Below are 115,343 nucleotides of genomic sequence, written 5' to 3' on the forward strand. Positions count from 1 at the left end.
TCATGTGCTCTCAAAAGTCCTGGCCCCTGTCCTCAACGTGATCGCGAGACTCATGGGCGTCAACGGACCTTCCGTCACAGGAATGCTGGCCTGCCTGGCAAACCCACTTCCGATGTACGATATGATCCCGCTGATGGACGAGCGCGGAAAAGTCTTAGCCATGGCTTTCTGTACCTGCGCTAACGCGATGATCGGCGACCACTTTGCTTTTATCTCGATTGCGTATCCGGAGGGAACCACCGCCACGTTTATTGTTAAGATCGTAAGCGGTGCTATCGCCCTTCTCATTGCGGCGCTTGCAACGAAAAAGGGCGGTAAAACGTGAGTTATGCGTTTTACCGTCTTTTTTCGTTGCAAGAGCTTCCTAATGTGGGAAGCTCTTTGTGTATTTTTTGATGTGGAAGAATAAAATTTTAAAAGATTTTTCAATTTATATTGAAAATATTACTTATAAGTAATATAATGGCGAAAAAGGGGGGAGGTTCTGATGTGGAGTTAGAAAAAATATGCATTACAGGAATTGAAAATACATATGCTATTTCTACTTTAAAGAAAGAATTTAGGAAAGCAGTAGATGAACCATGGAAAGAAATTCCTCCGTGGCTTAGGTATCAAAGGAAATTGATTGAGGATCTAGCAGTATTAGAACAGGAGAAAGAACGGGCCATTGATTTGCCGCAGTTTGAAAAACTAAATGGGAGTGGAGATATTTATAGTATCCGGCACCCCGAATCCAGAAAAAATGTCAGAGTCCTTTACTGTATTTTTGAGGGATCGATTATCCTGCTTACGGCTTTTTTAGAGAAAAACGAAGGAGATTATCAGAGAGGAATTTCTGTAGCAAATAAAAGATTAAAATGGCTTGAAGATAATTAGTGTTAAGTATTTTACAAATGATATATATTGGAGGAAGAAATGGGAATTGCAGAGAAGATTGCAAAGGCAAAAGAGACTACCTGGCTTTCGGAAGGTTTATCGGAAGCAGAAGTAAAAACTACAGTTGAATTAGCTAAAATTTCGGCTCAAATCGAACGGCGCCGACTTGATATGCATATGTCGCAAAAAGAATTTGCAGAATATATGGGAGTATCACAGGGGATGATCTCAAAATGGGAAAGCAGAGAGTATAATTTTACAATAAAATCACTAAATGAGATATGTCAAAAATTAGATTTAAAATTCAATATATCTTTTGATTCTTTATATGCAAAAACAGATTATAAGATTGTAGAGTGGAATCAAGATTATATTGTAAGAAGTAAAAGAAAGAGTAAGTGGACGATGAATTATACGGATAAGGAGGCTATTGCATAATGGAATTCAACCTTGTCACATCAGGAATTGAGCTGGTGGGAACTACAATTAAGACACTTACGGTGGAAAACAATATTGTAGATATTGAAAAAGAAGCAAAAAGAAGTTTTGGATTAAATATTAATGAACCCCATTTTGAAAAAATAAATGACATATATTTTTCACAGATGACAATTGATTTTGAAATTGAAATAGAACAATCTGAAAAGCAAAAGTGTAAAATTCAATTGTCGTTAGAAGGGGCTTTTGTTTCGACTCAGGATGCGGAGGAAACTACATTCCGGCAGCTAGTCGCTGTAAATGGTGCTGCAGCAATTATTGGTATTGTACGAGGAAAAATCGAAACCATTACTTCAAATATTTTTAACAATGGAAAAATTGTGATTCCATTTGTAAATGTTATTGATTATTATAAAAGTTTGACTGAATAAACGTGGAGCACGCCTAAAAATATAAAATCTCTGGATATCCTGAATAGATCAATGAAAATTGAGCATGCAGACTAATTTTTGAAACTGATGGCAGTCTTAACGGGTGGTAATCGATATATTGATATCGTAAAGCTCGAAGGAAAGGAGATTGTGAGCATGTGTGATGTTGCAACGAGATTAGAGAATATCGGCATACAGAAAGGTCTTGCAGAGGGCGTGCAGAAAGGTCTTGCAGAAGGTGAATTGAAACGACTGATCAAACAGACATGCAAAAAAATGCAGAAATCTCTTTCTGCTGAAGAGATCGCAGATGACCTTGCCGAGGATGATATTGCGCTTATCCAGAAGATCATGGATGCAGCCAAAGAATCTGCACCGGAATATGATATAGATGCGATTTATAAGAAAGTGGTACGGTAAAATGGGCCTTGGATAAGTACCATGCTGGGTCATGTGAAATTGATATTTCATTAAGAGCTTCCTGATGGTGGGAAGCTCTTTTGGCATTTATGATTGTGTTTAGCTTAAAATCAAAGTGTCGTGTTGTATGTGAAAATATACCTTGAGGTAAGAACGGAGGAGTTTATCAAGAGAACATTATAAGAGAGTGATCTTATAATGAGAAATCAGAAAATCAGTTGACGCTATATTGGAATATGGTATACTAAAAATAATATATGGGGATATCGGAAAATAAAACCGAAAAGAAACGCAAGGGGGAAGTCAAATGGAGAATGTTCAGTTGACTGCAATCGATAAAAATGAAATTTATTCAGAGAAGGTATACCGTCAGCTGAAGCAGCTGATCGTCGCAAACCATATTAAACCGGGGGAAATCTTGAATGAGAGAGAACTGGCGGATTCCCTGTCTGTCAGCAGGACTCCGATCCGGGATGCTTTGAGGACGCTGGAGCAGGAGGGCTGGATCTCAAAAAAGGGAAAGTTTAAGGTCGTAAGTCTTCTGACGTGGAAGAGTGTGCAGAGCCTTATGGAGATCCGCCGCCCGCTGGAACTGATGTCCTATGATCTGGCAGTGCAGAAGATCACGGACGAGGATGTTGAGGAACTGGAACGGATCTATCGAAATATGGAAAAAACAGCGGAAAAGAAAGAAAAAGCGTCCCATTATGAGGCGATGGCAGCGGATATCGAGTTTCACTTACAGATCGCCAGAATCTCAAGAAATGACAATGTGTTCCATATTATGTCAGAGCTGGGTGACCAGTTGATCCGCACCTCTGTTCTTTCGGTGCGTTATGGAAGTTTCTCTCTGGATACCTACTGCAGCAATCACAGTAGACTTCTGGAATGTCTGAAGAACCATGAATACCAGAAGGGAAGAGAAGAGTTGGAGCGCCATATTTCCGTGTGGGAAGGCCACCTCAAGAAGGTTCCGGAGATTCTGCAAATCAACAGCGATGAGAACCTGGTATTCTGAGGCATATCCGGGAGTATTCCGGATGGCCTTCTGTTGTCATGCAGAGATGGATCATGTTACTTGTAAAATGTGTACATATTTCCCGATATATCTTTATATGATTTGTACAAGAATGAAATATTCTGTCGAAAGCACTTGAAAAAATGAATTTTGAGTGCTATATTTTAATCATGAAATTTCGGTATACCAAATACTGAAAACCAAGGAAGCAGTTCCACACATATCGCCAGGGGCGATATTATAAAAAACAAAATTTTGGCATACCAAATACGGAATATTAAAATGCGGAGGTATTTATTATGGACATGAACGAATTATTTGCACGTGCGTTAAAGACAGACCCGGCTCAGATCGGACATTATGTTCAGGGCGGATTCATGGATGCAAGTATCAAACCGATCAGCGAAGATATCAAGATGATCGGACCGGCATTCACCGTAAGACTTCCAGGCAACGATAACGCAATGCTCTACTACGCAATGAAACGCGCTCCGAAGGGGTCCGTTGTTGTTATTGACCGTATGGGCGACAAACGTGTGGCTGCTGTTGGTGAGATGGTCGTTCAGGCTGCGAAGAGTCTTGGGCTTGCAGGTATTATCGTTGATGGACCGAATACGGATACACGTCCGATCAAAGCTCTCGGCTTCCCGTTATTCTCCACAGGACGTGCTTCCGTAACAAATACATTAAAGGGAATCGACGGCGAGTACAATGTTCCGGTATGCTGCGGCGGTGCAGTTGTTAATCCGGGTGACATCGTATACGGAGATGTAGACGGTGTTATTGTAGCTCCAGCTGACCGATTTGCGGAATTAGTTGAAAAGGCAGAAGCTGCAGACCGCAACGAAGTAGAGTGGAGAAAGAATTTTGCGGAAGGTAAATATCTGGATGCGCTGATCAATATCGACCGTCTGGTTGAGGAAGGCGTGAAAGGAAAAATTGCAGATCTGATGAAAGTTGACTAATCGAAATAAGAGATCGTAGAAAATAGCGACCTTTTCCAGATAACTCCCTTTCCGAATGTTTTGGCAATGTGGCTGATTTTCGGAAGGGGAGATTTTATATTTTAAGCCTTGGTGGAAATTTAACAGAAATAAGACACCTGTTCAAAATAATAACTGGATAAACGAATGCAATTGAGGGAAATATAGAATTTAATTGTGGTGTGTTCCGAATTGACAAAAATAATCGAACATTATAATATATTCGAGAGGGGCGTTTTAGCAGCCTGAGAAAAATACAGGCGGATATGAAACCGAATTGATAAAAACGGCAGTAAATGTGAGGAAAGCTGTCGGCTATAAGAGTTAGAAGGGGAAATATCTATGAAATTAACAGATATCAAAGAGTATCTGGATACGCTATGTGAGTCGTTCGCAGCCGTATTAAATCTGGAATTTACAATTACAAATATTGATCCGCTGGAACGTGTTGCCGGATCGAATGACTGGTTTAAGACCCATCTTTCTGCATATAGAGAAGATGAGATGCGGCCCGAGTGGAAAAATGGTTTTTCCCTTCAGATGGCAGCAACAAAAAAGCCAGTGATCGTTCGCGATGCACTGGCTTATATGGAGAAGTATTTCTATGATGACAGGAAGTTCGATTTTGCGAATTATGCACTGATCGGTCATCCGATTCTTGTAGGACCAGAGGAAAAAGTTGAGGGGTGTGTGTATTTTGCATCCTTTGACAAGGAACAGAAGAAACTGATCGAGACAAAAGAGGACCAGTTGCTGTTATGTATTGAGAAGATATCCAATTTGATCGCCAGCAAGCTGGAGCAGGAAGATCTGGTGGATCAGATGAGGGTGCTTAATAACAATCTTACCTATGTGGTAGAGACCATGGAAGAAGGAGCACTTCTGATCTCATCGAACGGAGAGATCCGTCATATCAACAAGCTGGCAAAGATATATCTGCATTTGGATGAACCGAAGCTTGGCGAGATGCTCCTCCAGGACGTGAAGGAAGTCGCTGAAAATACCGTAAAGACACACCGGAACAACATCCGTGAGATTCACAGGACCGTGGATGATTTCCAGTTCCTTCTCCAGGTGAAGTGCCTGTACGTCAATGAGAGCGACGGGAATGTTCTATGTATCATAAGCTCGTTCTCCCAGATTCAGGAGCAGATCAACCAGACAGAGGGAGATACAAATGGGATCGAGAATCAGCTGGTCTTTGCGGATAAGAAGATGCGGGAGCTTGTGAGCCAGGCGACAGTGACAGCCCGTCACAACACAAATGTCCTGATCACAGGGGAGAGCGGAACAGGAAAAGAACTTTTCGCCCGCCTGATTCACGCGAAAAGCTCCAGGAAAGATGGACCGTTCGTCGCGATGAACTGCGCGGCGATTCCGGAGTCCCTGATGGAAAGTGAGCTGTTCGGATACGAGGAAGGTGCTTTTACCGGCGCGAGAAAAGGCGGAAAAATCGGTAAGATCCAGCTGGCCCACAAGGGAACCTTTTTCCTGGATGAGATCGGCGAGATGCCGTTATATCTCCAGGCAAAACTTCTCCGTGTCCTGAGTGAGAGAAAGATCGACCGAATCGGAAGTAATTCTAATTCCCTGATCGACGTGGATGTGCGGATTATTGCCGCGACAAACAGAAACTTAGAGGAAATGATCGAGAGGAAGGAATTCCGGGAAGACCTGTATTATCGACTGAACGTGGTTCCGCTTCATCTGCCGCCTTTAAGGGAACGGGCGGGAGATATTCCTGTTCTTGTCCAGTATTTCCTCGGAAAATATGATAAGATCCTCGAGAAAGATATCCGCGGAGTGTCCACTCTTGTTCTCGAAAAACTGATGGAATATTGCTGGCCGGGAAATGTCAGGGAATTGGAAAATTGCGTGGAATATATGATGACGTTCGAGAAAAGTAACGTGATCTCCATGGATGTTCTTCCAGAAAAGATCAATGGTCTAAAATCTGAGAATAGCGAGGGTGAAAAGAAGACGTTAAAGGAGCTTCTCCATGAAAAAGAGGTGGAGATCTTAAAGAATAAAGTAAAAAAATATGGAGGACAGCCAACAAAGAAGCAGATCAAGGAGATCTGTGAGGAGCTGGATATCAGTGTGGCATCTTACTATAGAAAAATGAATGAGTTTGTTAAGGAATAAAGGGAAAAGACTTATAATTTTTAGGCGAAGTTATAAGTCTTTTCCCTTTTTCGCTAAGCGTCCTGCCTGCTCCAGGCAGACTATGGAGATAGGATAGAACTAAAATATAACAAAGGTCTCAAAAGTGAGAAAAATGTTGAAAAAACGTCTAAAAAATGAGACTAAAACAGGCACTACATACAATTTGTGAGGCAAAAAGAAAGTTGGTGATTGTGAAAAATATACAAAAACAAGACGCAAAAACACGGATAAAACCTAAAAAATGTGCAAATCCACAAAAGGGAAGAATTTTACCGGGTTTGGCACAGGGATTGCTATATATAAGTGCAGAAGCATTGAACGAAACAAAATATGATCCTCCGGAATCGCGGAGCGGTTCGGAGAATGCTTACTACAAAGAAACAAAAGGAGAGGACATTATGGAATTAACGAAAGAACTCATCGACCGCTTCATGAAGGTTGACCCGGCACAGCTTGGACATTTTGTAAAGAACGGATATATGAATACCAGCATCAAACCGGTATCCAAAGATTTCAAGATGATCGGACCGGCAGTTACCGTAAGAATGACAGGCGACAGCAACATCATGTTATATTACGCAGTTGAACATGCACCGAAGGGTTCCGTAATCGTTGTGGACCGCGGCGGAGAAAACATTCACGCATGCTGCGGTGACGGATGCTCCTTAAACGCACAGTGCCAGGGAATGGCAGGAATCGTTATCGACGGACCGGCAACAGACTCCGCAGGAATCGTATCCGTAGGACTTCCGGTATTCGCTACAGGACTTTCCGTTGTGACAACTACTATTAAAGAAGATAAGAGCGCAAGCTTCAATGTACCGGTCAACTGCTGCGGCGTTGTTGTAAACCCGGGCGACATTATTTTCGGAAACGCTGAGGGCGTTATCGTTATGAAACCGGAAGAGTGCGAGAAGCTCTTAGAGATGGGCGAAGCTGGAAACCGCGCAGAGCAGGCTCCGGATGGAATGTTCGCAGGCTTCAGAAGCGGGAAGAAGATGTCCGATTACTTCCCAATCATCAACGATGCGTTAAAAATCGCCGGTGAAGAAGCAAATCCGTGGGAAGATGCAGAGAAAAATAAATAAGATTAACATAACCAAAGAAAACAGGAGGATTACACATGAAAAAAACATTAGCAATGGTACTGGCAGCAGGCATGGTAGCTACAATGCTCGGCGGATGCTCATCAAGCGGTTCCTCTACACCGGCAACAACGGCAGCAGGTGGAACAACACAGGCAGCTTCAAACACAGCAGCGAGCGGTGACGTCGTAAAATTATCCCTCGCAACAAAAGTTACGTTAGATAGCTTTGAGGGAAAATCATTCCAGGATTTCGCAGATCTTGTAAAAGAATACACAAACGGAACCGTTGAAGTAACTGTATATCCGAGTGAGCAGTTAGGCGACTCCACAACAGTAGTCAGCAACATGCAGTTAGGTACTGTTGATATGTACTGTGAGGGTGGTATCTTCTACTTGGGATACGGCGTAGACACAGGCATCGGCTCTTACCCGTTCTTATTTGACAGCTGGGATAAATATGAAGAGATTGTAAAAGGTGATTTCGGTAAATTACAGGAACAGCAGCTTGAGTCCGCAGGATTTAAACTCATCAACACAAACCGAGACTGGAGACGTGGACCGTACTACGTTACCTGCTCAACAAAACCGATCACGAGTGTTGATGATTTAAGAAAAATGAAACTTCGTTCCGCTGATAATCCTGCATTCATGGAAGCTATGAAATCTCTCGGAGTAACAACCACAGTTGTCAACTACAGTGAGTGTTACATGGGGCTTCAGCAGGGACAAATCGACGCTGTTAACTGCCCGATTTCCAACGTAGAATCCATGGCATTCTATGAGGTTGGACCTTATGTAACACGTATGGACTGCTATCCGGCAGAACTCTGGATGGTTATGAACCTCAACAAGTTCAACAGCCTTACAGCAGACCAGCAGGATGCACTTATCCGCGCAGCGAACGATGCGGCTACACACTCCAACGAGACCATCGACAAAGAAGTTGACGATATGATCGCAAGACTTGAAGCAAAAGGCGGCGTTACATTTGATCTTGACTTTGATGACAGCATTTTCGCAGACGCTCTGAAAGATTACTACAAAGGCTTAGCAGCTAAGGGTGAATTCAACGAGATCATCGTCAAAGAACTTGGCTTAAACTAATCGACAGAACTGATTCACACAGACAGGCTTAAGGGACAGAGGTTCCTGATCCGGAGCGGTCGGGAACTTTCCCTGAGGCTTAGCAATTTGCAGGAGTAAGCGTATGAAAACATTGAAAAAAGTATATGACGGCATCGTCGAAGTAGAAGGATGGATCGCCGTTGTTGCACTCGTTGCAGCAATTGTTTTAAACGCCTATGAGATCTTACAGAGAAACTTATGGGGAAATTCCTTTATCTGGATACAGGAAATCAGTGTACTCTTAATGTTATGGTTCGCAATGCTCGGTCTCCCGAAAGTAGCGAATGACAATGCGGACATCTGCCTGGACTTATTTATCAATAAGCTTCCGCCTTCCGCACGAAAGATTGTTGACCTCCTTGTGGCGGCTATGCTCGTATTCATGAACTATATATTATTAGTAAACCTCTATAAATTGTACTTATCACAGGGCAACAATGTGACGATTGTAGCGAGATATCCTCTTAAATTTAGAAGCTACGCTCTGTTCCTCGGAATTGGAACAACAGAGATTAAATACATTGCGAACACTGTCAAAGCAGCACTTGCGGTTTTGGGAAAGAAAGGAGGAGATGAGAAATGATTGCGATTTTTATGTTTATCATCCTGATCGTATTTGTACTCTTAGGAGCACCAATCTCCATGGCGATGGCAATCGGGGCGTTAGCCGCTATCAAATACAGCGGACTTGATCCTGTTATTATCCCTAGCCTTATTTCCGGCGGCATGAGTAACTACACACTTATGGCGATTCCATTTTTCATCTTTCTTGGAAACATCATGAATAGCGGCGGTATCACTGAGAGAATCTTTGACTGGTGTGAAGCTCTTGTTGGACATATGAAAGGAAGCCTTGCACAGGTTAACGTTGTTACATCCGTTGTCTTCGCAGCAATCTCCGGTACTGCGGTGGCCAATGCGGCTGGTCTTGGAATGCTTGGCGTTAAGGCGATGAGAAGCAAAGGATATGACGGAAAGTTCTCCACAGGTGTAACCGTAGCGGCATCTCTGTTGGGACCGATCATTCCTCCCAGCGTTGTTTTACTGGTATTCGGTTCCCTTTCCAATACTTCCCCGGGAAAACTTTTTATGGCAGGTCTTCTTCCGGGACTTATTCTTGCGGCAGCGTTAATGGCACAGATTTACTTCATGTGTGCGACCGGAAAAGTACAGTGCCCAGAACCAGAAAAATTTAGTCTTAAGAAACTTATCACTGCAACAAAGAGAAGTATCTTTGCTCTTCTTTGCCCGGTATTATTATTCCTCGGCGTTGGTACCGGTGTCGCAACAGCAACAGAGGTCGGTATCCTTGGATGCGTATATGCAATCTTTGTAAGCATCATTTACAAGACATTTTCTCTCAAGAACCTGATTGATGCGCTCAAGAAGACAATTACTTCCGCATCCTCCATCATGTTCCTCACAGGTGTTGGTTCTGTTATCGCATGGGTCATGACAAAAGAACAGGTTCCGCAAACCATCACAAACGCATTGGTTGGTTTTACTTCCAGTAAGTATGTCGTCCTCTTGATCATCCTCTTTATCCTCCTTTTCCTTGGATGCTTTATGGACGGTACTTCTATCCAGCTCGTTATGGTTCCTGTATTAATGCCGATCGCGGCAGCTTTCGGAATCGATATGATCCACCTTGGCGTTGTCGTTGCCCTCGCGGTAACGATCGGAGCTTCCACTCCGCCGGTAGGTGTGTGTCTGTTCGTACTCAGTACAGTAACGGGAGAACCTCTGGAGAACGTAATTGCAGGTACAAAGACCTTCTATCTCCCGATCTTTATAGCACTTTTATTTGTAACATTCTTCCCGCCGATCGTAACATGGCTTCCGAATTTACTGCTTGGTGCTTAATGTAATGCTAAAAATGATAAAGGTGGTATTCTTATGAAAAGTAGATTTGTAGTTGCTCAGATGGAGCAGAATGGTGACCCGGAGATCAACCTTGAGAACGCTAGAAAAGCAGTTGCAGAGGCTGTAGAATATTATCATGCAGACTTTATTGTATTCCCGGAGTGCTTTATGAGTCTTTATCCGGCGGGAACTCCGCATGAGACACAGCTTGCGAGCGCTCAGACTCTGGACGGACCGTTTGCAACTGAAATGAAGAAACTGGCAAAAGACAACCATGTATGGATCGCATTCGGAATGAATGAAAAAGTAGACAATCCGGCAGATCCGCGCAATCACAATACGACAATGATCATCGACAGCGAAGGCGAGGTAAAGGGCGTATACAGAAAGACACATCTTTACGATGCGTTCGGATATAAAGAGTCTGATACGATCTGTCCGGGCGACAAGCTGTTTGATCCGATCGATACCCCGTTCGGAAAAATCGGACTGTTTGTATGCTACGAAGTAAGATTCCCGGAGGTTGCGAGAGATCAGGTTCTCAAGGGAGCCGACATCATTCTCATGCCGACAGCATGGGCAAGCGGTCCGTTAAAATCCCATCAGTTCAAGACTCTTATCACAGCGAGAGCCATCGAGAACACCGCTTACATCGTTGCGGCAGACCAGGTTGGCGTAAACAGCATGGGCGAGAGCATCATCGTGGATCCGATGGGCGTTGCGGTTGCATCCGCAGGCGAGACACCGCAGCTTATCTGCGCGACCATCGATACAGACAGAATCAAACAGGTCCGCGCGAAACTTCCGTCTTTCAAGGACCGCAGACCGTACCTCTATCTCGTAAAATAAAATAGCTTACAATTTCTCATTATACCGTTACCTCTTGTAGGAAAGGCGCTTCTGACCGTGCAGAGGCGCCTTTTCCGCAATTAATGACCATTTTAGAAAGGAGAAACACAGTATGAACGAATTATTAAAAATGACAGCCCACCAGATAAAAGAAGGTAAATTTGATAAGGTGATTCTGGCGATCGGTTCCTGCGAGGCCCATGGACAGCATCTGGCAGAGGGCTGTGACACCATCGTTTCCTACGAACTCAGCAAACAGGTGGCGGACCGTGTGCCGGGAATGCTGGTTCTCCCGCCGATTACTGTGGGCTACAGCGGACATTATGACACATTCCCGTTTACCCTGACCTTTGATTATGAGACCATGATCCATGTGATCTATGACATCGTGGAATCTGTCTTGAGAAACGGTATCAATAAGATCTTTTTGATGAACGGACATGACGGAAATATCGCTCCAATCGAGATCGCGGCGAGAAAGATCAAGGAGAAATATCCGGACGCAAGGATCGCGTCCCTGCCGGAATGGTGGGTCATCGCCGGAAAGCTTGTCCCGGAAGGAACCTTCAAGGTCTGGAACGGACTTGGACATGCGGGAGAGGGCGAATCCTCCATCGCTTACCATTTATTCCCGCAGTGGTGTGAGCCGGATCAGGCAACCTGCGTCGTGCCAGATCATCTTCCGGAACATGTCGATATCAAGTGGGATTTCGCTGAGATCACAGATACAGCCCAGACCGGTGACGCGACCATCGCGACAGCGGAAAAAGGAAAGCTCATGAATGACTGCCTCGTAGATGCTGTCGTGAAAGATATCAAGGAGCTTGAGAAGACTGGATGGAACTATAATACGAGCCACTGCGCGACAAAGCTGAAATGATGGCGATAGTGTGAAAATAAAAGGGATATTCTATACGATCTTATCAGCGGTTCTGTTTGGGGTGAATCCGCTGCTGTCGAAGCAGATCTACGCCATGGGCGGAAATTCGGTCACGTTGACATTCTTCCGTATGATGATAACGGCAGTGACATTCTGGATCGTGAATGCAGTCTGGATGCATAAAGATTACAGCGTGAGCCGGGATGAATTCAAAAAGCTGTTTTTCTGCGCCCAGGGGTACTGCCTGACGCCGTATCTGCTTTGGAGTTCTTACAATTACCTCCCGTCCGGAATGGCGACAACGATCCACTTTGTGTATCCGGTGCTTGTCCTGATCGGAAGTATCGTATTTTATCATGAGAAACTTACCAGAAAAAAAGCGGTGAGTTGTCTGTTCTGCGTGACAGGGATCCTGTGTCTCTGCCAGGCGGATGGGACGGTCAGCTTGATGGGATTTCTGCTCGCGTTTGTCTCAGGAATCGCCTACACACTGTATATTTTGCTGTTAGATCACTGCGGACTCGTGGACATGCATCCGTATAAGTTAAGTTTCTGGCTTTCCGGAATCGGCACCGCGGAGATATTCCTGATTGCGCTGTGGACGGGAAAATTTACGTTGGGCATCGCAGCGGCAGGCTGGGGACTGACGGTCATCTTTGCCCTGTCAGCAGGTGTGATCGCCTCGACGGCATTTCAGCTTGGTACAAAGTATGTCGGCGCGCAGAACGCCTCGATGCTCTCGACTTTTGAACCGCTGACAAGTGTGATCGTGGGAGTTATTGTATACCATGAAGTTATGACCGGAAGGACGCTCACTGGGATCGCGGCAATTTTATTGTCGGTGATCGTTGTGTCGTGTCCGGAGCGGGCAAAAAAATAATTGAAAAAACGGAAGCGGTCAGGACGTATGAATGATACGGTCCGGGGCTTCCGTTTTTTGATGCCAAAAACTTGAGAAAACTGCCGCTGATTTCTGCAGGGGAAAGACAGCGCCTGTTATTGCGGATGCCCTGCAGCAGATGGGATTACTGTGCTGCAGCCGCCTTCGCAAACTCCGTATTCACAAGATCCTCATAAGGAACCCGTGTGTCAAGCTCCCCGGCTTCCTCAAGGATATTCTCAAGAAGTTCAAAGCTCTCTTTCTCGAAGACAGTATTCCCTTTCCAGGTATCCTGCTCTTTGTAGCGGTCCACGATGATGGCGATCTTTTCGGTGTCGGTCTCCTTAAACTGCGGTTTGATGGTCTCGGCGATCTCCTCGGCGGAGTGGGTGTTCACGTAGTCGAGGCCTTTCTGGATCGCGTTTGTGAATTTCTGGATGATCTCCGGGTGCTTTTCGATATAGCTCTTCTTGGCACTGTAGGCCGTGTAGGGAACATAGCCGGAATCTTTTCCGAGGGATGCCACCACATAGCCGTTTCCTTCCTGTTCCAGGGCAGTGGCGAAGGGCTCGAACTCGACGGTATAGTCGAAATCATTGCTGGTGAATGCCGCCGCGGTGAGTCCGAAGCTGATGCTCTGGTCGATGGTGAGATCCTTTGCGGGATCAATGCCGTTCTTCTTTAAGATATATTCGAATACCATCTGCGGCATGCCGCCGGCCCGGCCGCCTAAGACTTTCTTTCCGACAAGATTTTCCCACTTGAAATCAGCTTCCGGTGTCCGCCCCACGAGGAAGTTTCCGGCCCGCTGGGTGAGCTGGGCGAAGTTCACGGCGTAGTCATCATCGCCCTGGATATAAGTATAGATACTCGCCTCAGATCCCATAAATCCGATGTCCGCGTCCCCGGATACCAGGGCGGTCATGACCTTGTCAGCCCCCGCGCCGTTTACGAGTGTCAGATCGATTCCTTCATCTTTAAAGTATCCCAGTTCGATGGCCGCATACTGGGGCGCGTAGAAGATGGAGTGGGCAACTTCGTTTAAGGTAACAGGAGTTAAAGATGATTCCGTGTTCTTCTTACACCCGGTGAGCAGAGCCGCCGCCGTAAACACAAGAAGAACCGGTGCCAGAATTTTTCTCATAATACCAAAAGACCTCTCTTTGCGATCGTCATATATGTTCAGTGTATGAGAGGGGCAGGAAAAGGTGCAAAAAAACTCTGGCAGAAAACCAGAGCTGATTCAGGGTCAATATAAAAAATCGAAAGAGATTATTTGGCAGGCGTCGCGGCTCCTGCATCTCTTTTAACCCATAGGGTGCGTGGTTGCAACGAAATTTACCACCTCAAATAATCTCTTTACTATCATATATTTATTATAATGTGATTTTTCTTTTTTGAGAAGATGTAAAACAAGAAAAAGATACAGGAGCAATAGAAAAAACCTATAGCAAGCCCTGAGTACATCCAATTAGACAGATTTTCCAACATATGGTACTATTACCTTGCAACCAGATAGGGTGGTTGGTAAATGAAAACAAGAAATTTTTTTCGGGAACCACACGCGACATCCCGATCCGAGATAAGAGGAGGAAAATCACTATGGCAAAGAAGACAAGAGCAGAGAGAAACTTCAAATTTGAGACATTACAGCTTCATGTAGGACAGGAGCAGCCGGATCCGGTGACTGACGCGAGAGCAGTTCCGATCTACCAGACCTCTTCCTATGTATTCAGAAACTGCGAGCATGCGGCAGCACGTTTCGGACTCACAGACGCAGGAAACATCTACGGCAGACTGACAAACCCGACAGAGGATGTTTTCGAGAAGAGAATCGCAGCATTGGAGGGCGGCGTTGCGGCGCTGGCAGTTGCCTCCGGCGCTGCAGCAGCAACCTATGTATTCCAGAACCTTGCGCATGCAGGTGACCACATCGTCGCAGCAAAGAATATCTACGGCGGTACATACAATCTCTTAGCACACACACTTCCGGAGTACGGCGTGACAGCAACCTTCGTTGATCCGTTCAACTACGAGGAAGTTGAGAATGCGATCCAGGAGAACACAAAAGCGATCCATGTTGAGACACTTGGAAACCCGAACTCCGATGTTGTTGATATCGAGAAGCTGGCTTCCATCGCCCACGCACATAAGATCCCGCTTGTTGTGGACAACACGTTCGCGACTCCGTACCTTGTAAGACCGATCGAGTACGGCGCAGATATCGTATTCCACTCCGCTACAAAATTCATCGGCGGCCACGGAACCACGATTGGCGGTGTGATCATCGACAGCGGCAACTTCGACTGGGAAGCAAGCGGAAAGTTCCCGTCCTTAGTTGAGCCGAACCCGAGCTACCATGGCGTAAGCTTCGTAAAGGCAGCAGGAAGAGCAGCATTCGTCACAAAGATCCGTGCGATCTTACTTCGTGATACAGGCGCAACGATCTCCCCGTTCCACGCATTCATCTTCTTACAGGGACTTGAGACACTGTCCCTCCGTGTAGAGCGCCATGTACAGAACGCATTAAAAGTCGTTGAGTACTTAAACAACCATCCGTTCGTAGAAAAAGTAAACCATCCGTCCGTATCCGATGATCCGGAGCAGCAGAGACTTTACAAGAAATATTTCCCGAACGGCGGCGGCTCCATCTTTACCTTCGAGATCAAAGGCGGTGCAGAGGCTGCGAAGAAGTTCATTGATAACCTGGAACTCTTCTCCTTACTCGCAAACGTTGCCGATGTAAAATCCCTTGTCATCCATCCGGCATCCACAACCCACTCCCAGTTAAACGATGAGGAGCTTGCAGATCAGGGCATCAAGCAGAACACGATCCGTCTCTCCATCGGTACTGAGAACATCGACGATATCATCGAGGATCTCGACGAGGCATTTAAGACATTACAGGAATAATCCACTGCTTTTACAGAATGGTACGGGACGATGAATGCCTGGCAGGAATCGTCCCGGAGATCATAAGATCCTTGCAAAATACTCCCAATATGATATTCCCCCTCAATAAGTGAACGAAAAACAGCAGCCAGTGCGCAAAAAAAAGTGCATGTGGCTGCTGTTTTGCTGTGGCTGTATAACTGCAGGAAAACGCTGGTGGCAGGTTTATGCAAAACATAAGGGGGAACGCAGGAGATATAAGATGAAAAGATGATCTGTGAGTGTATTTCTGATGGGTGAGAGTAGCTGTCTACTGTAACTGATCGAAGAAAAAATAGCTTCGCAGCAGTTATTTCGGAAGGAACTAGCTACGAAGCTTATATCATTTGGTATTATGAGGTGGAAGACCTGACCGATACCGGCGCTGCCAATCTTATGATTTGCATGGCCCCTTCACACTGTTTAAGATCTCCTCCGCTGCCAGTCTGTGTTTCTCCTCCAGCGCATGTTTCTGGTCCAGGATCGTCTGGAGCGTGATGCCGTCCAGGTAGTCCATGATGACGCGGTTTAAACCTTCCCAGACCGGGAGCGTATCGCAGGCGGAGCAGCGCTCGCAGGGATTCGGGGTGTGCTCGAGACAGGAGACCGGGGCGAGACTGCCCTCTGTGGTCTCTAAGATCTCACCGACCGTACATTCCGACGGAGCTTTCGCGAGACGATATCCGCCCTGGTATCCGCGGGTAGTGGAGAGCATTCCGGTCTTATTTAAGAGCGGGACGATCTGCTCCAGATATTTTTTTGAGAGACCCTGGCGGGCGGCGATATCCTTTAAGGAAATAAACCCATCCTCGGTGTGTTCCGCCAGGTCGATGACCATGCGGAGCGCATAACGGCCTTTTGTAGATATTTTCATGATTGCTTCACCAATTTAAACAACAGCCTGGCATGGAAAAAGACAGCCGGGCGTTGAACTTTCTGTAATATTTTATTTCAGTCAGATCAGACTTTCACCTCTTTTAGGTGGCAAACAACGTAAATCGGAACTGGTTCCGATTATACTACAAAAAAGATGGGCGTTCAACTAAGGTTTTGGCTTTTTCTCGTGGTTGCCAGAAAAATACACATGTGATAAAATAAAAAAGAGTTTCCGGCAGAGAACGGAAACCGCCAATAGAGGTCCTTTGGAAAAAGGACCAGATTGCTGCGAAAACAGAATATCAGCGGTGGCCCTGAAAATGCAAAGCCAACAAATTGGGTTGAAATGAAAGCAGGATCGCTGCAGAAATAGTGAGACAGAAAGAAAGGAACCAGAAAAGTTATGAAAAAGCTGGAAGATTATGTTGTAAGCATTCCGGATTTCCCGGAGCCGGGAATTATTTTCCGCGATATCACCTCGATCTTACAGGATCCGGATGGATTTAAGCTGGCAATCGATTCTCTCCTTGCGATGGTGAAGGACGTGGATTTCGATGTGGTTGTCGGCGCGGAGTCCAGAGGATTTATTTTTGGAACACCGGTCGCGTATGAGATGGGAAAATCCTTTGTCCCGGCGAGAAAACCGGGTAAGCTTCCGAGAGAGACTGTTTCTATGGAGTATGCCTTAGAGTACGGCACCGGAACGATCGAGCTTCATAAAGATTCCATCAAACCGGGTCAGAAGGTCGTGATCATCGATGATCTGATCGCAACCGGCGGAACTGTGGAGGCGATCGCAAAGCTCGTGGAAGAACTCGGCGGCGAGGTCGTTAAGATCTGCTTTGTGATGGAGCTTGCGGGATTAAAGGGTAGAGAGAAGCTTCAGAAATATGATGTGGATTCCGCGATCATTTACGAGGGTAAGTAATAAGGAAATCAGGTCCATGCAAATGATGGTCGCTGGATGATACACACCTTCGCAGAACGGTTATTTCAACTGCAGAATGGATTTTCGTTGGGATAAATTTACGGTTACTCAGCATCTTAAAGAGATGGGAGTCATGTCTGACTAAGAAAAAAGATTATATGCCGCCAGAGAACGCGACAAAAGCGGGCTGGCGGCATCTGTTTTTCTGTCAGAAGAGCGTATCGGAAGAACTGTTGTATTTATCAGGAAAAGAGGATAAAAATGAGAGAGATCGTATTTAAAATGGAGCGCCCGGGTCTCGTTGAGGTCGGGCAGGAAGTGGATGTCAGCGAGTCGGTCACACCGGTCAATGTCAATTACATGATCGAGCCGGCGGTGGCCATGTCGGGGCTGTTTCGCTTCACGGAGCGGCTGAAGAGCAAAAAGGGCATCGTGAAGGATATCATCCAGAATGACCGCGGATACTATGTGACAGTGGAGTTCGACGAGTAGCGGAATGGTTTGTTTGACTTATGCAGCGGAGCGCTGCGGTTTCCTGTGGAAAAACAGCAAAAGCAGGAAGTAGGCGGCTGACAGGATGAGGATCCGGACGGCAGTGCGGAAAAATTCCGGAAAACCTGACGGGATCGGGAAGTCTTCCGGGAACAGGCGGAAGATCCAGAGCGCGCAGAGCAGGCAGAAAACCGGTTTTCCGATCAGGGTCCATGCGTTCCATTCAAACGCAGTGATCCTTCGGAGCGCCAGAATATGGAGCAGGGCGAGGAGAACCTCGCTTGCTAACATCCCCCAGAGGCAGGACCGGATCCCGAACACCGGGATCCCGAACCACACGAAAGCGATGCGGACGAGGAGCGAGACCAGGTGATGGAAAAATGTGAGCTTCGTCCTTCCAAGGCCATTTAAAATGCTGCCGGACGAGGTGGCAAGATAGAGAAACGGGCAGAGCCAGGCAAGGATCTGAATGAAAGATCCGGCGTCTTGGCTTTTAAATATCTGCAGCCCCAGAGTTTCGCCGAAGACCGTGAATACCCCGATGCAGAAGATCCCGAGGTAGAGGCTGTAGCGGAAGGACATGGAGATCCCGTCCGCGATGCCGGAGGTGTTTCCGGCAGACTGGTGTCTGGCGGTCGACGGCAGCAGGACCACAGCCAGAGAGTTTACGAGAGCGGAGGGAAAGAGGACAAACGGCATTGCCATGCCGGTGAGAGTCCCATATGTACTGACAGCCTGGGACCTTGTGAGGCCGTAGACAGTGAGCCGCTCCGGGATCATGATCGTCTCGGCACTCTGTAAGAGGTTCAGGATCAGCCGGTTGGCCATGAGCGGGACGGCGAGAGCGAGGAGAGCACTCATGGGAGACAGGAAATCCAGGAGTTCCGGAATGTCTGCGGTACTTTGAAATTTATGAGGTTTGTGGGCGGCATGATCGGAGAAATTTGCTGAATTATTTTTATTTCCATGAAATTCATGAAAAAGAAGAAAAAATATCAGGACAAACAAAGCAGATCCGGCCTCTCCGGCCACCAGGCCGAATACCGCGAGCGACACCGTGATCGGAATCTTCTTCTCGATCCAGATGGATGCCAGGAGAAAGACCGTAAAGATCCGGATCATCTGTTCAAAGAGCTGGGCGGCTGCAGGGACAGTCACCTTTTCCTTTCCGTAGTAGTAGCCGCAGATACAGGCATGGACGGAAGTGCAGGGGATCGCAAAGGCCATGACGGAGAGCAGCGGGGCGCACCGCGGTTCCATGAGGACAGATCCCGCGAAAAATCCGGAAAAATGTCGGATCATAAGGGCCGCGGAGAGTGACATGGAAAAGGAAAGGAGAAATCCGGAAACAAGCGTCCGCTTCGCATGTTCCGGCTCCGCTGCGATGAAACGGGAGATCGCAGTCTGGATCGAGCCGGCGCACAAGGAGAAAAAGATCCCGTAGACCGGAAAGATCATCTGATAGATCCCGAGACCTTCGGCGCCGATCGTGCGGGAGAGAAAGATCCGGTAGAAAAAGCCGAGGACGCGGGAGAGGAGACCGGCGGCTGTGAGAAGAATTGTTCCGGTGATGAGTGGATGGGGCTTATGGGAAGAAGGCATGGCAGCTCCGAAATGGCAGAAGGATTCGGTTATATATATGTGGGAGCAGGGGAATGATATGAATCCGGTTTATCGCAGACGGATGACTGATATGAAGACTGAAATCATCACAAATTCTTTAATACTTAGTGATTTACTGTGTATTTCTGAAAAAACATGAGAATACCGGTTGAAATTCCTGAGGGGTTTCGTATATAATGTAAAATATCTGTGGCCTGTCCGCGCTTTTTGCGGCGCTGACTCGCGGGTCATGGCATAAACTAATAGTGTTATCAGGCTTTGAACCTCTTAAAACAGAAAGGCGGAACAATGAAGAAAGTAATTTATCTCGACAACGCGGCTACGACAAAGGTACGTCCGGAAGTCGTGGAAGCCATGCTGCCGTTTTATACAGAATATTACGGAAACCCTTCTGCGGTATATGAGTTTTCCACACCGTGTAAGGAAGCGCTCGCAAAGGCAAGAGAGACGGTCGCAAATTCTCTCGGCGCAAAGGACAATGAGATCTACTTTACAAACGGCGGTTCCGAGTCCGACAACTGGGCTTTGATCGCAACTGCGGAGGCATATGCATCCAAGGGAAAACACATCATCACAACAAAGATCGAACACCACGCGATCCTTCACACCTGTGAATATCTTGAAAAGCGCGGCTACGAGATCACATACCTCCCGGTGGATGAGTACGGCACCGTCTCCATCGACGAGTTAAAGAAGGCGATCCGCCCGGATACGATCCTGATCTCTGTAATGTTCGCAAACAACGAGATCGGAACGATCCAGCCGATTAAAGAGATCGGTGAGATCGCCCATGAAAACGGAATTATCTTCCACACCGACGCAGTTCAGGCATACTGCCATGAACCGATCAATGTGGATGAGTACCATATCGACATGTTAAGCGCCAGCGGACACAAGTTCCACGGCCCGAAGGGAGTCGGCTTCCTCTATATCAGAAAAGGCTTAAAACTCCGCTCCTTCATCCACGGCGGCGCCCAGGAGAGAAAACGCCGTGCCGGAACTGAGAATGTGCCGGGAATCGTGGGTCTCGGAAAAGCAGTCGAGATCGCGATGGCAGAGCTTGAGAATAATAAGAAGAAAGAGACAGAACTCCGTGATTACCTGATCGGACGTGTCATGGACGAGATACCGTACACACGCTTAAACGGTCACCGCACAAACCGTCTCTCCAACAATGCGAACTTTGCGTTCCAGTTTATCGAGGGTGAGTCCTTACTCATCATGCTGGACATGGACGGAATCTGCGGATCCAGCGGATCTGCATGTACATCCGGTTCCCTGGACCCGTCCCATGTGCTGTTAGCCATCGGACTTCCGCACGAGATCGCGCACGGATCCTTACGCCTTACCTTAAGCGAGGAGACAACGAAGGAAGAGATCGACCATACTGTAGACTGCCTTAAGAAGATCGTGGAGAAGCTTCGCGCAATGTCCCCACTCTATGAGGATTTCATTAAGAAGAACAGAAAGTAAGAGGAAAAAGAATGTATTCAGAGAAAGTAATGGACCATTTCCAGCACCCGAGAAACATGGGAGAAATTGAGGACGCCAGCGGCGTAGGTACTGTCGGAAACGCAAAATGCGGCGATATCATGAGAATCTATCTCGACATTGATGACGAGACACATATCATCCGTGACTGTAAGTTTAAAACCTTCGGCTGCGGTGCTGCCGTTGCCACAAGCAGCATGGCGACAGAGATGGTAATGGGAAAGACGATCGAGGAAGCGATGGAAGTAACCAATAAGGCAGTTATGGAAGCACTTGACGGACTTCCGCCGGTAAAGGTTCACTGCTCCCTGCTTGCGGAGGAAGCGATCCATGCAGCACTCTGGGATTATGCAGAAAAGCACCATATCGAGATCAAAGGCTTACAGAAGCCGGTGTCCGATATCAGTGAGCATGAAGAGGACGAGGAATATTAATGAAGAAAAAAGTCGTGGTAGGAATGTCCGGAGGCGTGGACTCATCGGTTGCTGCCTGTCTTTTAAAGGAGCAGGGATACGACGTGATCGGTGTCACCATGCAGATCTGGCAGGAAGAGGATTCCTGTACTATTGAGGAAAACGGCGGATGCTGCGGACTCAGTGCGGTGGAGGACGCGAGACGTGTCGCGTGGACACTTGGAATTCCCTACTATGTTATGAACTTCCGGAAAGAATTCCAGAAGAATGTCATTGATTATTTTGTTGCGGAGTATCTGCACGGACGGACACCGAATCCGTGCATTGCCTGCAACCGCTATGTAAAATGGGAGGCGCTTTTGGAGCGCAGCCTGGAGATCGGAGCCGATTATATCGCGACCGGTCACTATGCAAGGATCAGCCAGCTGCCGAACGGCCGTTATACGATCCGGAACTCCGTGACGGCGGCGAAGGATCAGACTTACGCGCTCTATAACCTGACCCAGTTCCAGCTTTCCAAAACTTTGATGCCGATCGGTGATTACACGAAGGACGAGGTGCGAAAGATCGCCGAGGACCGTGGACTTGCCGTAGCAAAGAAGAAGGACAGTATGGAGATCTGCTTCGTTCCGGATAATGATTATGCCGGATTTATCGAGCGGGAAGCCGAAAGTGTTCCGGGAAGCGGAAACTTTGTGGATAAAAATGGCGTGATCCTTGGAAAACATAAGGGGATCACTCATTACACGGTCGGTCAGAGAAAGGGCTTAAACCTCGCGATGGGCCATCCGGTGTTTGTCACAGGAATTCGCCCGGAGACGAACGAGGTTGTGATCGGCGAAGGAAATGATGTATTTTCCGACCATCTGGTCTGCAAGGATGTGAACTGGATGGCGATCGACGGACTTCACGGCGGGGAACGGGAAGTTCTCGCGAAGATCCGCTACAGCCACAAGGGATCTCCGTGTATCATCCGGGAGCTTTCGGACGGAACCGTGGAATGCCGGTTTAAAGAGCCGCAGCGTGCGATCACGCCGGGACAGGCAGTTGTATTTTATGAAAATGAATGTGTAGTCGGAGGGGGAACGATCCTATGAGCAGGATGAAAAAGGGAAACGGGCTCCTCCGATTCCTTATTTCTGCGGTCTTTTTTGCACTGGTGCTTTCCGGCTGCAATGGGACGAGAAAATATGAGGCGGTGGATCTGAGCAGCGAGACTGTGGCAGCGGAGTCAGAAAGCGGATCCGGCGAGGAACAGGGAACGGAAAATTCCGATGAAGCTGATCTTCAGGCACTGGGCAATCCTGCCGGGGAGATGATGAGCGCAGATCAGGCGGCCGAAAGCTCGCAGGATGCGGAATCGGTCTCCGAATCAGAGGAGATGGCTTCGGAGATGTCGGAGGAGGAGAGTGTCGCGGCAGCGAGAGAGTCAGCGGCGGAGGCTTATACAGCCGCGGCGAACGATGACGCGGAGACTGCTCCGGAAGTTCCGTTTAACGGACATACCGTCGCGATCGATGCGGGACACCAGGCGAAAGCCAATACTTCCAAGGAGCCGATTGGCCCGTCCTCTTCGACGATGAAGGCGAAGATGCCGGAAGGCTCGGTTGGAACGGCGAGCGGCGTCCCTGAATATGAGGTCACTCTTGCGGTCGCAAAAAAGCTTGAGACAGAGCTCACAAACCGCGGATACCATGTCGTCATGATCCGGACGAGCAACGATGTGAACATGAGCAGCGCGGAGCGGTCCGTCGCAGCAAATCAGAGCGGCGCGGATATCCTGATCCGGCTTCACGCGGATTCCATGGACAACTCTGGTGTCTATGGGGCATTAGCAACCTGTATGACAGCCCAGAACCCTTACAACGCGTCTCTTCATGACAAGAGCTACAATCTTTCCAAAAAGATCGTGGATACCGTCTGCGGGACGACAGGAACGAAGAATCGAGGCGTCCAGGAGACGGACAGCTCCTCCGATATCAACTGGTGCGAGATCCCGGTCTGTGTGCTCGAGATGGGATTCTTAAGCAATCCTGACGAGGACACATGGCTTCAGGACGATGGCTACCGGGGAAAGATCGCGAGCGGCATCGCGGGAGCGGTGGATGCTTATTTTGCGGAGGGGAATTAAAATAAATTTTTTAAATCCTCTATACAAATCGAAAAAAATATGTATAATAATATATAGTCTGCTTTTTCAAAAAGCAGACAATCCGGAGACGTAGCGAAGCGGCCGTAACGCGGCGCACTCGAAATGCGTTTATCGGTTCATCCCGGTACGAGGGTTCGAATCCCTCCGTCTCCGCTCGAAACCCTTGATTTTTCAGGGGTTTTTCTTATTTACGCGAATAACGGGTCAAAGTCCGCACTTGCGCGAGACCTTGGCGACTGTCGCGATAATAAGGGGAAACTCGCGAAGCGTGTTTTCATTTGTTATGGACTTTAGTCTGTTGAGCCCATTGGAGTTTTTCGCTGATCCGAAAAATGGAGATGGGCGAAACAATAAACCACCCGCTATGCGGGTGCGCGTCGATTGTTATACAAAAAATTACCTTTCCGTTTACAATAAAGTTGTTCAGGCTATATTGCAGAAAGGAAAGGTAATTTATGGCGAAGAAAGAAAATTCACTCGCACATACGAAATGGATGTGCAAATATCATATCGTCTTCACACCTAAGTATAGACGAAAAGTAATCTATTATCAATACAGAGAAGACATTAGAGACATTATAAAACAATTATGCAGTTATAAAGGCGTACAAATCATCGAAGGTCATGTGATGTCGGACCATGTCCATATACTAGTAAGTATTCCACCGAAAATGAGTGTATCTTCATTCATGGGATATTTAAAAGGGAAGAGTGCGTTAATGATGTTCGACAAGCACGCAAATTTAAAGTATAAATTTGGTAATCGTCATTTCTGGTCAGAAGGTTATTATGTTAGTACAGTAGGACTAAATGAAGCCACAATCAAGAAATATATTCAAGATCAGGAAAAGCATGATATTGCAATGGATAAATTAAGTGTAAAAGAATATGAAGACCCTTTCAAGGGTTGAGGCTAAGTAGTATCAACACCCCTTAAGGGGTAGCGACGAGTCAAGAGCAATATGGCTTGAACGGAGCTGTGGGAAGACTGCGTAAGCAGGATTCCCATAGCTGAAAGAGAAAGCCAGCGCCTTGAGACGCTGGCCTAGTAACGGTGGGCTTATAGCCCTAGTGCAAACCACCCTTTTGAAGGGTGGTGGTGACTTTAACAGGGAATTTTCTGTTAAGCAAAAGGGCACGATGTGCCAATGAGATGCACTTGTGGAAGAAGAAAATTGGCGCAGGCGATCGCGCTCGGCGTGAGGAAAAGGCCGTCCGGTGAGGACAGCTTTTTATGTATGAAATCGACCGTTTGTCGACCAGATAGGAAAATGTTATGCTTTTCCTGGCAGAACATTTGCCAATGTGTCCGCATCTATGGTTTGGACGGAATTTTGCCACAAAGTCTTAGATGTGTGACAACGAAAACGTAAGAAGTTCTTAATAAAAAAAGAGGGAAATTGTAGTATACTTGGTACGTCTTAAAGAAAAGGGATGTTTATGCCGAAGCTTTGGAGAGACATTGGATGGAGAATGCAGTTTACGATCGATATTCAGATGATAGAAGCCTCAAGGTTATGACTTTTGGCAGGAAAAAAGACGTATGAAAAGAGAAAGGCGGTTTTAGAATGTTTCAGAAAAAATTTCGATATATGGCAGCGCTTCTCGCAGCGCTTATGATCACACAGGGCAGTTTTACATCTTTTGCGGATGAGACTCCGGTTGGACCGGGATACGAGGACCAGAATAAGGCCTCCACGGATACCACGACAAGTGATCCGGCAAGTGCATGGAAAAAGGTCAACGGTGTTTACGTAGACGCGAATGGAAAAAATATGGACGGGGCGCTTCTTCGCGGCATCAGCGTTTCCAAATGGCAGGGCGATATCGACTGGGCGAAGGTTGCAGCGGATGATGTCTCCTTTGCATATATTCGTATGGGATCCTTTGGATATGAAGGACAGTACACTATGGACGAATATTATGAGAAAAATATGAAAGGGGCTTCTGCAAACGGAGTTCAGGCGGCCCCGTATGTGTTCCTCCAGACCCGGACTGTCGATGAGGCAAAAGCGGCAGCAAAATATACTCTGGAAAAGATGTCCGGATATGCGGTAAAATTTCCCGTTGCCGTGGATGTGGAATCAAAATATATTCTGGACTATTTATCAGTGCAGGATCTGACAAATGTGGTAAACGCGTTCTGTGACACGATCGCTGCGGCCGGATATACCCCGATCGTTTACAGTGATTACAGCAAGTTTACGAACGAGATGGATACAAACCAGATCAAATACGATCTCTGGCTTGCGAGATATGGCGCGGACGGACAGTATCAGGGACGTACGATCTGGCAGTGCACAGATAAAGGACGTGTAAACGGGATCAACGGAAATGTCTGCCTGGAATTCGCATATAAAGACTATGCTCCGAAGGCTGCACAGGGAACCGCAATCGACAGCGGCGAATGGAAGCAGGAAGGCGGAAAATGGTATTTCTACCGCGATGGCGGACGAATGAGCGGCTGGGTAAATCCGGATGGCTACTGGTACTATCTTGATCCGGCAGAGTTAGGTGCGATGGTGACAGGAACGACGAAGAACATTGACGGTGTGGATTATACCTTCAATGCGAGCGGTGTGATGCAGTAAGGGAAAAAAGGTCCTTTCTGACCTGCAACTTCCGTTTTTGGCGGACAGGCAGTTAGGACAAAGATTCTGCCGGGCAAGAGAAATCTCCCATACATGGGAAAGTACCGCGAGTCCGGCGGAAAGTCTGAGAATAGCGTTCAGCAAAAGGATATAGGATAAAGAATAAAGGAAAAAGAAGAGCAGGAACAAGACTTTTTGAGGAGCCATGTTCCTGTTCTTCTTTTACTCTTCCCAAGGAAGATCCACGATCGTCGGTTCATGGTGAACGGCCGGGAGAAATTTTTCGAGAATATCGGATGTTTTGATCTTCAGGCTGCTGGTGTTGATGCATGGATGGCAGCCGAAAGATTCGTCCTTTAAGACATCGGAGTCGATCAGAAGTTTTACATGATCTTCCGGATCGTTCATAAGCCCCATCACACTGACAGAACCGGGAGTCAGCTTTAAATATTCCTTCATGTGATCATCATCTGCGAAGGAGAGCCGTGCGGAGCCGATCTGCTTTGAGAGGACTTTTGTCTTGAATTTCTTGTGGCCCGGCATCAGAAGAAGATAAAATTTTGTCTTCTGTGCATTGCAGAGAAAGAGATTCTTGCAGATGTGGATCCCGAGGATCTCGTCAACACCGTTGCAGGCATCGATCGTGAATGCGGCTTCGTGGTCGACGCGGGTGTAGGGGATATTCAAGGAGTCGAGAAGATCGTAAGTGCGGATCTCTGTCTCAAGACGTCCGGAACAATCTTTCGGACGGCCTGTCTCGGCGACAGGGGATGGAGTGGAAGCTGGCTGAGCAGTGTCGTGATTGCATGTGTTTTCCATGAGTGTATGTCCTTTCTGTCTAAACTTATGTAAAATCATGTAGAATAATTCGGGGAAAAAAGATATACTTTATGTGATATTATAATCAGATGGATTGGGAGAATCAAGGGGAAGCCGGATAAAAGATAGAAAAAGAGAATGGAGAAAACAAGAGATGGAAAATAGAGAAAACCGGGATAAGAAGATGAAGAAAATGAGTGAAAAGAAAGAGTGGACAAACGGTAACGGAAGAACAAACCGGAAATCCGGAGAAATGCTGAATACCCGGGCACGGGGAGACCAGAATAGCGGGAAATCGGGGAAAAAGAACTCTCTCTGTCCGCATTTTAAATCCTGCGGCGGGTGTCAGTATCTGGACATGCCGTATGAGAAGCAGCTAGAGCACAAAAAGAAAGAGGTTGCAGACCTTCTCCGCCCGTTCTGCAAGGTCGAGACGATCATCGGCATGGATGATCCGTTCCATTACAGAAATAAGGTTCATGCGGTGATGGCGAGAGACCGGAAAGGCAGGATCATTTCCGGAGTCTACAAAGAGGGAACCCACACGGTTCTGCCGGTAGAAACATGTCTGATCGAGAATAAAAAGGCGGATGAGATCATCGGAACGATCCGGGAACTGCTTCCGTCGTTCAAGATGAAGGTATTTGATGAGGACACCGGATATGGCTTCCTCCGCCATGTTCTGGTGCGAACAGCCCATGCGACAGGGGAGATCATGGTGGTCCTGATCACGGCATCGCCGGTGTTCCCTTCGAAGAATAACTTTGTGAAAGCGCTGAGAAAAGTCCATCCGGAGATCACGACCGTGGTCCAGAATGTAAACGACCGAAACACCAGCATGGTGCTCGGAGAGAAAGAGCACGTCCTCTACGGACCGGGATTTATCGTGGATGTTCTCTGCGGGAAAAAATTCCGGATCTCCTCAAAATCCTTCTATCAGATCAATCCGGTCCAGACGGAGAAACTCTATAATCTGGCGATCGAGGCAGCAGGCCTTACCGGAAAAGAGATGGTCGTTGACGCTTACTGTGGGATCGGAACGATCGGGATCGTTGCGGCATCAGCGGCAAAAGAAGTGATCGGCGTTGAGTTAAATAAGGACGCTGTCCGGGATGCAGTCACAAACGCGAAGGTAAACGGTGAGAAAAATATCCGTTTTTACAACAACGATGCCGGAAAATTCATGGTCCAGATGGCATCCCAGAATGCCCACGCTGACGTCGTCTTCATGGACCCGCCAAGAAGCGGAAGCACCGAAGAATTCATGGACGCCGTCGCGATCTTAAACCCGGACCGCGTCGTGTACGTCTCCTGCAATCCGGAGACGCTGGCGAGAGACTTAGCGTATTTTAAGAAGAAAGGATATCGGGCGGAGAAGGCCTGGGCGGTGGATCAGTTCCCGATGACCGGGCATGTTGAAACAGTCTGCCTTCTGTCGAGAAAAGCCCAGTAAATCAAAGGTTTCTGCGATTTTGAAAGAAAAATGGATGTGTGTTTCTGTTTCCGTAGAGTGATGATATAACTGGAGGTTTACCCCAGGGGATATGCTTTGTGAAATGGGAGATATACATTTTGGCGAAAGGATACTTTTTCGCAAAAGTGATATAAGGAAATCAATATTGGTAGAAGAACGAAGGTGATTGGATGAAAATGTTTGAATTTACAGGATTGAAAACCCTGCATAAAGACATGATGAAAAAGGGAGAAGAGAGAGCAACATTTCCATTTGAGTTTAATGGAAAAACTTTTAGTTGTATTTTCTTGACGGATATAATTCCATACCGCCTGTATTTGACAACTTTAGGATTATATCCGGTGGTATTTGAATTGGAAATAGAGAAAGGGTATAAAGCCAAATGTTTTATTGATGATTATAAAAAATTGGTAGATTATCTTGAAATAAAATATGATCCAACACATAAATTTGTTCCACTTGATTTTTTTGAAGCGTTAAACAAAAGAATTCCTGAAGAATTTACGATGCGCCCAGATTATAAAGATACATTAAAAATTGCTTCTAAAAGAAGGAAAATCGAAGAAGAAGCCAAGGTATATTTTTGTGGTTGGAGAAGGAACGCAGAGGGGAAGAATGTACGAGAGAAAAATCTTGAAAAAACGAGAAGTGCATTTGGAGATGCAAAGGCAGAAATGTGTAAAAGAAAAAATATTAGTTCCTGTTGGACAGATCGTGCCTGTGAAGAAGAATTGAAAAAATTGAATGATATAATTACAATGTGATTTAGAAAAGATATACATTTTTGCGGTTTTGGAGGCAATAGGATGACTACAGAGTTATTAGAGATAATGCAAAAAGATATAAAACGATGTGAAGAAGCGCAAGATTCAAATGAAGGTACGCATCGTTTGTACCAAGCATTGATTGCAAAATATAATGGAATATTTGAAGGTTTTGAAAAGGACATACCAACCTCTGGAAAGGCGGCTTTTGGAGGTGGAGAGTTTAACTATAGACCAGAATTGAATGCAATTAAAGAAAAATTAGAGCTACTCATTGTGACAGATAATGACAAAGATCCTCTGTTTAATTTTAAAGTTATGTATGAGGATGATTTGGAGTCGTTGAAAAAAGCTATTTCTGATTCTGAAAATAGAGAGACGCCGGAATCAGCAAAGTTGCAGTTGTATAAAGATGTGACTGCGAAGTATCATCCGTATATACCTAAACTTAGTGACGGGTTGTACGAATATATTCAGGCATATGCATTTTATGATGATGTTTCTGGAGAATCGTTATTTCATAATCTTAAGCAAGTATACAATAAAATGCTATCTTTTAAAGCGTTGGGGTATCCTTCACTGAAAGAAGCAATTCCTCAGAGTGCCCCAATGGTACAGATAACAAATACAAATGAAAATAAAGTTGATATTAATATTTCCTTTAGTGATGTAAGAAAAGAAATTGAGAATATGTCTGCGTTGCCGGATGCTGAAATAGAGGAAATCTTGAGTAAAATTAACGAATTAGAAAAAATCGTTAAATCTCCAGACCGTAAATCAAAAAAGTGGGAAAATGCAAAAGGAATTGTTAAATGGATCGCTGATAAAGGCGTTGATGTAGGAATTACATTGTTACCGCTGTTATTGCAGATTAAGTAGGTATGCATAGGAACATAGCGTGAGGAGTGCTGTAAACAGGGGATTAAACCGTTACCCCACTTTGAAAACCCATTGCATACTTTTGCTGTGCAGTATAAAAGCAAAGTTCAGGGGAATATTGAAACGGTTTGTCTGCTTTCAAAGAAACCTTGATTTTCTGCGGTTTGTGGGATATTAAGGAGCAAAAATGGATGTGTATTTTGTAGCCTTATGAATGAACCATTTGAATATCATAGCAGAGGGGTATTTTGAGACTTTGCTGAATAATAGGCTTTTGCTAAAAGGTATCACTTTTGTGAAAATGTATGATACCTCCTGGCAGGAGCCTTTTTTTATAAAGATAACTTGACTTATAAATCTTACTGATGTAATATTTACACAAGTGCAGAAGGATTGAGAACGAAATTTTTTCGCTGCGAAATCTTACGCATGTAATAAAAAGAGAGGAGGAATGCATAGTACGATATATGATATACCCAACAAAGAGAAATTTTTTTTATCTCAAAATCTTACGAATGTAATATTTTGAGGATATAGCGTACATTGAAAATAAATATGACCATTTCGACTATCGTCTCAATGGAGATACTCGTCAAATGGCATTTCATGCAAGCATGAATGCCGCTTGACTTGTTATTTACCATATCAGCAAAGCAAAATGAATGGAGGTCAATATGAAGAAAGGAAAAAGCAGAAACAAGCGAAAGAAAACAAGAAGCAGGCTCCTATGGATTGCGATTGCTGTTATAGGAATAGCTGCGGTAATTTCTGCAGTATGCGTGGCAGGAATGTTGGCAACAAAGGAAAATGCCTGGAGGACACCGGAAGAACTTCTGGTGGAGTACATGGATCATATTCCAAAACAGAAGTATGAAGAAATGTATGCGATGCTACATATTGAGGCATCGGGGAATGTCAGTCAGGAGGATTTTGTAACTCGAAATTCAGCTATTTATGAAGGTATAGAAGTCCAGAATATGGCTGTTCAGATTATTGCATATGATGAGGAGCAAATGGCGGTAACCTACCAGACTTCTTTTGATACAGTTGCAGGAACTATCAGCTTTGAGAATGAAGCACTCTTCCTAAAGGGCGAAGATGGATATAAGTTGGTTTGGGATGATTCCATGATTTTTCCGAATCTGACTTCTACAGATAAAGTAAGAGTTTCCACTACACAGGCAGTAAGAGGAGAAATTCTGGATAGAAACGGACGTGTCCTTGCAGGAAAAGGTATAGCTTCTTCGGTTGGAATCGTTCCAGGCAAGTTGGAAAACAGAGAGGAAGCAATCGCACAGATTGCAGAACTGTTGGAAACAACTCCGGAAGCAATAGAAAAGAAACTATCAGTACAGTGGCTAAAGGATGATTCCTTTGTGCCGATAAAAACCGTTCCGAGGGTTGAAGAAATCGAGTTGATGAAGATTGAACCGGACGAAGAGGTGCTGAAAGAAAAGGAAAGACATGAAAAGTTGCTGGAAATTCCCGGAGTGATGATATCTGATGTTGAAGTGCGTGAATACCCATTAGGGGAAGCTGCTGCACATTTGGTCGGGTATGTTCAAAGCGTTACTGCGGAAGATTTAGAGGAACATGCAGGAGAAGGCTATACAGCCAATAGTGTAATCGGCAGAAGCGGAATGGAGGGATTATTTGAGAGTGAGTTGAAAGGACAGAACGGTTGCAGAATTTGCATTGTAAACTCGGAAGGCAAAGAGAAGGAGGAACTTGCTTGGATGCTGGTGCAACATGGGCAGGACATCCAGCTTACGATAGATGCTGATTTGCAGGTTTCCTTGTATGAACAGTTTAGGGAAGATAAAAGCTGCTCGGTAGCCATGAATCCTTATACCGGAGAAGTATTGGCTTTGGTCAGCACACCGTCATATGACAATAACGATTTTATTATGGGATTGTCCAGTGAACAGTGGACTGCGCTTAACGAGGATGAGAATAAGCCAATGTATAATCGGTTCCGGCAAGTGTGGTGTCCGGGGTCTACATTCAAGCCAATTACCGCTGCGGTCGGCTTGGAATCAGGGGCAATCGATCCAATGGAAGATTACGGGAACGTAGGCTTAAGCTGGCAAAAGGATGCATCGTGGGGTTCTTATCATGTAACAACACTCCATGCATATGAACCAGTCATTTTAGAGAATGCCTTGATTTATTCCGATAATATTTATTTTGCAAAGGCAGCATTAAAGATTGGCTCAGAAGAGATGGAGAGTTCTTTGACTGGACTTGGTTTTAATGAGGAACTGCCATTTGAGATTAAGATGGCAGAGTCGCAGTATTCTAATTCGGAGGGAATTGAAACAGAAATACAGTTAGCCGATAGTGGTTACGGTCAAGGGCAGGTTTTAGTGAATCCATTACATATGGCATGTATCTATTCTGCTTTCTGTAATGAGGGAAATGTCATAAAGCCTTATTTGGGATATAAGAATGAAATCGCAGCTGAGTATTGGATTCCGGGTGCCTTTTCTAATGAGACAGCAAGCCGTGTATTGGAAGGAACAAAGAAGGTTGTGAATGATTCTAATGGAACTGGATATGCAGCCCATCGGGATGACATTCTTTTAGCAGGAAAAACAGGTACGGCAGAAATCAAGGCATCGAAGGATGATACTTCGGGTACGGAATTAGGATGGTTTGCAATTTTTACAGCAGAAGATACGGTAGAACGTCCTATATTGATTATCAGCATGGTAGAAGATGTGAAAGGAAGAGGAGGAAGTGGATATGTTGTTAAGAAAGACAGCCTGGTTCTGGAAGAGTGGTTTAGCAGTAATTAGTTTTGTACTGATGCTTAGTGTTTCGGGGTGCAGCGATGCACCCCCGGAAGAAGATACAGTTTCGGAAACAGTAATTGATATTCAGACTATTCCAGAAGATTCTAAGGAGAACGCAGAAGAAATTATAAACATCTGTATAGATCTTTATAAGAAGGCAGCAGAGGAAAACAAGATAGCTGATTTGGAAACGATTCGTAGTATTGTAAATTGCCTTGGAGAAAATGGATATCCGGCTGTTGACAGCAGAAATCAAATTAACATGACGGACCCAGAGAAGGTAGTGGAATTCTGCGAAAAGGTGGATGCACAGGAAGAAGCAGAAATAACAATTCTTGAAGTCAGTTATTTAGGCGGATTTGTAAAATACGATTTACACACAAAAGACGGAAATGTAGATGTGGTCAGAAGCTATTACAAGTACGAAAATGGAGATATACAAAGAGAGGTTACTGGAAGCTATCAGGCGGAGTATTGGAATTATACAGAAGAAGGTTACCTGATGTTTTCCGGTGTCTGGTTTTCAGAAGAATTGTATGTTCTTACGTTGAGTGGGGCAGAGGAGCATACCGCATTACGAGTACAGCCATTGGATGAAACATATAGGGTGTTGAGTCGGAAATACCTTCGCCCAATCAGCTTTGAACAGAATAATATGTTCATTGTAGATTGGAGCGAGGATGATTTTGGAGATTTGAATTTCTATGATATGTATGACATTCTTTATCCAAAAGTAAACGGTCAGTATGTTCCTTATGCTGCTGATGACAACTTATCAGTCAGTGCAGTTTATCAGATTCCAAAAGAGGAATTTGAAAGTGTTATTATGAAATATTTCAATATTGACAGTGAAACGCTGCAATCAAAAACCGTCTATTATTCGGAGAATTCAACTTATGAATATAAGCCGAGAGGCTTCGAAGAAGTAGAGTACCCGGAATATCCAAATTCAGAGGTAGTCGGTTTTTCAGAAAACAGCGATGGGACAATTACACTTACAGCTAATGTAGTATTCCCTTATGCAGGTGATTCCAAGGTATATGCTCATGAGGTTGTGGTCCGCCCGTTAGAGGACGGAGGAGTACAATATGTATCTAACCGAATTATACCATCTGAAGACAACTACAGAGAAACTTGGCATACGCCACGGTTGACGTTGGAAGAATGGGAAGAATTGTACGGAGGCGAATAATGGAAGATGTAAAATGGCTGCTTAGAAGATGTGGACTTCCGATTTTGCTGCTGTTGTTTTTCGTGATAGCAGGAGTGTTCTGTTGGGGAAAACAGCATGCAGAAAAGCAAAAGGTGGCAGAAGAAGTATGGGAGTCACCTGTAGAAATCGAAAATAGCGAAGCAGGAACAGAAGAAGCCGAGAATGCGGAAACTTCTACAGAGTCAGCATATTGGTTCATTCCGCAAGCCAGCGATGACCTCCTTTCAGAAGAGGAGAAGGAGCAGTTGCAGAGTACGGTTTTGTCAGCAGCAGAATCGGTCAGAGAAATCTATAAGGATATTGTAATTGCAGATGCACCAAGCTACTCTTCCGGTATTAATGAATTTACCCACGAGCAGAGGAAAGCCGTGGTGGAACAATTGGGCAGAAGCGGTTTGGTAAGTGTTGAAGAAGATACTGCCATGCAAAACCATGAAGTAATCGAAACATTTTATGCAGATTACTTGGATGGACGGGACTCGATGGTTACGGTATTTGAAGTATATAGAGATGGACTGATTGGAGCAGTTACCTTCATTTATCGGAAAGGTGAGCTGCAGACCTATTACATAGGAATTCGGTGGAAGGAAGGCGGTATACCAGAGATACAGGGAACTTCGGTAAGTAATGTGGCTGAGATTAAACTGACCGAAAAAGGATATTTTATCTACGCATATGAATATGTGATTGCACATGCAAGTTTGAGACAGTATTGGAGAATAGAACCGCTTCCGGAAGACTGCCAGGAACTGACGGAGAAATACATATCAGGACTAAGCTATGTGAATTACAATGTGCTTGTCACAAACTGGAACAGTAGCAATGTAGAGGATATTTTGATGCCTTGCATGTATGAAGATATCTATCGGATTTATACAGGCGAAAATCTGAAGACACAGGGATGGGAAATTCCGGCAGAGGAGTATGAAAAAATAATGACTACCTATTTCCCGGTGTCTGTGGAGCAGTTGAGAGAACATTGTAGATACAACGCAGACCACAACAGTTATGAATATGAAATGATTTATGCCAGCCCATACCCACCTTTTGGAGAGGTGGTTGACTATACAAAAAATGCGGATGGAACGATTACACTTATCGTAGATGGAGTATGGCCAGATTATAATTCTGATCTCGCTTTTCGGAATACGGTTGTGGTTCTGCCATTTGAAGACGGAACTTTCAGATACCTTTCCAATTCTATAGAACAAATTGAGTTGGAACTGCCGCCGATAGCAAGAAAGAAAGGATGATATTATGGCATTAAAGAAAAAAAGCATTCTGCTGATTATGGCATTTCTGATTGGATGCGACCTGTGTGCCTGTGGAAAAGAAGATAGCGTTGTGGGTGAATCTCTTGTGGAAGATACGGAAGAAGTATCTTCCACGGAGGAAACAAAAAGTGCCGAGGAAGATGCTGCAGAACAATGGGAAAAGGGCTACGACCTTCCAGTAGATGAACAGGAAAGGGAAGAAGCTGAGACTGACTGTAAAAAGCTGATGGAACATTATCTTGATATTTATGAAACTGCAGATAAAGGGATAGCATCCAATGTTGTTTTGGATGATCAAACGGTTCTTGAAATGCAGAAGAAGGTAAAGGACGCAGGATATCCAATTGCTACGATGGTAACGTATTCTAACATGGGGAATTATGAAAGTGTCGATAGTTTTCTTAAAGAATGTATGGAAGGGCAAAGCGGTTCTGTAGTAATTTATGAAATCCACAACGATGGTGGACTGGGCAGAATGAAATTCATTTTTGATGGAACGGATATGTATGTTGTAAGTACAAGAGGAATCTGGAATGCTGACAACGAGCCGGGAATTTCGTACATTTCATATACGAGACTCAAGGAATGGAAATACACGGAAAAAGGATGGTTCTGCTATGAGTTGTGTGTGCCAGAGCCACCGGAAGTCAGTGAAATTGTGGATGGAAGCTGCCTGATTAGAATAAAACCTATGACAGAGGAACAGCGTGAAATGTCTGAACGTTGTGTTCGAGGTCTTGGATATCAGGGAAATAACCTTTTGTGTTCAAACTGGAATATAGAAAATCTGAATGAGTTGGATTATAACGGGATGTTTGAATATCTGTATGGAATGAAATATGGAGAAAAATTTAATTCCGAAGATTATCCAAATGGTATCCCAAAAGAAGAATTCGAAAGTCTGATTATGGAATATCTTCCGATAACAGCAGAGCAGATACGGGATTACGCAGTATTTGATGAGGAAAACCAGACCTATTATTGGGTGCGACTTGGATGCTTTAATTATGCGCCTACCTTCTTTGGGACATCTCTGCCGGAGGTTGTCGATATCAAAGAAAATGAGGATGGGACGGTTACGTTAACGGTGGAGGCAGTTTGCGACATGGTCATTTGCGATGATGCAGTCATTACCCATGAACTTACGGTAAGATTTGCAGAGGATGGCAGTTTTCAGTATTTGGGGAATGAAATCCTAAATGACGGAATTATGCAGATACCCGATTACCAATACCGGATTAAAGAATGATTTGATAATAATGGTGTTCTATGGTAATCTTACAGGTGTAAGAAAAGGAAGGAGGACACATGAAGAAATTAAAATTAGTTGGAATATTGGCAGCAGTTGTATTGATAGGCGGAGTAATATCCATTTCATTCATAAATAATAACATTGCCTATAAAGTGGAAAAGGAATTATGTGAAACACCACTGCCAGAGAAAACGGAACTGATAGAGTCAATATCACGGGCAGGGAAGCTGACAGGTAACGGAAACGGGATGCAATATTTTGGTGCGATTCTAATTCAGAGCGAGTTGTCCTTGAAAGAACTGGATGATTACTATTCGGATCACAGAAGCAATGAATGGGAGTATCTTGTGGAAATTCAGGAAGGACAGTCTATTGATGTGATTGACCACGAAACTCTGAATTTTGGGAAAGAAATAAATGACGCCGGATATTACATTGTATATTCATGGGAAAGCGAAAATTCTCTATTGAAAGAACTGGATATACGAGGACATTAAAAAGGGGGCTATATCAATGAAAAAATTTATGCTATGTATTATGGGCTTGCTCATTGCACTGTTTGTAGTATTTTGGTGTTGCATTTCGTATACGGTAAATTACAAGAAGATAACTTGCGATACATCCGTTTCACCAGATAAAAAATATGAAGTGATACTTCAAGCTGTTGGAGAACCGGAATGGCCTTTTGGTTCAGCAAGTGGACGGTTAGTCCTTAAAGAAGGCGAAGATAAGATATCGCAAACAGATTTTGAATTGAACAATGACGGTGCAAGCATCAGTAGCAGCTGTTGGAAGGTTACCTGGCATGAGGATTATGTAGAAATAATTCTATCAGGTGAAGAACAATTTGATGAACAAGTCATTTTATATTTCGATGGTACGAAAGAAATACAGCAATTGACAGATGTAGCAGATATTGAAGTAGAATATCCATCAGGAGAGAGATTAGATGAAAGCCGGGTTATAACTGAACAATCCTTTGATGTAGAATTGAATGATTGGGGTGAAGTACAGTTTGTATCTTATCTGCCGACTTATGAAACGCTCTGGGAAGATGTTTCATTTGTGCTGGCAAAAGACAATCAAATTATATATTATTTTCCGGAGTGTTATGAAAATAATAGTACAGAGAATGATAGTGTAGGAATGTTTGATAGTGTTGAAGCGATTGGATTTCAGGATATAGATGGAGATGGTGCAAAGGATGTGATTGTCATCATAAACTATGTTACAGGAGCAGGACCGCAGGGAATGATGCCACGAAAGACCATTAGAATATTCAGTTCACAGGATAATGGTTTTGTCATTCAACACGATTTAATGGATGAATTAATGGAAAATATGAAAGAGGATGATATTTCTATTCCTGCGATCTGTGATTATGTGACATTAATGGAAACAAATGAAATATATGATGGATATCGTACTATATATCAACAATACTTCGCAGACGAAGGATGTGATTTTATGATATCATACGGTGCGAATGGAAATTCTAGAGTTATCTTAAATGAGAATGAGGAAATAATAGAATATCTTGTATATGACAGACTTTCGGAGAATGAAAAATGCGAATTATATGTTTTATACAGAAGTAAGAAAAACACAGATGGTTCATGGTATATCTCAGAGGCGGAGATCCTTGATATATTTGCATATAGTATGTCTACAAAAGATGTGGTCAGTAGTGGTAAAACATCATGGTCAGCGACTGGAAGTGAAGAACATGAAATAAATTAAGATAAGCTTTTGATTTTAATTCGATTATCTACATGTGGAGTGAGGTGTTTTTATGAGAAAGTTTGTTAGAACGTATTCTCCATTTTTAGTATATTTTGTATGTGTGGCTTTGGCTTATTTTCTTTGTTTTTATTTATTTCCCAAATATAATGCGGCCTTAGCCTATTTGGGTTTTTTAATTATATATACATATATTGATATTGGGGTTTTTATTTTAGGTTTTTTTATGGGAAAAATCATTGTCAAACGCAGCATTGACATTAGCTTTTTGCTGTGCCTAATATATGCATTAATTTCTTTCGGGTTGATGCTCTTGATAGGTTCTCTGAAATACGTTTTTTATGATTATATGTATAGTAACTTTACGTTTACATTTTCAATCTTCATTGAATCATTAGGTGATAGAGATAGTTTGTTTGTTTCAATTGGGACATTGATATCTTTTTTTATTGGAGAAATTGTAGAATACATCAATAATAAATCTAATTCTTGACGTATAGAACTGGATAGTTGAAACGCTTTTATGCATAAAGTGAAAATAAAAAAACGGGCAAAGGATTATACGACTATGACCTTTACCCGATATTTTTATTTCCAGATATTCATGTCTGACAAGATAGACATGGTTATTTCAGTTGCGTTGCCTCCGGTAGCATCGCTGTCTGCACCAATGTTGGTAGCAAAAAAGTATGTATTATCTGCAGTTTCAATATAGCCGATAAACCATCCGTTCACATCCTGGCCATCCACACGGCCGGTTCCTGTCTTTCCGTAGAATGTTCTGGCATCGGAAGAAGAAAGACAGATGGCATCTTTTACTGCATTGATGTTTTCAGGGGCGAAGCCAAGGCTGTTATTCTGCAGCCTGGTTAGAAGTTCGACCTGCTCTATTGGGGAAATCTTCAAGGAAGATTCCATCCAATAAGTGGAGAAATCACCGCTCATGTTTTCGTTACCATATCCGATTTCTTGAATATAGCTGTAAACGTCAGAGGCTCCAAGCTGTTCATCCAATGTCTGGAAATACCAGTTCACGGAGGAGTTCATTGCAGACTGTAAGGTCTGATCCGCATTCCATGCTTCAAAAGGATAGCTTTCTCCATTCCACGCAATAAAGGAGTTTTCTGGTGTAATGACACCTTCTTCCAAACCGAACAAGGCATCATATATTTTGTAAGTGGAGTTTGGTGCAACCCGCAGGGTGGCATGCTCCTTGTCGTGTATGCTCCATTCATCATTTTTCAAATCGTATAAAACAAAGCTACCTTCGTATTCTCCGAAGTATGTGGAGAGGTCTACATAGGAAACATTCTCAGAAGAGGAATCCCATTGGTACTGGCTTCCGTCTGCTGCGTATGTAGAAATAAAAGGTGCGAATCCAAGGAGAAGAACAGCAGTCAGCACAAATGCAGTCATACCTTTTATTCTTTTCATAAATGTTGGCTTCTCAAAAGAGGCAATGTTGATAATTCTCCGTTTCATCTGATCCATGTTTCCACCAAGACCGGCAGCAAACGGAAAAGGAGTAAGTGAAACTTTCTCTGCAAAGTTAATCAGTGTATTGCCATAATCTTCGTAAGCATCCTCTTCAAGCATTTTCAAAACGGAAGTGTCACAGGCAACCTCTCTGTCATTACGCATTTCTTTCAGAGCGTACCAGACAAGAGGATTGAACCAATATACTACCCCAGCAAGATTCATCAGATAACTGGCAACAGCATCTTTGTGCTTATAGTGCTGCAGTTCGTGCAACAGCATATATCGCATATCGGATTCGTTGTAATCAGAGATCAGATGAATCGGCAGATAAATACATGGTTTCAAAAGTCCCACAATAATCGGGGATTTCAAAAATGCAGTACTGTAAACAGGGATATTTCTGTGAATTCCCATTTCCTCCAAACATCGATGATATAGTCTGCGTACTTCCGGGTTCTGAAGGGGAAGTCCAGATTTCTCCAAATTGCGTAGGCGGAGTGAGGATTTGATTACTAATATGATCATTGCAAAAATGCCTATAATCCATATCCCCAATAATATGTATCCGGCAATGGATGGTGTTTCGCTATTTACAGAAAGTGCGAAATCATTCATCCAGTCTGTATTTCCGACCGGATGAATTCCCACAGCTTCTCCCATAGCGGTTGCAGTGCCGGAAGCAGGGGAGCTTCTTAAGCTACCAAGCCACGAGAAGATTTGTGGAAATCCGATGAGACGGAACGGTATAAAGGGAACTGCCAGCAACCCAAGGAGCAGGAACCACAGATTATACTGCATCCGGCTGGACAGGTTGTTTTTGAATATCCGCTTGGCTATCAAAAGAATTCCGATGATACCGCTGATAAATACATTGCATATTAAAAAGCGTATCATAAAATTAGCCACGTTAATTTCCTCCTTTTTTTGACCTCTTGGAAAGAAGGGAACGTAGGGTGTCTATTTCTGTTTCAGACAGTCTGTCATTTTCTATATAGGCAGACAGCATGGCAGTGATATCCCCGTCATAGTATCGTTCCAGAAAAGAGTTGCTTTCCTGGTCGATGTATTCGCTTTCTTTCACGACTGGGGTATAAACAAACACTCGGCTCTGTTTTTCATAAGTCAGAACGCCTTTTGTTACGAGACGTTTGATTAAAGTCTGTATCGTCTTAGGACTCCAGCTTGTGGTCTGTAATAATTTATCTGTTATTTCATTGGTACTGATTGGCGCATGTTTCCATACGATTTTCATAACTTCAAATTCAGCTTCAGAAATCTGTGGTAAATCGCTCATTTCAAATCCCTCCTTAAATCTTACGGATGTAATAAATATATTATAGACGTTATTTATGTGGTTGTCAATTTCAGAAAAAACATATTGACTTGAAATCTTACTTGCGTAATAATTGAAATATTACAAGAGTAAGATTTATAAAAGGCAACAAAAAGAAAAGAACCAGAATCACAACGGATTAGCTGGTTCCTCTACTCGTTTGAATTACCTCTTTTATGTATGAGTGCTGTCTGACGTTGGAGATATTCCGTATTTGATGAATCCGGTAAAGTGATTTATTCCAATGCTACATTCACACCGTATCTTGTGAGAGTATCCATCGAAGATTTAAACATCCGCAAGGGTCCGGGAACAGACTACGATAAAACAGGTAAGTACACCGGAAAAGGTGCTTTCACTATTGTGGAAGAAGCAGAAGGTAAAGGTGCGAGCCTTTGGGGGCTTCTGAAATCTTATCAGAAAAAACGTAATGGATGGATTTCACTGGATTATGCCGAGAGGGTTTAAAGATAAGCCGGACAGAGACAACAGGTTTCTGTCCGGCTGCTTTTTTCGGCTCCTGACAAGTTTGGACAGAGTGGAAAAAGAGAGGGTGGAAACCGTAGAATTGCTTGACTTTACAGGGGTTTAGAGTGATTTATATACTACCAAAAACGAAAGGAGTACTTATTTATATGGTGATTGCAGGAACGATAAATAGGGTGGCTTTTTACTGCAGAGTCAACCATCGTGACAGAGGCTATGAAAAATATCTGGACGATGTAATGAGGCAGTTGGAAGAAGAATATGGAAAACAGAAATGGGATTTGCAGATATTCTTTGAGGAAGCTTCAAGAGCCGACCCGAACAGAAAAGAATTTAATCGTCTGAAAGCGGAAATCGCAGCAAAGAAGATAGATGTGGTGGTTACCATGAGGGCTGCTACGATTGCCCGTAACTGGGGACAGTTTATGGAGTTCATGCTGATTTGCAGTAAGAAAAATGTGGAAGTGGTATGCCTTGACAAGGTAGAGGATGCACAGGCCATTTTCCGAAGGATTCAGGAGTTTCAGAAAAGGTTTTTTGAAGGAAGTGATGTAACGTGCGAGTAAAAGTGATTAACAAACGACCAGCTTCGGTCTTACAAAAGAAAAGGGTTTGTGCTTATGCCAGAGTATCTACAGACAGCAGAAGACAGGAAGACTCTCTTGAAAACCAGATGGAAACCTATGAGAGACTGATTACCGGAAATCCGGAATATGAATTTAGCGGAGTATTTTCTGATCAGGGCATATCCGGCTATTGTGAGAACCTTTGCGCAGGAAGAAAGCAGAAGCATGAGTGAAAACAATAAATGGTCTATTCGGAAGAAGTTTGAGAGAGGAGAAGTGATGATTACCACATCCCGCTTCCTCGGTTATGACAAAAACGAATATGGAGATTTGATTGTGAACCGAAAGGAAGCGGAAATTGTCAGTCTGACTTTCGACCTTTATCTGATGAATGTCGGCTCGTCAAGGATTGGGGAGCTACTTGATTACCTGGGCGTGAAAACGGTGACGGGAACCACATGGGAGAGCGGGACCATCAACGGGATGCTTTGCAATGAAAAATACAAAGGTGATTTCCATCTGCAGAAGTATTATACCCCTGAAAACAAAAGAAACCATACAAGGAAAAACAACGGGGAAGTGCAGAGTTATTACATTTCGGAAAATCACGAACCAATTGTATCGCCAGAGGTGTGGGAACAGGTACAGAAGGTCAGAGAGCAGAGAAAGCGTGACAGGAATATTGGACAGGACAACACAATGAAGTTCCAAAACCGCTATCCCTTAAGCGGAATGCTGATTTGCCCTTGCTGCGGAAAAACGCTCCGGCGCAGACAGGTTTACAAGAAGAAAATCCAATGGCTTTGCAGCACCTACATTGAAAAGGGAGTCAAGGCATGCAAAGGGATAAGGATTGATGATGCCGAATTGCAAGGCTTGAACATTACAGAACAGACAGTGGTTGAGGAGGTGGTTAAAAATGGCAAGAAGCATTACTGTTATACCAGCAAAGCAGATTTCGACTGCGGAATCAGGAACAGCACAGTCAGTGCAGAAATTGAAGATGGCAGCGTACTGCCGAGTGTCAACCGACCAAGAAGAACAGTTATTAAGCTATGAGAATTAGGTCAATTATTACACAAATTACATCAGCGAGAATCCACTCTATGAATATGCAGGGACTTATGCGGACGAAGGTATTTCGGGAACCAATACCAAAAAGAGAGATGAATTCAACCGTATGATTGCTGATTGCAGGGCGGGAAAAATTGACATGATCATTACCAAGTCCATTTCCCGATTCGCAAGAAATACGCTGGACTGCCTGAACTATGTGCGAGAGTTGAAAGAATTGGGGATAGGGATTATTTTTGAAAAGGAAAATATCAATACCCTCGATGCAAAGGGTAAAGTGCTGCTTACCATTCTTTCCTCATTGGCACAGGACGAGAGCCGATCCATTTCAGAGAACTGCACATGGGGAATCCGCAGAAGCTTTGAAACAGGGAAACACAAAATGAGTACAAAGCGTTTTCTTGGCTACGATGCGGATGAGACGGGGAAGCTGGTAATCAACAGGACGCAGGAGCCGATTGTTGTTCGGCTGTATCAGGAATTCCTGGACGGAAAAACAACCGATTACATCAAGCGGATTTTTGAACGGGAAGGTGTGAAAAACTGGGATGGCGGTACGAAGTGGCAGTCCACAACCTTAATGAGTATGTTGGAGAATGAAAAATACAAGGGTGATGCCTTGCTGCAGAAAAGTTATACGGTGGATTTCCTCACCAAGAAACGTACACAGAATAAAGGGAAAATCCAGATGTTTTATGTAGAGGATGACCATGATGCCATCATATCAAAGCGGATTTGGGAATGTGTACAGCTTGAAATCAAACGCAGGAAAAAGTACCTGGAGGAGCATGGGACAAACTACTATTCCCACCGGCCGGAAAGCAATCCATTTGCATCCAAGATTATTTGCGGAGACTGCAATAAGGTATTTGCACGAAAAGGCTGGCGGAGCAGCACGGGTGTTGACCGTAAGGTATGGCAGTGCAGTGAACGCTACAAGGTCAAAGGAGTCATGGGATGTGCCAACCGCCACGTGGAGGAAGAAACGCTGATAAAGGCTTATCTGATGGCTTGGAACGCATTGGTGGAGAACCGAGAGGACTTTATGGAGCAGTGGACGGAACAGCTGCAGAGCGAGAACCTCTTGGAAAGTTATCGGGCGGAGAAGTTCATAGAATATACCGATGGGGCAAAGCCTTTGACGGAGATGGACACGGACTTCATGCTGAAAACGTTGGACCACATCAAGGTCTTTGAGGACGGAACATTGTTGGTGGTGTTCCTGGACGGAACGGAGATTGAATGTAAAAATGAAGAGGAGTAAGAAAAGATGCCGATTGGGAGTTGCGATTCCTAATCGGCTTTTTTTCTTGCTCTTTTGCAGATGGTAAAAAAGAGATGACCGTGGTAAAATAGTATCAATATTATAATAGATTACGAGAGAGGAAAGGCAAAAAAGTTTCGTAACTTATTTTGTAGAATAATTTAATATATTTTAAATTACAGTTTGGAGGAGGAAATTAAATGTATTCAGTTGATGCAGGGGATGCACATTTGTTATTAGGATATACTGATGTTTTTTCTGATGAAATGCCACATTTGCAAAAAGAAATAAATAATATGAATATGCATAAGGCGATTTCTATTATTTGTGAATTGATTAGAGTAAGAGATGCAATGCTTGATCCGATACCGATTTTATGGGGTGAGTTCAGAATTCCATTTGAAACTGTATTGAAGAAGCAGATGTGTGGTATCGATCCGAAATCTCCAAAAGAATTATTTGCAAACCCATTAATGAAAAGAAATGTACATATTATTTCGGCTCAAATGTTACTTATATTACTGAAAAAGGTTATTCAATTTGGAGATTATGAATCTATATGTGACACACAATATGAAATAGTACAAGAAGATTATAAAAAGATTATTCAATTGCAGTTAGTAGTGGCAGAAGAACTTAATCAGAAGCATTCAGAAAAGTTTGATAAAAACCATTTTCTTTATTCAACATATCATCTGAATTATCAGAGAAATGTTGCGCATGAATTTCTGAGAATGTATTATATGATGGAAAAAATCAGTAAGGACATAAACAATTTTGATGCAGATGTTCAGAAAGAGTATAGGGATTATTATTCGGCTTTTACAGAGAAATATCAATTTACACCTACGCAATATAGTTTTTTGCTGTTTTGGGAATTAAGTATTTATTATAGTGATGTAAATGGTTTGATATATAATACAATGTGGCGAGATGTTGAGAAAGTTTATGGAAAAATGAAAGAAAAAGAACTGATCAGCAAAGTTATTGGAGTGTTATCACAACAAGCAAAAGACTATTCGATATGGGCAGTAGAAAGCGATAATCAGGAATGGGATTTTAGTAAATTTTTTGAATTCCCTTTTATTAAAGATATCAAAGGAAATTATATATCGGTATGTGATATTACGCTAAGAAATGCATTTTTTGAAAAGATTTTCTGGTTGATTAGGGATTGTTATCCGAAAAATGATAGTAGAGCAATGGCATTTTTCGGGAGACTTTTTGAAAAATATATTCAAAATTTAACACAAGAGGCTGCAAAAGAGGGTTATTCCTATATAGAGGAATTTGCTTATGGAAAGAATAATAAAAAATCTTCTGATGCATATATAAGGAAAGATAACAATTTATTAGTAGTAGAAGCGAAAGGATTTTCTGTTTTATTGGATTGTATGACTAAAAACGAAAGTGTCGAAAAAAATAATAATAGAATGTTCGCAAGTCCTATTATTCAGGCAGATACTTGTTTGGATACTGTTATTGAAGACAAGCCAGAGTTTACAGGAATTGAAGAGGCGTATATAATTTCTGTAACAATGGATAATATTGATGCAGTTCCTGATTATTATAATGAAATACATAAAAATGTAGAGGCTGAGAAGAAATGTAAAAAAACTAAATATTACTTCAATTTTAATATTGAAGAATATGAGATGTTAATGTATTTAGTAGAGCAGAAACAAGATATCTTTTGTTTATTGAAAGAGTATTATGAAAATGAAAAATTGAAACCTTTTAGTAATTATTTGTTGGAAAAATATCCAAAGACTGGAATGACATCTTTTATGGAATCATTGTTTCAGGAAGCAAGTGAAAAAATGAAAGATATGTTGTTTGAAGAATAGGAAGATGGGGTAAACGCTATCCCCCTAAGTGGGGTATAAACCTTTTCGCAAAAGGTGACGGTTTCGCTATTTAGTATAAGAAGTAACTTTCACCGCATGTGGAGACGGTAGCATTATTAACTAAATAAGGTGACTTTGGGAAGAAAAAGAGAGACTTCCAGGTTGAGATGGAAGTGCCGATTAGTCCTGATATGCACCAGGAGTATAAGGAACAGAAACCAACTTATGAGAATATCAAAAAGTATATCATGGAGAAGCATGGGGTAAAGGTTCATACTGCTTATATAGCAGAAGTAAAACGGGATTGTGAATTGGATATGCGTCCTAATTATAATGTTTCAAAGAAAGAGGCTCCTGTGATAAAATCCTGTACTCCAGAGAAAAGAGAATATATCATGGAGGCACTGAGGTATTATAAGCTGGTAGTGTAGTTTACAGGGTAGAGAAGAAGTAGTAGAGAAAGGAACAAGAAATTCGTCTTTTAAAAGAACTTGTAAACAAAGCTGAAGACTATAGAATTGCAAAGAAAATAAGAGAATATATTCAGGCCATGATAGATAGTGGAAATGAAGATATTACTCCAGAATGGATTGAATGGGATAGGAAGAAAGCTGACTGGTATGATCCGTCTATAGCGACTGAGGATGAATATTTGGGAAAACGTCAGCATGAAAAAAGTGCTGAAGAAAAGGAAAAATCTTTGCAAGACAGTATCAGAAAGAGCTGGTATTGGTAAAAATGAATGGAGGAGGCAATTTGATGGATCAAGATCCTTTTAAAGAGTATATAAAACAATCAGAACCGAATAAAAGAGAAAAAGGTTATGCCTGGCATACAGCTATCGGACTTCAAGCAGTGGATGGATTAAAGACTTCGAAGTATTTGATTGATACTGCAATAAAGAATATTGAAGGTGATATTTCGATTGATGAAGCGCAGGAACTTCTAAATACGTATTATGAAGAAAATCCAAAAGCAGATACAGACGACCGTACGGAAGAGGCCGATAAAGTTGCTGTTAGAATTGCAAAAATTTTATCGGAGAAAGCATTTAGTTTTACTCCGAATGAGTATATCTCTATTCATAGAAAGTTGTTTGCTGGGATTTATGGACGTGCCGGAAAACTAAGAGATTATAATATCACAAAAAAAGAATGGGTGCTGAATGGAGCAACGGTTCTTTATGGAAGTGCATCAGAACTTCGAGCAACTCTGGACTATGATTTTGCAGAGGAAAAGAAGTTTAGCTACAAAAAATTGAGTATGGAAGATATTATTCATCACTTGGCAATCTTTGTATCAAGATTATGGCAGATACATGTATTCGGTGAGGGAAACACACGAACTACAGCAGTATTTTTTATTAAGTATCTTAGAACATTGGGATTTGATGCAACCAATGATATTTTTGCGGAGAACGCATGGTATTTTAGAAATGCATTAGTTAGAGCAAATTATAACGATTTGAAAAATGGTGTTCATGAGACAACTGAGTATTTGGAATTGTTTTTAAGAAATTTATTGTTGGATGAGAAGAATGAACTTCATAATCGTTCGATGCATATTAGTGGAAGGTTTGCAGAAGTGGATATTGGAAATGAAAAACTGGACATTGAAAGCACAAAAGTGGACATTCGAAATAAATTACTTTCTTTCTCAGATACGATTTCAGAAAAAACAATAAATCATACAGTAGAAATATTTTCAAAATGTGGAAAAGAAGAATATTTCGGAAGAACGATAGTAGAAGAAATTACCGGATTAAAGCCATCAGGAGCTTCCAAGTTAATAAAACTGTTGGTTGATAGTGAGGTAATCGTACCTGTAACAGGATATGGAAAAGGAAAATATCGGTTTCAATAAAAGTTGACATCGAAGGGGGTTAATGCCATTCGCCAAACTACCCAAAATAAATCGGTGGCCGATATAATACCAAATTTGGTAGCAGTATTTATAATGATTTTGAATTATAAAAGTGTTACAAAATATCGGCATACCCGCTACAGCTCCCTATTTCGTGTGACCTATGCCGACGAGATGTATCTGGCGGCAGCAGATGCTATACTGGCTGTCAACGACCAGCTGGAAAAGCAGCTGCGGTTGGGCATCAGTGTGCAGCGATCCATGCAGATTCTGCCCAAGGTCATTCCTGTTTTTCGGCAGAAGTATCCCAAGGTCACTCTGGATTTGACGGAACGGGGGTCTGCCAGCCTGGAGGAGCTGTTGCAAAAGGGGACCATTGACCTGGTCTTCGTCACCATGGAATCCACCGGCACCAATCTGGTCTATGAGCAGCTTATCGAGCAGGAAAACATTAGCATTCTGGATGCCAGAGACACTGGGATCGTGGCCCGCATCGAGTCCGGCCCCCCATCACCTTGGCGGATGTGGAGAGAGACTTTTGTGCCGATGCGGGAAGGGCATTCCATCCGGGTAGTGCAGGACAAGCTCTTCTGTCGCTCTGGCTTTCATCCCAAGATACTGCTGGAGACAAACACTTTGGAGGTAGGCAAGCGGGTGGCGGTTGCCTCCGGTGCCTGTATGCTGATGTCCAATATCTATATAGATGAGTTTATCCGCAGAAAACGAGGGGAGTTTTACCCTTTGAAAGATTACGAAAACTACCGCCATCTCTACGCCTGCCACAGTAAGGAGTAATTTATGCCCAAGTACCTCCGGGACTTTATTCAGATTACAACCCGTGTTCTCTCCGGGAAAAGTATTTAGTATTGGTAAAAATACCGCCGCAGGCTGCCGGACACAGACAGCCTGCGGCGATATTTTTGTTCATCCCGGCAATCGCTATGGACATCTTGGGAAAACTGCACAAAAGCATTTTTTGTATAACATTTGATTATACAAACCGGATTGTTTGGGTATTGGATAATTTTTCCTGCACCCGGTATAATGAAAGCATCTAGATAACCGCAGTAATCGATGAACGAAACAAATCACAAAAAGAGAAAGGAAAGAAAGATATGTCATACTTAGGTCTTGCAGGCTTCGCTCTGATGATTCTGATCGTAGCCCTGCTGCTCTGGGGAAAGAGTACACCTGCGGTGGTTTTCATTCTCCTTCCCATCATCGTTGGCTTTGCTGTCGGCTTTACCGCTGAGGAGATGAGCGGATATGTTGCCTCCGGCGTGTCCGGTGTGGCGACCACGGCAATCCTGTTTATCTTCGCGGTTCTGTTCTTCGGTGTTATGAACGATGCCGGTGTTTTCGATGTGATCGTGGGCAAGGTTCTGAAACTGGTGGGCAATAACATTACACTGCTGATGTTTGCCACGGTGCTGATTGCCTTCATTGGCCATCTGGATGGCTCCGGTGCAACCACCCTGTTGATCTGCATCCCTCCTCTGCTTCCTATTTATAAGAAAATGAATGTGCGGCCCATCAACCTGCTGTGCATCACAACCCTGACCATGGGCGTTATGAATATCGTGCCCTGGGGTGGCCCCTGCGGACGCACCGCCGCCGCGCTGGAAGTCGGCACCTCTGAGATCTGGAGGTATTGCATCCCCGCACAGGTTGTCGGAATTGTTCTGATCCTTGGCCTGTGTGTCCTGCTCTCCCGGAATGAAAAAAAGCGTGGAGCGGGCTACAACCCTGCCGCCGAGGCGGAGACCGTCAGCGTGGAAACTGTCGCCGAAGTGAATGAACTGCACCGTCCCAAGCTGTTCTGGTTCAACATTGCCCTGATCGTGGCGGTTGTGCTGATGCTGACCATGACCAAGGTGGCAACACACATCACCTTTATGATTGCTCTGGCCATCGGCCTGACGGTCAACTATCCCTCCCAGAAGATGCAGATGGAGCGTGTCAAGGCCCACGCCACCGATGCTCTGACCATGGCCTTCACGGCACTGGCTTCCGGTGTTCTTATCGGCATCATGGGCAAGAGCCCCATGCTGGACGCCATGACTCAGATGGTTCTGTCCGCCATGCCCGAGAGCATGGCTCCCCACCTGCACGTGCTGTTTGCCGCTGTCAACAGCCCGCTGAGTATGTTCATCCACGGTGATGCCCTGACTTATGGCATTCTGCCCATTGTCAACCAGATTGTGTCTGCCTACGGAATCCCTGCCGCTGCTGTGGGCGCAGCCTTCTTGATTACTTTTGGCCCTGCCATTTACATCATGCCCATGACTGCTGCTACTTACATGGGCCTTGGCCTGACCAATGTGGAACTGAAGGATCATATCGCCTTCTCCTACAAGTGGGCATTCGTTCTGGCAAGTGCCATGCTGGCCTTCGTTCTCGTCACCGGCATCATTCCCGTATAATCCGCAACAACCGTTACGGCTGCCTCAGGGGATTCCAGGGGCAGCTATCTTAACAAACAAAGGAGTGTTACTATGCGTCAACTTGATCTTTCTGCCTTTGAGGCAGCTGTTACCTCTGAGAATCTGGCTGTGCGGGGAATGCGTGTATTTCAGGATGGACAGCTGATCGCGTACTACCAGCCGGAGCCCGAGCAGCGTCAGAACCAGTATTCCGGCACCAAGAGCTTCACCTCCACCGCCTGCGCCTTCGCTGCCCAGGAAGGGTTGTTCTCCATGGATGATTATGTTCTGGATCACTTTGCGGAGGACGCACCGGAAAATCCCAGTGAGAATCTGAAAAAAATGAAGCTCCGCCATCTGATTACCATGTCCATGGGCTTTGAAAGCCCCATGCTGATGGGAGCCATGCGTCCCAAGATGGTGGAGAAGGACTGGGTAAAATTTGTGCTGAAGGCTCCGGTGGTTCATGAGCCGGGCAGCGTTTTCCAATATAACAACGCAGGTCCCTATCTTCTGGGCATTCTGGTGCAGAGAAAAACCGGGATGTCGCTGGTGGACTATCTGATGCCCCGGCTGTTTGAGCCCCTGGGAATTTCCCGTCCGGAATGCGAGAAGGACCCCTTGGGCAACACCTTTGGCGCCGGCGGCTTGCAGCTGAATGTCAGCGAGTTTGCCAAGCTGGGGCTGCTGTACCTGCAGAAGGGTCAGTGGAACGGAAAACAGCTGATTCCTGCCCAGTGGGTGGAAGAAGCAACCCGCAGCCATATTGTCTCCGATGAAGGCGATGACGAAATTGGCACCGACTATGGTTTCCTGTTCTGGATGATGCCTGATGGAATGTTCCGCGCGGACGGAAAGTATGGTCAGTACTGTGTGGTCGTCCCCAGGAAGAATGCGGTCATTGCCATCAATTCCATGCAAATCGAAAACGAGAAAAAAGTTCTCCGGGCGGCTGTCAGAACGGTGCTTCCTCTGCTATAATATAGCCAACAACGGGATTTCCCGACAACAGGAAAGGAAGCGCGCCATGGATCGCAGAGAAATCGAGTATGTTATTGTGATTGCCCAGGAGAAAACACTATCAAAAGCAGCGGATCGCCTGTTCGTTTCCCAACCGGCTCTCAGCAGATTCCTGCTGAAGCTAGAGGATGAGCTGGGGCTTCCTCTGTTTGAAAGAAGAAAACGGCAGCTGATCCCAACATACGCAGGGGAACTTTATCTGGCAACAGCGCGCAGTATCCTGCAACTCCAGCAGAAACTGGAAAAGGAACTGGATGCGTTGAAGGAGGTCGATCACGGAAAACTGTCCGTGGGAATTACCCCTGGACGCGGTCATACCATTCTGCCCATGATCTTACCGGATTTCCGAAAGCAGTTTCCGGATTATGAGCTTCGGATTTTTGAGGAAGATGTGGACACACTGGAGCGTATGCTCAGTGACGGGACCATTGAAATTGCTTTTTTCACCATGTCTGAAAAAAGCAGGTTCACGCAAAAACGGTTTTGCTGTGAGTTGATCTCTCAGGAGGAAATTGTACTGTGTGCCCCGAAAAACGGCCACTATGAGCTGCTTTCCAAAGACGAACCCGGGCGAAAATATCCGTGGATTGATTTGAAGTATCTTGAAAACGACTGTTTCCTTACTCTGAAAAAGAAAATGCGGCTGGGACAGCTGGCTTCGGAAATTCTGGAAAGTCATGCGATTTCTCCCAGAATTGCGGAACTGAGTACCATTGATACCGTTCTGTCCCTGGTGGCACAGGAATACGGTGTGGCATTTGCCAGCAGTTTCCGCATTGAGAAACATGAGACTGCCGACAAAATCAGCTTTTTCTCCTTTGGAGAACACCCAGAGGTTTGGGATTTTGTTGCCGCATATAAGCAGGACTATCTGGTTTCACAACCGGCTAGATTCCTGATTAATCTGGTTGGTGCTCTGTACTGATTCACTCCCCTTTCTGAGGTCAGACAGGTGGGAAACCATACCGCTTATTTCGAGAGGAATTTACAAAGGAGTGACATGAATGATCGATATTGTTGCACTGGGGGAAATCCTGATTGATTTTACGCCCAGCGGAGTAAATGAGCAGGGAATCGCTATGTTCGCCCGGAATCCCGGTGGTGCGCCAGCCAATGTGTTGGCTATGAACAACCGGTTGGGAGGAACCTCTGCCTTCCTTGGTAAAGTTGGTGCAGACGGATTCGGCCGTTATCTGCGGCAGACACTGACAGAATGCGGCATCTATGATGCCGGTCTGGTAGAAGACAACTCTATTCCGACAACGCTGGCATTTGTTCAACTGAATGAACAGGGAGACCGATCCTTTTCTTTCTACAGAAAACCGGGAGCGGATCTAATGCTGAAAGCATCGGAGGTTCGCAGAGATCTAATCGACCAGTGTAAGATATTCCATTTTGGATCAGTGTCTCTGACTGATGAACCTTGCCGCAGTGCATGTCTTGATGCTGCGGCCTATGCAAAGCAGCAAGCTAAGAGAATCAGTTTCGATCCAAACTACAGACCGCTACTTTGGGATACGGAGGCAGATGCACGGGAACAAATCATGCGAGGTATTGCTTTGGCAGATATCTTGAAGGTATCTGAGGAAGAACTGCTGCTGATTACCGGAACAGCCGATCTGGAGGCGGGTTCCAAAATCCTGATGGAAAAGGGACCTTCTCTGGTGCTGGTAACGCTGGGAGAGAGGGGAGCATTCTACCGTAACCGAACCCACGCGCAGCTGATTCCTACATACCCTGTGAAAGCTATCGATACGACAGGATCGGGGGATGCGTTTGTCGGCGCAATGCTCTGGTCGTTGAAAGACCTGCCTGAAGAGGAATTATTCCTTGGTGACCTGAGCCAAATAGTGGATTTTGCAAATGCCGCAGGAAGCCTCACTGCAACGAGGGGCGGCGCAATTCCAGCATTGCCATCCATAGAGGAAATCCAGGTCTGCCGTCAGAAAAAAATAGGAATTTTGTAGTTTAAGCGGCTCATGGGTTTCTTAGGTTCATCCAATGAATTAATGCATTCATGTGATACTGAGATAGGCTCCCTACTCAGTTCATGCATTCTTGAAAATCCCCAGAACTTCATCTTCTTCCCGGATGAAGCTCTGGGGATTATTTCGTTTTGGAATGAATGCCCACAAACCATTTCCCATTTGTGGGTACTCATTTCAAAGCGGGCTGAGATTCCAAAGGGATGGCAATTCCTTTTGCTCAGGGTTGCCCGGCATTGCTGCCGCGCATAAAGAAAGCACCGACCAGATTTCTCCGACCGATGCTAATAAACTGCTATTCTATTGAGATTTACAAATTTCGATTTGTACTTATTTCTTAAACAGCTCAGAATGTGAAGCAAGGCGAAAAAGCATCAAAACAAGAACATATCCACGAATTTCATAAATAAGCAGCCGGTTCGGTTCGATGTGACATTCACGAGTACCTTTGTAGTTTCCTGTAAGGTCATGATCCCTGTGTTTTGCATCCAGCGTACCGCCATTCGCCAGAATATCGATTACCTCAAACAGCTTATCCAGATTCTTATTTTGCTTTTTGGCAAGCTTCAAATCCTTTTTAAACTGATTGGTAAACTACGCATCATATTTCATACTTCAAGTGCCGCCTTCAAAGCATCCATATTGGAATATCTCGGCGCAGAAGGATCAGACAGCATTTTCCGTCCTTCCTCAATCGCAGCGGTTGTAGTATTATTCGGTACTTCCAGTTTTAATTCAAAAGGAATACCATGCTCACGGATAGCGGTTCTCAGGAACATATTTACAGCAGTTGTCATATTCAGACCAAGTTCATTGAAGATTTCCTCCGCCTGATCCTTGATTGCCTTGTCTATACGAATATTTAAATTAGTTGTTGCCATACAAAACACCTCCATTCAAGTATAGTATACTCAAAAACACGTCTAATATCAACACATTGTCATTATAAAAGATGCATAAATTCTGTTAAAGGTGAATTGAAAGAAGATGAAATTTAAATGGTTAAATGAAAGTGAAATAATGATGGAGGGGGATAAAATAGAAGCGGATTTACCGTTAATTATAGACAATATCCGTGCAGGTATGGGAGTTGGACTATTGTTCCCGGTCACTTTATTAATCGTGCTTTTTATTTTTGCAAGGCAAAAAAATAATAAATGAAATCTTTTTCCCCAAAGTGGAAAAAAGTCTGAGAATAGCCAACGGCGGTACAGGCTTAAGGAGCCGAGCGGGAAGCTTGCGAAATTTTTTATAGATGAAATTCTGCAGGAAACCATGTATAATAGAGATACTGGATCAGCGAAAAATAAAACGAATGAGGGAATTTGGGGAATGGAAGGAAATTTAACAAAGGGACCTATCATGAAGACCCTGGTGAAGCTCGCTGTCCCGATCATGGCATCGGCATTTCTGGGGACGCTTTACAACATTACGGACATGGCGTGGATCGGCCTTCTGGGATCAAAGGCAGTAGCGGGAGTCGGCGTCGGGGGAATGTTTACCTGGCTTTCGCAGGGGCTGGCGTCCATGGCGAGAATGGGCGGACAGGTTCAGGTGGCACAATGTATCGGGCGCGGGGACCGGGAAAAAGCCCACGGATTTGCCCAGGCTGCAGTGCAGCTTTCAGCGGCAATGGGAATCGCGTATGCGGTCCTCTGTCTTATATTTGTCAATCAGATGGTGGGATTTTTCAGACTTGAGGATGCGGAGGCCCAGGCGTCAGCGCTGGCCTACACAAAGATCGCCTGCGGACTGATTGTATTTTCATTTTTGACATTGACACTCACGGGACTCTATACGGCTCAGGGAGACTCAAAAACGCCGTTTATGGCAAATCTGATCGGACTCGTGACGAACATGATCCTGGATCCGGTCCTGATCCTCGGACCGGGACCATTTCCGAGACTGGGTGTAACCGGGGCAGCGATCGCTACGGTGACAGCTCAGGCGATCGTGATGAGTATCATGATTCTTGGGATCATTGCGCGGAAGAGGGAGAATGTGTTAAAAGGAACCCGGCTCTTTGCGAAGATCCCTGCTGAATTTTTAAGGGGAATCTGCAGGATCGGAATTCCAACCGCTCTGCAGGGCATGGCATACTGCGGAATATCCATGATCCTGACGCGAATGGTGTCCGGATACGGTGCGGAGGCAGTGGCAACGCAGAGAGTTGGCGGTCAGATCGAATCGATCTCCTGGAATACGGCTGATGGCTTTGCGGCGGCGTTAAACGCGTTTGTGGCCCAGAACTATGGGGCCGGTGAGAGAGAACGCGTGCGGAAAGGATATCAGGTATCCCTGTGGACGGTCGGAATCTGGGGAGTGCTGGTCTCCGCCGTATTTATCTGTTTCCCAAATGCGATCGCGGATATCTTCTTCCATGAGCCGAAGGCGGTTGCGACAGCCGTGGGCTATCTCGTGATCATCGGTTTCAGTGAGGCATTTATGTGTGTGGAGCTGACGACGATCGGAGCGCTGTCGGGACTCGGAAGAACGAGACTCTGCAGTGTGATCAGTATTGTGCTCACGGGTGCCAGAATCCCGCTTGCCATCGTTCTTAGCGGTATCATGGGGCTTGATGGAATCTGGTGGGCGCTTACGTCCACGTCGATCGTAAAGGGAATTATATTTACATGCACGTTTTTCTGGATCATGAGAGAAAAAAGCGTGTGAACAGGCAGTGCGGCAGGATGATCTGAGGCATGATAATAGAAAGGTTTCCTTTGCATTGCCTGACCGAATGAGGTGACGGAAGTCTTGGAAAGTTCTGGTATGAGGAAAACAGTATGGAACGGTTGATATTTCATGTGGATGTGAACAGCGCCTTCCTCTCCTGGGAGGCGGCGAAGCGCGTAAAGGAGGGGCTGCCCGATCTTCGGGAGATCCCGTCCTGTATCGGCGGGGGTCCGAAGCTAAGGCGCAGCATCGGTGTGGCGGAAACGATCCCGGCGGAAAAAAATGGGGGGACGACAGGGGAACCTGTGGCTCTGGCGTTGCGGAAATGTCCGGATCTCGTATGCGTACCGGGTGATTTTGCGCTGTACCAGAGATGTTCCCGGGCGTTTAAGGAAATCTGCGCGTCCTATGCGCCTGCGATGGAATCCTTTTCCATTGACGAGGTGTTTCTCGACATGACCGGTACCCATCTGATCTATCCGGATCCGGTGGCGGTGGCCCACGAGATCAAGGATAAGATCCGGGATGAGTTGGGATTTACGGTGAATGTCGGGATCGGAACGAATAAGCTTTTGGCGAAAATGGCATCGGATTTTGAAAAGCCGGATAAGGTACATACGCTGTTTCCGTCCGAGATCCCGAAAAAAATGTGGCCGCTTCCGGTGCGGGATCTTCTGTTCCTTGGAAAGGCATCGGAGCAGAGACTTTTACAGGAAGGAATTAAGACCATCGGAGATATGGCGCGGAGCGGGGAAGCTGAGCTTAAGCGGATCCTGGGAGAAAAGGCCGGGCATCAGCTTTACCGGTATGCCAACGGCATCGACGATTCCCCGGTGCGTGCGGAGCGGGAGGAAGCGAAGGGCTACAGCGCGGAGACGACCGTGGAAGAGGATCTTGTGACGTATGAGCAGGCACTGGCGCTTCTGCTTGCCCAGTGTGATGTGGTGGCTGCAAGGATGCGCAGAGACGGGAAAAAGTGCAGCTGTGTGGCGGTGACCTATCGGACACTGGATTTTAAGACGAGGTCACATCAGAGAGCTTTTGAGGATCCCACGGATGTGACGGAGGAGATCTTTGCGCAGGTAAAAAAACTGTTATATGAATGTTGGAAGTGTGAGCCTCTGCGGCTGATTGGAATGGCGCTGACGGATCTTACAACGGATGATTTCAGACAGATCTCCCTGTTTGAGAATCCTGATGAACGGGAAAAACAGAAGAAAGCAGATGAGGCGTTCGACGATATCCGCAGGCGTTTTGGAAATGGAATGATCGTCCGGGGCAGTACGATGAGCACGGCCGGGAAGGTTGCGAGAAAGGCGAAAGCCCAGATGGATCAGGACGTGCGGATAAAGAAGGAAAAAGAAAAATAGGAAATTCTTTACTTGCAAATTTTCGAAGATGCGCTATAATAAGTCTTACAAAAAACAGGGGAGCTCGTTGGCGGGCTGAGAGGAAGTAATCGAACTTCGACCCTTTAACCTGATGCGGATAATGCCGCCGTAGGAAGTCATGATATGAATTTTTACAGGGGACATGCCGCGAGGGGTGTCTCCTGTTTTTATGTCATCTGACTTAAAAAGTTCGGGATCATTGTGTTTCCGAAACAGGTGGCAGAAAAAAAGTAACAAAAACCATACTTTGGGAAAGGAGAAAACGGGATCCGCCAGCAGGCGGCGGGCCGAGGGGGAGCGCCCTGGGCTTTGTATGAGATCAGCGATGGGAAGCCGTGTTCCGGCGTGAGAGGATGCCAGTAAGCATCGACCGCCTTCCATACAGTGATCCGGAGAGGGGAACTGTACATTTTTATGTGGAGTACATGGTACTTCGCCTGTGGAAGCGCTGTTGTCGTACAGACGTTTCCTTAAAACGCGGCTGCACAGGGAAGCTTTGCGGCTGCGGAAAATTTTCAAAGGAGGAATGTGTGACGGTCCGAAGGAAGGACCGGTCACGCGGAATAAAACATGAAACAGACAAATACGAAAAAATTAGCGGTGGCAGCCGTTTTCTGTGCTGTCGCAGTGGCAGGAAGCTTATTTTCATTCCCGGTATTCGGGAGCAAGTGTTCCCCGGTACAGCATATGGTGAATATTCTCTGTGCGGTCCTCTTGGGACCGGGATACGGACTGGGCGCAGCGTTCGCGGCGGCGCTGATCCGGAATCTTCTGGGCCTTGGAAGCCTCATGGCGTTTCCGGGAAGTATGTTCGGCGCGCTGATCTGCGGACTTGTGTATCAGAAGACGCAGAACATTCCGGCGACACTGGTCGGTGAGGTATTCGGAACATCGGTTCTTGGCGGACTCACGGCCTATCCGGTAGCAATCTTCCTTATGGGAAAGAGCGCGGCAGGTCTGGCATTTTACGCATATGTGATCCCGTTTCTTATTTCCACTGCCGGAGGTGCAGTGATCAGCGGTGTGCTGATCTACAGCTTAAAGAAAGCCAATATTCTTACCGGTATGCAGGAAGCAATGGGACAGTAGAGGAGAGAGAAGCATGTTAAAACAGATGTTTGATCAGGTGCGGGAGAATAGCCCGCTGATCCACAATATTACGAACTATGTGACGGTAAATGACTGCGCGAATATGGTTCTGGCCTGCGGGGCCTCCCCGATCATGGCGGACGATAAAGAGGAGGTCGCGGAGATCCAGACGATCTGCGCAGGCCTCAATATCAATATCGGTACGCTGAACAGCCGTACCATCGAGTCTATGAAGATTGCGGGAGCGCGGGCCAATGAGCTGGGACACCCGGCAGTGCTGGATCCGGTGGGCGTCGGGGCATCGACACTCCGGACATCGACGGCCAACGAACTTTTAAAAGCGGTAAAATTCGCCGTGATCCGCGGAAATATCTCTGAGATCAAGACACTTGCGGTGGGAACAGGGACCACAAAGGGCGTGGATGCGGATATCGCAGACCGTGTAACCGAAGATAACCTTGATGAGGCGGTGGCATTCGTGAAGAAATTCGCAGAGAGGACAGGAGCTGTGATCGCGGTCACAGGCGCTATTGATCTCGTGGCGGACGCAAAAAAAGCGTACTGCATCTACAATGGCCATCCGATGATGTCCTCCATCACGGGAACCGGCTGCCAGCTTTCTGCTCTTACAGCAGCATTTGTGACTGCAAATCAGGAGCATCCGCTTGAGGCGGCAGCAGCGGCAGTCTGTGCCATGGGACTCGCGGGGGAGATCGCCCATAAACGGCTGACACCGCAGGACGGGAACGCAACATACCGGAATTATATTATCGACGCGATCTATCATATGGACGGGGATGAGCTGGAGCACGGGGCGCAGTTTGAAGTAAAATAGGACTTGAAATTATGCCGATACCCACATATACTGTGTATAGTATTTCAGACAGAAGGAAATGAACAGCATGGTCATTGATGAAGAACTTTACAGACAGTATCTGCGCGGCGATGAAGCAGGACTTGAGGCTTTAATGAGAAAATACGGTAACCCGCTGACCCTATACATCAATGGATATCTGCATGATGTCCACGAAGCGGAGGACCTGATGATCGAAGTCTTTTCCTATCTGTTCACAAAAAAGCCACGCATCCGGGACGGCGGTCTTAAGGCCTACCTGTATAAAGCAGCGCGGCACATGGCACTGCGCCACAAAAGCAGACGCCGGCTTTTCTTCAGCCTTGATGACCTGACGGAAGAGCCGGATGGAAAGACGCTGGTGGAGGAGGTTATCCGGACCAGAGAACGGGATCAGATTCTGCACTTCTGCATGGACGAGTTAAAACCGGATTACCGGGAAGCTCTTTATCTGACCTATTTTGAGGGAATGAGCTATCGGCAGGCCGCTGAGGTCATGGGAAAAAGTGAGAAGCAGATCACCAATATGGTATACCGGGGAAAAGCGCGTCTGCGTGGATTGCTGGAGCGGGAGGGAATTACCAATGCGAAGTAATGAGGAACGGATTGCGGAAGTAAAACGTCGTATTGCGGAAAAAGAATACAAAAAAAGACTGCGGAGAGAATGGGCTGCCGCAGTTTGCTGCGTGGCCGCATGCCTTGCAGTGATCGTAGGTGTTTCCCTTTCCATGCCTGATATTGTCAGCCGGATCGAGATGGGAACTGCCTCTAACTTTGAAACAACTGCGACGATGTTGGGCGGCAGCTCTGCACCTGGATATATCGTGGTCGGACTGCTCGCTTTTGTCCTCGGCGTGTGCGTGACGGTTTTATGTTTCCGCATCCGCAGACTGAACGAAGAAGAACAGACAGGGGAGCAAAAGGGGGAAAATGCAGATGGAAGTTGTCAGTAACCTTTTGCAGGCCGCGGTTACCCTGCTGGGCTTTGGCCTGAGTGGTATCCGGTATCTGAAAAGCCGGAAACAGGAGTATTTCCTGCTGACCTGCTTTTATGGCTGTTTCTTCCTTGGATCTCTCTACTGGACGATGTATCTGCTCTTATTTTCCGAAACGCCGCAGGTCTTTTATGTGTCAGAGTTCGGCTGGGTAGCAAGTGTCATTTTCCTTTCCATGCTGCAATACACACTTTCTTCGGAAGAAGAAAGGAGATTTCCGTGCAGGAAGGCCTTAAGTGCTGTCCTGATCGGTGTTCCGCTGTGTATATTTTACTGCACCTTTGGAGATATCCTCTCCAATCTGCTCTGGTGCGGTATGATGATCGTTGTTTCCTATTCTTCTATCCGGGGGCTTGCCTATGCCAGAAGGCAGAGGGGAGCTGCGCATAATATGAAATATTTTCATATCTGGGTACTGTGCTATGTGACATTAGAATATGCTCTCTGGACTTCTGGCTGCTTCTGGCCGGGAGATTCCATTTTCAGCCCATATTGCTGGTTTGATCTTTTGCTGGCGGGCTGCCTGCTCGCTTTGCTGCCGGCAACGGGAAAGGCGGTGCAGGAATGACGTATATTGAAAATGTTTTTATCTGTATGGCATCACCGTTACTGATCGCCGCCCTGTGCATGGGAAAACGGCAGACAAAATTTTTTCTGTTCTGCCTTGCGGGAATGGGGTCATGTCTGCTTTCCGCTTATATCAATACCTTTTTTGCCGCGCTTTATGGTGCGGACAACCTTGCCGCCACTGCGGAGATTGCCCCGGTGGTGGAGGAAGTCATGAAGCTTCTGCCTCTGCTCTTTTATCTTCTGGTATTTGAGCCGAAAGCGGAACAGATCAGAATTACTGCCGTGATGGTCGCCCTTTCTTTTGCCACTTTTGAAAATATCTGCTATCTGATCCAAAATGGAGCCGGACATTTTTCATTTATTTTTTTCCGGGGGATCGGAACAGGAGCGATGCATGTGATCTGCGGAGCCATTGTAGGCGGAGGCCTTGCGTATGTGTGGCAGCGGACCTGGCTGAAGATTGCCGGAACCTGCGGTCTGCTGGGAGCAGCCATCACGGTTCACGCGATCTATAATCTGCTGATCGCTTACGGCGGCGCAGTGCAGTATACTGCCTATCTTCTGCCTGTAGTGATTTTGGCAGCGGGAAATCTGATCGCCCGCCGTCTGACACCGTAATATAACTTTATTTTGTGATTTTTGGGAGCTGTTTTTACGCAGCTCTCATTTTTTTTAGAAAAATCTGCTTCCCGGGTGAGAGTTTTTCTGGATTTTTGTACCTATATAAGTGAAAGACCCTTAAGCTGAGTGTTCAGAAAGGAGGTTTTGTGTGCATGTACGATACACAAAAGCGTGTTGCGCTGGCAAAAGAGCGGATAGTGAAATATCGCCGCCGACAGGCGCGGCAAAGCATTCGCAGTCTGTCTGTACTGTGCGCTCTGCTGTTTTTGTCCCTTCTGGGAACGGTAGGTACGGTGCAGAGCCAGCCGATGGATGCCGCGGGAATGTACGGGGCGATCCTGCTGCATGAGGGTGTGGGCGGATATGTGCTGGAAGCGGTCGTTTCCTTTACCGCGGCAGTTGTGCTCACTGTTTTATATATCAAATTCAGAAAAAGGAAACAGATACCATAGAAATGGGGGGAAAATCAATGAGAAAGCCAGAAAAACAAAAGAAACAAAGAGAACGGATCTATGCGGCACTGCTCTGCATCTGTACGATGCTTTCTTTGGTTTCTGTGCCTGTATTGGCGGCAGAAATGAGAAAAGGAGCGGGCAGCCATGAACATACCCCGGAGTGTTATACGTGGACGGAAACATGTGTCCATAAACATACGCCGGAATGTTACCCGCAGAAGGATACAACGGAACAAGTGGTCACCCCATCTGATGCGGTGGAGCCCACCGAATGCAGCCATGTATGCAGTGAGGAAAGCGGCTGCATCACAAAAGAATTAAATTGTCAATATGACAGCGAAAGCACTCCAATAACTGCGAAAGCGCTTATGAAAAATAAAGCGATCGCAACCCGGTCCAATGCGCGGAAAGTCTCTTCTATCGCTCGCGCACAGGAGATGATCGATGCTTTGCCGGACGTAACAGATATCAATAACGATAACCTCGAGGAGGTAAGGCTTCAGTTTAAAGCTGTTGAGGACGCAATGATACAGCTTTCCGTTGAAGACACGGTCGTACTTGATATCGCACGCTATCTGAAGGTTGCGGCTGTGCTGTATGGACCGTTTCCTGACATCCAGAATCCTATCCTCGGCACAGATATTAAATGGACGATCAGCAGAGACAATAAGACCATTACGATATCCGGTAAAGGGGAAATGCCTGATTTCGACAAAACTAGTCCCGGTGAAAGATGTCCCTGGGAGGACAAAAAGTCTAAGATTAACAAGGTGGTCATAGAGGAAGGAGTGACAACGATTGGAAAACATGCATTTAGTGGATGCATAGCACTCAATGAGGTGCAAATTCCAAAAACAGTCAAAACAATAGGGATTGCCGCTTTTCAGGGCTGTAACACCCTCAGGCAGATTGATATTCCAGGTAGTGTCAAAGATGTGAGGGGCTTCGCATTTTATGATTGCCCGCAACTTGGGCAAGTTCACACCCATTGGAAAGATCCGGAAGAAGCAGAATTGTCATTGGCATTTTATCTGCCCGGTAAATCATGGCCGGAGAATCTGACGATATATGTTCCTGACGCGTATAAAGACAAATTTGAAGCTGCATGGATAAACTGGAAGGTAAAGGGCGAAACTTACACAGTCTCTTTTGATGGAGGCAGAGCATCGGGACGTATGGAGTCAGTGGAAGGCATATCCGGGGATTACGTTCTTCCGGAGTCTGGTTTTACATATCAATCAGCGATCCTTGATTGCTGGGCGCTGGATAATCCTGATGGAGAGAAAGCGGGATGCCCGGGAGATATTTTTCCTGTTACGGAGAATGTGGTGCTTTATGCCAGCTGGAGACTTGTGATCGTGATACCGGAGATTCACGCATGGGGCGAATGGCAGAGCGATGCCGGAAAACATTGGAAGAAATGCTCAAACTGTAATGTCATCGGTGAAGAATCAACACATAAGTGGGATAGCGGCGAAGTGACAATACAGCCTACCTGTACAACCGCAGGTCAGAAAACCTATACCTGCACAGTCTGCTCCGCAACAAAATCAGAAACGATGGATGCGCTGAGTCATGATTTCAGTGTGCAGCAGCATAATGAAACCCGGCACTGGAAGAAATGTTCCCGCTGTGAGGCAGAGGATATCAGGGAAGATCACTTCGGCGGAACAGCCACCTGCAAAGATCAGGCGGTGTGTTCTGTCTGCGGCGCGGCTTATGGGGAACTGAATCCAGATCATCACACGGGCGGCACCGAGGTGCGCGGCAGAGTTGAGGCCACCACCAGCGCGGATGGCTATACGGGGGACACCTATTGTAAGGGCTGTGGTATCAGAATTGCGGCAGGACAGGTGGTACCGAAGGATCCGGCGTCCCCGACGACCCCGACGACCCGACGACCCCTGACGACCCCGACGACCCCGACGACCCCGACGACACCGACGACACCGACGACCCCGACGACACCGACGACACCGACAATCCCGACGATTCCAACGACCCCGACGATCCCGAAAAAGGACAGCAGCAGTTCCGGCAGCAGCGGCGATACCTCCAGCTATACGCTGAACTTTCATGCGAACGGTGGCGGCGGCATAAGTACAATCGGGGGAACCTACGGTAAGACAGTCAGCCTTTCCGATCATATTCCGACCCGTGAGGGCTATGATTTTACCGGCTGGTATTCCGATCAGGAATTGACACAGAGGATCACGGAACTCAGGATGATCGGAAACAGGACGGTTTACGCCGGGTGGATAAAGAGCGATCCAAACGCAGGGGCGAATCCATTTACGGATGTGTATGGAAATGATCAGTTTTATAAGGATGTGATATTTGTCTATGAAAAGGGATTGATGTCAGGCACCAGTGCGGTGACATTTGCGCCGAACACCAATACCACCCGTGCTCAGATCGCGGTGATTTTCTACCGTATGGCGGGCAGCCCTGCTGTTGAGGGAAAGAACCGCTTTACCGATGTGGAGTACGGTCCCGGTACCGTAGGGTTTTACGATGCGGTAACATGGGCACAGCAAAACGGCATTATGGGAGACCTTGACGGCAAGAAATTTGGTCCGGATGATCCTGTTACGCGCGAACAGCTTGCATCGATCTTTTATCGCTACGCACAGCTCAGGGGTTATGATACCACACAGAGTGGCATGGCAGACGGCATCGATCTTCCTGATCTGAAGGGCACTATTACCCGCGCTGAGACTGCGGGGATGCTCCACCAATTTGTAGAAAAACAGGGACTGAAACCTGTTGCTGCGTCGACAGGCGCGACAGAATGGGTGAAACCGACGAGCTGAGACGGCGCATCCGGATAAACAATCGGTAAAATACTGAATTTGAGGACAGGCGGCTGATGGCCTGTTTGTCCGGGTCAAAAATGAATAAAAGACCTTTTGACATTGTTAGTTACTTTGTGTCAAAAGGTCTTTTTACTATTTATAAAATCTATGTAGTTCATGCTGGACGTCAGTTGTAGAAAGCATATTTCTGGGCAGGATGGAATTTCTGGAAACAGTCCTAAAAAGAGATGAAAGAGCAGGGAGTTATTTTATCTGCGTGAAGACAGAATATCCACACCCCACACAAGCAGAATCAATCCCAAAAGGATTGCACCAGCCTTATTCCAGTCGTACTGGTTCATCGCGAAGATAAGCGGTGCGCCGATCCCGCCTGCCCCCACGAGTCCGAGAACGGATGCCTCACGGATATTGACGTCAAAGCGGTAGAGGACGGCAGAGCAGAATGCCGGGGCGATCTGCGGGAGAACGCTGTGGAAGACGGCTGGAACCGGGTGGACACCCATGGCGAGGAGCGCCCGGTACGGGCCGGGATCAATGGCCTCCAGACATTCAGTGAAGCGCTTTGTGAGAAGTCCGATGCTGCAGACTGCTAACGTCAGGACACCTGTGAAGGCGCCGGGACCGGAGACCCGGATAAAGATCAGACCATAGATCAGGAACGGGATCGACCGGATCGCCATGATGATCAGGTTAAAGAAAAAAGCGGCCGGCGCCGGGACAAAGCGTCTTGTGTTGAGAAAGGCAAGGGGTGCGGCAAGAAAAGCACCGATGGCTGTTCCGACAATGGCAATGCAGATGGTCTCAAGAAGCAGATAGCCGAGCCCGTCTTTCTCTGCGGAGAAAAAGAAGGTCCAGTCCGGATGTGTGAGTCCGGCTGCCATACTTTTTAACGCCGCGGCACTTGTTCTTGAAAAATCCGGCGGAGTCTGTGTCGCGAGGCAGAAGAGGAAGAGCACTGCAAAACCGAAAAGGATCATCCGTCCAGAGATACGGGCCTTTTTGGACAAGTCTTTTCTGCCTGAAAAAAGTTCTGCAATCTGTCCGCTGTGGATTACCGACGTAAAATACCGGTTCGCGGACTCGATCACACAGACCGTGAGAAAGAGCAGCAGCAGGATCGTTCCGACCTTGTGGAATTCCCGCCAAGAGATCTTTTCATTTAAGATCAGGCCGATCCCGCCTGCCCCAACGTATCCGAGAATGGAACTGTGTCGCACATTCGTTTCAAAGAGGTACAGAGCGTTTGTCAGAAACGCGGGCAAAATCTCCGGCAGGACGGCATGGATAAATGCCGGGAAACGGGCGCAGCCCATAGAGATAAGAGCGTGATAGGGGGCCGTGTCTGCATGCTCGGCATCCTCATAGGTGAGCTTAGTCATGATCGCGAAGGTGTAGAGCGTGATGGCGAAGGTTCCCGCGAAGGTTCCGAGTCCGAAGAGAAAGGTTGCGGCGAGGGCCAGGATCAGCGCCGGAAAAGACCGGAGTACCTGGATCAGGAGACGCAGCAAACGCCTTGCCCAGGACGGAAAATGCAGGGACACGGCGCCGAAAGGGGAAACGATCAGCGCCAGTGCGGATCCGGTCACAGTACCGGTCACGGACATCTGGACCGTGTAAAAGAGCGGCAGCAGGATCTTCGGAAAATAAGAGAGATCCGGTTGCATCATGTCGGCCGCCAGATCTGAAAGATGGGAGCTCCTTGAAATAAAAAGAGCCGGATCGCATCCGGTGAAGGACGCGGCGGCGTAAAAGCAGAGAAGGAAGAGGATCCAGCCGGCAGGTTTTATATATTTTTTTCGGTTTCTGTACATGGATCGCTTCCTCCTCTGAAATGTTTCTCTGCAAGGATCCGTTGGGACGGATAAACGCATAAATAGCAGAGTTCTATTATTCATCACCTAAGACAGGTGGGGGTCTTCGAGACTGAGATAAATGTTTCTCAGGATTTCCTCATTCATTTCCGATGGCGTTCCATCAAAAACCACATTTCCATCCTTCAGTCCGATGATCCGGTCGGAAAACTCCTGGGAGAATTCCAGATTATGGCTGTTCATAAGAATCGTGACGCCGTCTTTCTTCTGGATCTCCTTTAAAAGTGTCAGGATCTGCCGCCCGGTGACCGGGTCCAGGGACGCGGCGGGTTCGTCGGCCAGGAGAACCTTTGGATGACGCATAAGGGCTCTCGCGATGGCAGCTCGCTGTTTCTGACCGCCGGAGAGATTTTTTACCGGTTCCTCCGCTTTCTCGGAGAGTCCCACGCGGTCAAGAAATTTTAATGCCTCCGCCCGGCGTTCCTTTCCGTAGATTCCGAACACAGCGGGGAAAAATCCCATATCCGGCAGACAGGCGGTGAGCACATTTGCAAGGCAGGTGGAATTTTCCACGAGACAGAAATCCTGATAGATGGTGCCGATGGATCTCTTCACATTCTTTCTGTCGGTTCCGGACATGGACGCTATGCTGCAGCCATCAAAAAGGACAGCCCCGTCCCCCGGCGTCTCCATGCCGTTTAAGATCCGGAACAGTGTGGTTTTTCCGGCTCCGGACGGACCGATCACGGAGACGAACTCACCCTGGGGGACGGTAAACGTCACATGATCCAGGGCGCGGGTCCCGTTTTTAAATTGTTTTCCGACGTTCTGAAGAACGATTTCCATGAAGATACCTGCCTTACAAATAATGATTCAGTAAAAAACTGGAACCTGTTTAGTTCATAGCTTTCAGCATTTCCTGTGCGGCGCGTTCCCCGTCATAGTTCGCGTCATCGCCCCACTCGTAGCCGACCTGACTGAAGACTTTGATGATGTCTTTGCCTTCATCGGTTCCTGCGATCTCGATGAAGGAATCACCGAGAGCCTGACGGAAGTCAGCGTCCTGCATGAGCTCGGAAGTTTTGCTGTATGCGATCATATCGTTGTAGATTCCCTCTGTGACGCCGATGATGCCTGTCTGCTTTACCATATCATCGGTGCCGCCGAATTTCTCTTTCCAGTCCGGCGCATATTTTGTGCGGATATGGCCATAGGAGACCATGAGGTCTGCCTGTCCGGAGGCGAGGCGGGCGAGGGAGGTGGTGTAGGAATCGGACTGGACCGCATTCGCGAGGTCAGCGATGGTCTTTCCGTAGCGCTCGTTTAACCATAAGGACGGGTAAATGTAGCCGGACGCGGAGGTCGGACCCATGACTGCCCATGTGGCGCTGTTTAAGTCATCCCAGGTGAGATCTTCTCCGTTGTTGACTTTTGCTAAGAGCTCCTGCCCTTTTTCACTCGGTCCCGCGAGAATGATGGAGCGGTAATATGTGCTCATTTTGTCTGTGTTTTCCTCAATGGTGCCGTCGTTCCACTCCTTCGGATCCTCGGAGTCCTTGTTGATGGCGTAGCGGAGAGCCGTGAGGAGAACGTCGCAGTCATCGGAGAACAGCACATAGTTTCCGCCGGAGATGAAGCCGATATCAGCACTTCCTGCGCTCAATGCCTCGCCGACAGCGGTGTAGCTTGTTCCGACGGTCATGTCGATGTCTTTGACATTGTAGCCTTTTTCAAGCAGTGTCTCTTTTAAAAGGTTTTCTAGCGGTTCTGTGGCTGTGGTGATCGTATCTGCATCCGCGTACGGGGAGAACGCGATCTTTAAGGAATCGATGGATTTCGTCTCAGCGGAAGCAATCGTCTCAGCAGCGCTTTCTGCGGATGCGGCAGCTGTTGTCTCTTCCGTGGAAGCCGCTGCCGCGTCTGTCTTAGAAGAGGAACATCCTGTGGTGAGTCCGAGGCAGAGCGCCAGGGAGAGAGCCGGTACAACAAATTTTCTCATAATAATACCTCCATAGCCCGTCAGGGCAGAATATATTTTCTGCTGAAAGAATGGGACACCGGGAAATACGGTGAAATAGTTTCAATATCCGCCAATGGTCAGGACACAGTGAGAGCGTGATCGTTCCGGATAAAATGAAACAGAACACGTTCAGCAGCCATGGATCCGGGTGAAACAGGCGGACAAAGAAAAAGGCATGCCTTCTGCAGCATGCCGTAAAAATGACTTTCAGGCAGAATGCTGACAAGCCGCGGACATGGATCCGCGGCATGGGGCGGTCGATCCTTTCTGGGATCCTCTCAGCCCGGAACACGGGCTCCCTCGCAATCTGGTCTTCGTCATCAAGTGATTGAATTGATCGCAGCACCAGGGCGCTCCCCCTCATGCTGCATTCCGTTAACCGATTTGGATTGTAGCACAGGAGGTGGAAAAAGGCAAGAGAGGAAATTTCTGAAGGGTCCGCCGGGAAAAAGCGGTGGCGGGGAACACAAGGCTGTAAGCAGGCTGCACAGAATACATGAATAATATCGATGAATCCATGTGAAATTCGCAGTCTTGAAATCATGTATGAAACCGGATGCAAACTTGACTTTTCAGCGCAGAAAGTATATAGTAAATCTTGTCAGAAAAAAGAAAATAAACAGACCGGGGAGCCTGACGGATCAGGCTGAGAGTTGGCTGCATCGCCAAGACCCGTATACCTGATTTGGATCATGCCAACGTAGGAAGCTGCTGAAGAGAAAGAGTAGAAGTGGAGATACCTGCGGGTGTCTCCTTTTTTAGTAACAGGAAATTTTTAGGAGGTAGAAGAGATGAACTGCAGACCGGAAGATATGCTGCTCTACGCGGTGACAGACCGCGCGTGGTTAAACGGTGAGACTCTGGAGAGCCAGGTGGAAAAGGCTTTAAAGGGGGGCGCAACATTCGTTCAGCTGAGGGAAAAAGAGCTGGATGAGGAGAAATTTTTGGAAGAGGCGAAGAAGATCAAAAAGCTCTGTGCCGAATACCATGTTCCCTTTGTGATCAATGACAATGTGGATATTGCCCTTAAGGTGGACGCAGATGGCGTCCATGTGGGACAGAGAGATATGGAAGCGGGAAAAGTGAGAGAAAAGCTGGGACCGGATAAGATCATCGGTGTTTCCTGCAAAAATGTGGAACAGGCGCTTCTCGCGAAAAAGCACGGGGCGGATTACCTCGGTGTCGGAGCAATGTATCCGACAGGAACAAAGAAGGACGCCACAGCGGTGACACCGGAGGCACTCTCTGAGATCTGTCGGGCGGTGGATATCCCGGTAGTTGCCATCGGCGGAATCAATAAGGACCGTCTGGAGCCCCTTAAGGGAACCGGCGTGGACGGCGTTGCGGTCGTCAGCGCGATCTTCGCGGCGGAGGATATTGAGAAGGCGACGAGGGAATTGAAAGAGGCGGTAAGAGAAATCTTATAAGATTTTAAAGAGTTTTCAGTGATATGCCTTCTATCCTATGTTTTCTTACGATCAGCGCAGTAAGTGCGCAAATCTGCTGAACAGTTACAATAATTTCAAAAAACATAATTTTTCAAACACTATATTCAAACAAGCCAATAACCCAGAAAAAAAGATAGTCTGCCTGAGAATGGAGATTTTTAATTTACATAGCAGCCATTTTCTTTCTGGTTTTGGAATAGATCAAGCGGAAATATTCTTCCGCGGCGGCACATTGGGGGCACCACCTTGCGTCGCCTAATAAAAAGTTATTGATGCCTGAAAGGAGTTTTATGATGAAGACAGCATTAACGATCGCCGGAAGCGATTCCAGCGGAGGCGCCGGCATCCAGGCCGACTTAAAGACGATGATCGCAAACGGAGTATATGGAATGAGCGCGATTACAGCACTGACGGCCCAGAACACGACCGGCGTCCAGGGAATTTTCGAGGTAACACCGGAATTCCTGGAACAGGAGATCGACAGCGTATTTACGGACATCCGTCCGGACGCGGTAAAGATCGGAATGGTTTCTTCCGCGGGACTGATCAAGTCTATCGCAAAGAAGCTTCATGAACACAAAGCAGAAAATATCGTTGTGGACCCGGTCATGGTGGCGACAAGCGGATCAAAGCTGATCAGCGACGATGCCATCGGCACATTAAAAGAATACCTGTTTCCGATGGCGGCGGTCCTGACCCCGAATATCCCGGAGACAGAGGTTTTATCAGGGATGGAAGTAAAGTCCGCCGAGGACATGATCGCGGCGGCAAAACAGATCAGTGAGACCTATCACTGCGCAGTCCTCTGCAAGGGCGGTCATCAGTTGAATGATGCCAACGACCTGTTATACCGCGACGGCAGCTACCGCTGGTTCAACGGTAAGCGTATCGACAACCCGAACACCCACGGAACCGGCTGCACCTTATCGAGCGCCATCGCATCCAATCTGGCGAAGGGCTATGACCTCGATACGGCGGTGGAACGCGCGAAAGCTTACATCTCCGGAGCGCTGGCAGCCATGCTGGACCTCGGACATGGATCCGGACCGATGGACCACGGATTTGATTTCCGCGGAAAAGGATTTGCGGAGGAACATGTATGACGATGACAGAACGCCTTTTAGAGGCAACAAAGGAGATCTGGGACGGCTATAACGAGACGCCTTTTGTAAAGGGAATCGCGGACGGCAGTCTGGATCATGAAAAATTCAAATATTATATGATACAGGATTATCTGTATCTTCTTGACTATACAAAGGTATTTTCCATCGGCACGGCGAAGGCGAAAAACCTCGACGCTATGCGCCTGTTTGCGGGTTATACCCATTCGATCCTGGACGGTGAGATGGATATCCACCGCGCGTACATGACGAGACTCGGAATCGCAAAGGAGGAGGCGGAGCAGACACCGGTCGCTCTTGATAATCTGTCCTATACCTCCTATATGCTTCGTGTCGCTTACGAGGAAGGAGAGGCGGAGGTCATGGCAGCGATCCTTTCCTGTGCGTTGAGCTATGAGTTTATCGCAAAGAAGATCCTTGCGGAGTATCCGGCTGCAGATAAGCATGAGTTCTATGGGGAATGGGTCAGCGGATATGCGTCCGACTCCTACCACGAGGACAATGAGGTGCTGGCAGACCTGATGAACCGCCTGACGGAGGACTATTCCGAGAAGCAGAAACAGCATCTCGTGGACATCTTTACAGCATGCTCCCGCTACGAGGCGGCATTCTGGGATATGGCATGGGAAATGAGGCAGTAGGATGCTGAAATTTGACAATGTAAGCTTTCAATATGATGTGGAAGATTTCTCCATCATTGACCACCTCTCCTTCGATGTACAGGACGGGGAATTCGTGTCCGTCATCGGCGCTTCCGGCTGTGGTAAGAGTACGATCTTCCGGCTTGTGAACAAGCTTCTTCTGCCGGCTTCCGGCGAGATTCTGGTGGACGGCGAGTCTATAGAGAAGAAGAGAAACTACTGCGGATACATGCCGCAGCAGGATCTTTTATTTCCGTGGCGGACCGTGCGGGAGAATCTCCTGCTGCCGATGGAGATCCGGGGCGGATATTCGAAAACGGAGATGAGAGAGAAGGCGGACGCGGCGCTGGAATCCGTTGGTCTTAAGGACTGGGGTGACAAGACGCCGAAGGAGCTTTCCGGCGGCATGCGCCAGAGAGCGGCATTTGCGAGAACGGTGCTCACGGGTTCCGACCTTCTGCTCCTCGATGAGCCGTTTTCCGCCCTCGATTACCTGACGAGGATTTCCATGCGGGAATGGCTTTTAGAGCAGTGGGAGAGGGAGAAAAAGACAGTCCTTTTTATCACACACGATGTGGAGGAAGCGGTCTTTTTGTCCAGCAGGATTCTGGTTGTTGAAGAATCACCGATCACTCATCTGCGGTCCATTGATGTCCCGGCAGAATATCCGAGATCCAGGGACGAGCTTCGAAAACCGGAGATACTGGCCCTGAAGGAGGACCTGATCGGCATGCTGAGGAAGGAGACGGCATGAGTAAGAAGATGAAGAAGGATCATGTGCGGGTTCATTCCGGGGCTTCGCGCGGACAGACCCATAATTTTCTGAGTACGAATCTTCCGGCGGCGATTCTGGTGGCGGCTCTGCTGATCTTCTGGCAGGCGGCGGCTATGGGAATCGACGCGGCGTATATCCTGCCGTCACCGACCCAGGTGGTGGTACGGCTCTGGGAGCTTAGAGGCCCGTTATTTACGGCCCACCTTCCGGCAACCATGTCGGTGGTGGGGATCGGACTTCTGATCTCCATTATTCTCGGCCTTGGTCTGGCCATTTTGATGGATGCCAGCGAGACAGCGGAAAAGGCACTCTATCCGCTTATTATCGCGTCCCAGACGATCCCGACGACAGCTCTGGCACCGCTTTTTGTACTCTGGTTTGGATATACGATCTGGAGCAAGGTGCTTGTGACGGTGCTGATCACATTTTTCCCGATCACGATCACGGTATTCGACGGATTTAAGTCGGTGAAGACGGAGATGGAAGAGCTCTTGTTTACCTTTGGCGCGGATAAACGTCAGATTTTTATGAAGTTGAAGGTTCCGGCGGTCCTGCCCTGCTTTTTCTCGGCGATCAAGATGGCGGTTCCGTTATCGATCATCGGAGCGGCCATCGGTGAATGGCTGGGAGCCCAGAGTGGACTTGGATATTTCAGCAGGAGAATGATGACACAGCTTGACGGAGCCGGAGTGTTCGCACCGATCTTATTGTTATCGGTGGCGGCGATGGCGGCTGTCTGGGTGGTCACACTGCTTGAAAAACGGATCATTCACTGGAGAAATGAGTAGAAAACACAACATGAAATTCTGGCTGACCAGTGAAAGAGCTGGACAAATTATTTTGATAACGAAAGGAAATGACATGAAAAAAGGAATGAGAATCGCTGCAGCGGTGATGGCTGCGGCTTTCAGTATGACAGTACTTGCAGGATGCGGTAAGAGTGAGACAAAGACAGCGGAGACGACGGCAGCGGCAGCCGCTTCGGCGGAAAACAGCAGCGCGGCAGAGACAGCGGCTGCTTCTGATGAGAAAAAGGATCTCCGTGAGGTCAATGTGGTATTGGACTGGTATCCGAACGCGATCCACACCTTTATCTACACCGCCATCGAGCGCGGATATTATGCGGAAGAGGGACTTGATGTAAAGGTCCGCTTCCCGGCGAACGCGAATGACGCTCTGGCTCTTGTCGCTGCCGGTAAAGCGGAGATCGGAATGTATTATCAGCAGGATGTGATTCAGGCGGTTGCAAATCAGGGAACGAAGATCAAGTCTATCGGCGCGATCGTGCAGTCTCCGTTAAGCATTGTACTTTCTTTAAAGGATAAGAACATTACAAGCCCGTCCGATCTTGTCGGAAAGACGGTTGGATACGGCGGAACAGCTCTCAGTGAGTCCATTGTGAAGACCATGATGGAGTATGTGGGCGCGGACGCGTCAGATGTAAACCTGATCGATGTTGGATTTGACCTGATGAGCTCCATGACTACCGGCAACGTGGATGCCACCATCGGCTGCCTTGTGAACCATGAGGTTCCGCAGCTGGAGGAAGAGGGCTTTGACGTCAATTATTTCATGGCAAACGGATATGGCATTCCGAATTATTATGAGGAAGTGTTCCTCGCAAATAATGAGATGATCGAGAGTGAGCCGGAGGTCTTAAAGGGCTTTTTACGTGCATCTGCAAAGGGCTTTGAGGACTTTAAGAAGGATCCGGACGGCTGCCTCGCGATCCTCATGAACAACCAGAATGAGGAGAATTTCCCGCTGACACAGAGTGTTGAGGAGAAATCCTGTGAAACTCTGCTGCCGCTTATGGAGACGGAGGATGTTCCGTTCCTGACACAGACGGAGGAGTGCTGGCAGGAGAACATCGACTGGATGCTTGAGAGTGGACTGATCGATCAGAAGGTTGAGGTTTCTGATGTGATGGTGGACCTCGGGGAGTAGGTTCCTGGGGGAATTTTATAGGAATTGAGAAATACCGGGATGGTGGGGAGGCTGCTGTTCCGGTATTTTTGTTGGGTTAAGTCAGGAAAAGGGAGGTTGTGTCAACCTGGCGGAAGTACGCGCAGGTCAGCTTCCGGCTCCTGGTGCTGTCGATTTCCAGGCGGTTCCTCTATGCTTGCAGAAAAATGCTAAGGGCGGAGAAAATGGGACGCAACTCGCTTCGCTCAGACAAGCGCCCCATTTCCTCCAACGCATTTTCCTGCGAGCCAAGAGGAAGCCAGGCCTGTAAATCAGGCACCCGGCTCCGGAGGCTGACCTGCGCTGGGGATTGGAGGTGTAAGGATAGATCCGAAGAATATATGATCTGGTTGTTACTGTGGGAAAGAACGCTTGTTCATATGAGAGATATGTATTATAATTGGGGTTAGATAATGTTTTTACGAGAAAGAAAGAGAGATCTGGATGGAGGAAATGAACATGGCGGAACAGATGAAGAAGGAGAGGGCAAGGCGGCTGTTTTTGATCGCTTTTGTTTTGTTTACGTTTGCGAACGGATTTGGCGGCAGCATTATCTCGAATTATTTTAAGGGCGTGTATCAGGTGGACTCGGTGCAGAGGGGGCTTTTGGAGATCCCGAGGGAGCTGCCGGGAGTTGTGGGAGTGTTTGTGATCACGGCGCTGTCGGGATGTGGAAATCTGACGTTAGCGATGATCAGTTTCTGCCTGTACGCGGTGGGAATGTTTGTCCTTGGACTCTTATCTCCGGGATATCTCTTAATGCAGCTGTTTGTGTTTACCTATTCTCTCGGGGATCATATTGTCATGCCGGTCCGGGACGCGATCGCGATGGATCTCGCGGATGAGGGGAAGACGGGAACCTTTCTTGGAAAATACCGGGGATATGCGACGATGGGGTCTATGGCTGCATCGCTGCTTGTATTTATCGGGTTCCGGTATGGGGCATTCTGGTTCCGGGCGGACAGAGCGATCATTCCGTCGTTCTGTGTGTCTCTTGTGATCGTTGCGGCGGCGTTATTCTTCCTGTGGAGACTGAGAAGAGAGGTTCCGGCCCTTGATGTGCGAAAGCATGATGAGAAGAAAAAGGGACTGCCGCTTAAGAAGAAATATATTCCTTATTATATCGTTACAGGGGTTTATGGTTTCCAGAAACGGATGCGTCTGGTGTTTGCACCGTGGATCATTATCGAGCTCCTTGCGATGGGGGCAGATACGGTGGCGCTTCTTGGAATCGCGGCGCATTTTGGCAGCAGTATGATTGCTCCGCAGATCGGAAAATTTCTCGACCGGTATGGGGTGAAAAAGGGACTTGTTCTGGAGAGTGTGACGATCGGGGCGATCTTTCTGTATGCGGCCTGGGCGGTCCATGGGATCACGTCCGGTGTGTTTACAGGAAGAGTCGAGCAGATCTTTGCATTCACGGCATATATTTTTATTATGATCGCGGATCACTTTAATGCGGTCCATGTGATGTTGATGAAAAAACTCAGCGACTCTCCGGCGGACGTGATGGAGAACCTGTCCTTCGGACTCAGTGTGGATCATGTGCTGGCGGTGACGGTCTCCGGGCTTTTAGGAGCTGTCTGGAAGTTTGTCGGTCCGGAGTGGGTGTTCGTATTGGGAGCAGCGGTCTGCCTGGTGCATTTTGGGGTGGCTGTATGGCTTGGAAAGAGAGCATGATAAAGAAGACACAAAATAGCTGGTGGATATGATAAATTTAAGGAGAAACAGAATATGATCTTTGTATCGCATTATGATTCACTGCTTGGAATCCTTTATCTGGCGGCGGATAAAGATGGATTAAAGGGAGTCTGGTTTGAGGGGCAGAAGTATTTTGCTTCCGGGTTAAAAGAGAACGGGACAGAGGAGAAGGAAACTCCTGTCTTGAAGAGGACGAGAGAGTGGCTGGATCTTTATTTCGCAGGAAAAGATCCGAAGTTTCTTCCGCCGCTGGCGCCGGACGGATCAGAATTCCGGAAAGAGGTCTGGAAGCTCCTGCTTACGATCCCATACGGGAAGACGATGACTTACGGAGAAATCGGCAGAAAAATTGCTGAGATGACAGGAAAAAAGCACATGTCCGCTCAGGCCGTCGGAGGCGCGGTCGGCCACAATCCGATCTCAATCCTGATTCCATGCCACCGGGTGGTCGGAACGAACGGTAGTCTCACCGGGTATGCGGGCGGAATTGAGAAGAAGATCGGGCTTTTGAAACTGGAACAGACAGACATGTCCGGGATGTTTGTGCCGAAGAGAGGGACGGCGCTGTAGTTGAGAAGTGCTGGATGTTCACGTGTATGGTTTCGTCTTCTGAGCTGTGAGCAAAATATACAGTTACTGTTTGCGCAAGGCGCGAACAGTAACATACGAAATGACGGGTGTAGTGTAGAAATGTGAAAATTTTGCATTACACCTGTTTTTTATGATATTATGGTAGCGGAAGAATTTAGATTTCGTTGAGGTGCGACATGAAGATACAGAAAAAATGGCTCTATATACTGCTGGCTGCAGCAGGTGTGTTCGGTGTGGTCACAATTCTCTTTTTTTCAGGTGAAAAATGGCTGCGTGATGGCTGGTATTATATCCCTGACAGGGCGATCGCCATTGCACTTGGGCTCTGCGTGTTCTGGCAGATCGTGCTGACAGCGGGGACATTTTTTTTGCTGGCGTGGAACAGAAAGAAATTCGACGGCTGGATGAGAAGGATTATCAGGATACCGGTGATCGTGGCGGCGGTTTTTCTGTTCCTGTTTTTTGCATGGAACTGGTTTCTTTACAGTCTTGGATTTGAGCAGAAAGTGGAACAGTATGATGAACACATTGCCCTGTATGTAACGAATACATTTGTGAGAACGAGATTTCGGTATCCGCATTATATGTATGAGGAAAACTGGCTGTTTATGAGGAGTCTGAGTGATGAAGAACAGCAGGAAGCTGTTTTAAAATACGGAGATCCGGATGCTTATTACAGGGAATATCATTAACGGCAGATGCAGATATGCGCCGGAAGAAAAGCTGCAGTTGGAGAGTTATGTGATTCAGAAAGGAAAATAAACGATGCGATATTTAAAACCACATTTTTACGATAAATTTGTCTGTACGGCCGGAGACTGCCCGGATACCTGCTGTGCGGGATGGCAGATCATGATCGATGATGCTTCTCTGGAGAAGTATAAAAACGTGCAGGGGGAGTTTGGAAAACGCCTGCATGGGTCGGTTAACTGGGAAGAGAAGTGCTTCTGTCAGAATGAACGGCGGTGCGCATTTTTGAATCATGAAAACCTGTGTGATCTCTATAAGGCACTGGGACCGGACGCGCTCTGCGATACCTGCCGCCTTTATCCGAGACACACGGAGGAATTTGAAGGACTCAGGGAATTATCCCTGTCCCTTTCCTGCCCGGAGGCGGCGAAGATCATTCTTTCCTGCAAGGAGCCGGTCCGGTTCCTTGAGGAGGAGACGGACGAGGAGGATGATTTTGACGAGTTTGATTTTATGATGTTTTCGAGACTGGAAGACACCAGAGATGTTCTTTTCTCTGTTTTACAGGATCGAAATCTGCCGTTGACACTGCGTATGGCAGCGTGCGAGCAGCTGGCGGAGAGATACCAGATCTGTATGGAGGAAGGAAGAGAGTTTGAGATCGATGATCTGCTTCAGGAATGCGAACGCCATCACAGGGAGGGAACCTTGTGGGAGTTTGTATCGGAAAGTCTCTCGGAAAAGGGCGTGGATGCGGCATCTTTTCATCAGTGGGAGTGGCAGAAGGAAGAACTTCAGGTGCTTTATGGCCTGGAACGTCTGCGCCCGGAGTGGGATCAGGTGCTTGACGGAGCGGAAAAGTGGCTGTATCAGGGAAGCAAAGAGGAATATTTTAAGATCTGTGAGGAATTTCACCGGATGTATGGGGCGCTGAGCAGTCATAAAGAAGAGTGGGAAAATCTGGGCGAACAGCTTTTAATGTTCTTTGTCTATACATATTTCTGCGGGGCAGTCTATGACGATATGGTCTGCTCCAAGCTGGAGCTGGCGCTGTTTTCTGTCCGCTGGATCCAGGAATTTTTGATCGTCCGGTGGCTGGAAAACGGGAAGAAGCTGTCCATGCAGGATGTGGAGGAACTCTCCTGGCGGTACGCGAGGGAGATCGAGCATTCCGATGATAACCTGAATGCGTTGGAGGACTGGCTGTTTGGGATGTATGCGCCGGAAGGATGCCTGCTGGAGGAAGAGAGGAAGCTTTTTGCAAAAGAGGACCGGGTGGGAGATTGAAAAGAAAGGCTTTTGTAGATGTAGCAAAGAATAACTTACAGACAATTAACTAAAATATAAATAATATATTACGAATTATAAAGATAAATGGAAGTATATTGAAAAAAATATGAATTGCAATATAATTTAAATAAGAGAAGATCGACTGACAGCCTGCACCGAGAGAGGAGGACCTCTATGAAAAGACGTGAGAAAATTATGTTGGCACTGTTTGTGATTGATCTGTTCCTTTTACCGTTCTACAAGCAGATCCATGAGGATGTGGGACTTACTTTTTCTTTTAAGAAAATTGTATTTTGGTGGTTCTATTTTTTTCCTATCGCTTATTTTATGGGAGGATATTTCCTGAGTTATTTTATACTTGTAAAAAGTAAAATAATTCTTAATAAAAATGTACAGCAAATGTTGTTGGTCTTGATTGTTACTGTCACAGGAGTGTATGTACTTGCAACAGCAGCGATACTTGTACATCAATGGCATCCATTTTTACCAGATTCGCTTGTTTCAACAATTGTGTATGTTGTTTTAATAATATATGCTCGATATATTTTTGTATTTTCAGTTATAGGTTTCCTGACAGCCATATGTTTATTCAGTCACCTGGATAGGAGGCAGGGTGAGCAAAAAGAAAATTAAAATAAGAGATAGCATTTTCCTGCTGGTGATCATATGTGCATTGATTTTCATAGGGAAAATAACGAAACTCAATGATCTGCGTGCAGAAAAAAGCGATATGTATTATCGATCGCCCATTCAAATGGCTGGAGTAAAAGAGCTATTATATCAACAAAAACACACCAATATGACATCGTTTTTTCAGGGGGAAATGTTACGGTGAACAGACAAAAATATGTCATGGATGAATCGATGGATTCTGTGTTAGATCAATTTTATCGATCATTGAATGAGACGGAGGGAAAATATAATTAGCAGTGCATTGTTGAGATAATGCCCCTGGGAGAATAGGAGTTTTTATGACAAATAAATCAGTAAAAACATGGCGAGTTTTTCTCTTCGGACTGGGCTGTATTTTAGCAGGTATATATTTAAGAAGAGCTTTAACTTATTTTCGGGTAATTAGAGGAAATCTTTTATCGAATAGCATTGTCTTAGTTGCTGTGATTTGGTTTGTGGCGGGGATTGTTCGTTTATACCGTTTACATCGCCTATATCCTGAAACTAAAACAGCTGTCTATAAAGATAAATGGTGCATAATAGAAGCCGTTATTATCTTTATCCTGGCAGCAGGCTTAACATTAACAGGCTGCGGAGCACGCAATGTACAGGAGCCATCCGAAACACTTCAAAGTGGTGAAGATGAGAATATCACAGAATCCATAGAAAACACGGAGTATGATTCCATAGTGGATTTTTTTGCAAACAACAGCACGCCTGTCTTTGTGCTTGATCCTAATAAGGAAAGTAATTCAGGTAATGAATCATTCAGCGCTTTGGATAAAAAAGCTTCCGTGGCAAAGAGTTATTTAGCAGTAACATATGAATGCGAGATAGACAGTAATAAGCTCCAGGTAAAGCTGGCGACATGCAATTCAGACAACGGGAAGAACAGCTGAACGCTGTAATAGAAAGCAATCCGAACATATTCACTAAAAAAGATATTGGAGGGAATTCTGTATATTATTGTCCTGGATCAGAATATGACTGGTTTGACTGTTATGCAATACATATTCCGGCGGGTGATGGATCATTTCCTAAGTATCCTGTTTGCTTTTGAGCACAGACCTGGACGCTAATCTGAGAGTATAAGAAATTCTGAATATTGCATAACCAGAGAGTGGAAACACTTTGATGTACATACAACAAAAATGGGAGGACAAAATGAAAAAACATTGTATACTATGGACGGTAGTAATAACTCTTATTGTTTCCTGGTTTTTATTTTTTCCATGGAGTAAACAAGTATTTGAGGATGGCGGGACTATTGTCTATTCCAGTTTCACATACAAAATTTATATATGGAACTCAATAGGAGGAAAAAACACGACTGAGATATATTATTTCCCATTTAATTTTAAGTATAGAAGTGGGAATATTAGATAAATGATCAAAAGTTAATGACAGCACTTTGATTATTGTTTATGAGTCTAACAACGCACATTTTAACTGTCGAAAGTCCAGAACACGGTTGATCATAGATGGATCTTGAACTGGAGCGGTTTTATCGATTATTGAATGAAACTTTGGTAAAGAGAGGATACATCGGCAAAATTTATGGAGGTGAGGGCTATGAGGAAAATAAAAGAGATCCTTTTTTCTGAGAATGGCATGAAGGTGGTTAATACTCTGTTCTTTTTGGCGATGTTTTTTTATATGAGCGGCCTGTTGTTTGTCGCTTATATTGTCTGGATCTGTTATCTTGTGTTTTGCATTAGAAATACGGAATCCAGGGGAAGCAAGGTGGTTTATTCGGTGTTTGTTGGACTTGCAGTGGTTATGATCGGAGTGAGTCTGTATGGTTTGATACGAGGATGATAGATCATCCGGATTTCCTTTTGAACTTCCTGCCCTTCATGATCTTGTTACAGACTTTTTCATAGGCTCACTTGTTCTGCGCACATATCATCTCCCACGCTTCCTCATCGATCTCCTCCTCATGGAACAGTTTTCTTCTGTCGGTCTCGGTGATCCTGCGAATGACGCGACAGGGATTGCCGGCAGCGATCGACCAGTCAGGAATATCTTTTGTGACAACACTTCCGGAGCCGATCACAACGTTATTTCCGATGTGGACGCCTGGACACACGACGGTATTTCCGCCCAGCCAGACATTGTCCCCGATGGTAACTTCTTTCCCGTATTCGAACCCGGAATTGCGGGTATCCGGATGGATCGGATGTCCGGCTGTATAGATCGCAACATTCGGAGCCATCTGGCAGTTGTTACCGATTTTTACTTTTGCGACATCCAGGATCGTACAGTTGTAATTGGCATAAAAATTTTTCCCGACTTCAATATGGGAGCCGTAATCGCAGTAAAAAGGCGGATTGATCCAGGCATTTTCGGATTTCCCTAAAAGTTCTTTTACTGTCTCCGAAATCCCATCAAAATCGGAGCGGTCTGCAAAGTTAAGCTTTTGCAGGATCTTTCTGCATTTTGCCATTTCCTCCATGACACTCTGATCTGCGATGTACGCGATCTGCATGTCTCTTCTACGTTTCATGTCCATGTTTTGTTTTCCTTTCTACGCATATATAAATAAACGTTTTCATTGATTTTCATATCAGGATCTTCCATAATGATATAATAATCTCATAAGTATGACAATACCGGGTTATGGAAAGCTCGAAATAAAAGAATAAATAAAATGCGATATTTCGGAATCTATTTCCAGAGCCAAATTTGTTTTCGCACAAAGAAAGCACTATCGCTGCTGCAGTTTGAGGGGAGTGAAAAATAAAATGAAAACCTCTTGACAAGTAACCGATTGGTTACTATAATACAAAGTAACCGAACGGTTACAAGAAACAAGGAGTCAGGTCATGGCTGGAGAGACGAAAGAACGAATTTTGGAGGCTGCCCTTGAGCTGTTCGCGCAGAGCGGATATTCGGGGACTTCCATGAATGATATCGCAAAGCAGCTGGGAATTACAAAGGGAGCTTTGTATAAGCACTACACGGGAAAACAGGAGATCCTGGACAGGATCGTGGAGCGGATGAATCAGATGGATTATGAGCGGGCGGAAGAGTACGAGATGCCGGAGACGGAGCCGGATGGTTTCGCGGAGGCGTATCTTCACACGCCGATCGGGAAGATCCGTTCATATAGCATGGCGCAGTTTGCCCACTGGACGGAGGAACCGTTCGCGTCTAATTTCAGGAAGATGCTGACGCTGGAACAGTATCGCGATCCGAAACTTGAAAAGCTGTATCATGATTATCTGGCGACCGGGCCAGCGGAGTATATGGCGGCGGTGTTTCGGAAGATGACGGACAGCGATGCGTCTGCCATGCAGCTTGCCCTGGAGTTTTATGGTCCAATGTTTCTGCTCTACAGCATTTATGACGGCGCAGAGGAAAAAAGTGCAGTTTCCGGATTGCTGAGGGAACATATCGACCGTTTTATCAGGCGGATGGAAGCAGAGAGGATGGATGTAAAATGACAGAATATACAGGGCGGGAAAGATTCTGGATCCGATGTCCGGTGTGTGGGGCAAAAACACGTCTGCAGCTGCTTTGGGAGACGGAACTCAGGGCGTTTCCGTTGTTCTGTCCGAAATGTAAAAGCGAAACATTGATCGATGCAAAAAATTATATGATCCAGGTTCAGGTTGAGCGCAAGTGAGACCTGATGTGTGATCCGGTTCAGTATAAGCTGACAAAATATTATGCCCCACCACATGGAAGAAGTGGTAGCCCAATTGGAACAAGAGAAAGAGCCAGACGCTAAGACGCAGTGCTGATCGAGAAATCGATCCCGCATTGTGTCTTTTTTTACGTGAACAACGAGACAAAGTCCGCGCTTGCGCGAGACCTTGGCGGCTGTCACGATAAGAAGGGGAAACTCGCGAAGCATATTTTTATTTGTTGGAGGAGAATCATATGGAGGCGATCATTTATACTACGAATACCGGTAGTGCAGAGCAATATGCCAAGATCCTGGCGCAGGAAACAGGACTTCCTGCATATTCAATGAAAGAGGCACAAAAAAAGATCCGACCAGGTGCAGACGTGATCTGCCTGGGCTGGATCATGGCAGGTACCATAAAAGGATATTCAGCGGCTGTCAGGCATTATCAGGTGCAGGCTGTCTGTGCCGTCGGAATGGGACGTACGGGAACGCAGACGGATGCTGTCCGGAAAAAAAACTGCATTCCAGGGGAGTGCCCGCTTTTTACCATACAGGGAAATTTTGATGTGAATAAACTTCATGGGATGTACCGCATGATGATGGAGCTCATGATACGGACTGCGGGGAAAGCACTTGCGGGTAAGAAGGACCGCACAGCGGAGGAAGAAGATATGTTGGATATGATGCTCCGCGGTGGTGAACGTGTACGGCGGGAAAATCTGATGGAAGTGTTGGAATGGTATCACTTACAAGAACACATTTGATCTTTGAGCGAAGCGGAGAGAGGTGATATTACGCAGCCTGCAAGTGGATTGCCATAATTGACAATAATGATAATTATTACTGATTTTAACTTGATAATGTCGCAGTAATATGGTATAATCACACCAGTTCAGAAAATAATAATGAAGAAAGGAAGTTATCAATATGCAGTATGCAATTGCGCATTTAGATCAGGACGGAAAGGCCGATTGTGACCAGAATCCGTATATCTCCGTAGATTTTGAGAATAATCTGGAGTCATGTCTTGAGGCAGCGAATATGATGGAAGACGAAGGATATCAGGAAGTGACACCGTTTATCCTGGAAGATGAAGGAAAGAGCGGCACATATACCTGGGAGTATGTGAGAATTCACACGATCTAAGAGATGGTAAGACAAAGGAAGATCCGACAGCGAATCATAACAATGATCCCCGCTGGCGGATCTTTTTGCGTTTTCCGTGCTTAAGCTATTGTGACCAGAGAACTTTATGGGCAGAGAAGAAAAAACATAGAAAAGCTTGACGAACATATGTTCTGATTATATAATAGGAGTATCGATCAAGAGAAAAATAAGAGAAATAAGTCGGAATAAAAATTTCGGAATACAGGAATAACAGAAAACAGGAATGGAAAAAAGAGAGGGCGGAGAAAATATATGGGTACGATCAACCGTGATGACATGCTGGAACTTACGAGGAGAATGACGTTAAAAAGAAACTGCTTTGACCGGATCGCCGGTGCGTATCTGGATAAAGATGGATTTGTGGACGGAACCTTTAATAAAAATTTCCGTCAGCTTTCCCTGCCGGATCAGCAAAAGAACCTTGATATCGCGAAGATAATCCCGTTTTCTGAGACGAATGTTGCGTTAAAGGAGTATGTTTTTAACCCGGAGGAGAAGAAGCCGGGGAGTGTATGGCAGCTGCTCTGTGCGCTTCGGGAGTGTGAGTTAAAGAATGATGCACTGCTGGATATTTTTTATGAGATGTTTGGGGAAAAGTATCAGGCGTCCGGGGATTATGCGGTATATTTCTTTCATGGGAACTATGATGTGCCGAGAAAGGCAAAGGATAAGGAGAGTCTATGGGAATCGGAGGAAGTTTACCGTTTTCTGATCTGTGCGGTATGTCCGGTGAGAGGGGATTATGAGCCTGGAATGCCGGTCTGCGGATTTATGTTTCCTGCGTTTAAAGACCGTGGACCTGATAATGGGCGGATCCAGGTATTTGAGGCGGATCCGGCGCGGCCGCACAGGGATTTTTTGCGGGTCCTTCTTCCTGTGAGTGCAAAATAAAAGAAGACGGAGAGGAATACTTCTACGAAGAGTTTGGTGGCTTAAAATAACAGGAATGCGCAGAAACTCTGAATAAGATTGTAGAAAAAATAATGGGAGGGGAGAATAGCAATGGCAGATACGACAGGCAGAGAAAACAGGATCTACGCTGCAATCGATCTGAAATCATTCTACGCCTCCGTCGAGGTTGTAGACAGAAATCTGGACCCAATGACGACAAATCTTGTCGTTGCAGATCGGAGCCGGACTTCGAAAACAATCTGTCTTGCGGTGTCGCCTTCCCTGAAAGCGTATGGGATTCCCGGGCGTGCCCGCCTTTTTGAGGTGGAGCAGAGAGTGTCGGAGGTGAACCGGGAGAGAAAGAAATACGCTCCCGGAGGAAAATTTACGGGAAGTTCCTGCGAGGCGAATGAACTGGCAGCAAGACCGGATCTCGCCCTGGATTTTATCGCCGCGCCGCCGCGGATGGCGCACTACATGGAAATCAGTTCGATGATCTACCAGATCTATTTAAAATATATAGCTCCGGAAGATATTCATTCGTACTCGATCGATGAGGTGTTTATCGACCTGACTTCGTATCTGGAAACGTATCATGCGACGGCCCACGAATTGACAGTCCAAATGATCCGTGAAATTCAGAAACAGACAAAGATCATGGCGACAGCCGGGATCGGAACAAATCTTTACCTCTGCAAGATCGCTATGGATATCATGGCGAAGCATATCGAGCCGGATGCGGACGGAGTCCGGATCGCAGAACTGGACGAGATGAGCTACAGAAGAAATCTGTGGGATCACCGTCCGCTGACGGATTTCTGGCGCGTGGGACGTGGATATGCGAAAAAGCTGGAAGAGCGGGGAATTTATACGATGGGGGATATCGCAAGGTGTTCACTCGGAAGTGACGGGGATTATTATAATGAAGATCTTCTGTACCGGCTGTTCGGAGTCAATGCGGAACTTCTGATCGATCACGCCTGGGGATATGAACCGTGTACGATCGCGGACGTTAAGGCATATAAACCGGAAAATCACAGTGTCGGATCGGGACAGGTTCTCGCCTGCCCTTATACCGTTGAAAAAGCGAAACTTGTTGTCCGGGAGATGGCAGACCTTCTGGCGCTGGATCTTGTGGATAAGAAACTGACGACGGATCAGGTGGTCCTGACGGTGGGGTACGATATCGAGAACCTGACAGATCCGAAACGAAAGGGAAATTATGGCGGTGAGATTGTTACCGACCGTTACGGGAGAAGAATCCCGAAACATGCCCATGGTTCTAAAAATCTTGGCGGACATACTTCTTCCACAAAGCGGATCACGGACGCAGTGATGTCTCTTTACGATGAGATCATGAATCCGAAACTTCTGGTGCGGCGGATCGCGCTCTCTGCAAACCATGTTGCCTGTGAGGGAGCGGAGCAAAAGAAGGAAACATACGAACAGTTGGATCTCTTTACTGATTATGGAGTGCAGCTGGAACAGAAAAAGAAGGAAGCGGAAGATCTGGCACGGGAAAAACGGATGCAGCAGGCGGTTCTGGAGATCAAGAAAAAGTTCGGAAAAAACGCGATTCTAAAGGGAATGAACCTGGAAGAGGGAGCGACAGCGGTAACCAGAAACAGCCAGATCGGAGGTCACAAGGCATGAGTGCGTGGGAGACATACAGAGATATCATTGATCTTCCATATCCGACAAGGTCAAGGCATCCCCGGATGCCGATCGGGGACCGGGCGTCCCAGTTTGCTCCATTTGCGGCACTCACCGGTTTCGGGGCGGTCCTGAGGGAGACGGAACGGATCACGGAAAAGCGGATCGAGCTGGATGAATATGAAAAAGAGAAGCTGGATGAGAAAATACGGCTGATATTGGAAGAAAAAGAGATTCACCCTGAAATTACGGTGACCTTCTTCGTCCCCGATGAAAAAAAGGATGGCGGTGCATATGTGACAGCCTCGGGGCATATAAAAAGAGTGGACGAGGCGGAGCAGCTGCTGATCCTGGAAGAGGGAGACAAGATCCCGATGGAAGATATTTATGAAATCTCGCGAGTGTAAAAAAGAGGTTTTGCAGGTCTGTATCATCGGAATACTGAGAAGGAGAAAATGCCTATGAGCCCCGAATCTGAACAAATGATCGGTCTGCTGAGTTATGCAAGGCATGTGAGAGAGTACAGTTAGGAAAATACGATCAGTCAAGTTGCTGTGGAATGAAAAAAACTGACAAGCAATTATAAGACTGAAAAAAGAACAGACTGCTTTATATAGAAAGTAAAGCTAAAACACATAAAAATATCAGAATATAAACCGGGAATCACTTGCGTTAATTATTTAACAATGGTATAATACTCTCAAAGGGAAAAGGAAACCAGGCAGGATATTCGCCAGATCTTTTTCGCTCAATATGCGATATAAACACTGCATCAATGTCTGAAAGGACAGCTTTGTGAAAGGAGAACGGAACATATGGCAAGATTTACATTACCGAGAGATATTTATCACGGAAAAGGATGTCTGGAAGAGTTAAAGAATTTGAAGGGCAAAAAAGCATTCCTTGTTGTCGGCGGTGGTTCCATGAAGCGCCAGGGATTTCTTGACAAGGCGGTTAATTATTTAAAAGAAGGCGGAATGGAAGTCGAGGTCTTTGAGGGGGTTGAGCCGGATCCGTCCGTAGAGACAGTTATGAGAGGCGCGGAAGCAATGCGCAAGTTCGAACCGGACTGGATCGTATCGATGGGCGGCGGTTCCCCGATCGACGCGGCGAAGGCGATGTGGGCCTTCTACGAGTATCCGGAAACAACATTCGAAGATCTGATCACTCCGTTCAGCTTCCCGGAACTGAGACAGAAAGCGAAATTCGCTGCGATCCCGTCTACTTCCGGTACAGCCACAGAGGTGACTGCGTTCTCCGTTATCACGAATTATCAGACAGGCGTGAAATATCCGCTTGCCGACTTTAATATTACTCCGGATGTTGCGATCGTGGACCCGGATCTCGTTATGGGACTTCCGGTCAAACAGGTTGCATATACCGGTATGGATGCTCTGACACATGCGATCGAGGCCTATGTCTCCACATTGAACGGACCGTTTACAGATCCGCTGGCACTCCAGGCGATCGAGATGGTTCTTGAATATCTGCCGGCATCCTACAACGGAAATAAGCATGCGAGAGAAGAGATGCACTACGCACAGTGTCTCGCGGGAATGGCATTCTCCAACGCACTTTTAGGAATCGTGCATTCCATGGCTCACAAGACAGGTGCTGCTTTCTCCACCGGACATATCCCGCACGGATGTGCAAATGCGATCTATCTTCCATATGTGATCCAGTATAATGCGAAAGATACGGTTGCGGCTGATCGTTACGCGGAGATCGCGAGAAGAATGGGATTGGAAGGAAGATCCAGACAGGCACTGATCAACAGTCTCTGTGCTAAGATCAATGAATTCAACGAGAAGTTGAATATTCCGAAGACATTAAAAGAATTCGGCATCAATGAGGATGAGTTCAAGGAGAAGGTAGATCATATCGCAGAACTTGCCGTCGGTGATGCATGTACCGGCTCCAACCCGAGACCGATCGATCCGGCAGCGATGGCTAAACTGCTTACCTGCACTTATTATGGAACAGAAGTTGACTTCTGATCGATGGAAGTATGACTGGAATCACTGCGCGTACACGAACACTGTTCATCCCGGGCGGGAGATTTTCGCAGAGATGAAATAACGGTCGCTCCCTATCTGAAGAAGAAGGGAATGATCGGATCGAGAAAAGATGTGTAAAAAGTGATCCTGACACTTGCGGACACACGTTGATATGCTCCCTGCCAGACAGACAAGAGAAATGATAACACCTGTTTGTCTGGCAGGGAATTTTTTTACGCGAACAACGAGCCAAAGTCCGCGCTTGTGCGAGACCTTGGCGACTGTCGCGATAACAAGGGGAAAATCGCGAAGCGTGTTTTCACTTGTTACCTGGAAACCGTTGTTGTACATGGCAGAAAGTTTCTGAACTGAAAATTCCGTATGATGCCGTTGCGGCTGCAGATTTTGCCAATTCAGAATACGAAGCGTCGGCAAAATACTGTCATCCTATTGACTTTCTATAAAAGCCACTCTATAATATATGGTATTGAATACTACATCACGGGGGATGAATAAAAATATATCAGAGCCGTGATAGAAAATAGAGCTGGAGGAAACAGTATGAATTATAGAATTATCGGGGACAGCTGTATGGATCTTACAGAAGAGCAGAGAAAAGATCCGCATTTTACATTGATCCCGTTTACGCTGATGGTGGAAGATCACCAGTTTATCGATGATGAGAATTTTGACCAGAAGCGTTTTCTTCAGATCGTAAAGGAGAGCCCGGAATGCCCGAAGACCGCTTGCCCGTCTCCGGAGACATTTAAGGATGCTCTCTGCTGTGAGGAGGAGAATGTCTTTATTATCGCGATCTCTTCCCACTTAAGCGGATGCTACAACAGTGCGGTTCTTGCGAAGAATCTCTATGAGGAAGAGTTCGGAACTGGAAAGAAGAATATCGCGGTGATCGATTCTGAGTCGGCTTCCACGGGAGAGGTAAATCTTGCGCTTTATATCCAGGAACTGTGTGAGCAGGATCTCCCGTTTGATGAGATCGTGAAGAAAGCACTGGAATACCGCGACAGACAGAAGACATATTTCGTTCTTGAGACACTCGATACGCTGAGAAAGAACGGACGACTCACAGGACTTCAGGCATTCTTCGCAACAAAGTTAAATATCAAGCCGGTCATGGGCGCAGATCACGGTGTGATCATCAAGCTCGATCAGGCCCGCGGTATTCAGAAAGCGCTTCAGAGAATGGTGGAGATCGTCGTAAAAGAGGCAGGAACAACGGAAGATAAACGCCTTACGATCGCACACTGCAATGCACCGGAGCGCGCGCAGTATGTGAAAGAAAAGTTTGAGCAGACTGCAAAATTCAAGGAGATCATCGTGACGGAGATGGCCGGTCTTGCGACGGTCTACGCGGGAGACGGCGGAATTATCGCGTCGGTATAAAATTAACAATAAAACCAAAGGACGTGTCTATGACAGACGGGAATCACATGCTTTGTAATGAAATGACTGACTGTGGATCAGAACAATGAAGGAAAGTAACAACCGTTTTGAAAAAAATTAAAAGTCTGGTTTTCAGTGGGAAAAAGAAATTTTCTCTCATGAAAACCGGACTTTTTTGCACTTACAAAAGCCCCATTCCCTGATAGATTTTCTGCTCCTTCAGATATTTCGCGATCGAATTCAAAACAAGCCGCTTGTTTCCACTCCATTCCGGCGCAATGAGCAGAGACTTCGGTCCGTCCCCGCTGATCCTGTGGATCACGGTATCGGGCGGGAGGATTTTCAGACAGTCTCCGATGAGCTCCAGATATTCCGGCAGCTCCATCGTGCGAAAAGCGCCGGAACGGTAGAGAGCTGCGAGATCAGTGTCTTTTAAGACGTGAAGGAGCTGCAGCTTGATCCCGTCCACGTGCAGCTCTCCGAGATATCGAACAGTTTTAAGCATCTGCTTTTTCGATTCTCCCGGGAGCCCGAGGATCACATGGACGATCACGGTGAGACCCGCAGCTTTTAATCTGCGGTACGCATCCTCAAAGACAGGAAGCTCATATCCCCGGCGGATGAGTTTTGCTGTATCCTCGTGGATCGTCTGCAGTCCAAGCTCCACCCATACCGGTTTTTTCCTGTTTAATTCTGCCAATAATTTCACCGTCCCATCCGGCAGACAGTCCGGTCTTGTCCCGATGGAAAGACCGCAGATCTCCGGGAAAGAGACAGCCTCAGTGAAAAGCTGTTCCAGATAAGGGAGCGGAGCATATGTATTCGTGTAAGACTGGAAGTAGGCGATGTAGGAATTGTCATTTCCGGATATCTTGCGTCTGACACGGGTTTTTGCGAGATCCATCTGTTCCTTAAGGGAAGAGGTGCGTTTTTCCGCGAAATCCCCGGATCCTCCGGCGCTGCAGAAGATACAGCCGCCTGTGCCGAGTGTTCCGTCGCGGTTTGGGCATGTCATGCCGCCGTCTAAGGAGATCTTATAGATTTTTTTTCCAAATTGCTTCTTTAATTCATAGTCGAGAGAGTGGTACGGTTTTCCGCCCCAGTCGGTTTGCAACATATATAAAATCCTTTCTGATTCATGTTCATTTAAGTTGAATGCGCGTGAGGCCTGACGCATGAGCCGGACCAGCGTGAGCGGCTTGCTCACCGCCTGAAAGATATGGAAGGCTTATCACGACGAAGATAAAGTTTTCCTTGCAACACATATAAGAAGTATTATATAATAATAGAAAGTTTCTTTTCAATCGGATTTTGCTGCATTTCACTGGAACATACCGTAAAAAAGAAAATTTTTCATGAAGAAAAGCGAAAAAAAGAATTTGTTATCGCGACAGTCGCCAAGGTCTCGCGCAAGCGCGAACTTTGGCTCGTTGTTAGCGTAAATAAAATATCCGCAGAGCGGATCGAAAAGGAGATTGGGGTTATGGATAGAGAAGCTGCAAAAAGAGCATTACAGAGCGAGAAAGCGTCCGGATTTTTTAAGGAGATGTACGGAACCGGCGCCGCTGAGAATGAGAAGCGCTATGAGCATGTTCTCGAGGAATTCGGACAGGCGTTTGGGGAGAAGAATGTAAGCATGTTTACCTCCGCAGGCCGTACCGAGATCAGTGGAAACCATACGGACCACAACAACGGAAAGGTTCTGGCCGGGAGTATCAATCTGGACTGCGTAGCCTGTGCGGCAGCAAACGGAACCGACGAGATCCACATTATCAGTGAGACATACAACCAGAAATTCACGATCAATATCAATAACTTAAAGCCGAGCGACAAGATGGCGGGGACTATCGATCTGACAAAAGGAATGCTGGCAGGCTTCCAGGAGATGGGATATCAGATCGGCGGATTCGATGCCTACATTACGAGCAACGTGATCAGCTCCGCCGGGGTCAGCTCCTCCGCATCCTATGAGATGCTGATCTGCTCCATGATCAACGAATTCTTTAATGACGGCAAAGTGGACGTCGTTACATATGCCCATGTCGGCAAATATGCGGAGAACAAATACTGGAACAAGGGATCAGGACTTCTCGACCAGATGGCATGCGCGGTCGGCGGCATGATCACGATCGACTTCAAGAACCCATTAAAACCGGTCGTTGAGAAGATCGATTATGATTTCGGCGCGCAGGATCACAGTCTGATCATCGTCCAGACAGGAAAGGGACATGCAGACTTGAGTGAAGAGTATTCCTCAATCCCGAATGAGATGAAACGCGTGGCAGCCGTGTTCGGCAAAGAGTTCTGCGCGGACATCACGGAAAAAGAAGTGATCGACAACGCAGAAAAAGTGAGAAAAGAGGCGGGCGACCGCGCATTTTTACGTGCACTCCACTTCTTTGAGGAGAACAAGCGCGTGGAGAAAGAAGTAAAGGCTTTAAAGGAGAACCGCTTCGACGAATTCCTGGATCTGATCACGGAATCCGGAAATTCCTCCTGGAAATGGCTCCAGAACTGTTATGTTCCGGGCTCTGAGGAGCAGGGGATCACATCTGCGCTGGCTCTCACGGAGTTATTTATCAAGGAGAAGGGCTGCGGCGCATGCCGTGTTCACGGAGGCGGATTCGCAGGCGTTATCATGGCGATGCTGCCGAACCGTGTGGCTGATGAGTACATCACCTATATCGAAAAGGCCATGGGACCGGGAAGTGCATACCGCATGAGCATCCGCCCGTATGGCGCTGTCTGCGTGGACGGATATATCGCATGATGAAAATGCTGAAAAACAGGAAGAAACGGGTGTGCGCGGGAATGGCGGCTCTTCTTGCCGCGTCCTGCGTGCTGTCCGCATGTTCAAAGAAGGAGTCTGATGCTCAGGAGACACGGAAGCTCATTATGGGGACTTTCACTGAGGACAGCGTGACGGACCGGGCCGGAAAAGCCGTGGCGGCGACCATCAGCAATACAGTTCCGGGGATCTATGTGGAGACATGGCCGTCGAAAGGCGCCTATGTGAGTATGGATCATCTGTTTGACGGAACGTATGATCTGGTGATCGTTCCGGCGGGGGCGGCTCTGGAGGCATACACGGGAACCGGCGCGTGCGAAGGCGAAAGAAAGGAAAAACTCCGCGCGATCGCGGCCTGTTACCCGATCGTCTCCACCTGGGCATCCCCGAAAGAACTGGGACTTTCTGAGGTACAGGAGTTAAAGGGGCATCCGCTCGCGGCCGGAAATGAAGGTTCTGAGACTGCAAAAGTGTCCGGGGAAGTGTTTGACGTCCTGGGGATCAATGAGGAAAATTCCGAGATCTGGTACTACGGGATCAAAGGAGGAACCGATGGGATCCGCGACCAGTGGGCGGACGGGATCCATGCGTTCACGGAGAGTCCGGTTTCAGCTTATAAGGATCTGGCATCGGAGAACAGGATCCGCTTTTTGTCCTATACGGACGAAGAGCTGGATGCGATCCTGGCCGGACACCCGGAGTACAGTAAGATCACGATCCCGGCGGAAACCTACGAAAACCAGGATGAGGAGATCACGACGTTTTGCGAGAAAGTCCTGGTCTGTGTCTCTGCGGACATGGACGAGGAACTTGCCCATGAGATCGCCTGGGCTCTGGAGGTCAACGGACCTGTGTATACAGCCGGACAGGATTTCATGCGGGCAATGGACGACAAAGAATTCCGTGCACTGGATCTCCCGGTCCCGCTTCATGACGGGGCTCGGCGGTACTATGAGGAACAGGGCTATTTTAAATAATGGAAATAAGACCAGGAAAAGGAGGATGTCTTATGCTTTATAAAGAAATGATCGAATTGTTTGATATTCTGGACAGTGCGTCAGCGTCCGGCAGCGAAGTGGTAGAGTATCTGAAAGCCATCAACCCGAGGTGCCAGGCGGAGACATATCCATTGGCGGGACCGAACGGTCACACGGACATGGTGCGGATCCTGATCCCCGGGAAGAACGGAAAGTCGAAAGGCGGAAGTGCGGGAACGATCGGGATCCTCGGACGCCTCGGAGGACTTGGCGCGAGACCTGACCAGACAGGATTTGTCTCGGACGGCGACGGTGCACTGACAGCACTCGCAGTAGCTGCAAAACTTCTGAGAATGCAGACAAAAGGCGATTTCCTTGAGGGGGACGTTTTCGTCTCCACGCATGTCTGCCCGGATGCACCGACGGTTCCACATGAACCGGTGCCGTTTATGAACTCCCCGGTGGAGACATGGCAGGTAAATAAGGAGGAGGTGACGGATGACCTGGATGCAGTCCTCGTCGTGGATACCACAAAGGGCAACCGGATCATCAATCACCGCGGTTTTGCGATCTCCCCGACCGTATGTCAGGGATATATCCTGAGAGTCAGCGAAGATCTTCTCGATGTCATGCAGATGACGACCGGAAAGCTGCCCTACGTATTTGCGCTGACGCAGCAGGACATCACGCCGTATGGAAACGGGATCTTCCACCTGAACAGCATCCTGCAGCCTGCGACAGCCACCAAAGCGCCGGTGGTGGGCGTGGCGATCACTACCGAGACCATTGTTGCCGGATGCGCAACGGGATCCATGCACATGGAGGACCTCGACGACGCGGCGCGGTTCATGATCGAGGCAGCGAAGGCATTCGGGAAAGGAAAACTTGAGTTCCTTGACCGGGAGGAGTTTGAGCGGATCAAGTCTCTCTACGGCAGCATGGAACATTTCCAGACGCTGGGCAAGAATTAAAAATAGGCGAATTCCGGCAGAAAATCCAGATTTTTAAGAAAATTGAAATAAAATTATTATAAATCCCGGCGGAAAAAATTTGACAGGCTCCGCCGGGATTGTTACAATTACGGGTAGAGTAAAAAAGATGTAAATGATGTGACGGTAAAAGGATGAAGCCGTTACGAAAAGATATGAAAACCGTCCATGGGGCGGATGATGGAGAACATACATGTCAGACAGAGAAATGATGGAAGAAACAAAAAAGGAAGATCCGGTGAGCGTGGAGAACGCAGCGCAGGAGGATCAGATTACGGAAGTTCCGGCAGATGAAACTGTCGGGCAGAACGCGGAGCAGCCGTCAGGCGGCAATACGGCGGAACAGTCTCCTCAGATGCAGACGGAGTCTGTACCACAGGAAGCGGATCAGCAGCCGGATGATACTGCAGCGCAGGGACAGGAAGCGGAGCCGGAGAATGAAAAATCTGAGACTCTGGGAGCGGATCAGGCAGAAACTGCTGAAGCAGAGCATGAGCCGGTACACAGGACACGTTCGGAACGAAGTTCGGGAACTCACAGAAGCAGACAGCCTGAACGCCCGAAGAAGGATCATCAGGCGAGCCAGCGCGACAATATCCTGAGACTTCGCGAGATCAAGAAGAAAAAAGCGGCGATGCCGTATATGAAGATCCTGGCAGCAGGCGGTACGGCTGTTGCGATCGTTGCAGTTGTCGCAGTCGCGGGAACCATGATCAAAAACCATAAAGACACGTTTGGCGGCATGAAGGTCGAGACGGCAGCGGCTTCTTTGGAGACGACCGAGGCGGCATCCGAGAGCGGAGAAGAGAAAAATATCGTTCTCGAGACAACGCTTTCCGCCGAGGAGATCGAATCAAAAGAATTCGAAAAGACGGTTCAGAGTATCGTGGACAGCTATGCAAATCTCGGTATCGCGGAGGTTTCCGGATATCTGAACGTCAGAAAGACGCCGGAGAGCTTCGGAGAGGTTGTCGGAAAACTTCCGAAAGGCGGTGCCTGCGAGATCCTGGATACTTCGACAGAAGGATGGTATAAGATCTCATCCGGCGGTGTGACGGGATATGTGAGTTCCCAGTATGTCTACACAGGGGATGAGGCGAAGAAACTGGCTGCTGAAAACGTGGCGGAACGCGCCGTGATCGATGCGGATAAGTTAAATGTCCGTTCCGAGCCGAAGGCGGATGCCGACGTGGTGGACCAGGTATTCAAGAATGAGCGATACGACATCAAGAGCCAGCAGGACGGCTGGATCCAGATTTCCGACGGATATATCTCCGCGGATTATGTCACGGTAAAATATGCCCTGGATGAAGCGATCAAGCAGGATATGAGACAGACCGTCTTAAGCCTCTATGATAACCTCGGTGTTTCCAATGTATCGAACTACCTGAACGTCCGTGATAACCCGGATGAGACGAAGGGCAAGATTATCGCGAAGCTGCCGAGCAATGCGGGATGTGATATCCTCGACACATCGACTGCAGGATGGCTGAAGATCCGTTCCGGAAATATCACCGGTTATGTCAAATCCGAGTATATCCTGACCGGACAGCAGGCGAAAGATAAAGCTCTCCAGGTTGCGAAACTGATGGCAATCTCCAATACGGACGGTGTCAATGTCCGGACGGAGCCGAATACGAACTCCTCGATCTACACACAGATCTCCAACAGTGAGCGATTCCTTGTCGCGGATCAGCAGGACGGCTGGGTCAAGATCGAGATCGATGATCAGGATGCATACCTGTCCAGTGACTACGTGGATGTTAAGTATGGTCTTGAAGAAGCGATCAAGTACACACCGGTTGTTGAAGTTGCGGATACCTCTAACAGTAAGAGCAACACGAAGAACAGCACCGGAAAGAGCAGTTCCAGCTCCAAGAACAGCGGAAAGAAGAGCAGTGCAAATGACGGAGCGGCCGGATCGAAGTCCGGAAGCGTTTCCTCCAAGCGTGCGCAGATCGCGAACTATGCGGTACAGTTCGTCGGAAACCGCTATGTATACGGCGGAACGAGCCTGACAAACGGAACAGACTGCTCCGGATTCACGATGTCCGTCATGGCGAAGTTTGGTGTTTCCCTGCCGCATAACTCCGGTGCACAGTCCGGAAGCGGAAAGTCGATCACATCGAGCCAGATGCGTCCGGGCGACCTTGTATTCTACTCCGGAAGCGGCGGAATCAACCATGTAGCTCTCTACATCGGTAATGGTCAGGTATGCCATGCGTCCAATGCAAAATCCGGTATCAAGATCTCCACATGGAATTATCGTACACCTGCGAAGATCGTGAACGTATTAGGAGACTAAAAGTTATACGATCAAAAATATAAATCAGAATAAACAGTCCGGTAGAAATACCGGGCTGTTTATCTTAGACAGATCAGACGGAGACAGACGCTTTGCAAAGGCGCACATGGTCCGGGGACAATGGATCATGCGCAGAGGTTCATGTGTATTTAACCGGAAGGAAAACGGGGTGCCTTTTGAGGCAGGAAAGGAAAAAGATGAGAAAACAGAAGCGATTTAAAACATTAAAACCAGTCCTGTGTGCGGGACTGTTCACGCTGTTTACGATGACAATGCCGATGACCGCTCTTGCGGACACCGTTTATGTGAACGCTTCCAAATTAAACTACAGAAGCCAGCCATCGACAGCTTCCGGAAAGGTGCTTGGAACCTTATCGAGAGGGACCGAGGTTTCAAGAGTAAAAAATAACGGAGAGTGGAGCGAGATCCAGGTGGGAGGTTCCAAAACAACGGTCTATGTGGCAAGCCGTTACCTGGCGGCCAGCAAACCGCAGGCGGGAAACGGCTCAACGAGTACGGCAGCCGGAGGTACGGCTGCAGTCTCCGCAGATGGAACCGTTACGGTCCCTGATTCCTTAAAAGCGTACGTGGACAAGGCATGGCAGGTCGGAATGAACTCCGGCTGGAAATATGCGGATTTTTCCGCGATCAACAGCGGACATGCGGTCTACTATCACAATGGAACAGCAAACAGAAAAAATAAAGTGATCGCCGTGAACGCCGGTCATGGAACATCCGGCGGTGCGAGTGTCAAGACCTACTGTCACCCGGATAAGACTGCGAAGGTGACGAGCGGAACGACATCGGCCGGAGCGACAAAGGCTGTCGCGGTATCCGGCGGAATGACATTTGCGGACGGAACAGCGGAGAGCACGGTGACGCTCCGGATGGCACAGATCTTCCGCGACAAGCTTCTCGCGGCGGGATATGATGTCCTGATGATCCGGGACGGAAAGGATGTCCAGCTCGATAATGTGGCGAGAACCGTGATGGCGAATAACACGGCAGACTGCCACATCGCCCTTCACTGGGATTCGACAAAAAAGGACAAAGGCGCCTTCTATATGAGTGTGCCGAATAATGCCGCTTACCGCGCGATGGAGCCGGTAAAATCCCATTGGGAGTCCCACAATAAGCTTGGAGGTGCGCTGGTTTCCGGATTGAAACAGAACGGAGTGAAGATCTTTTCTTCCGGCTCCATGGAGATGGATCTGACCCAGACTTCCTACTCTACGATCCCGAGTATCGATATTGAGCTTGGAGACGGAGCTTCCGCCCATGATGACGCGACGTTGGGCAAACTGGCAGACGGACTTATGGCAGGAGTGAACAGCTTTTTTGTTCCATAGAAAATTCTGATGGAACAAAAATAACAGAGGTGATAACAAAAACACCATCCGGAAAACGGATGGTGTTTTTTATGGACCTGATCGGATTCGAACCGACGACCCCCACAATGCGAATGTGGTGCGCTCCCAACTGCGCTACAAGCCCGTTTATGAAATTGTGAGATGTCTGAAATCTCTCAACGGTCTTATTATCGCACCGGAGGAAGATTATGTCAAGAATTTTTGATGGAAAGTCAGAAAAATTCTTCGTGTAAAAATTCTGGATCTGCCTGTTTCTACCCTGGATTCCGCTGCTGAAAGAAACTTTACAAAAGGAAAAGGAATCGAACATATGGTTGCCTGCGAAGCGGAAATGTGGTAGAATACGGGATAGGATCGAAAGATATGATACAAGGGGAGGGGAGCATATGATACTGATCGTATGTGTGGATGACCATAACGGGATGATGTTCAATCACCGCAGACAGAGCCAGGACCGGATCCTGCGCGGGGATATCCTGGAGCTGGCAGAAGGAAAAATCCTGTGGATGGATGCCTACAGTAAAAAGCAGTTCGTGGAAGAAGGGATGACGCAGATCCGTGTGGAGGAAGATTTCCTGCAGAAAGCGGGCGAAGGTGAATTCTGCTTTGCGGAAGATGCGGATCTTTCCGGGGAGGAAGAGCGGATACAGGAAATCTATCTGTACCGGTGGAACCGGGATTACCCTGCGGATGTGTATTTCCCGGTCGATCTTTCAGGATGGAACTGTGTAGAAACGAAAGAGTTTGCCGGTTCGTCCCATGAAAAGATCACGAGAGAACGTTATGTGAGGTAAATCTTTCAGAGGGAAGAACGGAATAGAATCATGACATCGGAGGAGAATGACAGATGAGGAAAAATTTAAGAAAATGGCTGCTCGGCGTGATCGCCGCAGTATCACTCGCGGTAACTGCCTGCCAGGGCGCGGATGTCGCATCGGGAGCAGGCGCGGCGACTGATATTGCACAGGCAGCAGGAAATATTCTGGGAGATCTTGCGGAATCAAAAGCATCCGGAGCGGGCAGTGATCAGTCAGGAAAAAGCAATTCCGGCTCATCGAAAACGAGCGGAAGCTCCGGAACCTTCCTGTTATCGGATATTCCGGAATATTCCGGATCACCGTATGTTGCGGTCAATGGAAATGTTCCGTATTTTTCGGAGAGCGATCTCACGGATGTCTCCTTTGAGAGCTACAGTGACCTCGATGCGCTGGGACGATGCGGCGTGGCATACGCTTCGGTAAGTACGGATACGATGCCGACGGAAAAACGCGGCTCAATCGGGGAGGTCAAGCCGACGGGCTGGCACAATAAGAAGTATGACTTCGTGGATGGAAAATATGTGTATAACCGCTGCCATCTGATCGGATACCAGCTGACGGCGGAGAATGCAAATGAGAAGAACCTGATCACCGGAACAAGATATCTGAATGTCCAGGGAATGCTGCCGTTCGAAAACCTGACAGCCGACTATGTAAAAGAAACCGGGAACCATGTGCTCTACCGGGTAACACCGATCTTTGAGGGAGACAATCTTCTGGCTTCCGGCGTTCTGATGGAAGCGGAGTCGGTGGAGGACGATGGAGACGGCGTCCTGTTCTGTGTCTATGTCTATAATGTCCAGCCGGGCGTTGCGATCGACTATGCGACCGGGGATAACTGGCGGGCGGAAGATGGAGGCGCCAAAAGCGCAGCTGCTGCAGGCAGCGGGAATAGCAGCGCTTCCGAAAATGGCGCAAATACTTTTTCGGGCGGAAAGAACACGTCCGCGGGCAGTTCCGGCAGTACAGTTTCGAAAACATCTGATTCGGAGAGCGGTACCTACATCCTCAATACAAAGACCATGAAGTTCCACCGCCCGGATTGTACCTCTGTCGAGAAGATCAAGGCGGAAAATAAGGAAGAGTATACGGGAAAACGGTCGAAATTGATCGAAGAGGGATATGAGGCTTGTAAGAGTTGTAAGCCGTAGGAGATAAAAGAATATTGGGAGAATGACGAACTGGTTTTGTGTGCAGAGAATGTACATAAAACCAGTTTTTTGTTTACCAGAAAATTCCGATGGAACTTCCAGGTAAACAAAAAGGCACTGCGTGCCTAAGATACGCACTCGCGTGAAGATGAATGGTGTTGCAAGTGATTACGCGTGATACGAAATGCCTACGGGTATAAGTTTGACGTAAATGAGAAAATTTCCCATGTAAATGATATTGAAAATCATTCTCATATAATCTATTGAGAAAACAACATTGAATTGTTATAATGTGCTGGCATTCAAATTGAATTGAACATACGAGGAGGATAAAAGGTGAAAGGTATTCGAAAAAATGGATTCAAGGGAGTGGCGGTAGCCGCTGCATTATCTATGACGATGACGACCATGGTGTCTCCGGCAGCGACTGCGATCCCGACAGGAAGATGGGAGCAGTCGATGCAGACAGGAGCATGGAAATACAGAAGTGTTACAGGTGAATATGCCGCAGACCAGTGGCTTTTTGAGAACGGGAAATGGTATCGCTTCGACAAAGACGGAAATATGATCACCGGATGGTATCAGAATCCGGTGACAAAGGACTGGTACTATCTGTGGGCGAACGGAAGTATGGCAACCGGCTGGGTTCCGGTTGGTGGCCGCTGGTATTATCTGAGTGTGTCCGGTGAAATGGCACATGACGGTACGACACCGGATGGCTACAAGGTAAATGCGAACGGTGCTTGGGTTGATGCAAACGGAAAAGAGTATGATGCACCGGGTGGTGAGCGGAAGACATCCGGAAAAAGATCCGGCGGAAGTGATGGATCTTCGGACAGCGATTCAGGAAGCAGTTCCGGCGGGAATTCCTCCAACAGTGGAAATACAGGCAACAATGGAAGCAGTTCTGAAAATGGCGGAAGCACCGATATCGGTGGGGACAATTCAGGTAATAACGGAAGCACGGACAATAGTGGAAATAATTCCGGAAACAACGGAAACGCAGGCGATAGCGGAAACAATTCCGGAAATAATGAAAATACAGGGGACAATGGAAACAATTCCGGCAGCAATGAAAAACCGGGAGACAGCGGAAATGAGGAAACTCCGGAGACAAAAACTCTTGTTGTAGAGAGCCAGACAAAGCTGGTGGATCTCGGATGGAGCCAGTATGTGACGGTTGCATTTGCAAAAGGCTACTCCCTGGATGACTGCACACTCACAGTCGATGGGACCGATGTGACATCTGCGTTCACAAAAGTAGATCGTGACGGAACCATTGCAAAATGGGAGATTACAAACTTAAACCCGGCGGCTCTTGCCGTGACAGGAAAAGATGGAGAAACACAGATCATCCGTCTGAGCGAAAATGAGAATCCAGAAGCACCGGAAGTTCGCGAAAATACAGCACCGGCTGCCTTTCTGGCACATGGATCTGTATATGTGTGGGATTATCATCTTGATAACTATGATGAGAACGGAAATATCAGACGGAAACCGGAGACAACGACCTTTGATCTCGGAGAGGAAAAGAGCGGGATCCGTTACTATGCACCGGCAGCAGAGCTGACAGAGGACAAGAGTAATCTGTATGGCGTCGGCGGACAGGCTGTCGTAATGTTTAACTATACGGAAGAGGTGGACAAACAGTGGTTTGATGAGATCACAAAAGTAGCACTGGTATCTGGAAAGGGTTACAACAATACGATCAACGGTGATCTCCGATATGAGAAGAAGCTGGGAGAGCATTACGGAAATACGGTTGGACAGATCATTGTACCGCTGGGCCAGTCGAATTTCTACTCGAACGGTTCTTATTACCTGCGCATCACCTCCGGCGGAAAGAATACACTGATCCCGATCGAGGTTGTAAACGGAACGGCTCCGAGCATGGTCTTAAAAGAGGCTGGAGCGATTACAAGCGGAAAGAATATTCACTTTGAAGTGAAGAACATGACTTATGGAATCGAGATTCCGGTCAGCAAGGTGGAACTTACAGATCCGCATGGAAATACGACCGAACTGGAGAAGATCCGTGACTGGTATCTGATCGGAAACACGTTTGTCCTTTACAATGATGAGAATGCAGAAAACGGACGCAACAATATTCCGGAAGCAGGAAAATATACGATCACTGTACATTCTACCGGATTTAAGGATATGAGCTACACATTTACCGTGAGCACAGGTGCAGCTGCGCAGAACAGTGTAGTTACAGAAGATATCTATGGAATTGATGCGATGTCCAGCGCATCCATCAGCGGCGGAAGCACAAGTGGAAGCGGAAATGCAGCAGAAGGCGGAAGCACGACGATGTCCGCAGACCTGATGTTCGATGCGGATCTGCTCACGAACGCACTTCTCCTTCAGAATATCGGAGTGAAAAATGAATCTGCCCAGGCAATCGCGGATCGTTGGAATTACGATATGAGCGGTTGGGATGCGGTGATCGGGGAAGATGGGACAACATTCTATTCCTTTGCGGAATACCGTGATGCAGTTGAGAAAGCGAAAAATGAGAACGGGGAATATTTAAGCTTTGCAGACTATATTGCAGATGAGAGCGCAGTAGAAACCTTGAATCGCCCGTATGCAGTAAAATATGTGCTTGAAGATAATCGCCTCGGTGGGACGATGATGAGCGGATCCTATCTTGGAAAGACTGCACCAAAGCTTGTTCTGGTCGATGAGAATGGCGATCAGGTCAATGAAATTTCGGAAGGACAGGATGTCCGGATCATGTCGGATGACACCGCGTACTTACAGAAGATTGTTGAAAACGGAAAAATCTACCTGAACGGCAATTCCTATCAGGCGGTTGATCAGAAGCATTACAGACTGAAAGACAATATTCTTGTTCTTGACAGCTCACTCTTTGCAGTCGATAAAGACAATAAAGTGACCATCAAAGTTGACGGCTATGAGGATAAAGTATTCAATATTGCGATTGCAAAGGATCTCAAAGATGTAGCACTGGAAGCTGGCGGTGATTTCAAGACCGGAGCAGAAGTGACGATCACCAACACGGCGGATGAGACCGGTGATATCTGGAAGAATCTCCAGAGCGTTGTACTTACAAGACCGGACGGAACGAAAAAGACACTTTCTCCGGATGGAAAGGAGAGCCTTTTCGAAAAGATCGGATATACGATCGATGGAGCAAGTCTGGTACTCGGAAAAGATCTCTTTGAAGAGGCTGGCGAGTACAGTGTGGAGATCTCGGCGCAGTATTATGGCGTGGAGACGGTTAAGTTTGAGATCACAAAGAAAGAGGAAGAAAAAGGAGACGATAATGGTCGGTTAAAAGAGGCTCCGACAGTAAGTGACACAGATTATTTCTTTGGCAGTTACACGATTGCAGTGGGAATGGGAAATGATGATTGGATGAAGGCAATCACAGGTGTCACAGTAAATGGAGAAACATACGAAAAAGGATATTATAGGGATAATACATACTCGTTGTCAACGACAGATGGAAAGATTTCTCTTGATAAAGCCGGATTCACAGAAAACGAGAATGTTGTTGTAATCAGTGCGGAAGGATATAAAGATCTGGAAGTAATTCTCGATCAGAAGGGAAATCTCGTAGAGAAAGCACCGGAGGAGTCAGAGGAAAAGCCTGCTCCACTTGTGGGTGACACAGACTATTTCTTTGGCAGCTATACGATTACAGTGGGAATGGGAAATGATGATTGGATGAAGGCAATCACAGGTGTCACGGTAAACGGAGAAGCATACGAAAAAGGATATTATAGAGATAATACATACTCTTTGGCCACGACAGACGGAAAGATTTCCCTTGATAAAGCTGGATTTACAGAAAATGAGAATGTTGTTGTAATCAGCGCAGAAGGATATAAAGATCTGGAAGTAGTACTGGATAAAAATGGCAAACAGGTCATCGAGAAAGCATCTACTATGGCAATCGAACTTCCGGAAATGATCGTGAATACAGAAATCCCGGTTGTCAACGCAGATCCTATTAAGGAAGAGAAGCCGGTCGTTTCAGAAGATATTTCCGGGAAAGACTTTGAGCTTTCTGAAAAGAATGTTTCCGGTGATGAGACTAAGGAGGAAGACAGCGAAGAAAGCACCGAAGACGCAGAAGATATCGAAAACTCCGGAGATGCAGAAGAGGCGGAAACAGAAAACGAAACAGAAACAGCAGCAGAGTCTGAACCGAACACAGAGGATGCAGCAGAAGAAAATGTACTGGAAGAGGCAGCAGAGCTGTAAAGAAAATACTCAGATACGGGTAGAAAAAAAGCCTGCTGGATGAAAAAAGAAAAGTCCTACGGAAGTAAGATCCGGAGGACTTTTCTTTTTTATAACAAATGCCGGAGCATGTCATGATCCAAACAGATAAGACTTTTGATCTTTAACTGAGTCAGGGACATCCTTTGCTTCTGCTGCGTAAAGGAATAAGCAAATACTGAAGGCTGACTGCGAATATTCTTTGACAACAGTGACACAGATTTTCGCTTTACCAGAACAGGAATGCAAATTTACTTCGCCTGATAATGCTTTCGTCTCCGCGCCTTCGTATACTCCTTCAGTACATGAAAGCATATCTCGATTTCCTCATCAGAACAGGTTTCCCGAAGATAGTCGAGCGTCTGTCCAAAGACGTTCATATCGTATTCGGTGTGGGCGCTGTGAAGCTGGATCCCCTGGTCGGTGGCATGGTAGAGCTGCTTTTTGTTATTACCGGGTTCGGTCGTCCAGGAGATCAGACCTTTCTGTTCCATGCGTTTTAACATCTGGGAGATCGCCGGCTTGGTGCGGTCCCATTCGCGGGAGAGCTCGGTGACTGTTTTTCCCGGATGATCGATGATATATTTTAACATATGGACTTCCACGGGGGTGTATTTTGTCCCGGTCCCATAGTCGATCGGGAGATTGGAGGCCATGTAGAGCATGGAGGCCTGGTGGAGGATATCTGCCATCTCGGCAGCCCGGTTCGGTTTTTCGGTCATATTGTGTGTCCGTCCTTCATCTTAATTTGCACATTACATCAATCTATGCTATCATTACTATATCAAAAAAGAATGCAAAATTCTATATGAAGTTTTACGACAGCTGTTGCTTTCGTTATTTTTCACGGATAGGAATTTTCAGAACTGAAAATTCTGTACGATACCGTTGTGGTCGCGGACTTTGCCGCTTCGGAATGCGAAGCATCGGCAAAATCCCGTTGAAACATATGGACAGCCAGAAGAACGTGGCTTCATTGGGATTGACAAATCATGCCATATGGATTAAGATACAAAAAGAAGTTAATAAGCTTAACAAAAATAACAAACATATAAATTCCGGTCAGAGATACATTTGACCATACAACTTATGGATTGGAGGAACAAGGAATATGAAGATCACAAAAGTATGGGCGGTTTATTTCAGCCCGACAGGAAACGCGAAAAAGGTAGTCACAACGATGGCGAAGCGGGCGGCAGAATGCCTGGGTGTGCCGATGGGAACGGTTGACTTTACACTTCCGGAAAACAGGGAAGGTGTTGTAAGTTTTGATAAGGAAGACCTTGCATTCTTCAGCACTCCGGTCTATGCGGGCCGTATCCCGAACAAGATGCTCCCGTATGTGCAGACTGCGTTTGAGGGAAACGGGGCGCTTGCGGTAGCGGTTTCTGTTTTCGGAAACAGAAATTTTGACAATGGTCTGATCGAGCTTCGGAATGAGCTTGAGGCACACGGCTTCCATACAGTTGCGGGAGCAGGAATTCCGACGGAACATGTTTTCAGCAGCAAGCTTGCAACGGGACGTCCGGATGCAGATGATCTTGTGAAGATCGCAGAGTTTGGTGAGAAGGTGGCAGAAAAGGTTTCTGGATTGACTGAGATCCCGGAAAAGATCGCGGTCCGCGGAGATGATCCGGTCGGGGCATATTATACACCACTTGGAACTGATGGAAAACCGGCGGTATTCTTAAAGGCAAAACCGAAGACGGACCCGGAGAAGTGCACGAAATGCGGAATCTGCGCGACTGTCTGTCCGATGGGATCGATCCCGAAGGACGCGCCGGATACCTGTACCGGAATCTGCATCAAGTGCCAGGCCTGCATCAAGGCATGTCCGACCGGAGCAAAATATTTTGATGATGCAGCATTCTTATCCCATGTGGAGATGTTGAAACAGAATTATACGAGACGCGCGGAGGCAGAGTGGTTTATCTGAGAAAAAAGGTGAAAATACATTCAAATTTTTATGAAGAGTATTTGCACTGCATATCAATATCGGATATACTATAAAAAAGGAGATGATTCGATGTTGACGGATAGGATGAAAGATGAACTGATTCAGGGATTACGTGATATTTTTGCGAATAACATTGAAGCAATTATCCTATATGGATCTGTTGCAAGGAATGAAAGCACGCCGGAAAGTGATATTGATATAGCGGTTATCGTGAAAAAAGGTATGGATATTGAAACGAAAGATCGGTTTATTTGCTGGGCTGCAGATATGGATCTGCGTTATGATCGCGTTTTTTCTATTGTTGATATTGAAAAAGAAAATCTGCAGAAATGGGGGAAAATCCTTCCGTTCTATCAAAATGTCCAGAAGGAGGGAATTGTTCTTTGGAAGGCAGCCTGAAGGAATTAGCCGGATACCGGATGGATCGTGCAAAGGAAATGCTGGTTGCAGCAAGAGAAAATCTTGAGATTGGACAGTACAAAACATCGTTGAACCGATCCTATTATGCGATTTTCCATGCGATGCGTGCGATGAATATTTTAAAAGGTTTTGATTCATCAAAGCATTCGGGAGTTATTGCTTTTTTTAATAAGGAGTATCTCAAAGAAAATATTCTCGATAGGAATTTATCTATCGTAATAAAGAACAGTGCATTTTTAAGAGAAAAATCGGACTATGATGACTTTTATATTGCAAGTAAACAAGAAGCGGAGAAGCAATTGGAAGAAGCAGAACGATTTCTTGATGCAGTGGAAATAGCAATGAATAAAATGAAATAATTTCTGTATCATCTGCAGGGAGTGGACAAGTCACTCCCTGCTTTTTTCGTTTAACAGGAAATTTCGATGGAACTTCCTGTTAAACAAAAAGAAAACCTCTGCATATGAGAATGTTTCCCATCTATGCCGGAATGATTGACAGAAAAACTGGAACTCGCGAAGCGGGTTTTCACTTGTTGAGATCGTGTCGAAAATCAAGATGAAGTCCGCCAGCCGGAGCGTGTTCCCGGGATTATCAGTGTGAGACCGGACACCTCCGATACAGCTGTTATGCCGCACTCTTTCCCGGAACTGGCAGCTTCATAAAAAGATTATAGGACGCATAGAGCAAAAATGCAAGATTATCGATGCACTGGACAGGAAATACTAAAAAATAAGATTCTCCAGCGTTACTGCGGCAAAATCCCGCTACAGTGCGCGGGAATGGAGTGACCGTGTACTGTAACTCTCCAGTTTTTCAAAGTACGGCGCAAACAGTTCCTTTTCGTACGCGTATCCTGCCATGAACACGCAGTCCATAAAGAGTCTTGTGATTTCCGGATCTTCCTGATCGGCAAGGATCCGTGTCCATTCCGTCCTGGCCTGTTCGCTGAGCTTTTTGAGGAGCCTGTTCCGCTCCTCAAAGAGACTGTCGTCGGTCCTGTTTAAGTCCTCCGGCAGGAAGTCCGCAGTCCGTCCGCAGGGAGACGGGCAGGCGGCACAGTCGGGGGCGATGATGGCTTTCTGCTCGTGTATCTGCGAGATGAGATCGTTCGCAGCGGAAGCGGAGAGTGTGTTTCTTGGCATTGCAGCGGCCAGGGAGGCGAAGAGGACCGGGGCAGTTCCTGCCGGGATCTCCTTTGCTTCTGTGGCGCGGGCAAGACCGATGAGGGCGCAGATGACTGCATCCTGTTCCGGGGTACGGCCGGACGGAGTCTGTGAAGTTGATATTGACATAAGATGTTTCCTTTATAATGATTGTAATGTTACTGTACACGAGTAGGAATTTTCTGGACTGAAAATTCTGTACGATACAGTTGCGGCAGCCGATTTTGCTGATTCAGGATGTGAAACATCGGCAAAATCCAGTTACTTCATGATCCGTCCATCCGTCCCGATCGTGTAGACCTGCCACGGAATGAACTTTCCGCTCGCCATCAGGGCATTCTTTACAGCAGCTTCGATCCCGCCGCAGCACGGAACTTCCATGCGGACAACGGTCACACTCTGGATCTCGTTGTTTTTGATGATCTCGGTGAGCTTTTCTGAGTAGTCTACGGAATCAAGTTTCGGACATCCGATGAGTGTTACATGACCGTCGATGAAATCGTTGTGGAAATTTCCGTATGCGTAGGCAGTGCAGTCTGCGGCAACGAGGAGCTTCGCACCGTCAAAATACGGGGCGCGGACCGGGGCAAGCTTAATCTGGACCGGCCACTGGGAGAGTCTGCTCTCCATGGAGACCGGTGTGGAGTGCCCCGGGATCGTTGCACTGTGGGATGCCGCAGCGTGGGAGATCGTGCGGCTCATGGAACCCGGACAACCGGTAAATTCCGGCTTTGGGGCCGGGGCATCAGAAGGCGCCAGGGAAGCAGCCTTTCTCGCGGCCATATGTGCTAAGACAGCCTCATGGTCGTAAGCGGCAGCCTCACGTTCCTCAAAGCTGATCGCATCCGCCGGACAGGCCGGAAGACAGTTTCCAAGTCCATCGCAGTAATCGTCGCGGATCAGCTTTGCTTTTCCGTCGATCATTGCGATCGCACCTTCCTGACAGGCAGCCGCACATGCGCCGCAGCCGTTGCATTTCTTTTCATCAATTTTTACGATGGTTCTTTTCATAATGGTTTCCCCTTTCAGATTTTCGTATCATGCCGGAATGCGGACAAACATTCAGCCGCATTTCCGGTTATTATTCGTGGTATCAATTTGTGGTAACTTTGTGTCATGGATTGACTTTCGTGGGGTAAGTATACTACAATAACATAAAAATGTATGTTGTATTTCCAACGAAAACGTTTGAAGTGCGGAGATTACTGACGAAAAATTTTCGTTGCAAATTTATTTGCATAAGAAAATTTGTCGTCAGTAATCTCCATAGGGCGGACGCCCGAAGCTTCTTGTTTTCATGAAATGAAAACAAGAAGACCGCACTTCCAAAAGAGATAGCAGTTGCAAGTTCACTTGCATAAGAAATTTTTTCGCCATAAATCTCCATAGGGCGGACGCCCGAAGCTTCTTGTTTTCATGAAATGAAAACAAGAAGACCGCACGTGGCAAGAGAACCACACCTGGCCAAAAGCTTGCCTCCACAAAAAAAGGAGCTTCCCATGTTCACAAACGAAACAATCCCGGATTCCCCGCTCTTTGCAGGAATCCAGCCCGAAGAAAAGGAGAGCATCTTAAAGTGTCTCTCCGCAGTAGAAAAAAAATATGAAAAAGGCGACGCTGTCTTTCTCGCAGGGACCGAGATCCATTCGATGGGCTTTGTACTCTCGGGCAGTGTCGAGATCTCCAGAGATGATTTCTGGGGAAACCGTCAGGTCCTTGGACATGCGGGGAGCGGAGAACTCTTCGGTGAGGCCTATGCTTGCATGCCGGGGGAAGCTCTGATGGTGAACGTGGAGGCGGCGGAGAAAAGCCGGATCCTGTTCCTGAATGTCGGGAAGATTTTGAATGTCTGCACGCCGACCTGTTCCCACCACAATCGCCTGATCCACAATCTTCTATATATTATGGCGAAGAAAAATCTCATGCTGACGAGAAAGATCGATCACATGGGACAGCGGTCCATCCGGGAAAAGGTGATGGCGTATCTCTCCTTCGAATCGGAGAGACAGAAAAAGCAGACGTTTACGATCCCCTACAACCGTCAGCAGCTCGCCGATTACCTTGCGGTGGACCGAAGTGCCTTGTCTGCGGAACTTTCCAGGATGAAAAAGGACGGGCTGATCCGGTTTGAGAAGAACTGTTTTCAGTTATAGTATGATATCAGGGTCAAAAGGTCAGAAATCCGATGCAGACCGATCGACAGGAAAAAAAGTCTGCCCGGCATTAGAAGAATAGAAGAAAGGAAAAACTGTCCGGCCGGACAATGCCAGATCATGCGGGCATGAGAGTACCGACCGGTGACAGCCACAAAAAACATGATGACAAACAGAGATGAGATCGAGGAGCGCAGACTCCGGCGGGAACAGAACCGGAGAAAACGAAGAAAACAGGAGCGGATCCGCCGTATGATCTTAGGGGGTCTGGCGGCCGTGGTCGTGATCGCCGTGATCACGACAGCGGTGCTCGTGACGAAGAAACTTACCGGGAGAAAACAGGTGAACCCGGCAGATGTAAAGGTGCCGGAGTATGTAAAAGTGGATCTTCTGACTCCGAATAAGTATTCCAGACCGCAGACTCCTCTGGAGAAAGTAAACGGGATCGTGGTCCATTACGTTGCGAATCCCTGCAGCACCGCGCTGGAGAACCGGAACTATTTTGAAGGTCTGAAAGATCAGACGGGTTCGAAGACGACATCAGCCAGCAGCCATTTTGTGATCGGACTTGAGGGAGAAGTGGTACAGTGTATTCCGCTCGATGAGGTCGCCTACGCCTCCAACAACAGGAACAGCGACACGATCTCCATCGAGTGCTGTCATCCGGACGAGACCGGAAAATTTTATGACAGTACATATCAGACACTGGTGAATCTGTGCGCGTACCTCTGTGTTGAGTTTGATCTGAAGCCGGACGATATCATCCGTCATTATGATGTGACGGGTAAGATCTGTCCGAAGTATTTTGTGGACCATCCGGAAGAATGGGAAACATTTCACAAAGATGTAAAAAATGCGATCAGAATCCGGAAAAAATAATGGGACAATCACTAAAAATCCGAAATTCATTTTGAATTCTTTACCTAAAATTTACAAATATTATATTTAGAATTGAAAAAATACTGTGCTCTATGATATGATGGAGCACAGGGAGAAAATCCGTCGGAAGAAGTCGAAAACGGCGGCATTTTGCCCGCTGCTCGCGAAACTCCGGGCGGCGACAAAAGAGAATGGAGAAGACATTATGAATATCGGATATCTGGAAAGTATCTTCAGTTTCCTGGGCGGTCTCGGTATGTTCCTGTACGGCATGAGCATTATGGGCGACGGCATGCAGAAATCGGCCGGAAGTAAGCTGAACAAGTTCCTGAGAATGGTGACGGACAACCGGCTCCTTGCGGTCGGACTTGGCGCCCTGATCACCGCGATCCTGCACAGCAGCGGAGCGACAACTGTCATGGTCGTCGGCTTTGTAAACGCCGGGATCCTGAATCTGACCCAGGCGGTCGGCGTCATCATGGGCGCGAACATCGGTACGACGATCACCGCATGGATGGTTTCCTTAAACTCTCTCGGTGATGCGATGAAAGTGCTGCAGCCGTCCTTCTTTGCACCGCTTGTTGTTGCAATCGGTTCTTTCTGTCTGATGTTTTCAAAGAAGAAGAAAGAAAGTCTGGTCGGTGAGGTCTGTATCGGTGTCGGACTCCTGTTTGTGGGATTGACGTTTATGTCAAGTTCCGTTGCTCCGTACACGGATGCTCCGATCTTTGCGAAGGCATTTGCGGTTCTCGGAAGAAATCCGATCCTGGGAATCATGGTCGGAGCGCTTGTAACTGCGATCATCCAGAGCTCCACCGCCTCTGTCGGAATTCTTCAGACGCTGGCGGCAAGCGGAGTCGTGACAACGAACGCTGCGATCTATATCACACTCGGACAGAATATCGGTTCCTGTCTGACTGCGATCTTATCGAGTGCAGGCGCAAGCCGGAATGCGAAGCGCGCTTCGGTGATCCACCTGACGTTCAACAGTTTCGGTGCGATCGTCTTCGGGATCGGAATGTATGTGATCTCCATGATGCGCCCGGATATTGCTCAGGGAAGTATCAATGCGTTGCAGATCTCGATCTTCCACACGTTTTTCAACCTGACGAACACCCTGATGCTATTCCCGTTTGCAAAACAGCTCGTTGCGTTCTCCGGTCTGATCGTGCGTGAGACAGAGGAGGACGAGAAGAAAGAGGAGAAAAAGGAAGACGAGCTTCCGGTTCTCGACGAACGTATCTTCAAGTCTCCGACATTTGCACTGGAAGTCGGCGTGATGGAAGTTGTTCATATGGGTAAGATGGCGCTTGCAAATTTAAAACTTGCAACGAGTGTTCTTGTCGAGGGAAAGTATGAACATCTGGATGAGGTCTTTAAGAATGAGACAGAGATCGATATTTTAAATAAGAAGCTGACCGAATATCTCATCAAGGTCAACAATCTCTCTTTAAACGAGAAGCAGAAGGTGCAGGTCAGCAATCTGTTTTACAGCATCAGCGACTTAGAGCGCGTTGGCGACCATGCGGAAAACCTCGCAGAGGCAGCTCAGTATCTGAAGGAACATCAGCTTGCTTTTTCTGAGACGGGTATCGAGGACCTTAAAGAAATCTCCGTAGCGGCCATCGGTGCGGTGGATCATGCAGTCGCAGCCAGAAATGATGGCAATATGGAAGATATCCGACAGGTCAGCAAGCTCGAGGACCGCGTGGATACTCTGGAAGAAGAGATGCGCGACAAGCATATCGAACGTCTCTCCAAGAACGAGTGCAACCCGTCCGCAGGCGTTGTATTCCTGGATATCTTAAGCAACCTGGAACGTATCTCTGACCATGCTTACAATGTGGCCGGATATGTGAAAGATGAGCTGTAAGAGTGGAATAACTTTGATAAGATCAGGATCCTGTATACAGATCCCGGTGAACGTACCGGTTGTATACGGGATCTTTTTTATTTAACAGAACTTCCTGTTAAATAAAAAGGCACTGCGTGCCTAAGATGCGCACTCGCGCGAAGATGAAGATTGTCGCAAGCGACCGCGCGAGACGCCGAATGTGCCGAAGCACATTCTTTTTATGATTTTTACCTTGCCAGTTTTTCTTAACTCCCGTATAATAAAGACATCAGACAACTTGAAATAAATGTGGGGAAAATATATGGAAACAAAGAAAAAAGAAGACCGGAAACTCCTGGGAAGCCAGATCGAAGACCGGATCCTGGAGTATATAGAAAAGAAACCGCTGGCGGTGGGGGATCGTCTGCCAAACGAGTTTGAACTTGCGGAAATGTTCGAGGTGGGGCGAAGTACGATCCGTGAGGCGGTGAAGGGCCTGGTGACAAAAGGGGTCCTTCAGGTGAGAAGAGGCGCCGGAACTTATGTGCAAAGCCTGACACCGGTCGAGGATGATCCGCTGGGACTTACCGCAAAACTTCACGATAAATTTAAGCTGGCGCTTGATCTCTTCGATGTCCGCCTGATCCTGGAGCCGGAGATCGCGGCGAAGGCGGCTGTCTATGCGACGGATGAGGATATCGAGACTCTAAAAAGGCTGTGTAAGGAGACGGAGGAACTCTATCTCGCGGACAAGGACCATATGCCGAAGGACATCGAGTTCCATACCTGGATCGCCCGCTGCAGCAAAAACCAGGTCATGGAATCCCTGATCCCGATCATCAATTCGGGGATCAATACGTTCGTGAACCTGACAAGACGTGCGCTGCGGACGGAGACGATCGTGACTCACCGCGCGATCACGGAGGCGATCGCTTCCCACGATTCCACGGGGGCGCGATGCGCGATGGTGATGCACCTGACGTATAACCGGCAGGAGCTTTTAAGACGGCGGACGGCCTACGAGCAGATGGGAGACGAGGCGTGACTTTTCACGGGTAGGAATTTTCAGAACTGAAAATTCCGTATGATACCGTTGTGGTCGCGGATTTTGCCGATTCGGAATGCGAAGCATCGGCAAAATCCCGTTACAGTGCGCGGGCATGGAGTGCCCGTGTACTGTAACGATGAGGCGGCAAAATCGGGACAGAATGCAGCAGATTGTTTGGGAAAATAAAAAATCAGGGTCAGGTACATCTACACCGGAATCATCAGTCTGATGATT

General features: G+C 46.8%; 111 protein-coding genes, 2 tRNA genes, 1 pseudogene and 2 riboswitches (1 of these 116 only partly in view). Of the genes and pseudogenes, 97 read left to right on the top strand and 17 right to left on the bottom strand.

The features are described from left to right. The 15 genes from eutH to FN001_RS05695 all read left to right on the top strand — a co-directional run. Nucleotides 1-325 carry the 3' portion of an ethanolamine utilization protein EutH gene (gene eutH, locus FN001_RS05625; protein ID WP_142411094.1) on the top strand. It extends 755 nt beyond the left edge of the window, so only the last 325 of its 1,080 coding nucleotides appear in the window; its start codon lies off the left edge, out of view; the stop codon is at nucleotides 323-325. 164 nt (nucleotides 326-489) lie between these two features. After that, nucleotides 490-876 (top strand): type II toxin-antitoxin system RelE/ParE family toxin, encoded by a 387-nt coding sequence (locus tag FN001_RS05630; protein WP_185911848.1) that lies wholly within the window; start codon nucleotides 490-492, stop codon nucleotides 874-876. 39 nt (nucleotides 877-915) lie between these two features. After that, the gene (locus FN001_RS05635; protein ID WP_142411096.1) at nucleotides 916-1,314 is read left to right on the top strand and encodes a helix-turn-helix domain-containing protein; all 399 of its coding nucleotides are present in this window, start codon (nucleotides 916-918) and stop codon (nucleotides 1,312-1,314) included. After that, nucleotides 1,314-1,745, top strand: coding sequence for a hypothetical protein (locus FN001_RS05640; protein WP_142411097.1), 432 nt, complete (start codon nucleotides 1,314-1,316; stop codon nucleotides 1,743-1,745). Before FN001_RS05635 ends, FN001_RS05640 begins: the two co-directional genes overlap by 1 nt. A 156-nt stretch (nucleotides 1,746-1,901) precedes the next feature. Next, entirely contained in the window at nucleotides 1,902-2,165 is a 264-nt protein-coding gene (locus FN001_RS05645) for a hypothetical protein (RefSeq protein ID WP_142411098.1), read from the top strand. Between the two features lie 307 nt (nucleotides 2,166-2,472). Continuing rightward, complete coding sequence (locus tag FN001_RS05650) at nucleotides 2,473-3,183, top strand: GntR family transcriptional regulator (RefSeq protein ID WP_142411099.1); 711 nt, start codon at nucleotides 2,473-2,475, stop codon at nucleotides 3,181-3,183. Between the two features lie 299 nt (nucleotides 3,184-3,482). Then, a complete protein-coding gene (locus FN001_RS05655) occupies nucleotides 3,483-4,148 on the top strand; it encodes an RraA family protein (protein WP_118299098.1) in 666 nt (221 codons plus the stop codon). A gap of 360 nt (nucleotides 4,149-4,508) precedes the next feature. Beyond that, nucleotides 4,509-6,311: a sigma-54 interaction domain-containing protein gene (locus tag FN001_RS05660; RefSeq protein ID WP_142411100.1), complete on the top strand. Its 1,803-nt coding sequence runs from the start codon at nucleotides 4,509-4,511 to the stop codon at nucleotides 6,309-6,311. 419 nt (nucleotides 6,312-6,730) lie between these two features. Further along, the gene (locus FN001_RS05665) at nucleotides 6,731-7,420 is read left to right on the top strand and encodes an RraA family protein (protein ID WP_142411101.1); all 690 of its coding nucleotides are present in this window, start codon (nucleotides 6,731-6,733) and stop codon (nucleotides 7,418-7,420) included. Between the two features lie 35 nt (nucleotides 7,421-7,455). Next, the gene (locus tag FN001_RS05670; protein ID WP_142411102.1) at nucleotides 7,456-8,523 is read left to right on the top strand and encodes a TRAP transporter substrate-binding protein; all 1,068 of its coding nucleotides are present in this window, start codon (nucleotides 7,456-7,458) and stop codon (nucleotides 8,521-8,523) included. A gap of 103 nt (nucleotides 8,524-8,626) precedes the next feature. Next, nucleotides 8,627-9,127, top strand: coding sequence for a TRAP transporter small permease (locus FN001_RS05675; protein ID WP_142411103.1), 501 nt, complete (start codon nucleotides 8,627-8,629; stop codon nucleotides 9,125-9,127). Continuing rightward, complete coding sequence (locus tag FN001_RS05680; protein WP_118321612.1) at nucleotides 9,124-10,407, top strand: TRAP transporter large permease; 1,284 nt, start codon at nucleotides 9,124-9,126, stop codon at nucleotides 10,405-10,407. Before FN001_RS05675 ends, FN001_RS05680 begins: the two co-directional genes overlap by 4 nt. A gap of 33 nt (nucleotides 10,408-10,440) precedes the next feature. Beyond that, complete coding sequence (locus tag FN001_RS05685; RefSeq protein ID WP_142411104.1) at nucleotides 10,441-11,256, top strand: carbon-nitrogen hydrolase family protein; 816 nt, start codon at nucleotides 10,441-10,443, stop codon at nucleotides 11,254-11,256. 112 nt (nucleotides 11,257-11,368) lie between these two features. After that, nucleotides 11,369-12,136, top strand: a complete 768-nt coding sequence (locus FN001_RS05690; RefSeq protein ID WP_142411105.1) for a creatininase family protein — start codon at nucleotides 11,369-11,371, stop codon at nucleotides 12,134-12,136. Nucleotides 12,137-12,146: 10 nt separating this feature from the next. Then, entirely contained in the window at nucleotides 12,147-13,016 is an 870-nt protein-coding gene (locus FN001_RS05695; protein WP_142411106.1) for a DMT family transporter, read from the top strand. 145 nt (nucleotides 13,017-13,161) lie between these two features. Here the strand turns inward: FN001_RS05695 and FN001_RS05700 are convergent, their stop codons facing one another. Continuing rightward, the gene (locus tag FN001_RS05700) at nucleotides 13,162-14,160 is read right to left on the bottom strand and encodes an ABC transporter substrate-binding protein (protein ID WP_142411107.1); all 999 of its coding nucleotides are present in this window, start codon (nucleotides 14,158-14,160) and stop codon (nucleotides 13,162-13,164) included. 458 nt (nucleotides 14,161-14,618) lie between these two features. On the opposite strand from FN001_RS05700, the gene FN001_RS05705 reads away from it, so the two are divergent. Then, a complete protein-coding gene (locus tag FN001_RS05705) occupies nucleotides 14,619-15,929 on the top strand; it encodes an O-acetylhomoserine aminocarboxypropyltransferase/cysteine synthase family protein (protein WP_142411108.1) in 1,311 nt (436 codons plus the stop codon). Nucleotides 15,930-16,341: 412 nt separating this feature from the next. On the opposite strand, the gene FN001_RS05710 is transcribed toward FN001_RS05705, so the two are convergent. After that, nucleotides 16,342-16,821 (bottom strand): RrF2 family transcriptional regulator, encoded by a 480-nt coding sequence (locus FN001_RS05710; protein ID WP_142411109.1) that lies wholly within the window; start codon nucleotides 16,819-16,821, stop codon nucleotides 16,342-16,344. Between the two features lie 405 nt (nucleotides 16,822-17,226). Between FN001_RS05710 and FN001_RS05715 the strand changes: the two genes are divergently transcribed. Both FN001_RS05715 and FN001_RS05720 read left to right on the top strand, forming a co-directional pair. Continuing rightward, nucleotides 17,227-17,751: an adenine phosphoribosyltransferase gene (locus FN001_RS05715; RefSeq protein WP_118297723.1), complete on the top strand. Its 525-nt coding sequence runs from the start codon at nucleotides 17,227-17,229 to the stop codon at nucleotides 17,749-17,751. Nucleotides 17,752-18,012: 261 nt separating this feature from the next. Next, the gene (locus FN001_RS05720; protein ID WP_182426484.1) at nucleotides 18,013-18,243 is read left to right on the top strand and encodes a hypothetical protein; all 231 of its coding nucleotides are present in this window, start codon (nucleotides 18,013-18,015) and stop codon (nucleotides 18,241-18,243) included. A gap of 18 nt (nucleotides 18,244-18,261) precedes the next feature. Here FN001_RS05720 and FN001_RS05725 read toward each other — a convergent pair whose 3' ends face one another. Continuing rightward, nucleotides 18,262-19,845 carry an oligosaccharide flippase family protein gene (locus FN001_RS05725; protein WP_142411110.1) on the bottom strand — a complete coding sequence of 528 codons (1,584 nt, stop codon included), beginning with the start codon at nucleotides 19,843-19,845 and terminating at the stop codon, nucleotides 18,262-18,264. 309 nt (nucleotides 19,846-20,154) lie between these two features. Between FN001_RS05725 and nifS the strand changes: the two genes are divergently transcribed. From nifS to FN001_RS05760, 7 genes are all read left to right on the top strand, one after another. Continuing rightward, nucleotides 20,155-21,339 carry a cysteine desulfurase NifS gene (nifS, locus tag FN001_RS05730; RefSeq protein WP_118322114.1) on the top strand — a complete coding sequence of 395 codons (1,185 nt, stop codon included), beginning with the start codon at nucleotides 20,155-20,157 and terminating at the stop codon, nucleotides 21,337-21,339. An 11-nt stretch (nucleotides 21,340-21,350) separates the two neighbouring features. Next, nucleotides 21,351-21,791, top strand: a complete 441-nt coding sequence (gene nifU, locus FN001_RS05735; RefSeq protein ID WP_021904779.1) for a Fe-S cluster assembly scaffold protein NifU — start codon at nucleotides 21,351-21,353, stop codon at nucleotides 21,789-21,791. Continuing rightward, nucleotides 21,791-22,867 carry a tRNA 2-thiouridine(34) synthase MnmA gene (gene mnmA, locus FN001_RS05740; RefSeq protein WP_142411111.1) on the top strand — a complete coding sequence of 359 codons (1,077 nt, stop codon included), beginning with the start codon at nucleotides 21,791-21,793 and terminating at the stop codon, nucleotides 22,865-22,867. The genes nifU and mnmA overlap by 1 nt, the downstream gene beginning before the upstream one ends. Beyond that, nucleotides 22,864-23,901, top strand: coding sequence for an N-acetylmuramoyl-L-alanine amidase family protein (locus tag FN001_RS05745; RefSeq protein ID WP_243121940.1), 1,038 nt, complete (start codon nucleotides 22,864-22,866; stop codon nucleotides 23,899-23,901). Before mnmA ends, FN001_RS05745 begins: the two co-directional genes overlap by 4 nt. 84 nt (nucleotides 23,902-23,985) lie before the next feature. After that, a tRNA-Ser gene (locus FN001_RS05750) sits at nucleotides 23,986-24,075 on the top strand. Between the two features lie 302 nt (nucleotides 24,076-24,377). Further along, a complete protein-coding gene (gene tnpA / locus FN001_RS05755) occupies nucleotides 24,378-24,833 on the top strand; it encodes an IS200/IS605 family transposase (protein ID WP_142410635.1) in 456 nt (151 codons plus the stop codon). A gap of 657 nt (nucleotides 24,834-25,490) precedes the next feature. After that, nucleotides 25,491-26,513 (top strand): GH25 family lysozyme, encoded by a 1,023-nt coding sequence (locus FN001_RS05760; RefSeq protein ID WP_142411113.1) that lies wholly within the window; start codon nucleotides 25,491-25,493, stop codon nucleotides 26,511-26,513. 222 nt (nucleotides 26,514-26,735) lie between these two features. On the opposite strand, the gene FN001_RS05765 is transcribed toward FN001_RS05760, so the two are convergent. Further along, nucleotides 26,736-27,332, bottom strand: coding sequence for a prolyl-tRNA synthetase associated domain-containing protein (locus FN001_RS05765; RefSeq protein ID WP_142411114.1), 597 nt, complete (start codon nucleotides 27,330-27,332; stop codon nucleotides 26,736-26,738). Nucleotides 27,333-27,486: 154 nt separating this feature from the next. Here FN001_RS05765 and rlmD point away from each other — a divergent pair, with 154 nt between their 5' ends. The 10 genes from rlmD (at nucleotide 27,487) to FN001_RS05815 (ending at nucleotide 39,216) form a co-directional block, all read left to right on the top strand. Then, on the top strand, nucleotides 27,487-28,785 hold the full coding sequence (rlmD, locus tag FN001_RS05770) for a 23S rRNA (uracil(1939)-C(5))-methyltransferase RlmD (RefSeq protein WP_243121941.1): 1,299 nt from the start codon (nucleotides 27,487-27,489) through the stop codon (nucleotides 28,783-28,785). A 197-nt stretch (nucleotides 28,786-28,982) separates the two neighbouring features. Beyond that, complete coding sequence (locus FN001_RS05775; protein WP_118297882.1) at nucleotides 28,983-29,570, top strand: DUF6037 family protein; 588 nt, start codon at nucleotides 28,983-28,985, stop codon at nucleotides 29,568-29,570. 42 nt (nucleotides 29,571-29,612) lie between these two features. Beyond that, nucleotides 29,613-30,449, top strand: coding sequence for a hypothetical protein (locus tag FN001_RS05780; protein WP_142411115.1), 837 nt, complete (start codon nucleotides 29,613-29,615; stop codon nucleotides 30,447-30,449). 674 nt (nucleotides 30,450-31,123) lie between these two features. Further along, nucleotides 31,124-33,247 (top strand): penicillin-binding transpeptidase domain-containing protein, encoded by a 2,124-nt coding sequence (locus FN001_RS05785; RefSeq protein WP_142411116.1) that lies wholly within the window; start codon nucleotides 31,124-31,126, stop codon nucleotides 33,245-33,247. Beyond that, a complete protein-coding gene (locus FN001_RS05790; RefSeq protein ID WP_142411117.1) occupies nucleotides 33,195-34,436 on the top strand; it encodes a DUF6070 family protein in 1,242 nt (413 codons plus the stop codon). The genes FN001_RS05785 and FN001_RS05790 overlap by 53 nt, the downstream gene beginning before the upstream one ends. Beyond that, on the top strand, nucleotides 34,436-35,710 hold the full coding sequence (locus FN001_RS05795) for a DUF6070 family protein (protein WP_142411118.1): 1,275 nt from the start codon (nucleotides 34,436-34,438) through the stop codon (nucleotides 35,708-35,710). Before FN001_RS05790 ends, FN001_RS05795 begins: the two co-directional genes overlap by 1 nt. Before the next feature lie 4 nt (nucleotides 35,711-35,714). After that, nucleotides 35,715-36,980, top strand: coding sequence for a DUF6070 family protein (locus FN001_RS05800; protein WP_142411119.1), 1,266 nt, complete (start codon nucleotides 35,715-35,717; stop codon nucleotides 36,978-36,980). A gap of 59 nt (nucleotides 36,981-37,039) precedes the next feature. Next, nucleotides 37,040-37,480 carry a hypothetical protein gene (locus tag FN001_RS05805; protein WP_118322191.1) on the top strand — a complete coding sequence of 147 codons (441 nt, stop codon included), beginning with the start codon at nucleotides 37,040-37,042 and terminating at the stop codon, nucleotides 37,478-37,480. Between the two features lie 16 nt (nucleotides 37,481-37,496). Further along, nucleotides 37,497-38,723, top strand: coding sequence for a hypothetical protein (locus FN001_RS05810; protein ID WP_142411120.1), 1,227 nt, complete (start codon nucleotides 37,497-37,499; stop codon nucleotides 38,721-38,723). Nucleotides 38,724-38,775: 52 nt separating this feature from the next. After that, nucleotides 38,776-39,216, top strand: coding sequence for a hypothetical protein (locus FN001_RS05815; protein ID WP_118720315.1), 441 nt, complete (start codon nucleotides 38,776-38,778; stop codon nucleotides 39,214-39,216). Between the two features lie 95 nt (nucleotides 39,217-39,311). Here the strand turns inward: FN001_RS05815 and FN001_RS05820 are convergent, their stop codons facing one another. Continuing rightward, a complete protein-coding gene (locus tag FN001_RS05820) occupies nucleotides 39,312-41,108 on the bottom strand; it encodes a BlaR1 family beta-lactam sensor/signal transducer (RefSeq protein ID WP_142411121.1) in 1,797 nt (598 codons plus the stop codon). A gap of 1 nt (nucleotide 41,109) precedes the next feature. Continuing rightward, nucleotides 41,110-41,496: a BlaI/MecI/CopY family transcriptional regulator gene (locus tag FN001_RS05825; RefSeq protein ID WP_118297738.1), complete on the bottom strand. Its 387-nt coding sequence runs from the start codon at nucleotides 41,494-41,496 to the stop codon at nucleotides 41,110-41,112. Between the two features lie 270 nt (nucleotides 41,497-41,766). On the opposite strand from FN001_RS05825, the gene FN001_RS05830 reads away from it, so the two are divergent. The 14 genes from FN001_RS05830 (at nucleotide 41,767) to FN001_RS05890 (ending at nucleotide 54,045) form a co-directional block, all read left to right on the top strand. Beyond that, entirely contained in the window at nucleotides 41,767-42,003 is a 237-nt protein-coding gene (locus FN001_RS05830) for an SH3 domain-containing protein (protein WP_117514085.1), read from the top strand. 167 nt (nucleotides 42,004-42,170) lie between these two features. After that, on the top strand, nucleotides 42,171-42,587 hold the full coding sequence (locus tag FN001_RS05835) for a recombinase family protein (protein ID WP_142411122.1): 417 nt from the start codon (nucleotides 42,171-42,173) through the stop codon (nucleotides 42,585-42,587). A 107-nt stretch (nucleotides 42,588-42,694) separates the two neighbouring features. Continuing rightward, entirely contained in the window at nucleotides 42,695-42,820 is a 126-nt protein-coding gene (locus FN001_RS18690) for a hypothetical protein (protein WP_486463489.1), read from the top strand. After that, nucleotides 42,813-43,646 carry a recombinase family protein gene (locus FN001_RS05840; RefSeq protein ID WP_486463483.1) on the top strand — a complete coding sequence of 278 codons (834 nt, stop codon included), beginning with the start codon at nucleotides 42,813-42,815 and terminating at the stop codon, nucleotides 43,644-43,646. The genes FN001_RS18690 and FN001_RS05840 overlap by 8 nt, the downstream gene beginning before the upstream one ends. 28 nt (nucleotides 43,647-43,674) lie before the next feature. Continuing rightward, complete coding sequence (locus FN001_RS05845) at nucleotides 43,675-44,925, top strand: recombinase family protein (protein ID WP_243121960.1); 1,251 nt, start codon at nucleotides 43,675-43,677, stop codon at nucleotides 44,923-44,925. Between the two features lie 200 nt (nucleotides 44,926-45,125). Further along, nucleotides 45,126-46,772, top strand: a complete 1,647-nt coding sequence (locus tag FN001_RS05850) for a hypothetical protein (protein WP_142411123.1) — start codon at nucleotides 45,126-45,128, stop codon at nucleotides 46,770-46,772. A gap of 167 nt (nucleotides 46,773-46,939) precedes the next feature. Then, nucleotides 46,940-47,203 carry a 23S rRNA methyltransferase gene (locus FN001_RS05855; RefSeq protein WP_142411124.1) on the top strand — a complete coding sequence of 88 codons (264 nt, stop codon included), beginning with the start codon at nucleotides 46,940-46,942 and terminating at the stop codon, nucleotides 47,201-47,203. A gap of 119 nt (nucleotides 47,204-47,322) precedes the next feature. Next, nucleotides 47,323-47,508, top strand: a complete 186-nt coding sequence (locus tag FN001_RS05860) for a hypothetical protein (RefSeq protein ID WP_142411125.1) — start codon at nucleotides 47,323-47,325, stop codon at nucleotides 47,506-47,508. A gap of 23 nt (nucleotides 47,509-47,531) precedes the next feature. Further along, the gene (locus FN001_RS05865; RefSeq protein WP_142411126.1) at nucleotides 47,532-48,635 is read left to right on the top strand and encodes a Fic family protein; all 1,104 of its coding nucleotides are present in this window, start codon (nucleotides 47,532-47,534) and stop codon (nucleotides 48,633-48,635) included. A gap of 93 nt (nucleotides 48,636-48,728) precedes the next feature. Then, a complete protein-coding gene (locus FN001_RS05870) occupies nucleotides 48,729-49,430 on the top strand; it encodes a LysR family transcriptional regulator substrate-binding protein (RefSeq protein ID WP_142411127.1) in 702 nt (233 codons plus the stop codon). A gap of 320 nt (nucleotides 49,431-49,750) precedes the next feature. Further along, entirely contained in the window at nucleotides 49,751-51,058 is a 1,308-nt protein-coding gene (locus FN001_RS05875; RefSeq protein ID WP_142411128.1) for a CitMHS family transporter, read from the top strand. 72 nt (nucleotides 51,059-51,130) lie between these two features. Next, entirely contained in the window at nucleotides 51,131-52,039 is a 909-nt protein-coding gene (locus tag FN001_RS05880; protein WP_142411129.1) for a serine hydrolase domain-containing protein, read from the top strand. 46 nt (nucleotides 52,040-52,085) lie between these two features. Then, nucleotides 52,086-53,003 (top strand): LysR family transcriptional regulator, encoded by a 918-nt coding sequence (locus FN001_RS05885; RefSeq protein ID WP_185911849.1) that lies wholly within the window; start codon nucleotides 52,086-52,088, stop codon nucleotides 53,001-53,003. Nucleotides 53,004-53,082: 79 nt separating this feature from the next. After that, nucleotides 53,083-54,045 carry a carbohydrate kinase family protein gene (locus tag FN001_RS05890; protein ID WP_118529555.1) on the top strand — a complete coding sequence of 321 codons (963 nt, stop codon included), beginning with the start codon at nucleotides 53,083-53,085 and terminating at the stop codon, nucleotides 54,043-54,045. A gap of 348 nt (nucleotides 54,046-54,393) precedes the next feature. On the opposite strand, the pseudogene FN001_RS05895 reads toward FN001_RS05890, so the two are convergent. Continuing rightward, a pseudogene (locus FN001_RS05895) lies at nucleotides 54,394-54,645 on the bottom strand (type II toxin-antitoxin system YafQ family toxin); the annotation flags it as partial. A gap of 26 nt (nucleotides 54,646-54,671) precedes the next feature. Further along, the gene (locus FN001_RS05900; protein WP_118529556.1) at nucleotides 54,672-54,944 is read right to left on the bottom strand and encodes a type II toxin-antitoxin system RelB/DinJ family antitoxin; all 273 of its coding nucleotides are present in this window, start codon (nucleotides 54,942-54,944) and stop codon (nucleotides 54,672-54,674) included. Nucleotides 54,945-55,050: 106 nt separating this feature from the next. On the opposite strand from FN001_RS05900, the gene FN001_RS18020 reads away from it, so the two are divergent. From FN001_RS18020 to FN001_RS05950, 11 genes are all read left to right on the top strand, one after another. Beyond that, entirely contained in the window at nucleotides 55,051-55,224 is a 174-nt protein-coding gene (locus tag FN001_RS18020) for a hypothetical protein (protein ID WP_182426724.1), read from the top strand. Between the two features lie 171 nt (nucleotides 55,225-55,395). Next, a complete protein-coding gene (locus tag FN001_RS05905; protein ID WP_142411131.1) occupies nucleotides 55,396-56,736 on the top strand; it encodes an MATE family efflux transporter in 1,341 nt (446 codons plus the stop codon). Between the two features lie 113 nt (nucleotides 56,737-56,849). Continuing rightward, entirely contained in the window at nucleotides 56,850-58,109 is a 1,260-nt protein-coding gene (locus FN001_RS05910) for a DNA polymerase Y family protein (protein WP_142411132.1), read from the top strand. 46 nt (nucleotides 58,110-58,155) lie between these two features. Further along, nucleotides 58,156-58,262, top strand: a riboswitch (TPP riboswitch). Nucleotides 58,263-58,700: 438 nt separating this feature from the next. Next, nucleotides 58,701-59,219 (top strand): energy coupling factor transporter S component ThiW, encoded by a 519-nt coding sequence (gene thiW, locus FN001_RS05915; RefSeq protein WP_142411133.1) that lies wholly within the window; start codon nucleotides 58,701-58,703, stop codon nucleotides 59,217-59,219. A 13-nt stretch (nucleotides 59,220-59,232) separates the two neighbouring features. Then, on the top strand, nucleotides 59,233-60,054 hold the full coding sequence (gene thiM, locus FN001_RS05920) for a hydroxyethylthiazole kinase (protein WP_142411134.1): 822 nt from the start codon (nucleotides 59,233-59,235) through the stop codon (nucleotides 60,052-60,054). 67 nt (nucleotides 60,055-60,121) lie between these two features. Beyond that, nucleotides 60,122-60,667: an RNA polymerase sigma factor gene (locus FN001_RS05925; RefSeq protein ID WP_142411135.1), complete on the top strand. Its 546-nt coding sequence runs from the start codon at nucleotides 60,122-60,124 to the stop codon at nucleotides 60,665-60,667. Beyond that, nucleotides 60,657-61,025 (top strand): DUF4179 domain-containing protein, encoded by a 369-nt coding sequence (locus FN001_RS05930; RefSeq protein ID WP_142411136.1) that lies wholly within the window; start codon nucleotides 60,657-60,659, stop codon nucleotides 61,023-61,025. The genes FN001_RS05925 and FN001_RS05930 overlap by 11 nt, the downstream gene beginning before the upstream one ends. Then, nucleotides 61,009-61,635, top strand: coding sequence for a histidine kinase (locus FN001_RS05935; RefSeq protein WP_142411137.1), 627 nt, complete (start codon nucleotides 61,009-61,011; stop codon nucleotides 61,633-61,635). The genes FN001_RS05930 and FN001_RS05935 overlap by 17 nt, the downstream gene beginning before the upstream one ends. Beyond that, a complete protein-coding gene (locus FN001_RS05940; RefSeq protein ID WP_142411138.1) occupies nucleotides 61,632-62,255 on the top strand; it encodes a PrsW family glutamic-type intramembrane protease in 624 nt (207 codons plus the stop codon). Before FN001_RS05935 ends, FN001_RS05940 begins: the two co-directional genes overlap by 4 nt. Nucleotides 62,256-62,410: 155 nt before the next feature. Continuing rightward, nucleotides 62,411-62,710: a hypothetical protein gene (locus FN001_RS05945; RefSeq protein ID WP_142411139.1), complete on the top strand. Its 300-nt coding sequence runs from the start codon at nucleotides 62,411-62,413 to the stop codon at nucleotides 62,708-62,710. 17 nt (nucleotides 62,711-62,727) lie between these two features. Further along, nucleotides 62,728-65,526, top strand: a complete 2,799-nt coding sequence (locus FN001_RS05950; RefSeq protein WP_185911850.1) for an S-layer homology domain-containing protein — start codon at nucleotides 62,728-62,730, stop codon at nucleotides 65,524-65,526. 251 nt (nucleotides 65,527-65,777) lie between these two features. On the opposite strand, the gene FN001_RS05955 is transcribed toward FN001_RS05950, so the two are convergent. From FN001_RS05955 to FN001_RS05965, 3 genes are all read right to left on the bottom strand, one after another. Further along, nucleotides 65,778-67,340 carry a PhnE/PtxC family ABC transporter permease gene (locus FN001_RS05955; protein ID WP_185911851.1) on the bottom strand — a complete coding sequence of 521 codons (1,563 nt, stop codon included), beginning with the start codon at nucleotides 67,338-67,340 and terminating at the stop codon, nucleotides 65,778-65,780. Between the two features lie 87 nt (nucleotides 67,341-67,427). Continuing rightward, nucleotides 67,428-68,186 (bottom strand): phosphonate ABC transporter ATP-binding protein, encoded by a 759-nt coding sequence (gene phnC, locus FN001_RS05960; protein WP_142411142.1) that lies wholly within the window; start codon nucleotides 68,184-68,186, stop codon nucleotides 67,428-67,430. Between the two features lie 49 nt (nucleotides 68,187-68,235). Next, nucleotides 68,236-69,339, bottom strand: a complete 1,104-nt coding sequence (locus FN001_RS05965; RefSeq protein ID WP_142411143.1) for a phosphate/phosphite/phosphonate ABC transporter substrate-binding protein — start codon at nucleotides 69,337-69,339, stop codon at nucleotides 68,236-68,238. A gap of 636 nt (nucleotides 69,340-69,975) precedes the next feature. Beyond that, nucleotides 69,976-70,083: riboswitch (TPP riboswitch) on the top strand. Between the two features lie 68 nt (nucleotides 70,084-70,151). On the opposite strand from FN001_RS05965, the gene thiE reads away from it, so the two are divergent. From thiE to FN001_RS06030, 13 genes are all read left to right on the top strand, one after another. Beyond that, nucleotides 70,152-70,787 carry a thiamine phosphate synthase gene (gene thiE, locus FN001_RS05970; RefSeq protein ID WP_142411144.1) on the top strand — a complete coding sequence of 212 codons (636 nt, stop codon included), beginning with the start codon at nucleotides 70,152-70,154 and terminating at the stop codon, nucleotides 70,785-70,787. Between the two features lie 314 nt (nucleotides 70,788-71,101). Further along, complete coding sequence (thiD, locus tag FN001_RS05975; RefSeq protein WP_117552527.1) at nucleotides 71,102-71,911, top strand: bifunctional hydroxymethylpyrimidine kinase/phosphomethylpyrimidine kinase; 810 nt, start codon at nucleotides 71,102-71,104, stop codon at nucleotides 71,909-71,911. Then, on the top strand, nucleotides 71,908-72,570 hold the full coding sequence (gene tenA, locus FN001_RS05980) for a thiaminase II (RefSeq protein ID WP_142411145.1): 663 nt from the start codon (nucleotides 71,908-71,910) through the stop codon (nucleotides 72,568-72,570). The genes thiD and tenA overlap by 4 nt, the downstream gene beginning before the upstream one ends. Before the next feature lies 1 nt (nucleotide 72,571). Then, complete coding sequence (locus FN001_RS05985; protein WP_142411146.1) at nucleotides 72,572-73,324, top strand: ABC transporter ATP-binding protein; 753 nt, start codon at nucleotides 72,572-72,574, stop codon at nucleotides 73,322-73,324. Nucleotides 73,325-73,392: 68 nt separating this feature from the next. Then, nucleotides 73,393-74,133, top strand: a complete 741-nt coding sequence (locus FN001_RS05990; protein ID WP_142411265.1) for an ABC transporter permease — start codon at nucleotides 73,393-73,395, stop codon at nucleotides 74,131-74,133. Nucleotides 74,134-74,206: 73 nt separating this feature from the next. Then, nucleotides 74,207-75,292 (top strand): ABC transporter substrate-binding protein, encoded by a 1,086-nt coding sequence (locus FN001_RS05995; RefSeq protein WP_243121943.1) that lies wholly within the window; start codon nucleotides 74,207-74,209, stop codon nucleotides 75,290-75,292. Between the two features lie 477 nt (nucleotides 75,293-75,769). Beyond that, nucleotides 75,770-76,990 (top strand): MFS transporter, encoded by a 1,221-nt coding sequence (locus tag FN001_RS06000; protein ID WP_142411147.1) that lies wholly within the window; start codon nucleotides 75,770-75,772, stop codon nucleotides 76,988-76,990. Between the two features lie 54 nt (nucleotides 76,991-77,044). After that, the gene (locus tag FN001_RS06005) at nucleotides 77,045-77,581 is read left to right on the top strand and encodes a methylated-DNA--[protein]-cysteine S-methyltransferase (RefSeq protein WP_142411148.1); all 537 of its coding nucleotides are present in this window, start codon (nucleotides 77,045-77,047) and stop codon (nucleotides 77,579-77,581) included. A gap of 197 nt (nucleotides 77,582-77,778) precedes the next feature. Beyond that, a complete protein-coding gene (locus FN001_RS06010) occupies nucleotides 77,779-78,294 on the top strand; it encodes a hypothetical protein (protein ID WP_142411149.1) in 516 nt (171 codons plus the stop codon). Between the two features lie 73 nt (nucleotides 78,295-78,367). Beyond that, a complete protein-coding gene (fliB, locus tag FN001_RS06015; RefSeq protein ID WP_142411150.1) occupies nucleotides 78,368-79,579 on the top strand; it encodes a flagellin lysine-N-methylase in 1,212 nt (403 codons plus the stop codon). A gap of 177 nt (nucleotides 79,580-79,756) precedes the next feature. Next, nucleotides 79,757-80,215: a hypothetical protein gene (locus FN001_RS06020; RefSeq protein WP_142411151.1), complete on the top strand. Its 459-nt coding sequence runs from the start codon at nucleotides 79,757-79,759 to the stop codon at nucleotides 80,213-80,215. Next, nucleotides 80,196-80,417: a hypothetical protein gene (locus tag FN001_RS06025; protein WP_117485383.1), complete on the top strand. Its 222-nt coding sequence runs from the start codon at nucleotides 80,196-80,198 to the stop codon at nucleotides 80,415-80,417. Before FN001_RS06020 ends, FN001_RS06025 begins: the two co-directional genes overlap by 20 nt. Before the next feature lie 136 nt (nucleotides 80,418-80,553). Then, nucleotides 80,554-81,153: a hypothetical protein gene (locus tag FN001_RS06030; protein ID WP_117485385.1), complete on the top strand. Its 600-nt coding sequence runs from the start codon at nucleotides 80,554-80,556 to the stop codon at nucleotides 81,151-81,153. A gap of 986 nt (nucleotides 81,154-82,139) precedes the next feature. Here the strand turns inward: FN001_RS06030 and FN001_RS06035 are convergent. Further along, on the bottom strand, nucleotides 82,140-82,766 hold the full coding sequence (locus FN001_RS06035; RefSeq protein WP_142411152.1) for a sugar O-acetyltransferase: 627 nt from the start codon (nucleotides 82,764-82,766) through the stop codon (nucleotides 82,140-82,142). A 313-nt stretch (nucleotides 82,767-83,079) separates the two neighbouring features. Here FN001_RS06035 and FN001_RS06040 point away from each other — a divergent pair, with 313 nt between their 5' ends. From FN001_RS06040 to FN001_RS06080, 9 genes are all read left to right on the top strand, one after another. Then, entirely contained in the window at nucleotides 83,080-83,700 is a 621-nt protein-coding gene (locus tag FN001_RS06040) for a TetR/AcrR family transcriptional regulator (RefSeq protein WP_142411153.1), read from the top strand. Beyond that, a complete protein-coding gene (locus FN001_RS06045) occupies nucleotides 83,697-83,882 on the top strand; it encodes a cysteine-rich KTR domain-containing protein (RefSeq protein WP_118297797.1) in 186 nt (61 codons plus the stop codon). The genes FN001_RS06040 and FN001_RS06045 overlap by 4 nt, the downstream gene beginning before the upstream one ends. Before the next feature lie 257 nt (nucleotides 83,883-84,139). Next, on the top strand, nucleotides 84,140-84,652 hold the full coding sequence (locus tag FN001_RS06050) for a hypothetical protein (RefSeq protein ID WP_142411154.1): 513 nt from the start codon (nucleotides 84,140-84,142) through the stop codon (nucleotides 84,650-84,652). Between the two features lie 163 nt (nucleotides 84,653-84,815). Next, entirely contained in the window at nucleotides 84,816-85,034 is a 219-nt protein-coding gene (locus tag FN001_RS06055) for a hypothetical protein (RefSeq protein WP_118297799.1), read from the top strand. A gap of 273 nt (nucleotides 85,035-85,307) precedes the next feature. Further along, complete coding sequence (locus tag FN001_RS06060; RefSeq protein WP_142411155.1) at nucleotides 85,308-85,946, top strand: DUF4317 family protein; 639 nt, start codon at nucleotides 85,308-85,310, stop codon at nucleotides 85,944-85,946. 111 nt (nucleotides 85,947-86,057) lie between these two features. Continuing rightward, a complete protein-coding gene (locus FN001_RS06065) occupies nucleotides 86,058-87,599 on the top strand; it encodes a Y-family DNA polymerase (protein ID WP_142411156.1) in 1,542 nt (513 codons plus the stop codon). Beyond that, a complete protein-coding gene (locus FN001_RS06070) occupies nucleotides 87,596-88,006 on the top strand; it encodes a YolD-like family protein (RefSeq protein WP_142411157.1) in 411 nt (136 codons plus the stop codon). Before FN001_RS06065 ends, FN001_RS06070 begins: the two co-directional genes overlap by 4 nt. A gap of 408 nt (nucleotides 88,007-88,414) precedes the next feature. Continuing rightward, nucleotides 88,415-89,596, top strand: a complete 1,182-nt coding sequence (locus FN001_RS06075; protein ID WP_118605807.1) for an iron-containing alcohol dehydrogenase — start codon at nucleotides 88,415-88,417, stop codon at nucleotides 89,594-89,596. Between the two features lie 561 nt (nucleotides 89,597-90,157). Then, nucleotides 90,158-91,000 (top strand): DegV family protein, encoded by an 843-nt coding sequence (locus FN001_RS06080; protein WP_142411158.1) that lies wholly within the window; start codon nucleotides 90,158-90,160, stop codon nucleotides 90,998-91,000. Between the two features lie 181 nt (nucleotides 91,001-91,181). Here the strand turns inward: FN001_RS06080 and mnmL are convergent, their stop codons facing one another. Next, nucleotides 91,182-92,117: a tRNA modification radical SAM protein MnmL/YtqA gene (gene mnmL, locus FN001_RS06085; protein ID WP_142411159.1), complete on the bottom strand. Its 936-nt coding sequence runs from the start codon at nucleotides 92,115-92,117 to the stop codon at nucleotides 91,182-91,184. A gap of 366 nt (nucleotides 92,118-92,483) precedes the next feature. Between mnmL and FN001_RS06090 the strand changes: the two genes are divergently transcribed. The 5 genes from FN001_RS06090 (at nucleotide 92,484) to FN001_RS06110 (ending at nucleotide 99,408) form a co-directional block, all read left to right on the top strand. Beyond that, entirely contained in the window at nucleotides 92,484-93,770 is a 1,287-nt protein-coding gene (locus FN001_RS06090) for a galactokinase family protein (RefSeq protein ID WP_142411160.1), read from the top strand. Continuing rightward, complete coding sequence (locus FN001_RS06095; protein ID WP_142411161.1) at nucleotides 93,767-94,765, top strand: TAXI family TRAP transporter solute-binding subunit; 999 nt, start codon at nucleotides 93,767-93,769, stop codon at nucleotides 94,763-94,765. Before FN001_RS06090 ends, FN001_RS06095 begins: the two co-directional genes overlap by 4 nt. 32 nt (nucleotides 94,766-94,797) lie before the next feature. Then, nucleotides 94,798-95,736, top strand: a complete 939-nt coding sequence (locus tag FN001_RS06100) for a DUF1177 domain-containing protein (RefSeq protein ID WP_142411162.1) — start codon at nucleotides 94,798-94,800, stop codon at nucleotides 95,734-95,736. Nucleotides 95,737-95,947: 211 nt separating this feature from the next. Then, nucleotides 95,948-98,059 carry an SH3 domain-containing protein gene (locus tag FN001_RS06105; RefSeq protein WP_243121944.1) on the top strand — a complete coding sequence of 704 codons (2,112 nt, stop codon included), beginning with the start codon at nucleotides 95,948-95,950 and terminating at the stop codon, nucleotides 98,057-98,059. A gap of 197 nt (nucleotides 98,060-98,256) precedes the next feature. Further along, nucleotides 98,257-99,408 (top strand): N-acetylmuramoyl-L-alanine amidase, encoded by a 1,152-nt coding sequence (locus tag FN001_RS06110; RefSeq protein WP_243121945.1) that lies wholly within the window; start codon nucleotides 98,257-98,259, stop codon nucleotides 99,406-99,408. A 72-nt stretch (nucleotides 99,409-99,480) separates the two neighbouring features. On the opposite strand, the gene FN001_RS06115 is transcribed toward FN001_RS06110, so the two are convergent. After that, nucleotides 99,481-99,553 (bottom strand) — tRNA-Ala (locus tag FN001_RS06115). Nucleotides 99,554-99,815: 262 nt separating this feature from the next. Between FN001_RS06115 and FN001_RS06120 the strand changes: the two genes are divergently transcribed. From FN001_RS06120 to FN001_RS06130, 3 genes are all read left to right on the top strand, one after another. Next, nucleotides 99,816-100,223, top strand: coding sequence for a ribonuclease Z (locus FN001_RS06120; protein WP_118297810.1), 408 nt, complete (start codon nucleotides 99,816-99,818; stop codon nucleotides 100,221-100,223). Between the two features lie 53 nt (nucleotides 100,224-100,276). Further along, complete coding sequence (locus FN001_RS06125; RefSeq protein ID WP_142411163.1) at nucleotides 100,277-101,398, top strand: DNA/RNA non-specific endonuclease; 1,122 nt, start codon at nucleotides 100,277-100,279, stop codon at nucleotides 101,396-101,398. A gap of 336 nt (nucleotides 101,399-101,734) precedes the next feature. Then, nucleotides 101,735-105,634: a hemoblobin-interacting domain-containing protein gene (locus FN001_RS06130; protein ID WP_142411164.1), complete on the top strand. Its 3,900-nt coding sequence runs from the start codon at nucleotides 101,735-101,737 to the stop codon at nucleotides 105,632-105,634. A 269-nt stretch (nucleotides 105,635-105,903) separates the two neighbouring features. Here the strand turns inward: FN001_RS06130 and FN001_RS06135 are convergent, their stop codons facing one another. Next, nucleotides 105,904-106,374 carry a MarR family transcriptional regulator gene (locus FN001_RS06135; RefSeq protein ID WP_142411165.1) on the bottom strand — a complete coding sequence of 157 codons (471 nt, stop codon included), beginning with the start codon at nucleotides 106,372-106,374 and terminating at the stop codon, nucleotides 105,904-105,906. Nucleotides 106,375-106,763: 389 nt separating this feature from the next. Between FN001_RS06135 and FN001_RS06140 the strand changes: the two genes are divergently transcribed. The 3 genes from FN001_RS06140 to FN001_RS06150 all read left to right on the top strand — a co-directional run bounded on the left by FN001_RS06140 (nucleotide 106,764) and on the right by FN001_RS06150 (nucleotide 108,388). Further along, the gene (locus FN001_RS06140; RefSeq protein ID WP_118320803.1) at nucleotides 106,764-107,588 is read left to right on the top strand and encodes an EFR1 family ferrodoxin; all 825 of its coding nucleotides are present in this window, start codon (nucleotides 106,764-106,766) and stop codon (nucleotides 107,586-107,588) included. A 90-nt stretch (nucleotides 107,589-107,678) separates the two neighbouring features. Next, complete coding sequence (locus FN001_RS06145; protein ID WP_118531890.1) at nucleotides 107,679-108,008, top strand: nucleotidyltransferase family protein; 330 nt, start codon at nucleotides 107,679-107,681, stop codon at nucleotides 108,006-108,008. Continuing rightward, nucleotides 107,993-108,388: a HEPN domain-containing protein gene (locus FN001_RS06150; protein WP_243121946.1), complete on the top strand. Its 396-nt coding sequence runs from the start codon at nucleotides 107,993-107,995 to the stop codon at nucleotides 108,386-108,388. The genes FN001_RS06145 and FN001_RS06150 overlap by 16 nt, the downstream gene beginning before the upstream one ends. A 408-nt stretch (nucleotides 108,389-108,796) precedes the next feature. On the opposite strand, the gene FN001_RS06155 is transcribed toward FN001_RS06150, so the two are convergent. Continuing rightward, nucleotides 108,797-109,324, bottom strand: coding sequence for a hypothetical protein (locus FN001_RS06155; RefSeq protein WP_142411167.1), 528 nt, complete (start codon nucleotides 109,322-109,324; stop codon nucleotides 108,797-108,799). 132 nt (nucleotides 109,325-109,456) lie between these two features. Beyond that, nucleotides 109,457-110,206: an ATP-binding protein gene (locus tag FN001_RS06160; RefSeq protein ID WP_142411168.1), complete on the bottom strand. Its 750-nt coding sequence runs from the start codon at nucleotides 110,204-110,206 to the stop codon at nucleotides 109,457-109,459. Nucleotides 110,207-110,694: 488 nt separating this feature from the next. On the opposite strand from FN001_RS06160, the gene FN001_RS06165 reads away from it, so the two are divergent. From FN001_RS06165 to FN001_RS06180, 4 genes are all read left to right on the top strand, one after another. Continuing rightward, nucleotides 110,695-111,348 (top strand): Crp/Fnr family transcriptional regulator, encoded by a 654-nt coding sequence (locus FN001_RS06165; RefSeq protein ID WP_142411169.1) that lies wholly within the window; start codon nucleotides 110,695-110,697, stop codon nucleotides 111,346-111,348. Nucleotides 111,349-111,510: 162 nt separating this feature from the next. Beyond that, the gene (locus FN001_RS06170) at nucleotides 111,511-112,227 is read left to right on the top strand and encodes a peptidoglycan recognition protein family protein (RefSeq protein WP_486463484.1); all 717 of its coding nucleotides are present in this window, start codon (nucleotides 111,511-111,513) and stop codon (nucleotides 112,225-112,227) included. Nucleotides 112,228-112,432: 205 nt separating this feature from the next. After that, complete coding sequence (locus FN001_RS06175; protein ID WP_142411170.1) at nucleotides 112,433-114,100, top strand: Na/Pi cotransporter family protein; 1,668 nt, start codon at nucleotides 112,433-112,435, stop codon at nucleotides 114,098-114,100. Between the two features lie 283 nt (nucleotides 114,101-114,383). Next, complete coding sequence (locus FN001_RS06180) at nucleotides 114,384-115,106, top strand: FadR/GntR family transcriptional regulator (RefSeq protein WP_118320813.1); 723 nt, start codon at nucleotides 114,384-114,386, stop codon at nucleotides 115,104-115,106. Nucleotides 115,107-115,343 lie beyond the last annotated feature (237 nt).

It is taken from the genome of Clostridium sp. Marseille-P7770, assembly GCF_902143525.1.
Classification (GTDB): Bacteria; Bacillota; Clostridia; order Lachnospirales; family Lachnospiraceae; genus Pilosibacter.

Coding starts and splice junctions, on each gene's coding strand:
- FN001_RS05635 (WP_142411096.1), top strand. CDS start 916: ATGGGAATTGCAGAGAAGATTGCAAAGGCAAAAGAGACTACCTGGCTT.
- FN001_RS05640 (WP_142411097.1), top strand. CDS start 1,314: ATGGAATTCAACCTTGTCACATCAGGAATTGAGCTGGTGGGAACTACA.
- FN001_RS05645 (WP_142411098.1), top strand. CDS start 1,902: ATGTGTGATGTTGCAACGAGATTAGAGAATATCGGCATACAGAAAGGT.
- FN001_RS05650 (WP_142411099.1), top strand. CDS start 2,473: ATGGAGAATGTTCAGTTGACTGCAATCGATAAAAATGAAATTTATTCA.
- FN001_RS05655 (WP_118299098.1), top strand. CDS start 3,483: ATGGACATGAACGAATTATTTGCACGTGCGTTAAAGACAGACCCGGCT.
- FN001_RS05660 (WP_142411100.1), top strand. CDS start 4,509: ATGAAATTAACAGATATCAAAGAGTATCTGGATACGCTATGTGAGTCG.
- FN001_RS05665 (WP_142411101.1), top strand. CDS start 6,731: ATGGAATTAACGAAAGAACTCATCGACCGCTTCATGAAGGTTGACCCG.
- FN001_RS05670 (WP_142411102.1), top strand. CDS start 7,456: ATGAAAAAAACATTAGCAATGGTACTGGCAGCAGGCATGGTAGCTACA.
- FN001_RS05675 (WP_142411103.1), top strand. CDS start 8,627: ATGAAAACATTGAAAAAAGTATATGACGGCATCGTCGAAGTAGAAGGA.
- FN001_RS05680 (WP_118321612.1), top strand. CDS start 9,124: ATGATTGCGATTTTTATGTTTATCATCCTGATCGTATTTGTACTCTTA.
- FN001_RS05685 (WP_142411104.1), top strand. CDS start 10,441: ATGAAAAGTAGATTTGTAGTTGCTCAGATGGAGCAGAATGGTGACCCG.
- FN001_RS05690 (WP_142411105.1), top strand. CDS start 11,369: ATGAACGAATTATTAAAAATGACAGCCCACCAGATAAAAGAAGGTAAA.
- FN001_RS05700 (WP_142411107.1), bottom strand. CDS start 14,160: ATGAGAAAAATTCTGGCACCGGTTCTTCTTGTGTTTACGGCGGCGGCT.
- FN001_RS05705 (WP_142411108.1), top strand. CDS start 14,619: ATGGCAAAGAAGACAAGAGCAGAGAGAAACTTCAAATTTGAGACATTA.
- FN001_RS05710 (WP_142411109.1), bottom strand. CDS start 16,821: ATGAAAATATCTACAAAAGGCCGTTATGCGCTCCGCATGGTCATCGAC.
- FN001_RS05715 (WP_118297723.1), top strand. CDS start 17,227: ATGAAAAAGCTGGAAGATTATGTTGTAAGCATTCCGGATTTCCCGGAG.
- FN001_RS05720 (WP_182426484.1), top strand. CDS start 18,013: ATGAGAGAGATCGTATTTAAAATGGAGCGCCCGGGTCTCGTTGAGGTC.
- FN001_RS05725 (WP_142411110.1), bottom strand. CDS start 19,845: ATGCCTTCTTCCCATAAGCCCCATCCACTCATCACCGGAACAATTCTT.
- nifS (WP_118322114.1), top strand. CDS start 20,155: ATGAAGAAAGTAATTTATCTCGACAACGCGGCTACGACAAAGGTACGT.
- nifU (WP_021904779.1), top strand. CDS start 21,351: ATGTATTCAGAGAAAGTAATGGACCATTTCCAGCACCCGAGAAACATG.
- mnmA (WP_142411111.1), top strand. CDS start 21,791: ATGAAGAAAAAAGTCGTGGTAGGAATGTCCGGAGGCGTGGACTCATCG.
- FN001_RS05745 (WP_243121940.1), top strand. CDS start 22,864: ATGAGCAGGATGAAAAAGGGAAACGGGCTCCTCCGATTCCTTATTTCT.
- tnpA (WP_142410635.1), top strand. CDS start 24,378: ATGGCGAAGAAAGAAAATTCACTCGCACATACGAAATGGATGTGCAAA.
- FN001_RS05760 (WP_142411113.1), top strand. CDS start 25,491: ATGTTTCAGAAAAAATTTCGATATATGGCAGCGCTTCTCGCAGCGCTT.
- FN001_RS05765 (WP_142411114.1), bottom strand. CDS start 27,332: ATGGAAAACACATGCAATCACGACACTGCTCAGCCAGCTTCCACTCCA.
- rlmD (WP_243121941.1), top strand. CDS start 27,487: ATGGAAAATAGAGAAAACCGGGATAAGAAGATGAAGAAAATGAGTGAA.
- FN001_RS05775 (WP_118297882.1), top strand. CDS start 28,983: ATGTTTGAATTTACAGGATTGAAAACCCTGCATAAAGACATGATGAAA.
- FN001_RS05780 (WP_142411115.1), top strand. CDS start 29,613: ATGACTACAGAGTTATTAGAGATAATGCAAAAAGATATAAAACGATGT.
- FN001_RS05785 (WP_142411116.1), top strand. CDS start 31,124: ATGAAGAAAGGAAAAAGCAGAAACAAGCGAAAGAAAACAAGAAGCAGG.
- FN001_RS05790 (WP_142411117.1), top strand. CDS start 33,195: ATGTTGTTAAGAAAGACAGCCTGGTTCTGGAAGAGTGGTTTAGCAGTA.
- FN001_RS05795 (WP_142411118.1), top strand. CDS start 34,436: ATGGAAGATGTAAAATGGCTGCTTAGAAGATGTGGACTTCCGATTTTG.
- FN001_RS05800 (WP_142411119.1), top strand. CDS start 35,715: ATGGCATTAAAGAAAAAAAGCATTCTGCTGATTATGGCATTTCTGATT.
- FN001_RS05805 (WP_118322191.1), top strand. CDS start 37,040: ATGAAGAAATTAAAATTAGTTGGAATATTGGCAGCAGTTGTATTGATA.
- FN001_RS05810 (WP_142411120.1), top strand. CDS start 37,497: ATGAAAAAATTTATGCTATGTATTATGGGCTTGCTCATTGCACTGTTT.
- FN001_RS05815 (WP_118720315.1), top strand. CDS start 38,776: ATGAGAAAGTTTGTTAGAACGTATTCTCCATTTTTAGTATATTTTGTA.
- FN001_RS05825 (WP_118297738.1), bottom strand. CDS start 41,496: ATGAGCGATTTACCACAGATTTCTGAAGCTGAATTTGAAGTTATGAAA.
- FN001_RS05835 (WP_142411122.1), top strand. CDS start 42,171: ATGGTGATTGCAGGAACGATAAATAGGGTGGCTTTTTACTGCAGAGTC.
- FN001_RS18690 (WP_486463489.1), top strand. CDS start 42,695: ATGGAAACCTATGAGAGACTGATTACCGGAAATCCGGAATATGAATTT.
- FN001_RS05840 (WP_486463483.1), top strand. CDS start 42,813: ATGAGTGAAAACAATAAATGGTCTATTCGGAAGAAGTTTGAGAGAGGA.
- FN001_RS05850 (WP_142411123.1), top strand. CDS start 45,126: ATGTATTCAGTTGATGCAGGGGATGCACATTTGTTATTAGGATATACT.
- FN001_RS05855 (WP_142411124.1), top strand. CDS start 46,940: ATGGAAGTGCCGATTAGTCCTGATATGCACCAGGAGTATAAGGAACAG.
- FN001_RS05860 (WP_142411125.1), top strand. CDS start 47,323: ATGATAGATAGTGGAAATGAAGATATTACTCCAGAATGGATTGAATGG.
- FN001_RS05865 (WP_142411126.1), top strand. CDS start 47,532: ATGGATCAAGATCCTTTTAAAGAGTATATAAAACAATCAGAACCGAAT.
- FN001_RS05870 (WP_142411127.1), top strand. CDS start 48,729: ATGATTTTGAATTATAAAAGTGTTACAAAATATCGGCATACCCGCTAC.
- FN001_RS05875 (WP_142411128.1), top strand. CDS start 49,751: ATGTCATACTTAGGTCTTGCAGGCTTCGCTCTGATGATTCTGATCGTA.
- FN001_RS05880 (WP_142411129.1), top strand. CDS start 51,131: ATGCGTCAACTTGATCTTTCTGCCTTTGAGGCAGCTGTTACCTCTGAG.
- FN001_RS05885 (WP_185911849.1), top strand. CDS start 52,086: ATGGATCGCAGAGAAATCGAGTATGTTATTGTGATTGCCCAGGAGAAA.
- FN001_RS05890 (WP_118529555.1), top strand. CDS start 53,083: ATGATCGATATTGTTGCACTGGGGGAAATCCTGATTGATTTTACGCCC.
- FN001_RS05900 (WP_118529556.1), bottom strand. CDS start 54,944: ATGGCAACAACTAATTTAAATATTCGTATAGACAAGGCAATCAAGGAT.
- FN001_RS18020 (WP_182426724.1), top strand. CDS start 55,051: ATGAAATTTAAATGGTTAAATGAAAGTGAAATAATGATGGAGGGGGAT.
- FN001_RS05905 (WP_142411131.1), top strand. CDS start 55,396: ATGGAAGGAAATTTAACAAAGGGACCTATCATGAAGACCCTGGTGAAG.
- FN001_RS05910 (WP_142411132.1), top strand. CDS start 56,850: ATGGAACGGTTGATATTTCATGTGGATGTGAACAGCGCCTTCCTCTCC.
- thiW (WP_142411133.1), top strand. CDS start 58,701: ATGAAACAGACAAATACGAAAAAATTAGCGGTGGCAGCCGTTTTCTGT.
- thiM (WP_142411134.1), top strand. CDS start 59,233: ATGTTAAAACAGATGTTTGATCAGGTGCGGGAGAATAGCCCGCTGATC.
- FN001_RS05925 (WP_142411135.1), top strand. CDS start 60,122: ATGGTCATTGATGAAGAACTTTACAGACAGTATCTGCGCGGCGATGAA.
- FN001_RS05930 (WP_142411136.1), top strand. CDS start 60,657: ATGCGAAGTAATGAGGAACGGATTGCGGAAGTAAAACGTCGTATTGCG.
- FN001_RS05935 (WP_142411137.1), top strand. CDS start 61,009: ATGGAAGTTGTCAGTAACCTTTTGCAGGCCGCGGTTACCCTGCTGGGC.
- FN001_RS05940 (WP_142411138.1), top strand. CDS start 61,632: ATGACGTATATTGAAAATGTTTTTATCTGTATGGCATCACCGTTACTG.
- FN001_RS05945 (WP_142411139.1), top strand. CDS start 62,411: ATGTACGATACACAAAAGCGTGTTGCGCTGGCAAAAGAGCGGATAGTG.
- FN001_RS05950 (WP_185911850.1), top strand. CDS start 62,728: ATGAGAAAGCCAGAAAAACAAAAGAAACAAAGAGAACGGATCTATGCG.
- FN001_RS05955 (WP_185911851.1), bottom strand. CDS start 67,340: ATGTACAGAAACCGAAAAAAATATATAAAACCTGCCGGCTGGATCCTC.
- phnC (WP_142411142.1), bottom strand. CDS start 68,186: ATGGAAATCGTTCTTCAGAACGTCGGAAAACAATTTAAAAACGGGACC.
- FN001_RS05965 (WP_142411143.1), bottom strand. CDS start 69,339: ATGAGAAAATTTGTTGTACCGGCTCTCTCCCTGGCGCTCTGCCTCGGA.
- thiE (WP_142411144.1), top strand. CDS start 70,152: ATGAACTGCAGACCGGAAGATATGCTGCTCTACGCGGTGACAGACCGC.
- thiD (WP_117552527.1), top strand. CDS start 71,102: ATGAAGACAGCATTAACGATCGCCGGAAGCGATTCCAGCGGAGGCGCC.
- tenA (WP_142411145.1), top strand. CDS start 71,908: ATGACGATGACAGAACGCCTTTTAGAGGCAACAAAGGAGATCTGGGAC.
- FN001_RS05985 (WP_142411146.1), top strand. CDS start 72,572: ATGCTGAAATTTGACAATGTAAGCTTTCAATATGATGTGGAAGATTTC.
- FN001_RS05995 (WP_243121943.1), top strand. CDS start 74,207: ATGAAAAAAGGAATGAGAATCGCTGCAGCGGTGATGGCTGCGGCTTTC.
- FN001_RS06000 (WP_142411147.1), top strand. CDS start 75,770: ATGGCGGAACAGATGAAGAAGGAGAGGGCAAGGCGGCTGTTTTTGATC.
- FN001_RS06005 (WP_142411148.1), top strand. CDS start 77,045: ATGATCTTTGTATCGCATTATGATTCACTGCTTGGAATCCTTTATCTG.
- FN001_RS06010 (WP_142411149.1), top strand. CDS start 77,779: ATGAAGATACAGAAAAAATGGCTCTATATACTGCTGGCTGCAGCAGGT.
- fliB (WP_142411150.1), top strand. CDS start 78,368: ATGCGATATTTAAAACCACATTTTTACGATAAATTTGTCTGTACGGCC.
- FN001_RS06020 (WP_142411151.1), top strand. CDS start 79,757: ATGAAAAGACGTGAGAAAATTATGTTGGCACTGTTTGTGATTGATCTG.
- FN001_RS06030 (WP_117485385.1), top strand. CDS start 80,554: ATGACAAATAAATCAGTAAAAACATGGCGAGTTTTTCTCTTCGGACTG.
- FN001_RS06035 (WP_142411152.1), bottom strand. CDS start 82,766: ATGGACATGAAACGTAGAAGAGACATGCAGATCGCGTACATCGCAGAT.
- FN001_RS06040 (WP_142411153.1), top strand. CDS start 83,080: ATGGCTGGAGAGACGAAAGAACGAATTTTGGAGGCTGCCCTTGAGCTG.
- FN001_RS06045 (WP_118297797.1), top strand. CDS start 83,697: ATGACAGAATATACAGGGCGGGAAAGATTCTGGATCCGATGTCCGGTG.
- FN001_RS06050 (WP_142411154.1), top strand. CDS start 84,140: ATGGAGGCGATCATTTATACTACGAATACCGGTAGTGCAGAGCAATAT.
- FN001_RS06055 (WP_118297799.1), top strand. CDS start 84,816: ATGCAGTATGCAATTGCGCATTTAGATCAGGACGGAAAGGCCGATTGT.
- FN001_RS06060 (WP_142411155.1), top strand. CDS start 85,308: ATGGGTACGATCAACCGTGATGACATGCTGGAACTTACGAGGAGAATG.
- FN001_RS06065 (WP_142411156.1), top strand. CDS start 86,058: ATGGCAGATACGACAGGCAGAGAAAACAGGATCTACGCTGCAATCGAT.
- FN001_RS06070 (WP_142411157.1), top strand. CDS start 87,596: ATGAGTGCGTGGGAGACATACAGAGATATCATTGATCTTCCATATCCG.
- FN001_RS06075 (WP_118605807.1), top strand. CDS start 88,415: ATGGCAAGATTTACATTACCGAGAGATATTTATCACGGAAAAGGATGT.
- FN001_RS06080 (WP_142411158.1), top strand. CDS start 90,158: ATGAATTATAGAATTATCGGGGACAGCTGTATGGATCTTACAGAAGAG.
- mnmL (WP_142411159.1), bottom strand. CDS start 92,117: ATGTTGCAAACCGACTGGGGCGGAAAACCGTACCACTCTCTCGACTAT.
- FN001_RS06090 (WP_142411160.1), top strand. CDS start 92,484: ATGGATAGAGAAGCTGCAAAAAGAGCATTACAGAGCGAGAAAGCGTCC.
- FN001_RS06095 (WP_142411161.1), top strand. CDS start 93,767: ATGATGAAAATGCTGAAAAACAGGAAGAAACGGGTGTGCGCGGGAATG.
- FN001_RS06100 (WP_142411162.1), top strand. CDS start 94,798: ATGCTTTATAAAGAAATGATCGAATTGTTTGATATTCTGGACAGTGCG.
- FN001_RS06105 (WP_243121944.1), top strand. CDS start 95,948: ATGTCAGACAGAGAAATGATGGAAGAAACAAAAAAGGAAGATCCGGTG.
- FN001_RS06110 (WP_243121945.1), top strand. CDS start 98,257: ATGAGAAAACAGAAGCGATTTAAAACATTAAAACCAGTCCTGTGTGCG.
- FN001_RS06120 (WP_118297810.1), top strand. CDS start 99,816: ATGATACTGATCGTATGTGTGGATGACCATAACGGGATGATGTTCAAT.
- FN001_RS06125 (WP_142411163.1), top strand. CDS start 100,277: ATGAGGAAAAATTTAAGAAAATGGCTGCTCGGCGTGATCGCCGCAGTA.
- FN001_RS06135 (WP_142411165.1), bottom strand. CDS start 106,374: ATGACCGAAAAACCGAACCGGGCTGCCGAGATGGCAGATATCCTCCAC.
- FN001_RS06140 (WP_118320803.1), top strand. CDS start 106,764: ATGAAGATCACAAAAGTATGGGCGGTTTATTTCAGCCCGACAGGAAAC.
- FN001_RS06145 (WP_118531890.1), top strand. CDS start 107,679: ATGTTGACGGATAGGATGAAAGATGAACTGATTCAGGGATTACGTGAT.
- FN001_RS06155 (WP_142411167.1), bottom strand. CDS start 109,324: ATGTCAATATCAACTTCACAGACTCCGTCCGGCCGTACCCCGGAACAG.
- FN001_RS06160 (WP_142411168.1), bottom strand. CDS start 110,206: ATGAAAAGAACCATCGTAAAAATTGATGAAAAGAAATGCAACGGCTGC.
- FN001_RS06165 (WP_142411169.1), top strand. CDS start 110,695: ATGTTCACAAACGAAACAATCCCGGATTCCCCGCTCTTTGCAGGAATC.
- FN001_RS06170 (WP_486463484.1), top strand. CDS start 111,511: ATGATGACAAACAGAGATGAGATCGAGGAGCGCAGACTCCGGCGGGAA.
- FN001_RS06175 (WP_142411170.1), top strand. CDS start 112,433: ATGAATATCGGATATCTGGAAAGTATCTTCAGTTTCCTGGGCGGTCTC.
- FN001_RS06180 (WP_118320813.1), top strand. CDS start 114,384: ATGGAAACAAAGAAAAAAGAAGACCGGAAACTCCTGGGAAGCCAGATC.